105 protein-coding genes and 2 tRNA genes (2 of these 107 cut by a window edge) are annotated in these 114,359 nt (G+C 62.2%); 69 read left to right on the forward strand and 38 right to left on the reverse strand.

The features are described 5' to 3' along the window. From O4H62_RS00580 to mmsB (O4H62_RS00605), 6 genes are all read left to right on the forward strand, one after another. A protein-coding gene (locus O4H62_RS00580; RefSeq protein WP_269385128.1) for a phosphotransferase crosses the window boundary here: on the forward strand, window positions 1-141 show its end. The gene continues 885 nt to the left of window position 1, outside the view; the window shows 141 of its 1,026 coding nt (coding positions 886-1,026); its start codon lies beyond the left edge, outside the window; it ends in the stop codon at window positions 139-141. A 3-nt stretch (window positions 142-144) separates the two neighbouring features. Next, the gene (locus tag O4H62_RS00585) at window positions 145-921 is read left to right on the forward strand and encodes an SDR family NAD(P)-dependent oxidoreductase (protein WP_269385130.1); all 777 of its coding nucleotides are present in this window, start codon (window positions 145-147) and stop codon (window positions 919-921) included. A gap of 119 nt (window positions 922-1,040) precedes the next feature. Next, on the forward strand, window positions 1,041-2,537 hold the full coding sequence (locus O4H62_RS00590; RefSeq protein WP_269385132.1) for a CoA-acylating methylmalonate-semialdehyde dehydrogenase: 1,497 nt from the start codon (window positions 1,041-1,043) through the stop codon (window positions 2,535-2,537). Window positions 2,538-2,580: 43 nt separating this feature from the next. Beyond that, window positions 2,581-3,729, forward strand: a complete 1,149-nt coding sequence (locus O4H62_RS00595) for an acyl-CoA dehydrogenase family protein (RefSeq protein WP_269385134.1) — start codon at window positions 2,581-2,583, stop codon at window positions 3,727-3,729. After that, the gene (locus tag O4H62_RS00600) at window positions 3,726-4,748 is read left to right on the forward strand and encodes an enoyl-CoA hydratase/isomerase family protein (protein ID WP_269385137.1); all 1,023 of its coding nucleotides are present in this window, start codon (window positions 3,726-3,728) and stop codon (window positions 4,746-4,748) included. Before O4H62_RS00595 ends, O4H62_RS00600 begins: the two co-directional genes overlap by 4 nt. Window positions 4,749-4,795: 47 nt before the next feature. Further along, the gene (gene mmsB / locus O4H62_RS00605) at window positions 4,796-5,650 is read left to right on the forward strand and encodes a 3-hydroxyisobutyrate dehydrogenase (protein ID WP_269385139.1); all 855 of its coding nucleotides are present in this window, start codon (window positions 4,796-4,798) and stop codon (window positions 5,648-5,650) included. Window positions 5,651-5,669: 19 nt separating this feature from the next. On the opposite strand, the gene O4H62_RS00610 is transcribed toward mmsB (O4H62_RS00605), so the two are convergent. Continuing rightward, window positions 5,670-6,197 (reverse strand): hypothetical protein, encoded by a 528-nt coding sequence (locus O4H62_RS00610; protein WP_269385141.1) that lies wholly within the window; start codon window positions 6,195-6,197, stop codon window positions 5,670-5,672. 173 nt (window positions 6,198-6,370) lie between these two features. After that, window positions 6,371-8,683 carry a methyl-accepting chemotaxis protein gene (locus O4H62_RS00615; RefSeq protein WP_269385143.1) on the reverse strand — a complete coding sequence of 771 codons (2,313 nt, stop codon included), beginning with the start codon at window positions 8,681-8,683 and terminating at the stop codon, window positions 6,371-6,373. Between the two features lie 323 nt (window positions 8,684-9,006). On the opposite strand from O4H62_RS00615, the gene O4H62_RS00620 reads away from it, so the two are divergent. From O4H62_RS00620 to maiA, 8 genes are all read left to right on the forward strand, one after another. Then, window positions 9,007-9,603: a GNAT family N-acetyltransferase gene (locus O4H62_RS00620; RefSeq protein WP_269385145.1), complete on the forward strand. Its 597-nt coding sequence runs from the start codon at window positions 9,007-9,009 to the stop codon at window positions 9,601-9,603. 156 nt (window positions 9,604-9,759) lie between these two features. Continuing rightward, complete coding sequence (gene hmgA / locus O4H62_RS00625; protein WP_269385147.1) at window positions 9,760-11,091, forward strand: homogentisate 1,2-dioxygenase; 1,332 nt, start codon at window positions 9,760-9,762, stop codon at window positions 11,089-11,091. Window positions 11,092-11,258: 167 nt separating this feature from the next. Continuing rightward, window positions 11,259-12,269 (forward strand): fumarylacetoacetate hydrolase family protein, encoded by a 1,011-nt coding sequence (locus O4H62_RS00630; protein WP_269385149.1) that lies wholly within the window; start codon window positions 11,259-11,261, stop codon window positions 12,267-12,269. Between the two features lie 9 nt (window positions 12,270-12,278). Beyond that, entirely contained in the window at window positions 12,279-13,229 is a 951-nt protein-coding gene (locus O4H62_RS00635) for an MBL fold metallo-hydrolase (protein ID WP_269385151.1), read from the forward strand. A 239-nt stretch (window positions 13,230-13,468) separates the two neighbouring features. Next, the gene (locus O4H62_RS00640; protein ID WP_269385153.1) at window positions 13,469-15,076 is read left to right on the forward strand and encodes an FAD-dependent oxidoreductase; all 1,608 of its coding nucleotides are present in this window, start codon (window positions 13,469-13,471) and stop codon (window positions 15,074-15,076) included. Window positions 15,077-15,079: 3 nt separating this feature from the next. Next, complete coding sequence (locus O4H62_RS00645) at window positions 15,080-15,274, forward strand: DUF2783 domain-containing protein (protein WP_269385156.1); 195 nt, start codon at window positions 15,080-15,082, stop codon at window positions 15,272-15,274. 16 nt (window positions 15,275-15,290) lie between these two features. Then, on the forward strand, window positions 15,291-15,833 hold the full coding sequence (locus O4H62_RS00650) for a VOC family protein (RefSeq protein WP_269385159.1): 543 nt from the start codon (window positions 15,291-15,293) through the stop codon (window positions 15,831-15,833). Window positions 15,834-15,843: 10 nt separating this feature from the next. Next, window positions 15,844-16,485: a maleylacetoacetate isomerase gene (gene maiA / locus O4H62_RS00655; protein ID WP_269385160.1), complete on the forward strand. Its 642-nt coding sequence runs from the start codon at window positions 15,844-15,846 to the stop codon at window positions 16,483-16,485. 1 nt (window position 16,486) lies between these two features. On the opposite strand, the gene O4H62_RS00660 is transcribed toward maiA, so the two are convergent. From O4H62_RS00660 to O4H62_RS00690, 7 genes are all read right to left on the reverse strand, one after another. Then, window positions 16,487-17,074, reverse strand: coding sequence for an NAD(P)H-dependent oxidoreductase (locus O4H62_RS00660; RefSeq protein ID WP_269385161.1), 588 nt, complete (start codon window positions 17,072-17,074; stop codon window positions 16,487-16,489). Beyond that, window positions 17,074-17,655 carry an NAD(P)H-dependent oxidoreductase gene (locus tag O4H62_RS00665; RefSeq protein ID WP_269385162.1) on the reverse strand — a complete coding sequence of 194 codons (582 nt, stop codon included), beginning with the start codon at window positions 17,653-17,655 and terminating at the stop codon, window positions 17,074-17,076. Before O4H62_RS00665 ends, O4H62_RS00660 begins: the two co-directional genes overlap by 1 nt. A gap of 10 nt (window positions 17,656-17,665) precedes the next feature. Continuing rightward, window positions 17,666-19,063: an FAD-binding oxidoreductase gene (locus O4H62_RS00670; protein ID WP_269385163.1), complete on the reverse strand. Its 1,398-nt coding sequence runs from the start codon at window positions 19,061-19,063 to the stop codon at window positions 17,666-17,668. Between the two features lie 3 nt (window positions 19,064-19,066). Beyond that, complete coding sequence (locus O4H62_RS00675) at window positions 19,067-20,389, reverse strand: cytosine deaminase (protein WP_269385165.1); 1,323 nt, start codon at window positions 20,387-20,389, stop codon at window positions 19,067-19,069. After that, a complete protein-coding gene (locus O4H62_RS00680) occupies window positions 20,390-21,241 on the reverse strand; it encodes an ABC transporter permease (protein WP_269385167.1) in 852 nt (283 codons plus the stop codon). After that, window positions 21,228-22,013: an ABC transporter ATP-binding protein gene (locus tag O4H62_RS00685; protein WP_269385169.1), complete on the reverse strand. Its 786-nt coding sequence runs from the start codon at window positions 22,011-22,013 to the stop codon at window positions 21,228-21,230. Before O4H62_RS00685 ends, O4H62_RS00680 begins: the two co-directional genes overlap by 14 nt. 72 nt (window positions 22,014-22,085) lie before the next feature. Further along, window positions 22,086-23,087 carry an ABC transporter substrate-binding protein gene (locus O4H62_RS00690; protein ID WP_430538355.1) on the reverse strand — a complete coding sequence of 334 codons (1,002 nt, stop codon included), beginning with the start codon at window positions 23,085-23,087 and terminating at the stop codon, window positions 22,086-22,088. Between the two features lie 284 nt (window positions 23,088-23,371). On the opposite strand from O4H62_RS00690, the gene O4H62_RS00695 reads away from it, so the two are divergent. Together O4H62_RS00695 and O4H62_RS00700 are read left to right on the forward strand one after the other, a co-directional pair. Further along, entirely contained in the window at window positions 23,372-23,767 is a 396-nt protein-coding gene (locus O4H62_RS00695; RefSeq protein ID WP_269386254.1) for a RidA family protein, read from the forward strand. A 19-nt stretch (window positions 23,768-23,786) separates the two neighbouring features. Beyond that, complete coding sequence (locus tag O4H62_RS00700) at window positions 23,787-24,581, forward strand: creatininase family protein (protein WP_269385173.1); 795 nt, start codon at window positions 23,787-23,789, stop codon at window positions 24,579-24,581. Between the two features lie 21 nt (window positions 24,582-24,602). Here O4H62_RS00700 and O4H62_RS00705 read toward each other — a convergent pair whose 3' ends face one another. The 9 genes from O4H62_RS00705 to O4H62_RS00745 all read right to left on the reverse strand — a co-directional run bounded on the left by O4H62_RS00705 (window position 24,603) and on the right by O4H62_RS00745 (window position 30,703). Further along, entirely contained in the window at window positions 24,603-24,965 is a 363-nt protein-coding gene (locus tag O4H62_RS00705) for a hypothetical protein (RefSeq protein ID WP_269385174.1), read from the reverse strand. 217 nt (window positions 24,966-25,182) lie between these two features. Next, complete coding sequence (locus tag O4H62_RS00710) at window positions 25,183-25,497, reverse strand: antibiotic biosynthesis monooxygenase family protein (protein WP_269385175.1); 315 nt, start codon at window positions 25,495-25,497, stop codon at window positions 25,183-25,185. Further along, complete coding sequence (locus tag O4H62_RS00715; RefSeq protein WP_269385176.1) at window positions 25,482-25,730, reverse strand: hypothetical protein; 249 nt, start codon at window positions 25,728-25,730, stop codon at window positions 25,482-25,484. Before O4H62_RS00715 ends, O4H62_RS00710 begins: the two co-directional genes overlap by 16 nt. A gap of 4 nt (window positions 25,731-25,734) precedes the next feature. Further along, window positions 25,735-26,754 carry a TonB family protein gene (locus O4H62_RS00720; RefSeq protein ID WP_269385177.1) on the reverse strand — a complete coding sequence of 340 codons (1,020 nt, stop codon included), beginning with the start codon at window positions 26,752-26,754 and terminating at the stop codon, window positions 25,735-25,737. Further along, window positions 26,751-27,155 (reverse strand): ExbD/TolR family protein, encoded by a 405-nt coding sequence (locus O4H62_RS00725; protein WP_269385178.1) that lies wholly within the window; start codon window positions 27,153-27,155, stop codon window positions 26,751-26,753. The genes O4H62_RS00720 and O4H62_RS00725 overlap by 4 nt, the downstream gene beginning before the upstream one ends. Window positions 27,156-27,163: 8 nt before the next feature. Then, entirely contained in the window at window positions 27,164-27,508 is a 345-nt protein-coding gene (locus O4H62_RS00730; protein WP_269385179.1) for a biopolymer transporter ExbD, read from the reverse strand. A 31-nt stretch (window positions 27,509-27,539) separates the two neighbouring features. Then, the gene (locus tag O4H62_RS00735; RefSeq protein WP_269385180.1) at window positions 27,540-28,181 is read right to left on the reverse strand and encodes a MotA/TolQ/ExbB proton channel family protein; all 642 of its coding nucleotides are present in this window, start codon (window positions 28,179-28,181) and stop codon (window positions 27,540-27,542) included. Further along, window positions 28,178-28,633, reverse strand: a complete 456-nt coding sequence (locus tag O4H62_RS00740) for a hypothetical protein (protein ID WP_269385181.1) — start codon at window positions 28,631-28,633, stop codon at window positions 28,178-28,180. Before O4H62_RS00740 ends, O4H62_RS00735 begins: the two co-directional genes overlap by 4 nt. Before the next feature lie 18 nt (window positions 28,634-28,651). Next, entirely contained in the window at window positions 28,652-30,703 is a 2,052-nt protein-coding gene (locus O4H62_RS00745) for a TonB-dependent hemoglobin/transferrin/lactoferrin family receptor (RefSeq protein ID WP_269385182.1), read from the reverse strand. 299 nt (window positions 30,704-31,002) lie between these two features. Between O4H62_RS00745 and hemP the strand changes: the two genes are divergently transcribed. The 9 genes from hemP to O4H62_RS00790 all read left to right on the forward strand — a co-directional run bounded on the left by hemP (window position 31,003) and on the right by O4H62_RS00790 (window position 40,109). Next, window positions 31,003-31,194, forward strand: coding sequence for a hemin uptake protein HemP (gene hemP, locus O4H62_RS00750; RefSeq protein ID WP_269385183.1), 192 nt, complete (start codon window positions 31,003-31,005; stop codon window positions 31,192-31,194). A gap of 8 nt (window positions 31,195-31,202) precedes the next feature. Next, window positions 31,203-32,276, forward strand: a complete 1,074-nt coding sequence (locus O4H62_RS00755; RefSeq protein WP_269385184.1) for a hemin-degrading factor — start codon at window positions 31,203-31,205, stop codon at window positions 32,274-32,276. Further along, window positions 32,273-33,190: a heme/hemin ABC transporter substrate-binding protein gene (locus O4H62_RS00760; protein ID WP_269385185.1), complete on the forward strand. Its 918-nt coding sequence runs from the start codon at window positions 32,273-32,275 to the stop codon at window positions 33,188-33,190. The genes O4H62_RS00755 and O4H62_RS00760 overlap by 4 nt, the downstream gene beginning before the upstream one ends. Then, window positions 33,180-34,271: a FecCD family ABC transporter permease gene (locus tag O4H62_RS00765; protein WP_269385186.1), complete on the forward strand. Its 1,092-nt coding sequence runs from the start codon at window positions 33,180-33,182 to the stop codon at window positions 34,269-34,271. The genes O4H62_RS00760 and O4H62_RS00765 overlap by 11 nt, the downstream gene beginning before the upstream one ends. A 1-nt stretch (window position 34,272) precedes the next feature. Then, window positions 34,273-35,067, forward strand: coding sequence for a heme ABC transporter ATP-binding protein (locus O4H62_RS00770; protein ID WP_269385187.1), 795 nt, complete (start codon window positions 34,273-34,275; stop codon window positions 35,065-35,067). Between the two features lie 243 nt (window positions 35,068-35,310). After that, entirely contained in the window at window positions 35,311-36,459 is a 1,149-nt protein-coding gene (locus O4H62_RS00775; protein WP_269385188.1) for an NADH:flavin oxidoreductase/NADH oxidase, read from the forward strand. A 103-nt stretch (window positions 36,460-36,562) separates the two neighbouring features. After that, on the forward strand, window positions 36,563-37,846 hold the full coding sequence (locus O4H62_RS00780; RefSeq protein WP_269385189.1) for a flavin-dependent oxidoreductase: 1,284 nt from the start codon (window positions 36,563-36,565) through the stop codon (window positions 37,844-37,846). Between the two features lie 250 nt (window positions 37,847-38,096). Beyond that, window positions 38,097-39,200 carry an FkbM family methyltransferase gene (locus O4H62_RS00785; RefSeq protein WP_269385191.1) on the forward strand — a complete coding sequence of 368 codons (1,104 nt, stop codon included), beginning with the start codon at window positions 38,097-38,099 and terminating at the stop codon, window positions 39,198-39,200. 12 nt (window positions 39,201-39,212) lie between these two features. Continuing rightward, window positions 39,213-40,109, forward strand: coding sequence for a phytanoyl-CoA dioxygenase family protein (locus tag O4H62_RS00790; protein WP_269385193.1), 897 nt, complete (start codon window positions 39,213-39,215; stop codon window positions 40,107-40,109). Between the two features lie 191 nt (window positions 40,110-40,300). Here O4H62_RS00790 and O4H62_RS00795 read toward each other — a convergent pair. Continuing rightward, window positions 40,301-40,376, reverse strand: a tRNA-Lys gene (locus tag O4H62_RS00795). Between the two features lie 320 nt (window positions 40,377-40,696). Here O4H62_RS00795 and O4H62_RS00800 point away from each other — a divergent pair. Next, a complete protein-coding gene (locus O4H62_RS00800; protein ID WP_269386255.1) occupies window positions 40,697-41,446 on the forward strand; it encodes a cytochrome c biogenesis CcdA family protein in 750 nt (249 codons plus the stop codon). A gap of 34 nt (window positions 41,447-41,480) precedes the next feature. Here the strand turns inward: O4H62_RS00800 and O4H62_RS00805 are convergent, their stop codons facing one another. Continuing rightward, entirely contained in the window at window positions 41,481-42,410 is a 930-nt protein-coding gene (locus O4H62_RS00805) for a DMT family transporter (RefSeq protein ID WP_269385195.1), read from the reverse strand. A gap of 107 nt (window positions 42,411-42,517) precedes the next feature. On the opposite strand from O4H62_RS00805, the gene glmU reads away from it, so the two are divergent. From glmU to O4H62_RS00820, 3 genes are all read left to right on the forward strand, one after another. Further along, on the forward strand, window positions 42,518-43,897 hold the full coding sequence (gene glmU, locus O4H62_RS00810; protein WP_269385197.1) for a bifunctional UDP-N-acetylglucosamine diphosphorylase/glucosamine-1-phosphate N-acetyltransferase GlmU: 1,380 nt from the start codon (window positions 42,518-42,520) through the stop codon (window positions 43,895-43,897). 111 nt (window positions 43,898-44,008) lie between these two features. Further along, window positions 44,009-45,835 (forward strand): glutamine--fructose-6-phosphate transaminase (isomerizing), encoded by a 1,827-nt coding sequence (gene glmS, locus O4H62_RS00815; protein ID WP_269385199.1) that lies wholly within the window; start codon window positions 44,009-44,011, stop codon window positions 45,833-45,835. Between the two features lie 99 nt (window positions 45,836-45,934). Then, the gene (locus O4H62_RS00820; protein WP_269385201.1) at window positions 45,935-46,627 is read left to right on the forward strand and encodes a DUF502 domain-containing protein; all 693 of its coding nucleotides are present in this window, start codon (window positions 45,935-45,937) and stop codon (window positions 46,625-46,627) included. A 5-nt stretch (window positions 46,628-46,632) separates the two neighbouring features. Here the strand turns inward: O4H62_RS00820 and recG are convergent, their stop codons facing one another. Then, complete coding sequence (gene recG / locus O4H62_RS00825; protein ID WP_269385204.1) at window positions 46,633-48,750, reverse strand: ATP-dependent DNA helicase RecG; 2,118 nt, start codon at window positions 48,748-48,750, stop codon at window positions 46,633-46,635. 93 nt (window positions 48,751-48,843) lie between these two features. Between recG and O4H62_RS00830 the strand changes: the two genes are divergently transcribed. From O4H62_RS00830 to O4H62_RS00845, 4 genes are all read left to right on the forward strand, one after another. Beyond that, window positions 48,844-49,167: a succinate dehydrogenase assembly factor 2 gene (locus O4H62_RS00830; RefSeq protein WP_269385205.1), complete on the forward strand. Its 324-nt coding sequence runs from the start codon at window positions 48,844-48,846 to the stop codon at window positions 49,165-49,167. Beyond that, a complete protein-coding gene (mfd, locus tag O4H62_RS00835) occupies window positions 49,164-52,670 on the forward strand; it encodes a transcription-repair coupling factor (protein WP_269385206.1) in 3,507 nt (1,168 codons plus the stop codon). The genes O4H62_RS00830 and mfd overlap by 4 nt, the downstream gene beginning before the upstream one ends. Window positions 52,671-52,860: 190 nt before the next feature. Then, window positions 52,861-53,979, forward strand: a complete 1,119-nt coding sequence (locus O4H62_RS00840) for a metallophosphoesterase (RefSeq protein WP_269385207.1) — start codon at window positions 52,861-52,863, stop codon at window positions 53,977-53,979. A 220-nt stretch (window positions 53,980-54,199) separates the two neighbouring features. Next, a complete protein-coding gene (locus tag O4H62_RS00845) occupies window positions 54,200-55,507 on the forward strand; it encodes an MFS transporter (RefSeq protein ID WP_269386256.1) in 1,308 nt (435 codons plus the stop codon). A gap of 73 nt (window positions 55,508-55,580) precedes the next feature. Here O4H62_RS00845 and O4H62_RS00850 read toward each other — a convergent pair whose 3' ends face one another. Both O4H62_RS00850 and O4H62_RS00855 read right to left on the reverse strand, forming a co-directional pair. Beyond that, a complete protein-coding gene (locus O4H62_RS00850) occupies window positions 55,581-56,264 on the reverse strand; it encodes a DsbA family oxidoreductase (protein ID WP_269385208.1) in 684 nt (227 codons plus the stop codon). A gap of 35 nt (window positions 56,265-56,299) precedes the next feature. Continuing rightward, window positions 56,300-58,123: an extracellular solute-binding protein gene (locus tag O4H62_RS00855; RefSeq protein WP_269385210.1), complete on the reverse strand. Its 1,824-nt coding sequence runs from the start codon at window positions 58,121-58,123 to the stop codon at window positions 56,300-56,302. Between the two features lie 302 nt (window positions 58,124-58,425). Here O4H62_RS00855 and O4H62_RS00860 point away from each other — a divergent pair, with 302 nt between their 5' ends. After that, on the forward strand, window positions 58,426-59,034 hold the full coding sequence (locus O4H62_RS00860) for an invasion associated locus B family protein (protein ID WP_269385212.1): 609 nt from the start codon (window positions 58,426-58,428) through the stop codon (window positions 59,032-59,034). A 95-nt stretch (window positions 59,035-59,129) separates the two neighbouring features. Here O4H62_RS00860 and hspQ read toward each other — a convergent pair whose 3' ends face one another. Next, the gene (hspQ, locus tag O4H62_RS00865) at window positions 59,130-59,459 is read right to left on the reverse strand and encodes a heat shock protein HspQ (protein WP_269385214.1); all 330 of its coding nucleotides are present in this window, start codon (window positions 59,457-59,459) and stop codon (window positions 59,130-59,132) included. A 135-nt stretch (window positions 59,460-59,594) separates the two neighbouring features. On the opposite strand from hspQ, the gene O4H62_RS00870 reads away from it, so the two are divergent. Beyond that, a complete protein-coding gene (locus O4H62_RS00870; RefSeq protein ID WP_269385216.1) occupies window positions 59,595-60,560 on the forward strand; it encodes an AEC family transporter in 966 nt (321 codons plus the stop codon). A gap of 94 nt (window positions 60,561-60,654) precedes the next feature. Here O4H62_RS00870 and O4H62_RS00875 read toward each other — a convergent pair whose 3' ends face one another. Then, complete coding sequence (locus O4H62_RS00875; RefSeq protein ID WP_269385218.1) at window positions 60,655-61,836, reverse strand: UbiH/UbiF family hydroxylase; 1,182 nt, start codon at window positions 61,834-61,836, stop codon at window positions 60,655-60,657. A 47-nt stretch (window positions 61,837-61,883) separates the two neighbouring features. Here O4H62_RS00875 and O4H62_RS00880 point away from each other — a divergent pair, with 47 nt between their 5' ends. From O4H62_RS00880 to O4H62_RS00915, 8 genes are all read left to right on the forward strand, one after another. Continuing rightward, window positions 61,884-62,933 (forward strand): DUF2182 domain-containing protein, encoded by a 1,050-nt coding sequence (locus O4H62_RS00880; RefSeq protein WP_269385220.1) that lies wholly within the window; start codon window positions 61,884-61,886, stop codon window positions 62,931-62,933. Window positions 62,934-62,963: 30 nt separating this feature from the next. Beyond that, the gene (locus O4H62_RS00885; protein ID WP_269385222.1) at window positions 62,964-63,581 is read left to right on the forward strand and encodes a DUF1326 domain-containing protein; all 618 of its coding nucleotides are present in this window, start codon (window positions 62,964-62,966) and stop codon (window positions 63,579-63,581) included. Between the two features lie 25 nt (window positions 63,582-63,606). Continuing rightward, window positions 63,607-64,335, forward strand: a complete 729-nt coding sequence (pcsA, locus tag O4H62_RS00890; RefSeq protein ID WP_269385224.1) for a phosphatidylcholine synthase — start codon at window positions 63,607-63,609, stop codon at window positions 64,333-64,335. Between the two features lie 62 nt (window positions 64,336-64,397). Then, window positions 64,398-65,372 (forward strand): quinone oxidoreductase family protein, encoded by a 975-nt coding sequence (locus O4H62_RS00895; protein ID WP_269385225.1) that lies wholly within the window; start codon window positions 64,398-64,400, stop codon window positions 65,370-65,372. A 252-nt stretch (window positions 65,373-65,624) separates the two neighbouring features. Then, window positions 65,625-67,253: an ABC transporter ATP-binding protein gene (locus tag O4H62_RS00900; protein WP_430538356.1), complete on the forward strand. Its 1,629-nt coding sequence runs from the start codon at window positions 65,625-65,627 to the stop codon at window positions 67,251-67,253. Next, window positions 67,243-68,337, forward strand: coding sequence for an ABC transporter permease (locus O4H62_RS00905; RefSeq protein ID WP_269385229.1), 1,095 nt, complete (start codon window positions 67,243-67,245; stop codon window positions 68,335-68,337). Before O4H62_RS00900 ends, O4H62_RS00905 begins: the two co-directional genes overlap by 11 nt. Next, the gene (locus O4H62_RS00910) at window positions 68,337-69,257 is read left to right on the forward strand and encodes an ABC transporter permease (protein ID WP_269385231.1); all 921 of its coding nucleotides are present in this window, start codon (window positions 68,337-68,339) and stop codon (window positions 69,255-69,257) included. The genes O4H62_RS00905 and O4H62_RS00910 overlap by 1 nt, the downstream gene beginning before the upstream one ends. A gap of 78 nt (window positions 69,258-69,335) precedes the next feature. Continuing rightward, window positions 69,336-70,406 (forward strand): BMP family ABC transporter substrate-binding protein, encoded by a 1,071-nt coding sequence (locus O4H62_RS00915; protein ID WP_269385233.1) that lies wholly within the window; start codon window positions 69,336-69,338, stop codon window positions 70,404-70,406. A gap of 86 nt (window positions 70,407-70,492) precedes the next feature. Here O4H62_RS00915 and O4H62_RS00920 read toward each other — a convergent pair whose 3' ends face one another. Then, window positions 70,493-71,611: an acyltransferase family protein gene (locus O4H62_RS00920; RefSeq protein ID WP_269385235.1), complete on the reverse strand. Its 1,119-nt coding sequence runs from the start codon at window positions 71,609-71,611 to the stop codon at window positions 70,493-70,495. 99 nt (window positions 71,612-71,710) lie between these two features. After that, a complete protein-coding gene (locus O4H62_RS00925) occupies window positions 71,711-73,105 on the reverse strand; it encodes an aspartate aminotransferase family protein (protein WP_269385237.1) in 1,395 nt (464 codons plus the stop codon). Between the two features lie 147 nt (window positions 73,106-73,252). On the opposite strand from O4H62_RS00925, the gene O4H62_RS00930 reads away from it, so the two are divergent. Then, the gene (locus tag O4H62_RS00930; protein ID WP_269385239.1) at window positions 73,253-74,629 is read left to right on the forward strand and encodes a glutamine synthetase family protein; all 1,377 of its coding nucleotides are present in this window, start codon (window positions 73,253-73,255) and stop codon (window positions 74,627-74,629) included. A gap of 198 nt (window positions 74,630-74,827) precedes the next feature. After that, window positions 74,828-76,045 carry a 5-aminolevulinate synthase gene (hemA, locus tag O4H62_RS00935; protein ID WP_269385241.1) on the forward strand — a complete coding sequence of 406 codons (1,218 nt, stop codon included), beginning with the start codon at window positions 74,828-74,830 and terminating at the stop codon, window positions 76,043-76,045. 139 nt (window positions 76,046-76,184) lie between these two features. On the opposite strand, the gene O4H62_RS00940 is transcribed toward hemA, so the two are convergent. Then, on the reverse strand, window positions 76,185-76,544 hold the full coding sequence (locus O4H62_RS00940; protein WP_269385243.1) for an ArsR/SmtB family transcription factor: 360 nt from the start codon (window positions 76,542-76,544) through the stop codon (window positions 76,185-76,187). A 363-nt stretch (window positions 76,545-76,907) separates the two neighbouring features. On the opposite strand from O4H62_RS00940, the gene O4H62_RS00945 reads away from it, so the two are divergent. Further along, window positions 76,908-82,358: an alpha-2-macroglobulin family protein gene (locus O4H62_RS00945; protein WP_269385245.1), complete on the forward strand. Its 5,451-nt coding sequence runs from the start codon at window positions 76,908-76,910 to the stop codon at window positions 82,356-82,358. After that, window positions 82,355-84,466, forward strand: coding sequence for a penicillin-binding protein 1C (gene pbpC / locus O4H62_RS00950; RefSeq protein WP_269385247.1), 2,112 nt, complete (start codon window positions 82,355-82,357; stop codon window positions 84,464-84,466). Before O4H62_RS00945 ends, pbpC begins: the two co-directional genes overlap by 4 nt. A 30-nt stretch (window positions 84,467-84,496) precedes the next feature. Here pbpC and O4H62_RS00955 read toward each other — a convergent pair whose 3' ends face one another. Further along, window positions 84,497-85,432 (reverse strand): LysR family transcriptional regulator, encoded by a 936-nt coding sequence (locus tag O4H62_RS00955; RefSeq protein ID WP_269385249.1) that lies wholly within the window; start codon window positions 85,430-85,432, stop codon window positions 84,497-84,499. 165 nt (window positions 85,433-85,597) lie between these two features. On the opposite strand from O4H62_RS00955, the gene chvE reads away from it, so the two are divergent. The 12 genes from chvE (at window position 85,598) to O4H62_RS01015 (ending at window position 97,595) form a co-directional block, all read left to right on the forward strand. Then, a complete protein-coding gene (chvE, locus tag O4H62_RS00960) occupies window positions 85,598-86,662 on the forward strand; it encodes a multiple monosaccharide ABC transporter substrate-binding protein (RefSeq protein WP_269385251.1) in 1,065 nt (354 codons plus the stop codon). 93 nt (window positions 86,663-86,755) lie between these two features. Beyond that, window positions 86,756-88,276 (forward strand): multiple monosaccharide ABC transporter ATP-binding protein, encoded by a 1,521-nt coding sequence (gene mmsA / locus O4H62_RS00965; protein WP_269385253.1) that lies wholly within the window; start codon window positions 86,756-86,758, stop codon window positions 88,274-88,276. A gap of 4 nt (window positions 88,277-88,280) precedes the next feature. Next, window positions 88,281-89,504 (forward strand): multiple monosaccharide ABC transporter permease, encoded by a 1,224-nt coding sequence (gene mmsB / locus O4H62_RS00970; protein ID WP_269385255.1) that lies wholly within the window; start codon window positions 88,281-88,283, stop codon window positions 89,502-89,504. A gap of 60 nt (window positions 89,505-89,564) precedes the next feature. Continuing rightward, window positions 89,565-91,307, forward strand: a complete 1,743-nt coding sequence (araD, locus tag O4H62_RS00975) for an L-arabinonate dehydratase (protein ID WP_269385257.1) — start codon at window positions 89,565-89,567, stop codon at window positions 91,305-91,307. Beyond that, window positions 91,304-92,245 (forward strand): Gfo/Idh/MocA family protein, encoded by a 942-nt coding sequence (locus O4H62_RS00980; RefSeq protein ID WP_269386257.1) that lies wholly within the window; start codon window positions 91,304-91,306, stop codon window positions 92,243-92,245. Before araD ends, O4H62_RS00980 begins: the two co-directional genes overlap by 4 nt. A gap of 96 nt (window positions 92,246-92,341) precedes the next feature. Then, a complete protein-coding gene (locus tag O4H62_RS00985; RefSeq protein WP_269385259.1) occupies window positions 92,342-93,259 on the forward strand; it encodes a dihydrodipicolinate synthase family protein in 918 nt (305 codons plus the stop codon). 94 nt (window positions 93,260-93,353) lie between these two features. Continuing rightward, on the forward strand, window positions 93,354-93,971 hold the full coding sequence (locus O4H62_RS00990) for a glutathione S-transferase (RefSeq protein WP_269385262.1): 618 nt from the start codon (window positions 93,354-93,356) through the stop codon (window positions 93,969-93,971). Between the two features lie 68 nt (window positions 93,972-94,039). Then, window positions 94,040-94,630 (forward strand): TetR/AcrR family transcriptional regulator, encoded by a 591-nt coding sequence (locus tag O4H62_RS00995; protein WP_269385264.1) that lies wholly within the window; start codon window positions 94,040-94,042, stop codon window positions 94,628-94,630. Further along, window positions 94,627-95,409 (forward strand): enoyl-CoA hydratase/isomerase family protein, encoded by a 783-nt coding sequence (locus O4H62_RS01000; RefSeq protein ID WP_269385266.1) that lies wholly within the window; start codon window positions 94,627-94,629, stop codon window positions 95,407-95,409. The genes O4H62_RS00995 and O4H62_RS01000 overlap by 4 nt, the downstream gene beginning before the upstream one ends. Beyond that, window positions 95,402-96,886, forward strand: a complete 1,485-nt coding sequence (locus O4H62_RS01005; RefSeq protein WP_269385268.1) for an AMP-binding protein — start codon at window positions 95,402-95,404, stop codon at window positions 96,884-96,886. Before O4H62_RS01000 ends, O4H62_RS01005 begins: the two co-directional genes overlap by 8 nt. Next, window positions 96,883-97,239, forward strand: coding sequence for a MaoC/PaaZ C-terminal domain-containing protein (locus O4H62_RS01010; protein ID WP_269385271.1), 357 nt, complete (start codon window positions 96,883-96,885; stop codon window positions 97,237-97,239). Before O4H62_RS01005 ends, O4H62_RS01010 begins: the two co-directional genes overlap by 4 nt. Beyond that, window positions 97,239-97,595 carry a phosphate acetyltransferase gene (locus O4H62_RS01015; protein WP_269385273.1) on the forward strand — a complete coding sequence of 119 codons (357 nt, stop codon included), beginning with the start codon at window positions 97,239-97,241 and terminating at the stop codon, window positions 97,593-97,595. Before O4H62_RS01010 ends, O4H62_RS01015 begins: the two co-directional genes overlap by 1 nt. A 67-nt stretch (window positions 97,596-97,662) precedes the next feature. Here O4H62_RS01015 and O4H62_RS01020 read toward each other — a convergent pair whose 3' ends face one another. The 6 genes from O4H62_RS01020 to O4H62_RS01045 form a co-directional block, all read right to left on the reverse strand. Continuing rightward, a complete protein-coding gene (locus O4H62_RS01020; RefSeq protein ID WP_269385275.1) occupies window positions 97,663-98,433 on the reverse strand; it encodes an alpha/beta fold hydrolase in 771 nt (256 codons plus the stop codon). A 5-nt stretch (window positions 98,434-98,438) separates the two neighbouring features. Continuing rightward, window positions 98,439-99,491: a branched-chain amino acid ABC transporter permease gene (locus O4H62_RS01025; RefSeq protein WP_269385277.1), complete on the reverse strand. Its 1,053-nt coding sequence runs from the start codon at window positions 99,489-99,491 to the stop codon at window positions 98,439-98,441. A gap of 1 nt (window position 99,492) precedes the next feature. Next, complete coding sequence (locus O4H62_RS01030; RefSeq protein WP_269385279.1) at window positions 99,493-100,527, reverse strand: branched-chain amino acid ABC transporter permease; 1,035 nt, start codon at window positions 100,525-100,527, stop codon at window positions 99,493-99,495. Continuing rightward, a complete protein-coding gene (locus tag O4H62_RS01035; RefSeq protein ID WP_269385281.1) occupies window positions 100,527-101,249 on the reverse strand; it encodes an ABC transporter ATP-binding protein in 723 nt (240 codons plus the stop codon). Before O4H62_RS01035 ends, O4H62_RS01030 begins: the two co-directional genes overlap by 1 nt. Continuing rightward, window positions 101,242-102,006, reverse strand: coding sequence for an ABC transporter ATP-binding protein (locus O4H62_RS01040; protein WP_269385283.1), 765 nt, complete (start codon window positions 102,004-102,006; stop codon window positions 101,242-101,244). Before O4H62_RS01040 ends, O4H62_RS01035 begins: the two co-directional genes overlap by 8 nt. Before the next feature lie 68 nt (window positions 102,007-102,074). Continuing rightward, entirely contained in the window at window positions 102,075-103,244 is a 1,170-nt protein-coding gene (locus O4H62_RS01045; protein WP_269386258.1) for a substrate-binding domain-containing protein, read from the reverse strand. A 779-nt stretch (window positions 103,245-104,023) separates the two neighbouring features. Between O4H62_RS01045 and O4H62_RS01050 the strand changes: the two genes are divergently transcribed. Then, a complete protein-coding gene (locus O4H62_RS01050) occupies window positions 104,024-104,515 on the forward strand; it encodes a RidA family protein (protein ID WP_269385285.1) in 492 nt (163 codons plus the stop codon). 356 nt (window positions 104,516-104,871) lie between these two features. Here O4H62_RS01050 and O4H62_RS01055 read toward each other — a convergent pair. Together O4H62_RS01055 and O4H62_RS01060 are read right to left on the reverse strand one after the other, a co-directional pair. Continuing rightward, window positions 104,872-104,961 (reverse strand) — tRNA-Ser (locus O4H62_RS01055). 195 nt (window positions 104,962-105,156) lie between these two features. Further along, window positions 105,157-105,378 carry a hypothetical protein gene (locus O4H62_RS01060; protein WP_269385287.1) on the reverse strand — a complete coding sequence of 74 codons (222 nt, stop codon included), beginning with the start codon at window positions 105,376-105,378 and terminating at the stop codon, window positions 105,157-105,159. A 300-nt stretch (window positions 105,379-105,678) separates the two neighbouring features. Between O4H62_RS01060 and O4H62_RS01065 the strand changes: the two genes are divergently transcribed. From O4H62_RS01065 to O4H62_RS01105, 9 genes are all read left to right on the forward strand, one after another. Continuing rightward, window positions 105,679-106,074, forward strand: a complete 396-nt coding sequence (locus O4H62_RS01065; protein ID WP_269385289.1) for a hypothetical protein — start codon at window positions 105,679-105,681, stop codon at window positions 106,072-106,074. A 204-nt stretch (window positions 106,075-106,278) separates the two neighbouring features. Next, on the forward strand, window positions 106,279-107,301 hold the full coding sequence (locus tag O4H62_RS01070) for a septal ring lytic transglycosylase RlpA family protein (RefSeq protein WP_269385291.1): 1,023 nt from the start codon (window positions 106,279-106,281) through the stop codon (window positions 107,299-107,301). A gap of 160 nt (window positions 107,302-107,461) precedes the next feature. Further along, window positions 107,462-108,619 (forward strand): D-alanyl-D-alanine carboxypeptidase family protein, encoded by a 1,158-nt coding sequence (locus tag O4H62_RS01075; protein WP_269385293.1) that lies wholly within the window; start codon window positions 107,462-107,464, stop codon window positions 108,617-108,619. A 124-nt stretch (window positions 108,620-108,743) separates the two neighbouring features. After that, window positions 108,744-109,424 (forward strand): dTMP kinase, encoded by a 681-nt coding sequence (gene tmk, locus O4H62_RS01080; protein ID WP_269385295.1) that lies wholly within the window; start codon window positions 108,744-108,746, stop codon window positions 109,422-109,424. Beyond that, window positions 109,421-110,440: a DNA polymerase III subunit delta' gene (locus O4H62_RS01085; protein WP_269385297.1), complete on the forward strand. Its 1,020-nt coding sequence runs from the start codon at window positions 109,421-109,423 to the stop codon at window positions 110,438-110,440. The genes tmk and O4H62_RS01085 overlap by 4 nt, the downstream gene beginning before the upstream one ends. Before the next feature lie 122 nt (window positions 110,441-110,562). Next, the gene (gene metG / locus O4H62_RS01090; RefSeq protein ID WP_430538381.1) at window positions 110,563-112,110 is read left to right on the forward strand and encodes a methionine--tRNA ligase; all 1,548 of its coding nucleotides are present in this window, start codon (window positions 110,563-110,565) and stop codon (window positions 112,108-112,110) included. A 5-nt stretch (window positions 112,111-112,115) separates the two neighbouring features. Then, complete coding sequence (locus tag O4H62_RS01095; protein WP_269385301.1) at window positions 112,116-112,898, forward strand: TatD family hydrolase; 783 nt, start codon at window positions 112,116-112,118, stop codon at window positions 112,896-112,898. Continuing rightward, window positions 112,895-113,713, forward strand: a complete 819-nt coding sequence (locus O4H62_RS01100; RefSeq protein ID WP_269385303.1) for an MBL fold metallo-hydrolase — start codon at window positions 112,895-112,897, stop codon at window positions 113,711-113,713. Before O4H62_RS01095 ends, O4H62_RS01100 begins: the two co-directional genes overlap by 4 nt. Before the next feature lie 2 nt (window positions 113,714-113,715). After that, window positions 113,716-114,234, forward strand: a complete 519-nt coding sequence (locus O4H62_RS01105; RefSeq protein WP_269385305.1) for a YbaK/EbsC family protein — start codon at window positions 113,716-113,718, stop codon at window positions 114,232-114,234. 92 nt (window positions 114,235-114,326) lie between these two features. Here O4H62_RS01105 and O4H62_RS01110 read toward each other — a convergent pair whose 3' ends face one another. Continuing rightward, a protein-coding gene (locus tag O4H62_RS01110) for an SRPBCC family protein (RefSeq protein ID WP_269385307.1) crosses the window boundary here: on the reverse strand, window positions 114,327-114,359 show its 3' portion. It continues 432 nt past the right edge of the window; the window shows 33 of its 465 coding nt (coding positions 433-465); its start codon lies off the right edge, out of view; the stop codon is at window positions 114,327-114,329.

The following is a 114,359-nucleotide window of genomic DNA, read 5'->3' on the forward strand; positions in this document are numbered from 1 at the left end:
CGGCTCGCCGCGATCCTGCAGGGCGTCTACAAGCGCGCGCTCGACGGCAATGCCTCCAATCCCGAACGGGCCCGTGAAATTGGTAAGGCCGTGCCGCAACTTGCGGCCATGGCAAACGACATCATGTCCGGAAAGGCTTGAACAATGGCGGATTTTCAAGGACGCGCGGTCATCGTCACCGGCGCCACCGGCGGGTTTGGTCAGGCGGCAATACGGCACTTCGCTCAAGCCGGTGCCAAGCTGGTGATCAGCGATCTGGCGTCGGAGCGGCTTGATGCTCTGGCCAAAGAGCTCGGCGGCCAGGCGGTCGCAGTCAGCGGGGATATTTCCGATCCGGAGCTGTCCGAACGGTTGGTGGAAACCGCGCTGTCGGAATTCGGCAGGCTCGACATAGCCATCAACAATGCTGGCATCGTGCATGACATGATGCCTTTGCCGAGGACACCGATTGCAGACGCTCGCAAGGTGATCGATATCGACCTGATGGGCGTGTTCTACGCCATGCGGGCGCAACTGCCGGCGCTTGAGCAGCGTTTTCGCGAAACCGGCGAAACCGGCGCCATCGTCAATGTCGCCTCGGTTGCCGGCGTGGTCGCAGCACCAATGCTCGCGATCTATGCCGCGGCAAAGCACGGGGTGGTGGGACTGACAAAATCGGCGGCGATCGAATATGCGCGTCGCGGTGTTCGGGTCAACGCGCTGTGTCCGTCGTTTGCTCGGACACCCATGGCGACCGATTTTCTCGACAAGGCCGGCAAGGATCGCGCAGCGGCGGAAGCCGCGATGGTTCAGGCAATCCCGATGCGGCGGCTGGCCGAGGTCGAGGAGGTGATTGCCGGCATGATCTATCTCGCTGATCCGGCGTCGAGCTTTGTTACCGGCCAAACCCTGCAGGTCGACGGCGGTCTGTCGGCCTCCTGACGCATCTGCGGGTTTGTAGGGCTACGGTTTTTGCACATCGGTTGAGCAATTCGGCTGATTGAACTTCAAGTTCGGTGAGCGCAAGATGCATTCAACGTAATCATTCCGGAGGCAGGACCATGCAAGAACTCACCCATTATATCGGCGGCCAGCATGTGAAGGGCAAATCCGGCCGGTTCGCCGACGTGATGAACCCGGCAACCGGGGAAGTGCAGGCGAAGGTACCGCTGGCCTCCAACGAGGAATTGGCGGAAGCCGTGGCGATTGCCGCCAGGGCTCAGGTCGGCTGGGCTGCCACCAATCCGCAGAAGCGCGCCCGGGTGCTGATGAAGTTCGTCGAGCTCTTGCACCGTGACATGGACAAGCTGGCCGAGGCGCTGTCGCGCGAACACGGCAAGACCATTCCCGACGCCAAGGGCGACGTGATCCGCGGGCTGGAAGTGGCCGAGTTCTGCTTCGGCGCGCCACATCTGCTCAAGGGCGAGTTCACCGAGGGCGCGGGTCCGGGCATCGACATGTATTCGCTGCGCCAGCCACTCGGCGTCGTCGCGGGCATCACGCCCTTCAACTTTCCGGCGATGATCCCGATGTGGAAATTCTGCCCGGCAATCGCCGCCGGCAACGCCTTCATCCTCAAGCCCTCCGAACGCGATCCGTCGGTGCCGCTGATGCTGGCCGAACTGATGAGCGAGGCCGGCGCTCCGGACGGCATTCTCAATGTGGTCAACGGCGACAAGGATGCGGTCGACGCGATTCTCGATCATCCGGAAATCATGGCCATCGGTTTTGTCGGATCGACCCCGATCGCTCAGTACATCTATGCCCGCGGCTGCGCCAACGGCAAGCGGGTGCAGTGCTTCGGCGGCGCCAAGAACCACATGATCATCATGCCCGACGCCGACATGGACCAGGCCGTCGACGCGCTGATCGGCGCCGGTTACGGCGCTGCCGGCGAACGCTGCATGGCGATCTCGGTCGCCGTTCCGGTTGGCGAAAGGACCGCCGATCTGCTGATCGAGAAGCTGGCGCCGCGGGTCGAGGCCCTGAAGATCGGACCCTACACCGATAATGACGTCGATTTCGGCCCGCTGGTGACGCGCGAGGCGCGCGACCGGGTGCTCGGTCTGGTCAATTCCGGCGTGGAGCAGGGGGCCAAGCTGGTGGTCGACGGCCGCAATTTCTCGATGCAGGGCTACGAGAACGGCTATTTCGTCGGCGGCTGCCTGTTCGACAATGTCACCCGTGACATGGACATCTACACCCAGGAGATCTTCGGGCCGGTGCTTTCCGTGGTCCGCGCGCCGACCTATGCCGAGGCGCTGCGTTACCCGATGGAACACGAATACGGCAACGGCACCGCGATCTACACCCGCGACGGCGACACCGCGCGCGATTTCGTCAGCCGCATCAATATCGGCATGGTCGGTGTCAATGTGCCGATCCCGGTGCCGCTGGCTTATCATACCTTCGGCGGCTGGAAGAAATCCGGCTTCGGCGACCTGAACCAGCATGGTCCGGATGCATTCCGCTTCTATACGCGCACCAAGACGGTGACCGCGCGCTGGCCTTCCGGTATCAAGGAAGGGGCCGAGTTCGTCATTCCGACCATGGGATGAGTAACGCCGGGTGCAGTGTCAGGGATAGGGAGGCGGATTTGCCATGGATTTTGAGCTGAACGAGGAACAGCAGGCGATCTTCGACATGGCGCGCGACTTCGGCGCCGAGAAGATCGCCCCGTTTGCGGCCCAGTGGGAGAAGGAAGAGGCGATCCCGCGGTCGGTGCTTGAAGAAGCAGCCGCCCTCGGGCTGGCGGCAATCTACGTTCCGGAAGAGGACGGCGGGTCGGGCCTGACCCGGCTCGACGCGACCCTGGTGTTCGAGGCGTTGTCGATGGCCTGTCCGTCTGTTGCTTCGTTCCTGTCGATCCACAATATGTGCACCTGGATGGTCTCGTCCTACGGTTCGGACGAGATGAAGGCGCGGCTGCTGCCCGATCTCGTCACCATGAGCAAGATCGCCTCCTATTGCCTGACCGAACCCGGTTCGGGGTCGGATGCCTCGGCGCTCAGGACCCGCGCCGAGCGCACCAACGAGGGCTACAAGCTCAACGGCACCAAGGCGTTCATTTCCGGCGGCGGTTTTTCCGATCTCTACCTGGTGATGAGCCGCACCGGGGCGGATGGCCCGAAGGGTATCTCGGCGGTGATCGTCGAGGATGGCACGCCCGGACTCTCCTTCGGCGCGCCGGAGAACAAGATGGGCTGGCGCTCGCAGCCGACCTCGCAGGTGCAGTTCGACGATTGCGTCATTCCTGCCGACAACCTGCTGGGTGAGGAAGGCGCGGGCTTCCGCTACGCGATGAGCGGACTGGACGGCGGGCGGCTGAATATTGCCGCTTCCGCACTCGGCGGTGCGCAATCGGCGCTCGACAAGACGCTGGCCTACATGGGCGAGCGCGAAGCCTTCGGCAAGACCATCGACCAGTTCCAGGCGCTGCAGTTCCGGCTGGCCGACATGGAAACGGAAATGCAGGCGGCGCGGATCTTCCTGCGCCAGGCCGCAAGCAAGCTCGACCGCAAGGCGCCGGACGCGACGAAATACTGCGCGATGGCCAAGCGATTTGTCACCGACACCGCCTTCAACGTGGCCAATGACGCGCTGCAGCTGCATGGCGGTTACGGCTACCTGGCCGATTATGGCGTCGAGAAGATCGTCCGCGATCTTCGCGTGCACCAGATCCTCGAGGGCACAAACGAGATCATGCGGCTGATCGTGTCGCGGGCGCTGCTGGCGGAACGCGCCGCATGAGCATCCGCATCCGCAAGATCGGCCGGATCGGACAGATCACGCTGCAGCGGCCCGAAGCCCTCAACGCGGTCACCTACGAGATGGTGCTGGCAATCGAGGCTGCGCTCGACGGCTGGCGCGACGACGATGACGTCGCCTGCGTGCTGATCGATGCGGAAGGCCACAAGGCCTTCTCCGCCGGGGGCGATCTGCAGTTCATGCATGACACCGCGTCCAAGGGCGATTTCGATGCGGGCCGGACCTTCTGGCGCGACGAATACCGGCTCAACGCCAAGATTGCCGCCTACCCGAAACCGTATATCGCATTGTGCCAGGGTTTCACCATGGGCGGCGGCGTTGGCGTGTCGCTGCATGGCTCGCACCGGGTGGTGGGCGAAAGCTCGAAGATCGCGATGCCGGAATGCGCGGTCGGGCTGGTGCCCGATGTTGGCGGCACGTTGCTGCTGGCGCGTGCGCCGGGACGGCTAGGGGAGTATCTCGGCGTAACCGGCTACCGGATGAACGCGCCGGACGCGATCCTGGCAGGCTTTGCCGACTATTTCATCCCCGAGGCCGAGTGGCCGGGGCTGACCGAAGCGTTGATCGAGACCGGGGATGCGTCGGCGGTCCAGTCGATGGCGCAAGATCCCGCGGACGGGCTGTTGATGGGGTTGCGCGAAGACGTCGATGCCCATTTCGGCGGGGCCAAGCTGAGCGAAATTCTCGCAGGCTTGCCGGACAATGACTGGGGAGCGGCTACAGCAAAGAGCATTCGCGCCGGATCACCGCTCTCGGCGAGCTGCACCATCGAACTGGTGCGCCGTGCCCGGGCCGGTAATGACATCCGGGCCGCGCTGCAACAGGAGTACCGTTTCACCTCGCGCAGCGCGTCGGAGGGAGACTTCGTCGAGGGCATTCGTGCGGCAATCATCGACAAGGACAGGAACCCGCGCTGGCGTCACGCAAGCGTCGAAGATGTGACAGCTGAAACGGTGGCGGCGATGCTGTCTGAACCACCGGGCGGCGATATCGATATTTAGCCACGGCTCTGTCAGCCGTTCGGGATTGAAGTGTTTGGGAGGACGTCATGAAAATCGGATTTATCGGACTGGGAAACATGGGCGCGCCGATGGCGGCGAACCTGATCAAGGCAGGACACCAGGTGACCGGCTTCGATGTTGCGGGCGTCACCGTGGAAGGCGCGGCCAAGGCGGGCTCCGCTGCGGAAGCGGCCAGCGGGCAGGATGCGGTGATCACCATGCTGCCCAACGGCGATATCCTGCGCTCGGTCTATGCCGAGATCGTGCCGGCGGGCGCGAAGGGCGCGGTGTTCATCGATTGCTCCACCGTTGATGTCGACAGCGCCCGCGCCGCCCACGAGATGGCTGCCGCAAACGGTCTGCTCTCCGTCGATGCGCCGGTGTCGGGCGGCGTCGGCGGCGCGGCTGCCGGGACGCTGACTTTCATGGCCGGCGGCAGCGACGAGGCATTTTCGCGCGCCGCGCCGCTGTTCGAGATCATGGGCAAGAAGGCGGTACATTGCGGCGAGGCCGGCGCTGGCCAGTCTGCCAAGATCTGCAACAACATGCTGCTCGGCATCTCGATGATCGGGGCCTGCGAAGCCTTCGCGCTGGCCGAGAAGCTCGGCCTGTCGGCGCAGAGCCTGTTCGACGTCGTGTCGACCTCGTCCGGCTCCTGCTGGTCGGTCAACACCTATTGCCCGGTGCCCGGCGTCGGCCCGCAAAGCCCCGCCGACAATGGCTACAAGCCGGGCTTTGCTGCCGAACTGATGCTCAAGGATCTCAAGCTGTCGCAGCAGGCGGCGGAGAGTGTATCCGCCCAGACGCCGATGGGCGCGCGGGCAACCGAACTCTACGATCAGTTCGTGGCGGGCAAGGGCAAGGGCCGCGATTTCTCGGCGATGATCGAGGAACTGAAATAGCGGCATCGGCAGGAGGCGATCAGTCCGGCATGTCCGGGAAACCTTGTTCGAGCGCGCGGCGCAGGCGTACCTTCACCGACGCCGCCTGTTCGGTGCGGATCGCGTTTTCCAGCAGGATGCGGACCTCGGTGCGATATCCCGGATGTGCCAACGCGAGATGATGCAGGCCGGTATAGGCCCAGGCCCGAACGAACTTGTTCTGATCCTCGCGGCAGGCAAGCACGAAACGGAAGACGAGATCGGCGCTCTCTCCGGTCAATGTCAGATACGGTAGAATCTGCAGGCAATGCAGCTTGGCTTCCCAGCCGGTCAGCCCAGGCAGGGTCAGTGCCAGCTTGTGCGCCAGCGTGGGATTGAGCCCCCGTTTCGTAACTTCCATGTGATACTTGAGCAGCCACGTCGCACCGGTCTCGAGCGTTTGATCCGCCGACATGGCGATCAACCTTTCGGCGAAACCGGGTTCGGCTGCAAAACTGCCGTAGATCCGCTTGATCGCGCCAGCGGACTTCCCATCCCAGGATTGCAGCTTTTCTTCCAATCCATCCATTGCTTCTTGATACCCGGACATCTCCGGGGAACTGGATAGGCTATCCCGACCTGCAATTCAAACGACAGGCGCTTGAAGCTGAAAGCGGCTGCATCGGCAAGAATTCTGCCCGAAACGCAGAAAGGGGCCTCGCGGCCCCTTTCCGGTTGATCCGGCTTCCGACGTGGAAGCCGTCAGAATTCACTCCAGTCAGTAGCAATGGCGGCGTTGCCTGCGCTGCGCGCCCTTGGGGCGGGCTTGGCGGGCCGTTCCGGCTGTCTGCGCATTTTCGAGGCCATGGCGCCGAGTGCGGAGGCCGAGGTGTTGCCTGAAACCTGGAAGTTGGCGACGATGCCGCCAAGGTTCTGGGCCTCGTTGTTGAGCGCCATGCTGGCGGCGGTTGTTTCCTCGACCATGGCCGCGTTCTGCTGGGTCACCTGATCCATCTGGTTGATCGCGGCGTTGATCTCGCGGATGCCGACGGCCTGTTCCGAGGCCGATTGCGAGATTTCGCGGATCAGGTTGTTGATCTGGACAACCTGCGAGGAGATGCCCTTGAGCGCTTCGCCGGTCTGGGCAACGTAGTCGACGCCCTGGTCCACCTGTCCGGCGGAGGTGGTGATCAGGGTGGCGATTTCCTTGGCGGCGGCGGCTGACCGCTGGGCCAGTTCGCGCACCTCTTGTGCCACCACCGCGAACCCACGGCCGGCTTCGCCCGCCCGGGCGGCCTCGACACCGGCGTTGAGCGCCAGCAGATTGGTCTGGAAGGCAATCTCGTCGATAACGCCGATGATGCGGCTGACTTCGCGGGACGAATTCTCGATCCCGTTCATCGCCTGGATGGCCTTCTCGACCACGGTGCCGGACTGGTGCGTGCTCTGGTTGGCATTCTCCACCGTCTGCGCGGCCAGTTTGGCGTTCTCGGCGCTGGCATTGACCTGCGAGGTCAACTGGTCGAGCGCGGCGGCGGTTTCTTCCAGGCTCGCGGCCTGTTTCTCGGTGCGTGCCGAAAGGTCGTTGGCAGCCGTGCTCATCTCGCCAGTGCCCGAGGTGATGTTGGATACCGACACGTTGATGGTCTGGATGGTGTTCTCGAGGCTCTGCATGGCGGAGTTGAAATCCTCGCGGAGCTGGGCGTATTCGCCCGGAAACTCCTCGTTGATCCTGTGCGACATGTCGCCGGCAGACAGCCGCGAGAGTCCGGTGCCGAGCCGGGTGACGATCCGCTTCTGCAATTCGGCGGCGTTGTTGCGCTCGGCTTCGGTGTTGGAGCGCTCGCGTTCTGCATTTTCGCGCGCGCGGGCGGCTTCCGATTCCAGTGCGTCGGTTTCGGCCAGGCGGTGGCGGAAGCCTTCGAGAGCGCGGGCAACCGCACCGGTCTCGTCCGAGCGCGTCTGTCCGCTGATCGGATCGGTGAACTTGCCCTGGCTGAGTGTGTTCACATCGGCGACAAGCCCGTCCAGCGGACGCTTGACCATGCGGTTGACGGCAACCAGCAGGCCGAGCAAAACGGCCGCAAGAACGATGATACCGCCGATGATCATCATGATGGTCTGCTGCATGACCGGGCCGGAAATGGCGGTCTCAGGCACGTCGACGATGACGACCCAGCTTGCGTTGACGCTGGGAATTTCGAACGGGTAGACGACCCGGTGGAGCTTCGATCCGTCGTTGCCGTCGATGTCGCGAACGATGCTGGAAGTGTTGTCCTTGAGAGCTGCCGAAACCTCGGCCTTTCCAGCAGCATCGAAGTCGGTCATCATCGCGTCAACGGTGGGGCCGACCAGCCATTTGCTGTCCTGCGAGACCAGCATGACCCGACCGGTTTCGAAGGGCCGCATTTTCGAGAGTTCACCGGCCAGCGAGGCGAGCGAAATATCGATGCCGGTGACGCCGATCAGCTTGCCGTCGGAGACCACCGGAGCGGTGACCGAGGTCAGCGTGGTCGGGACTGCGGCTTCCTCTGCCTTGTAGGGCGGGGTAATGGCGCTTTTGCCGCTTTCGGCAGAGAGCGCATACCAGGCGGCAGTGTGATCGATTTCGAAAGTCGAGAAATGGATGTCGCCATTGGACTTGCGCGACCAGTACGGGCTGAATTCACCCTTGGAGTTGCCGGCCATCTCCTTGTTGTCGATGAATTCGGCCTGGCGGCCGTCAAGGGCGTTTCCGGCTTCGGCGAACCAGCTTCCGAAGGCCATGTCGTGGGCCTGCATGGTGGCCTTGAGGAGGTTCATCATGGCCGCGCGGTCGAGGTCGGACGTGCTGTGGCCTCGGCCCTGGATGGCGGCCATTGTGCTTGTCGCGGCGGCCAAGCCGCCGATCTCGCCGGCAATGTTGGCGGAAATCGCCCTGGCCTCGATCCGCGCCTGGTCGAAGACGAGTTCTTCGACTCGGCTTTGCGACTGGGATATGAGAATGAAATTGGAAACGAGAAGCACCGCGGTCACGGTGGCGCCGGCCACCGCGACGAGCTTGGTGGATAATGTTCTGTTTTCGAAGCCGAGCATCCGACTTATCCTTATTAAGAAGCTGGGTACCGGCAAATGCCGGATACGTGCCGAATTCTGGGAGGGAGAGGTCCGTCATGGACATGGCGGGCCTGGTCACAACGGCATGTCGTGGATCTGTCGGCCTCTGATCGATCTATAGTGCGGTTATGATTGATGAAACATGAATCATTACAATCAAGATCTCTGATGCTGCTGCAATGCGGGACGACCCGGCCGACGCCGGGCGGATGGCTTGCCTGGTGGAAGGCATGCCTTGAAACCCCGGGATCAGGCCACATATCGACAGGATACGCCGCAACCACGGACCGAATCATCGCTTCATGACCACATTGCCGTCCGCAAGTATCGAACAGGGTCTGCGCCCCGGGCACCGGCGCGAGGCGACGGCGTTGTTTTGGGAGGCCTTCAAGGGAAAGCTTGCGCTGGTCATGCAACCCGAGGCGCAGGCGCTTTCCTTTATCGAAAATGCTGTCGACCCGGCGCACGCGATCAGCGCCGTATCGAACCAGGGTGAGTTGCTTGGCGTCGCCGGATTCAAGACATCGTCGGGCGGTTTCGTCGGTGGCGGTATGGCGCAGCTGTGTGCAGCCTACGGTCCTGTTGGCGGCTTCTGGCGCGGTCTGGTGCTGTCGACGCTGGACCGGCCGGTGGAGGCCGGTTCGCTGCTGATGGACGGGATCTTCGTTTCGGCCGCGGCGCGCGGGCAGGGGGTGGGCACACTGTTGCTGGCGGCGGTCAAGCGGAAGGCCCGAGACCTGGGCGCGACAAGTGTCCGCCTCGATGTGATTGACAGCAACCCCCGGGCTCGCGCCCTCTATGAGAGGGAAGGATTTGTAGCGCAGGAAACAAGTGAAACGGGTCTGTTCGGCCACATTTTCGGCTTTCGGTCTTCGACCAGGATGAGCTGCAAACTGTAACAGCCGCATGGTCGGTCCCGGACGCAGGCAAGTCTCAATCTGCCGAAGCGGGTAGTGATCCGCTTGTCGCGGCAGAAAGGTCCTGCCGCACGGTTGAAAGTTACATTTACAACTGATTGTATGCGCGCAATTTCAAACAGCAAACGGAGTGGCCCCATGTCGCTTGCTTATATGCCGGGTTTTGGAAACGACTTTGAAACCGAAAGCCTGCCGGGCGCTCTGCCGCAGGGGCAGAATTCGCCGCAACGTTGCGCCTACGGGCTGTATGCCGAACAGCTTTCGGGCTCTCCGTTCACCGCGCCGCGCGGCACAAACGAGCGGTCCTGGCTGTACCGGATCCGTCCCAGCGTCCGTCACACGACGGATTTCCGGGTGATCGACCGGCCTTACTGGCGCTCGGCACCGGCGCAGGATTCGGGCATCTTGTCACTGGGCCAGCGGCGCTGGGATCCGACGCCGTATCCGGAAGGGGACGTGCATTTTCTCGATTCGCTGCACACCATCACCACCGCCGGCGACGTCGTCGGGCAAGTCGGGATGGCAACTCACATCTATGCGCTGACTGCCGACATGGAAGATGACTACTTCTTCAATGCCGACGGCGAGATGATGATCGTGCCGCAGGAAGGCGCGCTGACGATCTTCACCGAAATGGGCATCATCGAGGTGGCGCCGCTGGAGATCGTGGTGCTGCCGCGGGGCATGATGTTCAAGGTGATGCGAGCCGAAGGGGTCGAACGGGCGCGGGGTTATGTCTGCGAGAATTACGGGGCCAAGTTCACGCTGCCCGAGCGCGGTCCGATCGGCGCCAATTGTCTGGCCAATCCGCGCGACTTCAAGACCCCGGTGGCGGCCTACGAGGACAAGGAAACCACCTGTCTGGTGCATATCAAGTGGTGCGGGGTGTTTCACGTCACCGCAATCGGTCATTCGCCACTCGACGTTGTGGCCTGGCACGGCAATTACGCACCCTACAAGTATGATCTGAGAACGTTTTCGCCAGTGGGCGCGATCCTGTTCGATCACCCCGATCCGTCGATCTTTACCGTGCTGACGGCGCCTTCGGGCGAGGCGGGGACGGCGAATATCGATTTCGTGATCTTCCCGCCGCGCTGGATGGTGGCCGAGCATTCCTTCCGTCCGCCCTGGTATCATCGCAACATCATGAGCGAATTCATGGGTTTGATCGAAGGCCGGTATGACGCCAAGGAAGAAGGCTTCCTGCCCGGAGGCATGAGCCTGCACAACATGATGATGCCGCACGGGCCTGATCACGACGCCTTCGAAAAGGCCTCGACGGTGGAGCTCAAACCGGTCAAGCTGTCCGACACGATGGCGTTCATGTTCGAAACCCGGTTCCCGCAGATGGTCACCCGTTATGCGGCGGAGCTTGAAACCCTTCAGAGCGGTTATGTGACCTGCTGGGAGGGGATCGAGCGGAAATTCGACGGCACGCCGGAAGCCGGCGGATGGTCGGGCGCCAAGTGAGCCATCGCCGGGAATGCCGGGACGCGTTAGCGGAACGGCACTCCCGGGGTAGAGAGACTGGCAGGCTTTCGTGATCGCGGGAGCCTGATTGTCCCGTTTCGGGAAGAAACAAAGGGAGAGATGGACCGTTCTTCATGTCCATCTGACAAACCACAGAGGAACATCGCATGAAACTAGCCACTCTTCGTGACGGCAGCCGGGACGGGCGTCTCGTCGTTGTCTCGCGTGATCTTACCCGCGCCTCGGGGGTGCCGCATATCGCGCGGTCGCTGCAAGCGGCGCTGGATGACTGGAAGCACGTTGCGCCGCGGCTTCGGGATGTGGCCCAGATGCTGGAGAGCGGCGCGGAGCCGACCGAGCGGTTTCACGAGCGCGATGCGCTGTCGCCGTTGCCGCGAGCCTATCAGTGGGCGGATGGCTCGGCCTATGTCAACCACGTCGAACTGGTGCGCAAGGCGCGCGGCGCCGAGATGCCGGCGAGCTTCTGGGAAGAGCCGCTGATGTATCAGGGCGGGTCAGACAGTTTCCTGGCTCCGCGCGGTCCGATCCGCATGGCCGATGAAGCCTGGGGGATCGATTGCGAGGGCGAAGTCGCGGTCATCGTCGGCGATGTGCCGATGGGTGCCGACATCGATACCTGCCGCGAGGCGATTGAACTCGTCATGCTGGTCAATGATGTCAGCCTGCGCGGGCTGATCCCGGCGGAACTCGCAAAGGGCTTCGGCTTCTTCCAGTCCAAGCCATCCTCCGCATTCTCGCCTGTCACGGTGACGCCGGACGAATTGGGCGAAGCCTGGGACGGCGGCAAGCTTAGCCTGCCGCTGGAGGTTGATCTCAATGGTGAGGCTTTCGGGCGCGCCAATGCGGGGATCGACATGACGTTTGATTTTCCGCAGCTGATCGCGCACGCGGCAAAGACGCGGCCACTGTGCGCGGGAACCATCATCGGTTCGGGCACCGTGTCGAACAAGGGGCCGGACGGCGATCCCGGCAAGCCGGTAAGCGAAGGCGGCGCGGGCTATTCGTGCATCGCCGAGATCCGGATGATCGAGACGATCGCATCGGGCAAGCCGGTGACGCCATTCATGCGCTTCGGCGATACGGTGCGCATCGAGATGAAGGACGCCGATGGCCATTCGATCTTCGGCGCCATCGAGCAAACAGTTGAAAAAGCTTAGGACAGATCAATGAGCAAGAAATTCGCATCCGCCGGTGACATGACGGAAAAGAACATCTCCTTTACCGAGATCGGCCGGGACATCTGGGCTTTCACCGCCGAGGGCGATCCCAATTCCGGGGTGATCATCGGCGATGACAGCGTCATGGTGATCGAGGCGCAGGCGACCCCGCGGCTTGCCAACAAGGTGATCGAAAATATCCGGTCGGTTACCGACAAGCCGATCAGCCATCTGGTGATGACCCATTATCACGCCGTGCGCGTACTCGGGGCATCTGCCTACAACGCGCCGACCGTGATCATGGGCGACGTGGCGCGGGCGATGGTCGAGGAACGCGGCGCGGAGGACTGGGCATCCGAGTTCGAACGCTTCCCGCGGTTGTTCCAGGGCCACGAGAGCATTCCCGGGCTGACCTATCCGACAACCACCTTCTCCGAGCGGATGACGGTCTATCTCGGCAAGCGCAAGGTCGACCTGATGCATCTCGGCCGTGCCCACACCGCCGGCGATATCGTCGCCTGGGTGCCGGACGAGGAAGTCATGTTCACCGGCGACATCGTCGAATACCACTCGGCGTGTTATTGCGGCGACGGCCATTTTGACGACTGGAGCGATACGCTCGACATGATCCGGATGTTCGATCCGCAGGCGATTGGTCCCGGACGCGGCGATGCGCTGGTCGGTCGCGAGATGGTCAATGCCGCCATCGAAAGCACCCGCGACTTCGTCGATTCCACCTACCGGCCGGTGGCCAGGGTGGTGGCGCGCGGCGGTACGCTGAAAGAGGCGTGGGACGCGGTACGGGCCGAATGCGATCCGAAATTCAAGGACTTCGCGATTTACGAGCACTGCCTGCCGTTCAACGTCGCCCGTGCCTATGACGAGGCTCGCGGCATCGATACGCCACGGATCTGGACCGCGGAACGCGATGCGGAAATGTGGGCGCAGTTGCAAGGATGAGAAGGGCGGGCGGCGAAAGCCGCCCGCTGCATTCGCCGCAACGCGATGAATTCCATCGGGAATTCGGACGTGCAGCATCCGCGATAGTCTTCCGGGATCGAGGTTCGCATGTGCCGTCCATCAAAAGGCATTTTACGGGTTGATAGTTACATCTGCAACTAATAATTTTGGTTCGAGGCGTGCGATGCCCAGGCCCGATCAGCTCAGGATCGGCCCGGTGATCGGCAGGAAGGGAGATCATGAGCAAGATATTTGAGGTTCCGCTTTATCCGTATCAGCGCTCTGCTGACCAGGATCAGGCAACGCCGGTGCGCCACAAGGTGGTTGTGGTGGGTGCCGGTCCGATCGGGCTGGCGGCTGCAATCGACCTGGCGATGCAGGATGTTCCGGTCGTCGTCGTCGACGAGAACGACAAGGTCAGCTGGGGCTCGCGGGCGATCTGTTTTGCCAAGCGGCCGCTCGAGATCCTCGACCGGCTGGGCTGCGGCGATCCGATGGTCGACAAGGGCGTGATCTGGAACCTCGGCAAGGTCTATTTCGACGAACGCCAGGTGTTCGGTTTCAACCTGCTGCCCGAACAGGGACACAAGCGTCCGGCCTTCATCAATCTGCAGCAGTATTATTTCGAGCAGTATCTGGTCGACCGGGTGCGCCAGTTGCAGGCTGCGGGCAAGCCGATCGAGCTGCGCGGCGGCAACAAGGTGCTGGAATTGTCCCAGGACGAGACCGGCGCGGACCTGACCATCGGTACGCCGGACGGGCCGTACAGGCTGAAAGCCGATTGGGTGATCGCCTGCGACGGCGCCGCCTCGCCGATCCGCAACATGATGGGACTCGATTTCGTCGGCCGGGTGTTCGAGGACAATTTCCTCATCGCCGACGTGGTGATGGAAGCGGAATTTCCGACCGAACGCTGGTTCTGGTTCGACCCGCCGTTCAACCGCGGCCAGTCGGCGCTCTTGCACAAGCAGCCCGACAATGTCTGGCGGATCGATTTCCAGCTTGGCTGGGACATCGACCGCGAGGAGGAACTGAAGCCGGAAAACATCGACCGGCGGCTGAAGGCGATGCTTGGCGAGGACATCAGCTACGAGCTTGAATGGAGCTCGATCTACACGTTCCAGTGCCGCCGTATGGACCGGTTCCACGAGGGCAGGGTGATCTTCGCCGGCGACGCCGCGCATCAGGTCTCGCCATTCGGCGCACGCGGCGCCAATTCGGGCCTGCAGGACACCGACAACCTCGCCTGGAAGCTGAAGCTGATCATCGACGGTAAGGCACCGGTTACACTTCTTGACTCTTATGATGCAGAACGGGTGCACGGCGCCGACGAGAACATTCTCAACTCGTCGCGCTCGACCGATTTCATCACGCCGAAATCGGAAATGAGCCGGATCTTCCGCGATGCCGTGCTCGATTTGTCCGAACGCTATGAAGCGACGCGGCCGATGGTCAATTCCGGGCGGCTGTCGGTGCCCTGCACCTATGACGGTTCACCGCTGAACGGGCCCGATTGCGAGGCAATGCCGGAGCGTACCCGTCCGGGCTCGCCGCTGGTCGACGCGCCGGTGCCGGGGGGCTGGCTGCTCGACCGCACAGGCTTCGGCTTTGAGCTGATGACAATCGACGAAACTGCGCCTGACGTTGTCGATGTGGATGGGATCGAGATCAAGCGGCTGGCGCTGGCGTCCGCCGACGATGCCGATGGCTATCTCAAGCAGCGTTATCTCGGCGATGCGAAATCGGCGGTCTATCTGATCCGGCCGGACCAGCATGTGGCCGCGCGCTGGGACCATTATGACGAGACGGCGGTGAAAGCGGCCGTGCTCAAAGCGATCGGGAGATAATCCATGTCTGCGCTCAACACCCAGGCCAACATCAAGGGGCCCGATGAGTTCTACGCCGAGTTGCTCTCGGTACACGAGGGGCTGAGCAAGGCGGAGAGCGATGCGCTCAACGCGCGCCTTATCCTGCTTATGGCCAACCACATTGGCGACCGTGAGGTGCTTTCGCAAGCCCTGCGGGCCGCCGCCCTGAAAGATTGAACGGAGGAGCTTCGCTATGAAAATCGAACAGATCCATCACGTGGCCTATCGCTGCAAGGACGCCAAGGAAACCGTCAACTGGTATGTCGACAATCTCAACATGGATTTCGTGCTCGCCATTGCCGAGGACAAGGTTCCCTCGACTCACGAGCCTGATCCCTACATGCATGTGTTCCTCGATGCCGGCCATGGCAATGTGCTGGCCTTCTTCGAGTTGCCGACGAAGCCGGAGATGGGGCGCGACGAGAACACCCCGATCTGGGTTCAGCACATTGCCTTCAAGGTGAAGGATCGCGATACGCTGGTTGCCTTCAAGGAAAAGCTCGAGGCCAACGGCATCGATGTTCTCGGGGTGACCGATCACTCGATTTTCCATTCGATCTACTTCTTCGATCCGAATGGCCACCGCGTCGAACTGGCCTGCCCGGACCCGGACGAAGAGGCGATGATCAAGCGGCTGGACGCGGTCAAGTGGGATATGCTTGAAGAATGGTCGAAGACCAAGCGCGCGCCCAAGCATGCCGACTGGCTGCACGCCAAGGAACTGTCGAAGGCATGAGGACCGTTTGATGGACATGCCCGTTCTCTATGATTACTGGCGCTCGTCGGCGAGCTACCGGGTGCGCATCGCGCTCAATCTCGCCGGCGTCGACTACAAGCCGGTGGTGGTGGACCTGTTGTGCAAGGCGCACAGGAGCGCCGAGCATCTCAAGCGCAACCCGCAAGGGCTGGTTCCGGCGCTCGAAATCGACGGGCTGATGCTGACCCAGTCGCTGGCGATCATCGAGTACATCATCGAGACACGCGGTGTTTCGCTGTTGCCGGACGATGCGGCCGGACGGGTGCGGGTGCGGGCGCTGGCGCATTCGATTGCCATGGACATTCACCCGGTGTGCAATCTCTCGGTGGTCAGCCATGTTCTCGAACTGGCGGGTGGTGACGACGCCATGCGGGTGGGCTGGATGCGCAAGTTCATCAGCCAGGGCCTGGAAGCATTCGAAACGCTTCTGGACCATCCGGCTACCGGCAGGTTCTGCCACGGCGATGCGCCGGGCCTGGCAGACATCTGCCTGATTCCGCAGATCTACAATGCCGAGCGCTGGGGCGCCGACATTTCCGGGCTGAAACGCATCCAGGCTGTGCGGAAGGCCTGCGACGCGCTGCCGGGCTTCGCCCGGGCGCACCCCGACCAGAACAATTTCAAGCCTTGATTCAGATCCTGGCCAGGCGCTTCTCCACCCTGGCCAGATATCGGGCCCGGCTTTCCGGCGTTGATTTGTCCATCAGGTAATGCGCCATGAAAAGGCGGCGGCAACTTTTGCCGCAGAGCGCGCGCATGCCGCGCAGGATGGTGCGCTTGCCGGGGTGAGCCACGACATAGGACCACCAGCGCGGCGCACCGCAGGTGGTGATCACGCCCAGCAGATTGATATGCGTCATCAAGGGTTCGATCGGCCCGGGGCCGTCGGGGATGCGGAATGTCAGGTCCGGGGTCCAGACCCGGTCGAGCCAGCCCTTGAGCATCGCCGGAAGCCCGTACCACCAGGTCGGATAGACAAACAGCAGGCCCTCTGCGGCCCGGAGCCGTTCGGCATGGCCGGGGAACGGGTGATCGGCCAGCTTCATTTCGTTGTAGTGGCGGCGCTCATCGGCCGGCATCACCGGATCGAAACCTTCGGCATAGAGATCGAGCAGATCCACCTGGTGACCGTTCTTCTCGAGTGCGCGCAAGGCCGTATCGCGGATACTGGCGCAGAAGCTTTCGGGAACCGGGTGGCAGTAGACCAGAAGAATACGCATCAGATGCTGTCCAGGGTACGTTCCACCTTCGACATGAACGCGTGCCGCGTCTTGTTGGTGGAGAGGTTCATTTCATAATGGGCAAGGTAGTTGACCGGCGCGCCGGGTTTCACTGTTGCGCGCAGCATCCTGTTGGCGATCTTGCGCGGCGGATCGCCCATCAGCCAGGTACGAAACCGCGATCCGCCATAGGAGGTGACGACAACGATCCTGGCGATGTTGTGCAATGTCGGCCGCACCTTACCATTGACCAGTCCGAAGGACACGCCGGGGAGGAACACGCGGTCGATCCATCCCTTGAGAATGGCGGGAAAGCCGTAATTCCAGACCGGGTAGACCAGCACCAGCGCCTCGGCTTTGAGCAGGCGCTTTACATAGTCATCGACCGGCTGCCGGTTGGTTTCGAGGTCATGGTAGTTCAGCCGCTCGGCCTCGCTCATCACCGGATTGAAGCCGTCCGCGTAGAGGTCGATGGCGTCGACGGCGTGGCCGTTTTTCCTCAACCGCGCGATAGTCATGCGAAACAGGCTTGCGTTGAAGCTTGAGGCAACAGGATGGGCATGGACAACGAGTACGCGCATTCGGAAGGCCTCAGCTTGCCTGTTTCAAGCCTTTGAACAGCCACGTCTTTCCAGCGCCAAAGTCATAGTCCGGGTCGTCCCAGGCGATCATCTTGCCCGGGTTGAGCAGGCCCTTGGGATCGGCTTCGTGTTTGAAGGCGAGCTGGATCTCGTCGGTCTGCTTCATGCCGCCTTCCTCGAGCGTGTAGCGGTGCGGATTGAAGATCGGGCAGCCGTTCTCATTGTGCAGGTCCATGATCTCCTCGAGCCGCTCCTCGGTGGTGAAGCGGATCAACGGCAGGCCGAAGCAGGTGATGTCGCCGTCGAAGCGGACGAATTCGAGGTGCGAGATCAGTTCGCCGGGGAACATCCGGTCCATCTTCGAGGCGAGCTCGAGCTGGTTGGGGAACGGGTAAAGCACCTGCAGGTAGGTCCAGGCCGGATCGACCCGGAGCGCGCGCAGGGTGGTGTGGTTCCAGGCCAGTTCGAATACCGGCGGCAGCCCCTTGAGGTCGCCTGCCGTGGTGGCGTCAAAGACGATCTCGCCCGCATTTCGCGCGGTAAAGGCCTTGAAGGCGTCGTGGCTGTGCGGCGCGACCATGACCAGAACCACGCTCTGGCCTTCGGTCAGGAATTTCTGGTGACGCTTGAAGTAGTCGAACGGGCAGGGGGCGGCGACAACCGATATCAGCTTGGTCAGGATGCCGTCCTGGCGTGCAAGTGCGTTGGCATAGCTTGCCGCCGCATCGAAGCTGTCGAAGCCGACGATGGCGTCGACCCAGTCATAGGCCGGCGCCAGCGGCATTTCGATCTCGGTTATGATTCCGTTGGTGCCGTAGGCATGGGTGACCTTGTGCAGGTCCTCGCCGATCAGTTCCAGTACCTGCGGCTCTTCCTCCATGGTCACCACGCGCAGGCGGATGATGTTGCCGAAATCGCGCAATCCGCCCCAGGAGATCGAACCGACGCCGCCGGAGCCGCCGGCAATGAAGCCGCCCACGGTGGCGGTGTGGGTGGTGGAGGGATGCATGCGCAATTCCTGCCCGGAAGCGGCGCGCACCGCCTTGTCGAGATCGGAACAGATGACGCCGGGGCCGCAGATCACCCGGCCCGGAGCGATTTCCCTGATCTCGTTCATGTCGGCGAGGCTGAGCACGAGGCCGCCGGACAGGGGCATGGCCTGGCCGTAATTTCCGGTGCCGGTGCCGCGCGGGGTGACCGGCACATCATGACGGTAGCAGGCCTTGAGAATGCGGATCAACTCGTCCTCGTTGCGCGGCGAAGCGACCAGATCCGCGGTGACATGATCGAGCTGGCGCTTGAGCACCGGCGAGTACCAGTAGAAATCCCGGCTCTTCTGCAGAACGATCTTGTCGTTCTGCTCGATGCGGATGCCGTCCAGATCGGCGATCAGTGCGGTCATGTCCATGGCTCAGGGCTCCATCAAATCATCAAGGTCGGAATAATCGGGCAGAGTGGCGTCAATCGCCCTGCCGTCGCGGATCACGGTTCTGTCGCTTTCGGGACGGGACAGAAGCTCGGTCAGGCTGCGGCCGCGGAATAGCACCAGGTCGGCCTTGCGGCCGGCAGCCAGCAATCCGGCGTCATCGAGCCGCATGGCGCGGGCCGGGTTTGCCGCCACGGTCGCCGGCCAGTCGCCGACGGGATGGTCGAAATGTACGATGCGGGTGGCTTCGCGGTAGACCTCGAGCACATCGAGGTCGCCATAGGCATAGAACGGATCACGGGTGTTGTCGGAGGCGACCGCGACATTGATGCCGCGCGCCGCCATTTCATGCAGCAGGGTGACACCCCGCCAGCGCGGTGTGGTGGCATCCGGACGGCGGTCCTGCAAGTACATGTTGCACATCGGCAGCGAGACCACAGAAAGGCCTGCGCGGGCGACCTTGTCGAGCGTCGCCTTTACCCTGTCATCGGGCTGGCGGGCCAGCGAGCAGCAATGGCCGACCATGATTCTGCCTTCAAAGCCATGCCGCAGGGCGGCATCGGCGATGCGGTCAAGCGAGATGGCGTTGGTATCGTCGGTCTCGTCGGCATGGAAATCGAGATCAAGCCCGAGATCGATGGCTTTTGCGAACATGCGATCCAGCAACATGTCGAGATCGGGCACCATGTAGGTGACGGCGCCAAGAATGCCCCGATGGCGTGCGATCGTGTCGGCCAGGCGATTGAACCAGCTTTCGTCCAGCGCCTGGTCGATGCCGAACAGGCAAGCGCCTTGCAACTCGATGCGGCCTTTCCAGCGCTCCCGCACGGTATCGAAGACAGGCCAGGAGATGTCCTCCTGCGGCGGCACGGAATCGATGTGGGTGCGCAACGCGCCGGTGCCGTGGGCATAGGCACAGGCGAGGGAGAACTCCATCCGCCGCTCGACGTCATCGGCAGTCCAGCGCGCGGCACGGTCTTCGCCCACGGCGTCCAGCGCCCCGGGGAAACTGCCGTCCGGGTTGGGCTTGCGGGCCCAGATGTGGCCTTTGTCGATATGGGTATGGCAATCGACAAAGACCGGGAATGCGATACCGCCACGGCAATCGACTGCTTCGGCAGCAGCGGGTGCGCCTTCGGCGGGGTGGATGGCTTTGATCTCTCCCCGGGAGATATCAACGGCTGCCAGCGCAAAGCCGTCAGTATCGAAGGCAAAGCCCCCGGCGCTTGCCAGATGCGACCGGTGCAACCGGATATTGCCCAGGGTGTAGGTGCTTGCGGCGGGCAGGGAGATGCTGCGCGGTGTCACTCATTGCTCCTGTTTCAGTGCACTCTCGTGCCAGCGATGCAGCACGAGGTGGGAGATCCATGACAGGGCGAGGAAGATGACGATGCCGGTCAGGGAAATGAGGATCAGGGCGGCGAACAGCCGTGGCGCGTTGAGCCTGTAGCCGGCTTCGATGATGCGCGAGGCAAGCCCCGAGGACTGTCCGGCGGTGCCCGCGACGAACTCGGCAACCACGGCGCCGATCAGCGCAAGACCGCCGGCGATCTTCAGGCCGCCAAGGAAGTAGGGCATAGCGGCGGGCAGGCGGAGATGCCACAGGGTCTGCCAGCGGCTGGCGCCGTTGAGCTTGAAATAGTCGATCAGGTTGCGGTCGACGGAATTCAACCCCAGCGTGGTGTTGGACAGGATCGGGAAGAAGGCGACGATCCAGGCGCAAAGCAAGAGTTTCGTGGTCTGGTCGTCGACATAGATGTTGATCAGCGGAAAGATCGCCACGATCGGTGTGACCTGCAAGACGATGGCAAACGGAAACAGGCTCATTTCGATCCAGCGGGACTGGGTGAAGAGAACCGACAGCCCGACGCCGCCGACAACGGCCAGCGCCAGCGACAGCATGGTTATCCGCAAGGTGACCAGCAGCGACGCAAACAGCAGGCCGGCATCCTCGATCAGCGTGTTGAGCACAACACCGGGGCGCGGCAGGATGTATTGCGGGATCTCGTTCCAGACGCAGACACGATCCCAGAAGCAGATCGCCGCTGCCATGATGATCAGCGGCAGCAGCCAGCGGCCGGTACGCTCGAGCTTGCGGCTGCGCTCGCGTCGGGCTTCTTCGGCGTCAATGACGGGCGGGGCTGTTTCAATGGACGACATCTGCGGCCTCCATGCCCATGGCGCGCGACAGGGTGTCGGACGTATTGCGGCAAAGCTCGGCATAGTGCGCCGATGTCCTGAATGCCGCGTCGCGCGGGTAGGGCGCATTGATCGTCAGTTCTTCGAACACGCGGCCAGGATGGGCGGCCATGACGGTGATGCGGTTTGACAGGAACACGCTTTCGAAAACCGAATGGGTAACGAACAGCACGGTGAAGCGGCGTTCCTGCCAGAGTTCGAGCAGATCATTGTTGAGCTTGAACCGGGTGATCTCGTCGAGGGCCGCGAAAGGCTCGTCCATCAGCAGCATGCGCGGGCGCGTCACCAGTCCGCGGGCGATGGAAACCCGCATCTTCATCCCGCCCGACAACTCCCTTGGCACGGCGGTCTCGAAGCCCGTGAGATGCACCCGTTCGAGCACCTCGGCAATCTGCGGTTCGGCATCCTTGCGCGAGACGCCGCGCAACCGCAACGGCAGCCAGACATTGTCATAGACGCTGGCCCAGGGCAGCAGGGTTGGCTCCTGGAAGACGAAGCCGATGTCGTTCTGCTGAAGCGTCGGGCCGCGCCAGTCGACCACGCCGGAGGTGGGTGAGGACAGGCCGGCGATGATCCGCAAGGCGGTCGACTTGCCACAGCCCGACGGGCCGAGAAGGCTCATGAAGTCGCCCTCGTTGACGGTCAGGTTGACCCGCTCCAGCGCGGTGACGCCGGATGCGAATGTCTTGCCAATGGATTGCAGGATCAGGAAAGGATTTGTCCGGTCGGGCATGGGTGTCCAGAGGATCGTCTTGCAGGATCAGAAGACCCGCCCGGACGCGTGCGATCCGGGCGGGTGGATGTCTTACTTCTTCAGGTCGAGCCCGACACCTTTGTTGACATAGTCGAGTGTGTAGGAGGCCTTGATGTCGAGGCCGTCCTTGACCACGCCGGCCTTGACCATCTTGGCATAGAAGCTCTCGACGCGCGCATCGGTCATGGCGCCGATACCCATTGTTTCGGTGTCGCCGGAATCTACGATACCGTATTCCTTCAACTCTTTGATCGAGAAGGCGATCTGTTCGTCCGTCATATCCGGATTGTCCTTCTGGATCAGGGCATTGGCGGCAGCGTTGTCGCCATAGAGATAGTTGTACCAGCCCTTGATCGAGCCTTCGACAAAGCATTTGACGGCTTCCGGCTTGCTGTCGATGGTTGCCTGCATCACCTCGATTGTGGTCGAGTAGGTGTCAAAGCCGTAATCGGCGACAAGGAACAGGTTGGGAATGAAGCCGCCTTCACGCTGAACGGCGTACGGCTCGGAGGTGATGTATCCCTGCTGCGCCGATTTCGGGTTGGCGATGAACGGAGCAGGATTGAAGGTGTAGGGCACCCGCTTGGAGGCATCAAAGCCGAATTCGGTGATCATCCACTGATAGTAGCTCTGGAAGCCCTGATCGCCGAGAATGAACTGTTCGGCATTCTTGAGGTCTTCCCAGGTGTCGAGGCCTTGACCGGGATGGGTCATCAGCACTTGCGGTTCCTTCTGAAACGATGCCGCGACGACCTTGACTGGAATGTTCTGCTCAACGGCCGAGAAGGCCTCAAGCAGGTTGCCGCCCATGTGGAACTCGATCTTGCCGGCGAGCAGCAGCGCGCGGTTGTTCACCTGCGGGCCGCCCTGGGCGATGGTCACATCGAGGCCGCAGGCGGCGTAGGTGCCGTCGGCGACGGATTGATAGAAGCCGCCATGTTCGGGCTGGGCAAGCCAGTTTGTTCCGAACGTGACCTTCTCGGCGGCAGAAGCCTGAGCGCCCATGGCCAGAACGACCGCCAGAGCGGCCGAGGAACGAAGAAGAAGCGTCATGTACACCATCCCTTGGTTTTGGTCGGGGATGCGAATCATCCCTCGTAATTTTACCAACATTCCTACCTTGCAAGCGTCATGCCATGACAAGCCGCGCAGGTCTTGCCACGGGTTTCCGGCGCCTGCTGCTTGCGCTTTTTGGGAAACTGCCTTCGGAATAATCCGGTTGCCCAAAAAAAAGCCCGAAAACGAAAACACTTTGCAGAGTGAACCATTCCAGTCCTGTTTGGAATAGACTGACAAAACTTTGTCGGGTTAATGAACACCGATCTTGTCTGCCGGGGATTGCCGCCGTGAAGCACCATACACCAGAAACGATAAAGGCGCCGTTCGCCCGCTACAGCCACGGGGTGGAAGTCCCGCCGGGATATCGGCTGATGCTTTGTTCCGGGCAGCTGTCGATCAGCGTCGACGGCGACATTCCGGAAACGGCGGAGGCGCAGACGGAACTGTGCTTCCAGAATGTCGGCGCGATCCTGGAAGCGGCCGGAATGTCTCTGAAGGATATCGTGCGGATCAACGCCTACGTCACGGATCGGGCACATTTGCCCGGCTACATGAAAGTGCGGGACCGCCTGTTTGCCGATCCGGCGCCGGCCTCGACACTGATGATCGTCTCGGGCTTTGCGCGCGAGGCCTTCAAGGTGGAAATCGAGGTTATTGCCGCTGCGCCGGAATGAAAGTTGAGGGAACATGATGATGAAGCGGAAAATCTGGTGGGGCGATTTCACCACACGCGAGTTCGAGGGGCTTGATCCGGAGACGACGATCGCGGTGTTGCCCGTGGCAGCCATTGAACAGCACGGGCCGCATCTGCCGGTGTCGACCGACAGTTCGATCATGCAGGGCATGCTCGAGACGGTGATCGACCGGGTGCCAGAAGATCTCGATATCCGGATCCTTCCTATCCAGTGTGTCGGCAAATCCAACGAGCATCAGCATGCGGCGGGCACGCTAACGATCCCGGTGACGACGCTGATCGAGCACTGGATCGAACTGGGTCACTCGATCGCCCGCGCCGGCATCCGCAAGGTGGTGCTGGTCAATTCGCATGGCGGCAACGAAGAGGTGATGGGCATTGTCGCCCGCGAGTTGCGGGTCCGGGCAAGGATGCTGGCGGTCAAGACCTCGTGGATGCGGTTCGGCCTGCCGGCGGGAATGTACAGTGCGACAGAGACGTCCTACGGCATCCACGGCGGCGACGTCGAAACATCCCTGATGCTGCATTTCCGTCCGGATCTTGTCGTCTTCGACAAGGCGGAGAATTTCGTCTCGGCGGTGACGCGCGCCGAAGGCGAGTTCGAACTGCTGCGCCATACCGGCACCCATGCCTTTGCCTGGATCGCCAGCGACCTCAACCCTTCGGGAGCGGTCGGCGAGGCCGCCCTGGCAACAGCTGAAAAGGGCGAGGCGACGGCCCGGCATCAGGCCGAAGGATTTATCCGGCTGATGAACGATGTAAGATCCGCCAAGCTCGACGACTGGCTCGCCTGACAACGCCGGACCTTGTCTGCGTCAGGGCTTGGGTATGGTTTTGATACGGCCGACCATTTCCACGATGTCGACCTTGAGAAGTTTCGAAAACTTGACGTTGATGGTGAATTTGCCCTGCGATCTTGCCTTGCCGCGGACCTGGTCGATGATACCGGGAATGGTCAGGCGCACGTCATCAATCCTGCGGGGAAAATAGTCGGAGGTCAGCAGGCAGCCATCCTCGCACAGATTGACCATCCAGCAGGGCACCGAAATTTCCTCTTCGCGTCCACGCTGACGGACACGGGCGATCACCGGGCAGTTTGCGTCGCGACGCGGAAAGACGCGCCGCTCATCCTTGATCTCGTCAAGGGACTGGGTGATCAGGTAATTTTTCGGCTTCATGGACAAACCCTCACTTAGCCGCAGACAGCTAAGCGCAGAGCTTGCCGCACGGAAGCTAATTAAGGGTTTATTTATTTGCTCGATAGTGAGGGGTTATTCGACTTTGCCGGTCGAAGCCAGGATCGCCATTGCCCGACTGTGCTCTGCCCATGGCATTGGATGGCCGGGCTGCTGCGCCCGGCCAATGCTTGTCATTGCCAGTACCGCCCATGCGGTTTCAGGCGTCGAGAACGGCCTCGAAGCCTTCGAAATTCGGGTGGCCGGCATACATTCCCTTGTTGTTGCCCGCATTCTTGTGGGCGTTGCGGAAATTCTCCGAATGGGTCCAGTCGATGAAGTTCTCATGCGACTGCCAGACCGTGTGGGATGCATACAGCGTTTGCCCGGTCGTGTCGTTTTTCGGGCCCTTGAGCAGGTGAAACGTCTTGAAGCCGGGAACCTCGGACAGGCTGGAGTCGCGATTGCGCCAGACATTTTCGAAAGCTTCCTCATGGCCTTCATTGATGATGAATCGGTTCATTGCGATAAACATGCGGTCTTCTCCTTTGTGTGGTGTTGAACTGGTGAATTTGATTCCAGGGACAACCCTGAGTCCCGTGAAATGTGGTTGATTGCTGCTTTTGCCTTGAGTTCTTCTGATCCTCCGACCGAATCTTGATCAAGCTGCGCTAGAGTGAGCAGATCGATAAATCCCGCTTCACCGGGCATCTGTTCGCTGGCGGACTTGTGCAGGTGCAATCGGCAAAGGGTCTGGAAACGGTGCATCTGATTATCTCCGGAACTCGATCGGAATGACAAAGCGGGTCCGCGCGCCCACCGGTGGCGCAGCGAAAGGGGCTGCACGCCTGACGTGGTCGATTGCAGCCTTGTCAACCCTGGCGTTGCCGGAGCTTCTCGACACGGTGACACTGACTGCCTGGCCGCTGGCGGTGACGTGGAAACTGACATGAGCCACACCCTTGCCGCCGGCGTTCCTCTGCCTCGTTCTTGCAATCTTTGTATAGACCTTGCCCGGATAGTTGGCCGCTGCGGCATTGCCCGAATTGGCCGATGTCGGCTTCGATTTGCTCTTGCCGCTGGAGGTGGCGCTGGCCGAGGACTTGCCGTCCCGGGATCCGGCCTTGTTGTTGACCTGTGATCTCGAGGTCTCGCTCCCGGCGCTGGATTTGGTGCGTGGTTTGTCCTGCTTTGGCGATTTCTGCGCCGGTTTGGGCTTGGGCAGCGGCACCGCGACGGGCTTTGGTTCTTCTACCGGGGTGATGGTTTCCGCCGGCTTGAGCGGTTTGATCTGGTCCGGCTCGCGCGGTTCGGTTTTCGTGGGCGTGATGCGGTGCGGCTGTTCACGTCTCGGCTCAGCCGCGGGCGTTTCCGGAACGACGGCTTCCAGCCTTTTGGCTGCGGATGGCGCGACAGGCCCATCATCCTGCGTGGGTTCCAGCTTGTACAGGCTCGGTGACGGAGCATTCGGCACCGGCACGGTAGCCGGCACGGTGGCTTGCGGAGGGGATGCGACCGGTTGAGTGACCGGCGTACGAGGTGTTGGCGGTGTGACAGGTGGCGGGCTCGCGATCGCCGTTGCTTCCGGCTCGACCGGATCGAGCCTGTCGCCAGCCTTGATCAGGTCGGCAAAATCGCTGCCCAGGACTGCCTCGGTCTCGCCATCGCCTCCCTCGACCAGGGTCTCCTGACCGAATTCCGGCGATATTGCCATGGCCGCGACATGCAGCAGGGACGAAGCCAGCAATGCAACGAGCGCCGCCAGACGCAATCTGGAGGGGCGGGAGATCATCGGCTTACGCCCTGTTCTGTGACGAGCATGATCCTGCCTGCGCCGAGGCCGCGCAACTGCCTGCCGATGTCGATGAGCCTGGCGGCGGGAAGCTCGCGGTCGGGGACCAGCCGTATCTCCTTGAGATCGTCAGGTGTCGTTTCCTGCTTGATGGTGACATAATGGGCCGGCGTGACGAGCGCGCCACGGTACTTCATCAACCCGTCCGGCATGATCACCAGCGCATCCGGCGGCTCCCGGTTTTCGAGGTCAGCGGTCGAGACAAGCCTGACCTCTCTGTCAAGCGGCGGGGCAATCTGGGCAGCAACGATGAAGAAGATCAGCATCAGGAAAACGATGTTGATCAGGGCGATCGTCGGCTCAGGTCTTGCCCGCCCGGATTTGTCTGGAGCCACTCGCATGGATAATCCTACCGCACGATCTGCAAGCTGATGCCGGTTGCCCGCCTGAGAACCAGCAAGGTGTCGACCAGTTGCTGCGAGCTCGCGGTTTCATCAACCGACAGGATTACGGCATTGACACCGGACTCGGACTTCAGCCGCTCGATCTCGCCGGCAACCGTCTCACTGGTCATTTCCGATCCGTTCAGCAGCAGGCGCTCAGCGGTGAGCTTGATAAAGGCCGGGACGCTCGCTTGCTGCGCCGGATTGCCACCGCCGGATGCGCCGAGCTCGACATCGGCAAACCGGGAAAAGGTCGAACTGAGCATGAAGAACAGCAACAACAGGAAGATGATGTCGATGAGCGAGGTCATCGAAATCTGGCGTCGTCTGTATCCGGAAGCTTCAAGCCGCATCGGCGGGAACAGGCCATCCGCCTGCCAATGAAGCCGATGAACGCGGATCGTCGAACGACTGATGCGCCACCGGGTTGAGAATGCGCGTCACCGCCATCTCGATGGCCAGTTGATGACGTTCGACACGGCTTTCGAAATAGGTGAGCACAATGCTCGTCGGCATGGCGACGGCAAGTCCCACGGCAGTGGTCAGCAGCGCCACCCAGATGCCGCCGGCCAGGATTGAGGGATCGACGCTGTTGCCCGATTGCTGCAGGGCCTGGAAGGCGGTGATCATTCCCAGCACCGTGCCGAACAGGCCGATCAGCGGGGAGATCTGCGCGATGGTGTCGAGAACCCGGAAACCACGCTGGAGGGTCTTGATCTGCGCGTTGGCGTTGACCGCCAGCACATCCTCGATATCGGCGCGGGAGAGCTTGTTGTCGGCTGACTGGCGCTTGAGGCGGACCGCCATCATCTCGATGCTGTGGACGCCCTTTCTGGTGCCGAGTCTCAGGGATCCGAACTGCCAGAACTTGTAGAGCGCCATGGCAACAGCGATCACCGAGAGCAACAGCAGCACAACAACGACCGGACCACCGACCGCGATGAGTTGAGCGATCCGGGCGATTGGGTTTTCGAGAAGGCTCATCCGACAATCTCCGTCTTGGAGGAACTCTTAAGCTCAAGAAGATCCACACATTCCGGGCCCTTGAGCGACTGGCCATTGAGCGATTGCCCCTTGCAGGAAGCAGCCCCGTTGATCAGAACCCGACCGATATCGCCGCAACTGATATCCGGCAGATCGAACTGCCGAACCCGCGTCTTGCCGTAAGGCAGGGCCTGGAAGTCGAACAGCGCGAAGCGGTCGACGGTTCCACTCGAGTTGAACAGAACGGTCTCCAGGGACAGCTCATCAATCGCGGCGCCGGTCTTGTTGGTTGCCACGAAGACCAGGCGGCAGGCGGGGCCGACCTGTTGGAGTGCGTTGAGATCAATGGACAGCGACGGCTGGGCTTGCTCCTGCGACCGCACAGGCGTTGCGGCAACCGCAAGCCCCAGGACGAGCGTCAGGATTGCCGGTTTGGGGATTGCGATTGCCATTTCCAGTCTCCTTGGGTGTTACCAGCCGAACTGCTTGGCAAGGCTGACCTTGAAGGTCCGGCCCTTGCCATTGTCGTTGGACAGGAAGTCGCGGTACTTGGCGTCGAAGACATTCTCGACCCGGAAGGACGCTTCCCATCCGTTGAACTGGCTTTCCTGGTCAGGGCGCCAGTTGACATAGACATCGTGGGTGTTGAACGACGCCCGGCGCAGGGCCTCGGCGGCAACATCCGTCGTTGCTGCGGTCGGGACCGGAACCCGTGTCTCTGCGAACACGAAGCGGCCTTCCCAGCCGAAACTCAGACCGCGATCCGGCAGACGGTAGCCGGCGCCGATGTTGATTTCCGCGGGGGCAACTTCGGTGAGCGCCGTGTTGTTGGTCAGATCCGTTCCCACAGTCAGGCCCAGTGCCGCGTCGGCAAAGAAGTTGTCGCTCTCGTAGCCTGCCTCGAATTCGACGCCGTAGATTTCCGCGCGGCCGACATTGACATATTGCGGATACATGTTGCGCTGGCGGACGATGAGATCATCGATCTTGTTGTAAAAACCGGTGGTCTTGAAATCGAAGGCGTCACCGGCCTGGATCAGGTCGGTTGTCGACACGACAAAGCCCATTTCGTAGTTGTTGGACTTTTCCTTCTTCAGGCCAAGGCTGTAATTGGGCCTGACGCCCGCGCCGTAGTCATTGGAGTAGATCTCGTCGATCGACGGAAACCGCTCGGTATGGGCGTAGGAGCCGAAGACCGAGAAATTGTCGGTGAACTTGTAAAGAGCCGCGATCTTCGGAGAAAAGGCCGTGTCGGTCTTGTCTTTGGGAACCGCTGCGCCTGCGAGCCTGCCAACGGAATCGCCGCCGCTCAGCCTCTGGTAATCGAACCGGACACCGGGGATGAGGGTCAGCCTGTCGTTCCAGATGAATTCGTTCTGTACGAAGACGCCGGTCTGGAAGTCGGTGCCTTCCGGATGGTGGCCGAGGGCAGTGGCCGTGCCGGTGGTGCGGTTCTGGCGGATAATCTGGCCGCCGACGGTGAGATAGTTCTCATAGCTGTCGCCGGTCCATTCGAATGTGTTCTGGCCGAGAAACTGGTAGCTCTCATAGCCATAGGTCGAATCCTGGCCGATGTTGCTAGCCGCACCGAGCGAGGCGTTGGTCTGCTCGTTGGTGATGTTGTTGTAAGACAAAGACAGCTTCAGATCGAGCCAGGGATTGTCAGTCGCCGCATCCTCGTAGGAAATCTGTGCCTGCCGGTTGTTGACCACGCGGTCGACCGTGCCGAAGGCGCCGGTTGGCTGCAGCTGCGAATAGGCCTGGTTGTTCTGGTCGCTGGTAAACTGGCTGTAGCTGACCTGAACTTTGCGCTCCCTCGATTCGTCGAGATAGAAAGTTCCCTTGGCCAGGCCATTCGGCGTGGTGAACTCGGAGCCCTGGACCGCGACGCCATCGCCGTCCTTGAATTGGTCGGCCTTGCGGTAGTTGCCGGTCAGCAGCACCTCGGCATAGTCGCTGAGGCGAAGTGCCAGAATGGCGCTCGTCAGATAGCCGTTCGGGTTGGAATCGTAGCTGCCCTTGAGCTTGAGGGCGCCGGTCTGGCCTTCGGCGAGAAAGTCGGATGCGTCCTTGGTGGTGAAATTGACGACACCGCCAAGCGCGCCGGAGCCGTAGAGTGTGGAGGAGGCCGGTCCGCGTAGAACTTCAACCCGCTTGAACAGTTCGGGATCGTTGAAGAAGCCGCCCATTCGGTACTGTTCGAAGAACTGCGGGACGCCGTCGACATTGACAAGAATCCGGCCTTCATCGGAGGCGGCTTCGCCCTTGCCGATGCCGCGGATATTGAAGGACTGACCCAAAGCGCGGTTGGTGCCGCCAATCACGCTGACATTGGGGATGTCCTTGAGCAGGTCGGTGACCGTCGAGGCCTGCTTTTCATCGATGTCTGTCTGCTCAAGGGCGGTAACCGCCTGAGGCGTTTCGGTGGCGACCTTGGCGCGTCCGGCGCCAAGGACAAGCCGCTGCAAAAGCGTAAAGCCGTTCTGCGGCTTGGCTTCCTCCTGTGCGTGGGCAGACGGCACTGCCGTGAGTGCGGTTGTCGTGCACAGTGCCAATGTCACTGCGGTGCGAGTTAGGTTTGTTCTGATAGCAGTCATAGCGCCCTTACCTGATCCATTTTATTGAATAGCTGGCTGGCGGTACGCTTGCTCGCTCGCTGTCGGCTTCCTCAAATTGACTGCAACATCAAACTTGACAATTCCAATCAGCTTATGCGAGACACCGATTACTAAAACATGAGCGCATTAGTCAAGATATAAACGCGCAATTAATTTCGCCAAGCCAGCTTGCAGCCAGCCAGGCCAACACACGGATGTTGACCATGGACAAAAACACCCCCGGAAACAGCGCCGCGGATCGCCGGTTCGAGCCTTTGCAGGCCGACCGGTCGGCCGACAGGATCATCGAATCCCGGGCACTGTTCGGAGAGCGCAAGGAGATCGCCATCGAGCATGATGGCGCGATCTACCGCTTGAAAATCACCAAGCAAGGCAAATTGATACTCAACAAGTGAGCTGGCAAATGAACACGATATCCCTACCCGACACCGCCGCCATCAAAGAGGCGCGACGCAACAATCCAAAGATGCGAGAACGCGATCTCGCCAGCCAGCTCGGAATCTCCGAAGCCGAGTTTCTCGACGCTTTTGTCGGAGACCATGTCGAACGAATCGAACCCGATCTCGATGTGTTCTTCCCGATGCTGAATGCGGCCGGAGAAGTCATGGCGCTGTCGCGCAACGTCAACGCCGTCCACGAGAAAACCGGGATTTACGAGAAGTTCTCGGCCGGCAAGCATGCGTCGATGGTGCTTGGCAAGGACATCGACCTCCGCATCTTCCCCAAGCACTGGCAGCACGCCTATCATGTCGCCAAGCCGCTGGATGACGGGTCCATGCAGCGCAGTTTCCAGTTCTTCGATGCACACGGCGACGCGGTCCACAAGGTTTTCGCCCGCGAGTCCACTGACATTGAAAAATGGAACCTGATCCGGGAGCGGTTGCACAAGGATGACGCAGCGCCAGCCATCAAGGCGGCGGCAGCTGCAAAGCCCGCAGAAAAGCCGACCGATCAAGCAATCGCCACGCTGCGGGAAACCTGGGCTGGGATGGAAGACACCCACCAGTTCCAGGCGATGCTTCGCAAGACCAAGATTGCCCGCCACGATGCAATCCGTCTCATCGGCGAGGATTATGCCGAACGGCTGACCGATGATGCGCTCGATATCCTGTTCGACCGGCTGTCTGCGGAACAAGTGCCGATCATGGCCTTTGTCCGCAATCCGGGGATCCTGCAGATCCATTCCGGGCCGGTGCGGAACATCAAGCAGGTCGGCCCCTGGCTGAACGTTCTCGACAGCGGGTTTCATCTGCATCTGCGCAAGGACCAGTTCGCAGCGATATGGATCGTCCGCAAACCGACGAAAAGTGGTGACATCTATTCGATCGAGGTTTTCGACGACCGGGACGAGCAGGTAATCCTGATCAATGGCGACCGCCGCGGCGGCGATGTCAACGAACGCGTTTCGTATTGGGATGCGATGGTCGGTGCCTTGCCGCGGGCAAGGGAGCTGGAAGAGATGGAGGTGGCGCAATGAGCCGCCTGAATCCGGCAAAGAAGCGGGTTTTCACGCGCCGCAGAGCGCTTCTGGCCGGGTTCGGCTGCGCTGTTATCTCAGCATTGCCGTTCATCTCCGGGGCGGCACTGGCCGAAGACGTCAAGGCGCAACGGGTCCTCGCCATCGGCGGCGCGGTGACCGAGATTGTCTATGCGCTGGGTGAACAGGACCGGCTGGTCGGTCGCGATTCGACCTCGACCTATCCGCCGGAAGCGACCGCCTTGCCGGATGTCGGCTATATCCGCGCGCTCTCGCCCGAAGGCGTGCTGTCGGTGAAGCCGGACCTTATTCTCGCCCGCGAGAATAACGGCCCGCGCGAAGCGGTCGAGGTTCTCAAGAGCACCGGTGTTCGCTGGGTCGATGTGCCGGACGAGTTCACGCTGGAAGGCATTGACGAGAACATCACCATCATCGCCCGGGAACTCGGCGTTGCGGACAAGGGCGAGGCCCTCAAGGCCAAGGTTGCGGCCGACATCGCAGAGGCCCGCGAGCATCTTGCGACTGTCGACGAGAAGCTCAGGGTCATGTTCGTGCTGGCGCTGACCGATAACAAGGTCAATACGTCCGGCATCAACACCGCGGCGAGCCACATCATCGAACTGGCAGGGGCGGAGAATGTCATCTCGGAATTCGAGGGCTACAAACAGATCAGCAACGAGGCGGTGATCGATGCCGCGCCGGACGTCATCCTGATGATGAACGGGCGCGGTGCAACCGCCGACCATGCGGCGATGAATGCCCTGATCGAGGCCCATCCGGCGCTTTCCACCACGCCGGCGGTGAAGAATGGCAGGATCATCAGGATGGACGGGCTGCTCATGCTCGGGTTTGGCCCGCGCACGGGCGAGGCGATCACACAGCTGGCGAAGGCGCTTTACGGCCATGAGCATTAGTGTTGATACCCGCCTGAGCCCGGTTGTCGGCGAATATGCCGGCGACCGGACGGTGTTTGCACGAAGGATACTGCTCGCGCTGGCGGTCGTCCTGTTCCTGACGGCAATGTTCAGCGTTGCCTCCGGAGCCACCGATACGTCGGTGGTTTCGGTGGCCTGGGCGCTTCTGTCCGGGCAGGATGATCTGATCAGCGCCGTCGAGCGGGTGGTAATCCTCGATATCCGCGTGCCCCGCACGTTGCTGGGCATGCTGATCGGCGCTGCGCTGGCAGTTTCGGGGGCGACCATGCAGGGTCTGTTCCGCAACCCGCTTGCCGATCCGGGCATTGTCGGTGTCTCGGCCGGCGCGAGCCTGGGTGCGGTGACATTCATCGTGCTTGGGGCGGGAGCGCTTGCGCCCGTGGCCACCATTCTCGGCATGTACCATGTCCCGTTCGCAGCCTTTGTCGGCGGTCTGCTGTTCACCATGGCGCTTTACCGGATATCGACGCGCAACGGCAGGACGTCGGTCGCGACCATGCTGCTTGCAGGCATTGCACTTGGCTCCATGGCTGGCGCCTTCACCGGGCTCCTGGTTTTCTGGGCCGATGACGAGCAGTTGCGGGATCTGACCTTCTGGGGCTTGGGTTCAATTGCCGGCGCCACCTGGCTCAAGGTCATGGCCGTCGCCCCGATCATCATCCCCATCCTGATATTTTCGCCTTTCATGGCGCGGGGCCTGAATGCCATGACGCTGGGGGAAGCGACGGCGCAGCATCTGGGCATCAATGTCCAGGTCTTCAAGCGCGTGGCGATCGTCATGGTTGCAGCCGCCACCGGTGCCTGCGTCGCCGTGTCGGGCGGCATCGGCTTTGTCGGCATCGTCGTGCCGCATCTTCTACGGCTGCTGATCGGACCGGATCACAAGTTCCTGCTGCCGGCCTCTGCACTGCTCGGGGCGGTCATGCTGCTGTTTGCCGACGCCATCGCGCGGCAGATCGTGGCGCCGGCCGAGCTACCGATCGGCATCGTCACCGCGGCCATCGGAGCGCCGTTCTTTCTCTGGATCCTGCTGCGCAGGCGTGGACTGATGGATATCTGACATGCTCACAGCGCGAAACATTCATGTCCGCCTGGGCAAGACGGCGATCCTGCACGGCATCGACATGCAGGCTGCAAAGGACCAGTTCACCGTGATCATCGGACCGAACGGCTCTGGCAAGACCACCTTGCTGCGCGCGCTGACCGGAGAGATCGGTTTCACCGGAGAAGTGCGCCTCAACGGCGTCGACATCGCCAGTGCCCGTGCGCCCGATCTTGCCAGCATGCGCGGGGTCTTGCCGCAATCGGCCAATCTCTCGTTTCCCTTCACCGTGCACGAGGTGGTGCGACTGGGTTTGACGACGGGCGTTCAGTCAGGCGTCGATGCGGGCGCCCGGATCGAGCAAGCCCTTGCCGCGGTCGACATGGACGGGTTCGGCGGCCGCTTCTACCAGGAACTCTCCGGCGGCGAGCAGCAGCGGGTGCAACTGGCGAGGGTTCTTACCCAGGTCTGGGAGCCGGTGTTCGACGGCAAGCCGCGATGCCTGTTCCTGGACGAGCCGATCTCCAGTCTCGACATCAGGCACCAGCTGCAAATCATGCAGATCGCCCGGCGCTATGCCGAGGCCGGCGGCGGTGTCATCGCCATCCTGCACGATCTCAACCTGACCGCCCATTTCGCCGATCATGTGGTGCTGATGAACCGGGGCAGGGTGCATGCCAGCGGAGATCCGCAGATGGTGCTGACCCCGTCAAACCTGGAAACCGTCTACGGATGTCCGATGGCGGTTGGCCAGGTGCCTGCGGGAATGAACTTCTTCGTGTTGCCGCTGATCGGTCCGGGCCAATCGGCCTGATCCGCAACAGGCGGCCGGACCGATTCAGCGCTTCCTGTTTGCAAGTTACGGTTCGATGTCCCCCATGCATCGGGCCGGCAAGGTGCGGGCGGCTCGATGTGCGGCCGCCTGCATCAAGTCAGGGGAGATATTTAGGTTCACCTGTCCGTCCGGGCCGGCAGGTTTGTTGAAATCGGGCCGCGGTCGATTGCCTCTGGCTGACCCACGCGATAGCGTCTGGCGAAAATCACGCAAGGAATTCCGATGACTGCAACACCGCATCTGTTTCAACCACTGACATTGCGCGGGATCACAGCCCGCAACAGGGTCGTGATCTCACCGATGTGCCAGTATTCTGCGCATGACGGTCACATGGATGACTGGCACCTGACCCATCTTGGCCGTTTTGCCATTGGTGGCGCCGGGATCGTTTTCACCGAGGCCACGGCGGTCCAGAAACGTGGCCGGATCACCCATGGTTGCCCCGGGCTTTGGACCGACAGCCAGATACCCGGTCATGCGCGGGTCGCCCAGTTTGCGCTACGCAATGGTTCCATCCCCGCCATCCAGCTCGGCCATGCCGGCCGCAAGGGCGGCATGCAGCGGCCCTGGTTCGGCAACGGCCCGCTTAATGACGCGGATTTTGAACGCGGCGACATGCCCTGGACTCCCGTCGGTCCGTCCGAATTTCCGGTTGCCGAGGGTTGGCCGGTGCCGCATGCGCTGACGGTCGAGGAAATCGGCGAACTGATCGACGACTATGAAGCCGCCGCACGCCGTGCGCTGGCAGCCGGCTACAAGATTGCTGAAATCCATGGTGCGCATGGTTATCTGGTGCACAGTTTTCTCTCGCCGCTTTCGAACAAGCGGACCGACGGTTATGGCGGAAGCCTCAAGGGACGCATGCGGCTGGCGCTCGAAATCGCCGAAAGGGTGCGCGCGGTGTGGCCGGAGGATCTGCCGCTGTTCTTCCGCACCTCCGCCGTCGACGGGGGGCCGGAAGGCTGGACGCTTGACGATACGGTGGTGCTGGCGGGTGAACTCAAGCGGATCGGCGTCGACGTGATGGATTGCTCGTCAAGCGGCATCGCGGGTGCCGCGACCGCTGGCGGCGGCCAGAAGCGACAGCCCGGTTTCCAGGTCGGTTACGCGGAGCGCGTGAAAAAGGACGTCGGCATGACCACCATGGCGGTGGGCCTGATCACCCACCCGCAACAGGCCGAGGCCATTCTCGCCGAGGGCCGCGCCGATCTCATTGCCATTGGACGCGAGGCGCTGGTCGATCCGAACTGGGCGCTGCATGCGGCGCGCGCGCTTGGCCATGATACGCTGTTTGAAACTTGGCCGGAACAATCGGGCTGGTGGCTCGCCGGTCGCCAGAAGACCTCGGATTTCTACCAGCCAAAGACCTGACAGATCGCCTCACTTGCCCACATCGCGGTCGACATGGCGGTTTGATGTGGTAAGGGGGCGTGGCACAGGGGTGCGGAGAAGAGCGGGGCGGAGTTTCGGGATTATGGACGAAAACAGGGTGATCATCGCCGGTGGCGGCATCGGCGGTCTGACGCTGGCGCTGACTTTGCATCAGATCGGCGTCGAGTGCGTGGTGTTTGAAGCGGTCAACGAGCTCAAGCCGCTGGGCGTCGGCATCAACCTTCAGCCGAACGCCGTGCGCGAACTTTTCGACCTCGGCTTTGCCGCAGAAGACCTCGATCGCTTCGGCGTTCCGGCCCGCGAATGGGCGCTGGTCGGCATGAAGGGCCAGGACATCTATTCCGAGCCGCGCGGGCTCGATGCGGGTTACAACTGGCCGCAATATGCCGTGCATCGCGGCGAGTTTCACATGGCGCTCTACCGCCGGTTCACCGAACTTGCCGGTTCCAATGCCGTTCGGCTAGGCTGCCGGGCGACCGGCTATGCCGTCAACCCGGATGGCGGCGTGACCGTGACGCTCCAGACCAGATCCGGCGAGATCCGGGAAACCGGCCGGCTGCTGATCGGCGCCGACGGGATCCATTCGGCGATCCGGGCACAGATGCACCCGACCCAGCCGCCGATCCACTGGGGCGGCGCCGTGATGTGGCGCGGCACGTCGCTGGCAAAACCGGTGCGCACCGGATCCTCCTTCATGGGGCTGGGGACGCACAAGCACCGGATGGTGATCTATCCGATTTCGGCTGCCGATCCCGAAACCGGGCTGGCGCTGATCAACTGGATCGCCGAAGTCACTTATGACGACCCGTCCGCCCACGAGACCATGGGATGGTTCCGTCCGGTTGGCATCGACGATTTCATCCACCATTTCGAGAACTGGACCTATGACTGGCTCGATGTTCCGGCGCTGATCCGCGGCGCCGATATCGCCTTCGAAAACCCGATGATCGACCGCGATCCGGTCCCCACCTGGGTCGATGGTCCGGTCGCGCTGATGGGCGACGCGGCGCACGCGATGTATCCGACCGGGTCGAACGGCGCCAGCCAGGCAATCATCGACGCGCGCATCCTGGGCACCAAATTCCTGGCCAACGGCGTGGGCGCAGACGCACTCGCGGACTACAATGCCGACCTTTGTGGACCGGTTTCAGCACTTATCCTGCGCAATCGCGGGGCAGGGCCGTTCGGGCTGCTGAACATGGTCAACGACCGCTGCGGTGGTGAATTCGACAATATCGAAGACGTGATTCCGGCAGCCGAACGGGCCGAATTCATGGCCAAGTACAAGGCCGCTGCCGGTTTTGCCCGCGACACGCTGAACGCCGCACCGCCGACGATCGCGCCCGGGGCGCGGGTGGGCGCCTGACGGGCAAACATTGCCGGCTCGAGACGTCTGAACGGGCACACAATCCGCGTCATGTCCGCATGGATGAAAACCCGCGATTTCCTGCCGGGGCAGGGGACCTGTCGTTCAACGCCCACACCCGACTTGAACAGTTTGCCTATTTTCGCCGAATCGAGGCAGTTTCAACATCTGGATTTCACTCGGATCGATCAGGCGGACTAATCTATTGAAGGACATTGGCTCACGACCTGCGAGAAACGAGACGATTGCAATGTTTGAAGATCTGAGAGGGATCTCGAACAAGATCGATGAATTTCTGGACAGCGCCAGTCAAAATCCGGGTATCGTGCTTTACGGCGCGGGATTTGCAATGCCTGCGATACTCGACAAGCTTCAAAGATACGGTTTTTCCGTCGTTGCGATCTGTGATTCAAACACCAGCAAACATGGCAAGAAATTTCGCGACATTTATCCGGTCATGTCCGTCGAACAGGCGAAAACCGACTTTCCCGATGCGCGTTTCCTGATATCCAGCCCCGAATATTTTGACGAAATCAGCGAGTTTCTTGGCGGGATTCTTGACGCGCACCAATTGTGTGATGTTGACCTTGAGTGTGCGCATTACTTTGAAAAAGGCGTGTTTCACGGCTTTTTCAACTCCGATTTCGAGCGATTTTGCAAAGTGCATGACTGGCTCGATGACGATGCATCCAAAGAGACCTACTTCAAAGTCGTCAAGGCGCATATGAGTGGGCAAAGGAAGGACTTTGAAGCCGCCTTTACCGGGAATGATGACTGGTATCTGTTTCAAAGCCTCCTGAAACCAGCAGCCGATACCGTGTATGTCGATTGCGGCGCCTATGACGGTGACACAATCGGGCTGTTTCTGCGTGCTGCCGATCAAGGGTACCGCAAGATTGTTGCATTGGAGCCAGACCCGGCAATGCTGCCGCGCCTGCAGGCGATTTCCGAAGAGCAAGGCGGGAAAGTCGAGATTGTTCCCAAAGGTGCGTCGAGCCAGGATGGTGTTCTCAGCTTCAGGGCGAACGGGGTGTATTCGGCGATCGTCGAAAATGACGCCGAGGACGATGACCTGATTTCCATTTCCACGACAAAGCTGGATTCGCTTCTCAAGGATGAGCGTATATCGATCATCAAAATGGATATCGAAGGCGGTGAATTCGACGCCCTGAAGGGGGCTGCCGATACAATAGCAGATCGCAAGCCACGGCTTGCAATCTGTCTCTACCACAAGGTCGAGGATTTCGTTCGTATCGCCGAGTTGCTGCGACAGTTGGTGCCCGAATACAGGTTGAGTTTGCGGCACCAGACCAGGAGTTGCACCGACACAATCCTGTTTGCAAGTTTGGATTAGAAGGATCTTCGAATGCTTGGGCCCGGACTTTCGACTGATTTCGACGAGAAGGGATTTTCCGTTGTCCGGGGACTGCTTTCCGAAGATGACATCAAGCTCATGGAAAGCGATCTCGCCCGAAGGATCGACGAGCTTGCCGACTATCTGAAAGTTGTTTTTTCCGACCCGACCGCGTCACTCGATACCAAGATGCTGGAACTGGAGCGAAACTCTCCCGGGGCTTCGTTGATTTTCACCCATTCCAACATCATCGGTCCCGGATTGTTCAGCATATGGTCGTCAGAAAAGATGCTGAACGTCGTTCAATCCGTTCTCGGGAAAGACGTCGACGGACATCCGTTTTTTGCGGTTCGACCGAAGCCGCCCGAGGTGGATCTGTTTGTGGTTCCCTGGCATCAGGACAGTTCCTATCTTGCCGATGGTGCGCAGACGGCGCCGCAGGTTACATGCTGGATGCCGTTGATGGACGCAAAAATCGAAAACGGATGCATGGAAGTCGCGGTGGGCGAACATTTCGGCGGCGAAAAGCGGCATGTGGCGCAAGAGTACGAGGAGCTTGGCAATACGTCGTGGTACCTGGAAATCGACCCTGATCTGGTCAGCGCCTTCAAGACCGAGATTTGTGAAGTCCAACGGGGCGATGTCATTGTTTTTACGCATCTGACGCCTCACCGTTCTCTGCCGAACCTGTCCCGTAACTGTCGATGGAGTATCGATATGCGGTATATTCAGGCCGGGCATTTTTCCGGCGCATCTCAGCCATCCATTCCCTTCCGGCGGGCCGATACGGACCAGGACGAGTTTGTCGCAAGTTCAAAACGCGAATTCCTGCGGGGACAAGACGCAAGGGACCGGAATCTCTGGCGCCACAAAATTGAACGCTCGGTTTGGCGGGACCGGTGGAATTAGCGGTAGGCCCGACGCCCTGATCGCGCTCCGATTGGCGGGTTGCGTCTGGCCTTGACGTCAGTATCCTTGCCGGTGCCGGGAGTGCCGACGCTTTCCGGAGAACCAATCGGCTTGTCTCTGTTCAAGCTGCGGGACGGATCTCCAGCCAATGAATGGCCGGATCGCGATACTGGATGGCGACTGTCTGGTTTTGGTGAGAGCGCAGGGATTCGAACCCTGGACCTACTGATTAAAAGTCAGTTGCTCTACCAACTGAGCTACGCTCTCCCAGAGCCCGGGTCGCGCGTCGGCGGCGTCGGGCTCGATTGGCGCGGAACATAGGCAGGCATCTGTCCATGGTCAACTGCAAAAACCGCCGTACGCCCGTGTTTTTTCAGGGGGCTTGCAAAGCCTGCAAATCGCGCGGCCAGGGCGCCGCTGCAGGCCTTTGAAACCGGGAGCCATGGCTACCAGCGGGCGTCAATATATCACGGGTTCCGCTCGAAAACGTGACTGGCGAAGCCCGGGACTGGCGGTTAGATAGGGCCTTGCGGACGGCCCGGCCGGTTGCTGTCCACTCCATGACCCGACAAAGGGATCCTGATTTCGTGATCATCGCCGATATTTCACTGTTCACCGTCATCCTGGCCGGGGCACTGTCGTTCCTGTCGCCCTGTGTGCTGCCGCTGGTACCGCCCTACCTGTGCTACATGGCCGGGGTGTCGGTCGAGGATTTCCGCGGCAGCGGTGCTGCGGCGAGAGCCAGGGACACGAGGCGGGCGGTGTTTTTCGCCTCGCTGTTCTTCACGCTCGGCTTCGCCACGGTCTTTGTGGCGCTTGGCGCCGGAGCGTCGAGCATCGGATCTGCGCTGCGCCAGCACATGGATCTGCTGGCCAAGCTCGGCGGTCTCGTCATCATTGCGATGGGGCTTCACTTCCTCGGGGTGTTCCGGATCGGGCTGCTGGCGCGGGAAGCGCGGTTCGCGGGCGGCGGCAAGCCGGCCACCCTGTCCGGGGCCTATCTGATGGGGCTGGCGTTTGCCTTTGGCTGGACGCCCTGCATCGGACCGGTGCTCGGCGCCGTGCTCGGCGTTGCGGCAGGCCGGGAGACCGTCAGCGCCGGTGCGCTTCTGCTCGCGGCCTATTCTCTCGGCCTTGCGGTGCCATTCTGGATCGCGGCCCTGTTCTCGGAACGCTTCATGCGGTTCTCGCAGAAATTCCGCAGGCATCTGGGAACGATCGAGAAGATCACCGGGGCGCTGCTGGTTCTGACCGGCATCCTGTTCCTGACCGGCGGCATGGCCACCATGGCCTACTGGCTGCTCGAGACATTCCCGGCGCTGGGCAACATCGGCTGAACCGGCCGTTCCGCTTGTCAGATCATGGCTTCCGTCAGCGTTTCAGGCCGGGCGCCGTCGCGAGGACCAGGCCGGCAAGCACGGTGATGATGCCGATGGCGTGATGCATCTCGAAAGGCTCGCCCAGCACCAGTACGGCAAGACCGACGCCATAGGGCGGCAGCAGGTACATGAAGACACTGGCCGTCGAGGCGCCCAGCCGCGCGACGCCATACTGGTAACCGGAAAAGGCCAATAGCGAGGAAAACACGACGATACCGGCAATGCCACCCCAGGCGGTCAGGGTCTGCGGCATCATTGCGCCGGTGAGGAATTCCCAGAGCGCGAACGGCGCCAGCAGCAGCGATCCGGACAGCGTGACCACTGCAAACAGTGCGGACACCGGTAATCCGGCCGTGCGCCTGCCCTTGAGCAGGACCGAATAGCCGGCCCAGGACAGGGCTGCGAAAATGAACATCAGATCGCCTATATTGAAGGACGTGCCGGCAAATCCGGTTAAGTTGCCCTTGAGCACGATGATCGCCACGCCAAGAAAGCCGATCAGGATGCCGGCGATCTCCCGCCAGCTGGTCGGACGACCGAAGAACAGCCGTTCGAGGATGATGATCATCAGCGGCGACGTGGTGTAGATCAGGGTGCCATTGGTCGCCGTGGTGAACCGGAGCGCGTAGTAGACACCGGCGCCGCAGATCCACATTCCGAGAAAGCCGAGAAGCAGCCAGTGCAGCGGATATCCGCTCACATAGGCCCTGACGCGGTCGCGCGCCATCCACAGAAACGGCGTAAGAATGAGCGCCGATGCGGTCCAGCGCAGGAAGGCCAGCGTGAACGGCGCCACCTCGGGGATGGTCGAGCGGCCGAAAATCAGGTTCGACGAGAAGAACAGGGGGGTCAGCAGCATGACGGCCAGAGGCAGAAAGCGCGCGAGAGCGGGTTTCGCGGCAGGTGAGGCGGCGGCAGTCATGGGGGCTTCCATATCGAGGCAATGTTTGCTTGAAGGAGAATGATTGAGGTTCCGGTGCTATAGCGTCCGGCACCGGTAAACAAGCGATTCGATCAAGAGGTGAGGGAATGGCGCGAACTTGTCTGGCTGTCGTGCTTGCGGCGGGCGATGCGACACGAATGAAGTCGTCGAAATCCAAGGTGCTGCATACGGTCGGCAACCTGCCGCTGATCGCGCATGTCACGGCCGCGGCGGCGGCGGCGGGCGTCAGCAAGGTGGCGCTGGTGGTGGGCAGGGATGCCGAACTGGTTTCGCAGGCGGCCAGCAGCGGGCTGGATGTTCCGGTGGCGACTGTTGAACAGACCGAGCGCAAGGGCACCGGTCACGCCGTGCTGATGGCGCGCGAGATCATCAGTGAGGGATTTGACGATATCGTGGTGCTCTACGGCGACGCGCCGCTGATCGATCCGGCGAGCCTGACGGCTGCGACCGCCGAGCGGGCAAAGGGCGCCGATGTGGTGGTTCTCGGCTTCCGCGCCGCCGATCCGACCGGCTACGGCCGGCTTCTGGAGCGCGATGGCGAACTGATCGCGATCCGCGAACACAAGGAAGCGTCAAGCGAAGAGCTCAAGGTCGATTTCTGCAATGGCGGCATCATCACCTTTTCCGGCGCCGAAGCCGTCAGGCTGCTTGAAGCCATCGGCAACGACAACGCCAAGGGCGAATACTATCTGACCGACATTGTCGAGATCGCGCGCGGACGCGGGCTGAAATGCGTCGCCATCGAGGCTCCGGAAGAGGACATGATGGGCTGCAACACCCGCGCCGAGCTGGCCGAGATCGAGCAGGTATGGCAAACGCGCGCGCGTCATGCGGCGATGCTGTCGGGCGTCAGCATGATCGATCCATCGAGTGTCTTTCTCTCCCATGACACGGTGCTTGAAAACGATGTGATGATCGAGCCGAATGTCTGGTTTGGTCCCGGCGTCAGGGTCGGTCCGGGTGCGGTGATCCATGCTTTCAGCCATCTCGAGGGTGCGGATGTCGGGGCGAACGCCGCCATCGGGCCGTTTGCGCGGTTGCGGCCGGGAACCGAACTCGGCGAGAAGGCCAAGGTCGGCAATTTCTGCGAGATCAAGAAGGCAAAGGTCGGTGCCGGCGCCAAGGTCAATCACCTCAGCTATGTCGGCGACGCCATCGTCGGTGCCGGGGCCAATATCGGCGCGGGCACGATCACCTGCAATTATGATGGCCAGAACAAGCACTTGACCCAGATCGGCGCCGGCGCCTTCATCGGTTCGAACTCGTCGCTTGTTGCCCCGGTCAGCATCGGCGACGGGGCCTATGTCGGCTCGGGAAGCGTCGTCACCATGGATGTTCCGGCCGACGCGCTGGCCATTGCCAGGGCAAAGCAGGAGACAAAACCCGGTCGGGCGCAGAGGCTGCGCGAGAAGATCGCGGCCATCAAGGCGCTGAAGAAACAGGCGCAAAGTGAGCCGGGCACCTAGGCCCGGTTACGCGGTGTCACGAAAATTGAGCGGTCGCAATATGTTAGGACACTGGTCTAAACCGGCTTTGCTGGGTAAGAGCTTGGCCAACACAATACCCAGGAGAAACGCATGTGCGGCATAGTCGGGATAGTTGGTAAGCGCGAAGTGGCTCCGCTGCTGGTGGATGCGCTCAAGCGGCTGGAATACCGCGGATATGATTCCGCCGGTGTCGCAACGGTGCATGACGGACATCTCGATCGCCGGCGGGCGGAAGGCAAGCTGGCCAACCTCGACCGCAGGCTGGGCCTGGAGCCGCTGGCTGGCCAGATCGGTATCGGCCACACGCGCTGGGCAACCCATGGCGCGCCGACCGAAAGCAATGCGCATCCTCATTTCTGCCACGGCGTGGCCGTTGTCCATAACGGCATCATCGAGAATTTCGCCCCACTGCGGGCTGAACTTACCGCGGGTGGCGCCAGCTTTTACAGCCAGACGGACACGGAAGTGGTGGCGCAATTGCTCGCCGCCTACCGGCAGCAGGGACTGGCGCCGCGCCAGGCCATGCAGAAGGCGCTTGGCCGGCTGGAAGGCGCCTATGCGCTCGCCGTGCTGTTTGAAGACCAGCCGGACATGATCCTTGGCGCGCGCTCCGGGCCGCCGCTGGCGGTCGGCCATGGCGAAGGCGAGATGTTCCTGGGCTCGGATGCGATCGCGCTGGCGCCGTTCACCGACGAGATCACCTATCTCGACGATGGCGACTGGGTCGTCATCACCCGCGACACGCTTGAGATCTACGACGCGAGCGGAACGCTGGTCGAACGCAGGAAGCAGAAATCGCAGGGTGCTGCCTATGTCGTCGACAAGGGCAATCACCGCCATTTCATGGAAAAGGAAATCTATGAGCAGCCGGAAGTGGTCTCCCACACGCTGAGCCACTACATCGATTTTGCCGAGGGACGGGTGAAGCTCGACAGCGCAAAGATCGACTTCGCCAATTTAGACCGGCTCGCCATGTCCGCCTGCGGCACGGCCTATTACGCAGGGCTTATCGGCAAGTACTGGTTCGAGCGGTTTGCGCGGCTGCCGGTGGAAATCGATGTCGCCTCGGAATTCCGCTACCGCGAAATGCCGCTGACCGGCAGGATGGCGGCCCTGTTCATCTCGCAGTCCGGGGAAACGGCCGATACGCTGGCCTCGCTGCGGTATTGCCGCGACCACGAACTGACCATCGGCGCCGTGGTCAATGTGCGCGAATCGACCATCGCGCGCGAGTCCGACGCGGTGTTCCCGACGCTTGCCGGACCGGAAATCGGCGTGGCGTCGACGAAAGCTTTCACCTGCCAGCTCTCGGTGCTTGCCGCGTTGGCGATGATCGCCGGGCGTGCGCGCGGCACCTTGTCGGCCGAGGACGAAACGACAATGGTGCAGGCGCTGGTGGGCGCTCCGCGACTGTTCAACGAGGTGCTGCAATCGATCCAGCCGCAGATCGAGACCCTGTCGCGTGAGCTTTCGCGCTTCAAGGACGTGCTCTACCTCGGCCGCGGCACCAGTTTTCCACTGGCGCTGGAAGGCGCGCTCAAGCTCAAGGAAATTTCCTACATCCACGCCGAGGGATATGCCGCCGGCGAGCTCAAGCACGGTCCGATCGCGCTGATTGACGAGAACATGCCGGTGATCGTGATCGCGCCGCATGACCGGCATTTCGAGAAAACCGTCTCCAACATGCAGGAAGTGGCGGCACGCGGCGGGCAGATCATCCTGATCACCGACGAAAAGGGCGCCGCCGCGACCACGCTCCAAACCATGGCGACCATCGTCATGCCCGAGGTCAACGAGATCGTGGCCCCGATCCTCTATGCGCTGCCGGTGCAGCTGATCGCCTACCACACGGCGGTGTTCATGGGCACCGATGTCGACCAGCCGCGCAACCTCGCCAAGTCGGTGACTGTCGAGTAGGAGATACATCGGCAGTGAACTTGTCTTCGCCTTTGCGCGTTCCCTATATAGGAGAACGGCGAGACGATCCGTCTTGCGCGCCATGAGGCAGGGTGAAGAATGACCGAGAAAGCGAAACGGATTGGGGCGGGGCGTCGTCTTAGGAACTATTTCCTTACAGGTCTGATCATCGTCGCGCCGCTGGCCATCACTGCCTACCTGACCTGGACCTTCATCGGATGGGTCGACAGCTGGGTCAAACCCTATATTCCGGCGATCTACAATCCCGACTACTACCTGCCGTTTGCTGTTCCCGGCTTCGGTCTGGTCACGGCATTGTTCCTGATCACGATGATCGGGTTCCTGACAGCAAACCTTGTCGGCCGTTCGATCATCTCCTTCGGGGAGTCGCTGCTGGACCGGATGCCGCTGGTGCGCAGCCTCTACAAGGGCCTCAAGCAGATTTTCCAGACGGTGCTCGCCGAGCAGAGCGGGTCGTTCAAGCAGGCCGCGCTGATCGAGTATCCGCGCCGCGGATTGTGGTCGATCGTCTTCATCGCCACGGAAACCAAGGGCGAGGTCAATGTGCGGCTGCCCGAGGAAGATTCAATCTCGGTGTTCCTGCCGACGACACCCAATCCGACTTCGGGCTTCCTGCTGTTCGTGCCGCGCAAGGATGTCATCGTGTTGGACATGAGCGTCGAGGAGGCCGCCAAGATGGTGATCTCCGCCGGTCTCGTGTCTCCGGACTACCCGAAGATCCTGCCGGTCCAGACAAAGCCCAGATCAAAGCAAAAACCAGCGGCCGAATGATCGGCTCAGCCGGCCCTGAGGAACCTGATCGCCTCGTCACGCCGCATCAGGTAAAGCAACATCCTCAGTGCCTCGCCGCGCGCTGAGGCGAGGGCGGGGTCGGTCTCCAGCACGTTGCGGGCGTCGCTGCGGGCTATTTCCAGAAGATCGGCATGGGCGCTCAGATTGGCCAGCCTGAACCCGGGCATTCCAGATTGCCGTGTGCCCAGCACCTCGCCTTCGCCGCGCAGCTTGAGATCTTCCTCGGCGATGCGAAATCCATCCTCGGTCTCGCGTAGCACCTGCAGCCGCGCGCCGGCGGTTTCGCCCAGTGGGCCGTGGTAGAGCAGGATGCAGCTTGAAGCGCCTTCGCCGCGGCCGACGCGGCCTCTGAGCTGATGCAATTGCGCCAGGCCGAAACGTTCGGCGTGCTCGATTACCATGATGGTCGCGTCGGGAACGTCGACACCGACCTCGATGACGGTCGTTGCAACGAGCAGCCGGGTCTGGCCGTTCTTGAAGGCAGCCATCGCCTGGTCTTTTTCATCCGACGTCATGCGGCCGTGAACCAGCGCGACCTGCGGCGCCAGCTCCTTGCCGAAAGCCTTGGCGAGGCTGGCATGGCGGCTTTCCACCGACATCAGCTCGCTCTGATCGGAATCCTCGACCAGCGGGCAGATCCAGTAGGCCTTCTTGCCGTCATCGAGCGCCTTCTTCAGCCGCTCGACGATTTCGCCAAGGCGCTCGTCCGGGATGGTCACCGTGGCGATCGGCTGGCGGCCGGCCGGTTTTTCGGTGAGCTTGGAGACGTCCATGTCGCCGAAGGCGGCAAGCACAAGCGTCCTGGGTATCGGCGTGGCGGTCATCACCAGCATGTGCGGCGCGGTTCCCTTGGCCGTCAGCCGAAGCCGCTGGTGCACCCCGAACCGGTGCTGTTCGTCGACCACCGCGAGCGTCAGATTGTTGTAGACGACCGATTCCTGGAACAGCGCATGGGTGCCGATGACGATCTGCGCCTCGCCATTGGCGATGCGTTCGAGCAGGTCGGTGCGTTCGCGGCCCTTGGCGCGGGCGGTCAGCACCACAACCTCGATGCCGGCGGCCTCCGCCATCTTCCTGATCGTGGCGTGATGCTGGCGGGCGAGGATCTCGGTCGGGGCCATCAGCACCGCCTGTCCGCCGGCTTCCACCGCATCGGCCATGGCCAGCATCGCCACCGCGGTCTTGCCGGAGCCGACATCGCCCTGCAGCAGCCTGAGCATCCTGTCCTTGCCGGCCATGTCGGCAAGGATCTCCTCGACAGCCGTCGTCTGGCTGCCGGTCAGCGAAAAGGGCAGCGCCTCAAGGATCGCCCGGCGCAGACGGCCTTCGGCGACCACCGGATGGCCGGGCAGTTTGCGCAGGGTCTGACGCACCAGCGCCAGCGACAGCTGGCCTGCCAGCAACTCGTCATAGGCCAGCCTGCGGCGCGCCGGTGTCTGCGGTTCGATGTCGATCGCGGATTCGGGACGATGCAGTTCGCGGACAGCCTCGGCGAAGGACGGGAAACTGTTCTTGCGAACCAGGTGCGGGTCCGACCATTCGGGAAGCTCCGGCAGCAGCTCGAGCGCCGATTCGATTGATCTCCGCAGCACTTTTGGCGAAAGGCCGGCGGTCAGCGGATAGACCGGTTCGATCAGCGGGAAGCTCGCGGCGTCGGCTTCCAGCGCAATATGGTCGGGATGGACCATCGACGGCCTACCGTTGAACCATTCGACCTTGCCGCTGACCAGAACGGTTTCGCCCACCGGTAGGATCTTCTCGAGCCATGGCTGCTTGGAGTGGAAAAAGGTCAAAGCCAGTTCGCCAGTGTCGTCATGGACAAACACCCGGTAGGGCGCGCTTCTGCGGCCCGGAGGCGAGGGCTGGTGGCGGTCAACCCTGACCTTCAGGGTGGCGATGGTGCCTTCCGGCGCTTCGGTGATGCCCGAACGCATTGTCCGGTCGATCAGGCCGTGCGGCGGCAGCAACAGCAGATCGAGGGCGCGGGTGTCTTCGGGGCCATCGCGGCCGGTCACCCGGGCCAGCGCCTCGGCAAGCTTGGGTCCGATCCCGGGCAGGCTTTCAACGGGCTTGAACAGGGGATCGAGTTGAGGTGGTCGCATGAAACCAGAAGAACGGCAATTTTGAGCCAAAGGCAAGGCTGACATTTGCGCGGCGACAGGATAAGGAAACCGTCCAACCAAAAAAGGCCCGTCATGACCGGAACAACACGATCAAGCGCCGACCTCGATCCGCGCCGCCGTCGCATTCTTGTGCGGGCGTGGCGACGCGGCATCCGGGAAATGGATCTGGTGATCGGCGGATTTGCCGATGCGGAGATCGCCGGGCTCAGTGACGCCGAGCTCGACCAGCTCGAAGAGCTGATGGCCGAAGAGGATGCCGACATCTTCCGGTGGGTGACGGGCGAGGCCGAGACACCGGAGCGCTTCCGAACCGCGCTGTTTGACCGGATGCGCGCCTATGTGCCTGATTTTGATCCGCGGGAACCCGCGCCGGAAGGGCAGGCGACAAAGCCATGAAGTCCGTCATCCCGGTTGCCAGGATCTCCGGTGCAGTGACGCCGGTCACATTGGCCGGTGTGCCGCAAGGCATGGAGGCGCTGGCGCTGGCCGAAATGGCGCGGTCGGCGGGACCGCTCGCCCATATCATTTCCGATGGCCAGCGGATGGCCGATCTAGAACAGAATCTGGCGTTCTTCGCCCCCGACATCCCGGTCCTGACCTTGCCCGGATGGGATTGTCTTCCCTATGACCGGGTCTCTCCCGGAGCCGATGTCTCGGCACGGCGGCTCGCCGCACTCTCGTCGCTGGCGCAGTTTTCGGACAATCCGCATCCTGCGATCCTGCTCGTGACCGTCAACGCCATGCTGCAGCGGGTTCCGTCGCGATCGGTGGTGTCTGATCTTGGCTTTTCGGCCCGATCCGGCAACCGGCTGAAGATGGAGGATCTTTCGGGACGGCTTGCCAAGAACGGCTTCGAACGGGTCGATACGGTACGTGAAGTGGGCGAGTACGCCGTGCGTGGCGGCATTCTCGATGTCTTCGTACCGGGCGCCGAAGAACCGGTGCGGCTCGATTTCTTCGGCGACACGCTGGAAAGCGTGCGGCATTTCGATCCGGCTTCGCAGCGCACTACCGGGCAAGCCCGCGAACTGGCGCTCAACGCGATGAGCGAAGTCACGCTGGAGCCCGAAACCATCAGCCGGTTCCGTACCAACTATCTATCGATGTTCGGGGCGGCGACCCGCGACGATGCGCTCTATGTCGCCGTCAGCGAAGGCCGGCGCTATCCCGGCATGGAACACTGGCTGCCGCTGTTTCATGACGAGATGCAGACGGTGTTCGATTATCTCGGCGGCTTTCGCCTCAGCGGCGACCACATGCTCGCCGAAGCCGCAAGCGAGCGCCGGGCCCAGATTGTCGACCATTACGAGGCGCGGCAGGCGGCGCAGAGCATCGAGAAGGGGCGCGGCGTCCAGACCACGCCCTACAAGGCAATTGAGCCGGACCTGCTCTATCTCGACGCGCCGGAACTGCTGGAACGGCTCGACAGGCTCAACGCCATCCGGCTGTCGCCGTTTCACCAGCCGGAGACGTCCTCGCGGATGGTCATCGATCTTCCGACAAAGACCGGGCCGCGCTGGGCGGCGGACGCGGAAGCAGACAAATCCGAAGACGCCGGGCGAACCAACCTGTTTGAGAAGCTGGTAGCCCATGTCGGTGCCAGGCGCGCCGAAGGACGCAAGGTGCTGATCACGGCCTGGACCGAAGGCTCGCTCGACCGGCTGCTGCAGGTAACCGACGAGCACGGTCTCAAGCGGGTGGTGCGGATCAACAGCCATTCCGAACTCGACACGCTCAAGCCCGGCGAGGCTGCTGCCGCCGTGCTGGCCATCGAAGGCGGCTTCGAGATCGATGACCTCGTCGTCATCGGTGAGCAGGACGTGCTGGGCGACAGGCTGGTGCGGCGCGCCAAGCGCAAGCGCCGCGGTGCCGACTATATTTCCGAGGTCTCGGGGCTCGACGAGGGCAATTACGTCGTTCACGCCGAGCACGGCATCGGGCAGTTCATCGGCCTGCGCACGATCGAGGCCGCCGGCGCCCCGCATGCCTGTCTCGAACTGCACTATGCCGGCGATGCCAAGCTGTTCCTGCCGGTCGAGAACATCGAGCTTCTGACCCGCTACGGCTCCGACAGCGCCGAGGTGCAGCTCGACAAGCTGGGCGGGGTCGCCTGGCAATCGCGCAAGGCGAAGCTGAAAAAGCGGCTGCTCGACATGGCCGAGGGTTTGATCCGGATCGCCGCCGAACGTCACATGCGTTCTGCGCCTGCGCTTGCGGCGCCCGAGGGGCTCTACGACGAATTCTCCGCCCGTTTCCCTTACGACGAGACCGAGGACCAGATGGCGGCGATCGAGCGGGTGCGCGACGATCTGGCGGCGGGACAGCCGATGGACCGTCTGGTCTGCGGCGATGTCGGCTTCGGCAAGACCGAGGTTGCGCTGCGCGCGGCCTTCATCGCCGCGATGAACGGGGTGCAGGTGGCGGTGGTGGTGCCGACGACGCTCTTGGCGCGGCAGCATTTCAAGACCTTCACCGAGCGCTTGCGCGGCTATCCGGTCCGCATCGCGCAGGCCTCGCGTCTCGTGGGCGCCAAGGAACTGGCGCTGACCAAGGCGGAACTCGCTTCAGGCAAGACCGATATCGTTGTCGGGACCCACGCGCTGCTTGGCTCATCGATCCAGTTTGCCAATCTGGGTCTGCTGATCATCGACGAGGAGCAGCATTTCGGGGTCAAGCACAAGGAGCGGCTCAAGGAGCTCAAGAGCGACGTGCATGTGCTGACGCTTTCGGCGACGCCGATCCCGCGCACATTGCAGCTGGCGATGACCGGGGTGCGCGAACTGTCGCTGATCACCACGCCGCCGGTCGACCGGATGGCGGTGCGCACGTTCATTTCGCCGTTCGATCCGGTAACCGTGCGCGAAACGCTGATGCGCGAACATTACCGCGGCGGGCAGAGTTTTTATGTCTGTCCGCGGCTGGCCGATCTCGAGGACGTGGCGGCCTTCCTGCGCTCGGACGTGCCGGAACTGAAATTCGCCATCGCCCATGGCCAGATGGGGGCAGGCGAACTCGACGACATCATGAACGCGTTCTACGACGGTCAATATGACGTGCTCTTGTCGACGACGATCGTTGAATCGGGCCTCGACGTGCCGACGGCCAATACCCTGATCGTCCACCGGGCCGACATGTTCGGCCTGGCCCAGCTCTACCAGCTACGCGGCCGAGTCGGACGATCCAAGGTGCGGGCCTTTGCGCTGTTCACGCTGCCGGTCAACAAGATGCTGACGGCGACAGCAGACAAGCGGCTCAAGGTGCTGCAGTCGCTCGACACGCTTGGCGCCGGCTTCCAGCTGGCCAGCCACGATCTAGACATCCGTGGCGCCGGCAACCTGCTGGGCGAGGAGCAATCGGGCCACATCAAGGAAGTCGGTTTCGAGCTCTACCAGCACATGCTGGAGGAGGCGGTCGCCGAGGTGCGCGGCGAGGAAGAGGTGATCGATACCGGCTGGTCGCCGCAGATCACGGTGGGAACGCCGGTGATGATCCCCGAGGATTATGTGCCGGATCTGCACCTTCGGCTGGGGCTCTACCGCCGGCTGGGCGAGATCACCGACATCTCCGACATCGACGGCTTCGGTGCCGAAATGATCGACCGCTTCGGTCCGCTGCCGACAGAAGTTCAGCATCTCTTGAAGATTGTCTTCATCAAGGCGCTGTGCCGCAAGGCCAATGTCGAAAAGCTCGATGCCGGGCCGAAGGGCGTGGTGGTGCAGTTCCGCAACAAGGAATTCCCCAACCCGGCCGGGCTGGTGGGCCACATTTCCAAGCAGGGCAATATGGCCAAGATCCGGCCCGACCAGAGCGTGGTGTTCATCCGCGACCTGCCAACGCCGGACAAGCGGCTTAACGGCGCGGCCGTGGTGATGACGCATCTGGCGGAACTGGCCGGGTAAGCGCGTGAGGGTGGCATTCAGCGCAGACCTCCCTATCTGACTGGAGACAGGCGTCTTTGCCGGCTAGGTCAAGCGGGAGCCTGCCAGGACCAGCATCGGTGCTACCGAGGAAATGGCGGTTCCGGTCCTGCATGGTTCCTTCGCGTTCCCCCGGACCGCGGAGCCTCTCAAGTCACCAAAGGCGCATTTGATGTTTCATGTCGTTACCGGACTTCCCTGGCTGATCGTTCTTGTCCGCTTCATTCTGCCGCTGCCCTGGCCATGGACGCTCAAGGCGGTCCTGGCGGTGGTGCTGCTGATTGCCTCACAGTACCACTACATCAGCCGGCTTTCGTCCGGCTCGGTGTTCGCGCCCGAGTTTCCCAGGCCACTGGTCATAGCATTCAATGTCCTGTTTGGCGCGATCGTGCTTCTGGCGGTGTTCCAGATTGCGCTTGATGTGGGGGCGATCGTTGTCCTTGTGTTCACAGGCCATTTTTCAGAACCTGCCCCGGAGGTGAGATATGCGGCAGGAATTGCCGCGCTTGCCCTGTCGTCCTACGGGGTCAACCGCGCCATCATTGTCCCGCCGCTCAAGGATATCGAGATTTCCATTCCGGGCCTTGCGGCGGCGTTCGACGGATACCGGGTCGTGCAACTGACCGACCTGCACATCAGCCGGCTGTTTCCAGCGGCCTGGACAGGCTCGATGGTGGCAAAGGCCAACGCGCTTGATGCCGACCTGATCGTCATCACCGGTGACTTCATCGATGGAAGCCTTGAGCACCGGCGCGCCGACGTGGAGCCGCTTCGCGGACTATCGGCGCGTGACGGCATTTACGCGATCTCGGGAAACCACGAGTATTTCTTCGACGCGGGCGCGTTCATGGCGCATTTTGCGGCCATGGACATGCGGCTTCTCTCCAACAGCCATGCGGTCATCGATCGCGGCAGTGACAAGCTGGTGATCGCAGGCGTGCCCGACCGGTCGTCCGGGCGGAACGGCTTTCCGGCTCCCGATCTCGAGGCGGCGCTTCAGGGTGCACCGGACGCGGCGCCGGTCATCCTGCTCGACCATCAACCTATGATGGCCCATCAGGCGGCGGCTTCAGGCGTGGCACTGCAACTCTCGGGACACACCCATGGCGGAATGATCCGGGGGATGGACCGGCTGCTCGCCCGGGCCAACAACGGCTTCGTCTCCGGCCTCTACCAGGTCGGTTCGATGCAGCTTTACGTCAACAACGGCACCGCGCTCTGGCCCGGTTTCGCGCTGCGGCTCGGGCGGCCGGCCGAACTCACGCGAATTACACTGCGGCAGTCGAGATAGAGCTGTCCCGGCGGACGGCTTGCTGCGCTTGTGGCGCCAGCATGGCGTTGTCATGTGTCCGACATGACGCTGAATATTTCCGGTCGCGTCTGGCGCAATCGGGGTGACGCTTGTATCGCTGGTGCGACCGAAAGATGAAATGATCGCAATGCCCACGCCAACTCATCCCACCCAGGACGACGACGGATTGCCCACGCCACGGCGCCACTTCGCTATCGGCGTGCTGTTGCTGTCGCTGGTTCTTGTCGTGCTCGACGGCGCCATCGCCAACGTGGCTCTGCCCTCGATTGCGATTTCCCTGGGGGCGCATCCCAGTGACACGGTGTGGGTCGTCTCTGGCTACCAGCTTGCAGTGCTTGTGGCCCTGCTTCCCTGTGGTGCGCTCGGCGAGATTTATGGTCCGAGACGGGTCTTTCTCATGGGCGTAGCAGTGTTCACGCTGGCTTCGACGGCTTGCGTGCTAGCGGGGAGCCTGCCCGTGCTGGTGGCCGCTCGCTTCCTACAGGGGTTGGGGGCCGGCGCGATCATGGGGCTCGCCTCGATGAACCTGAGGGCTGCGGTTCCGCAACGCATGCTGGGAACGATCATCGGCTTCAACTCGATGGCCATCGCCATTTCGGCTGCTGCGGGTCCCGCGGTGGCCGGGGCCATCCTTTCGGTCGCCAGCTGGCCCTGGCTGTTTGCGATCAACATACCGCTCGGCGCGGTCGTGCTTCTCAGTGGCCGGCTGCTCGGACACATGGAGGGGATGCGGCGGCGGCTCAATCTGCCGGCGCTTCTTGCCAGCACGGCGATGTTCATCCTGTTCTTCGCCGGAGCGGAGCAGATTGCGACCGCGCCCCTGATCGGAGCCGTCCTGATCGCTTGCTCCATCCTGTGCCTGCTGTCCGTGCTGCGGCTCGAGCGGAACACGCGGACGCCCATCGTTCCGACCGACCTGCTGGCGGACGCGAGCTTTCGCGTGGCGGTGATCGCGTCTGTTGCCTGCTTCACCGGGCAGATGCTGGCCTATGTGGCTTTGCCGTTCTACCTGCACCACACAATGGGAATGACGCCAGCACTGACCGGCCTCTACATGATGCCATGGCCCATCGCGACCATCATCATGGCGCCGATCGCGGGCCGGCTCGCCGATCGGATCAAGACGGCATGGCTGTGCGCGTCCGGCGGCGGCCTTCTGGCCGTGGGTTTGCTGATTGTCGGGCTGTTTCCCCCCGACGCCAACGGAATCGCATTCCTGGTCGGGGCAACGCTCGCCGGGGCCGGATTCGGCCTGTTCCAGACGCCGAGCAACCGCGTGCTGCTGTTGTCCGCGCCGAAGGCCCGCAGCGGTGCTGCGGGCGCCATGCAGGGCACCGCTCGACTGTTGGGGCAGACAACGGGCGCCATATCTATGTCGATCATCTTCGCGCTTGCAGGGGTGGATCATGCCCCCAAGATTGCGCTGGTGATCGCCGGAGTGTGTGCGGCCGTCTCGGCAATCGTCAGTCTCAGCCGCGCACGCTTCGAGACTGTAAACAGTCGATAGACCGATCCAGTCGAACAGCGAACTTGCAAAGCACGCGAAAACCGCCGCGCGCGGCCAGGCGTTGGACCGCGCTTCAGCCGTTGTCGTTCCCCGCTGCCTGATTGCTGCGAGTGGCAACGATCTTTCGCATGGCATCGGCCAGCGCCTCGGCCGACTGGGCGCCGACGACCGCGTACTGCATGTCCATGATGAAGCAGGGCACACCGGTGACACCCATCTGCCGCGCCTGGTCGATCTCGGCGGCGACGGTATCGCGGTCGGCGTCGCCGGCCAGCAAGCGTTCAACCACCGGGATTTCAAGTCCGACCTGTTCGGCCGCCTCGATCAGCACCGCGTCGTCGCCGAGGCTCTTGCCGTCCTCGAAATAGGCCTTGAACAGCAATTCCACCATCTGGTGCTGGGCCGGCAGGCCTAGCGAACTGGCCCAGCGGATCAGCCGGTGAGCGTCAAGCGTGTTGGCGGAGACCTTTATCTTGTCGAACGCAAAGGGAATCTCCTCCTCGGCGCCGGCGGCGCGAACGGCGGCATAGGCCTGTTCGGCGCCCGCCGCACCTCCGAACTTGTCCTCGAGATACTGCTTCCGGTCCTTGCCTTCCTTGGGCAAGGTCGGATCCAGCTGGTAGGGCCGCCAGCGCACTTCCACATCGAACTCGTTGCGGACTTCCGCCAGCGCATCCTCGAGCCGGCGCTTGCCGATATAGCACCAGGGGCACATGACGTCGGAAACGACATCGATGGTCAATGCGGGAGCAGTCATGAGATCACCTTCCGGGTGTTTTCCAGGTCCATATGTCAGCGGGCAGCAGTCTTGTCCCACCAGGCCGGCAGGTAATAGCCGTAAAGCGGCGGTCCGGCCTCGGGTTCGACGATCCGGCTGCGGTGCGCCACCCAGGACTTCCCGAGGTGGAAGGCCGGGATCACATAATGGCCGGAGAGCAGGACACGGTCAAATGCGCGCACCGACGAACGGAAGTCACCGGCGGTGCGGGCGTTGAGCATCGCGTCGATTGCGGCGTCGATCGCCGGGCTGGCGGCGCCGGCGAAATTGAACGAACCCTGGACATCGCGGGAGGCCGATCCCCAGCGGTTCAGCTGTTCCGCGCCCGGCGACAGCGACGACGAAAACGCCTTCATGATCATGTCGTAGTCGAAGGTCTGCGAGCGTTGCTGGTACTGCGCGTCGTCGACCGTGCGGATCGACATTTCGATGCCCAGCGCCGCCAGCGAGCGCTGGAAGGCGATCGCCAGTTTTTCCTGTCCTTCGTTCTGGGTCATCAGGTCAAAAGCGAAGTGCGTTCCGTTGGCGTCAAGGAGCTTGCCGTCCTTGATGCCGTATCCGGCCTCCTGCAGCAGCGTCAGCGCCGCGCGCTGCACCTTTCGGTCGCGGCCCGAACCGTCGGTGACCGGAAGGACCCAGGTTCCGTCCAGAATGTCGGCGGACACCGCGTCGGCGAAGGGGGCCAGGATCTCGCGTTCGCGCGCATCGGCGGGCCTGCCGTAGCTTGAGAGGTCCGAGCCATCCCAGTATGAATGGGTGCGCTTGTAGGTGTTGTCATAAAGGCTGCGATTGGCCCACTCGAAGTCGAAGAGCATTGTCAACGCTCGTCTAACCCGGACATCCTCGAACAGCGGCCTGCGGGTGTTGAAGACAAACCCGTACATGCCGGACGGGGTCCGGCTTTCATATTCCTTGCGGACGATCTCGCCTGACGTGACGGCCGGAAAATCATAGCCGCGTGACCAGTTGGTGGCGCTGCCGTCCGGATAGACGTCGAAAACGCCCTTCTTGAAGGCCTCGAACTGGGCTGTTTCGGAAAGGAAATATTCGATGGCGATGGTGTCGTAATTGTCGATGCCGCGCTTGATCGGCAGGTCCCTGGCCCAATAGTCGTCGCGGCGCGTGTAGGTAATGCGCTCACCGGGTTTTACTTCGCTGACCAGATAGGGCCCGGAGCCGATGCCGGGCGTCAGCGTCGACTGGTCAAAGCTCTCCACGTCGGTTGCGTGCTTGGGCAGCACCGGCGAGAGCGACAGGATCAGCGGGAACTCCCGGTTGGAACTCTCGTTGAAGGTGAAACGGACGGAGAGGGGGCCGACCTTCTCCATACTGGCCACCCGGTTCAGCCGGGTGGAGTAGGGCGGCCGCCCCTTGTCCCTGAGCAGTTCCATGGTGAAGATCACATCGTCGGCGGTGACCGGCTCGCCATCCGACCAGCGTGCGGCGGGATTGATGTTGTACTGGATGAAGCTGCGCTCATCATCCCATTCCACCGTCTCGGCAAGCAGTCCGTAGAGGGTGAAGGGCTCGTCCTGGGAGCGCTGCATCAGGGTCTCGTAGACGAGATTGCCGAAGACCGGATCGGCAAGCCCGCGGGCTGTCGTGCGCATGCTCTTGACGATGAAGGGGCGCATGCTGTCGAACGTGCCGACGACCCCATAGGTCACCTTTCCGCCCTTGGGCGCATCCGGATTGACGTAGGGAAGATGGGAGAAACCGGCCGGCAATGCGGGTTCACCATGCATGGCGATGGCGTGAACGGGTTCGGCGCGAGCCCCCGCCATGGCGCCGATCATGGCGCCCGCAACGACAGCCAGTGCCGCCAGCAATTGTCTCATCGTTGACACTCCCAGGTCCTGATGCGCGGCGGCGTTGCCAGAGACTGCGCCGCCGAATCCCGTCCGGAGGATATACGGGCCGGTTCTCGCAGACCACCATGGACCGGACAGGAGGCGATTTTTTTAGGCCCAACCACGTCGCCGGGCTGGATATTGGCGCCTCCACGCGTTAACAGGAACGCGAAACAAGCCTTGCTGTTGCCGCATTTTCAATCGAGAAGGCGCGCTATATACATGAGGGCGCAGAGTATGCGCGAACCCTACGCTGCCCCGGGGCCGCATTTCAGGAGTAATGGAAACAAATGAACGCCATCACAAAGACCTTTTTCGCATCTGTCATGTCGGTTGGCGTCGCCGCCGCATTCATGCCGGCGACCGCTTCCGCTCAGGGTGCAAACCAGGGCTGGTACAAGACCTGCACCAAACAGGAAGACAATGATGTCTGCATTGTGCAGAACATCGTCACAGCGCCAACGGGTCAGCTTCTGACGGCTGTCGGCCTGATCAAGGTCACCGGCAAGGTGAACCGGATGATTCTCCAGGTTACGGTTCCGACCGCGCGGATGATCCAGCCGGGTATCAACATGCAGGTCGATGGCGGCCAGGCTCAGCGCCTCGAATATGCGATCTGCATGCCGGAAACCTGCGTCGCTGAAACCCTGCTGACCGACGCAATGGTCGCTTCGTTCAAGAAGGGCGGCGAACTGGTGCTGACTTCGGTCAACTATCAGCGCACGCCGAACCCGTTGAAAATCTCGCTGGAAGGCTTTACCCAGGGCTGGGACGGCGAGCCGGTGGCGCAGTCCGAACTCCAGGAACGTCAGCGCCTGCTGCAGGAAGAGATGGCCAAGAAGGCTGACGAAGCCCGCAAGAAGCTTGAAGACGCCCAGGCGGCCGCCAAGAAGAACTGATTGCCGCAGAGTCCAATCGAAAAGGCCCGGATGCGCCACCGCATCCGGGCCTTTTCTGTTTTGTGCGCGGCCTTGCCGATCCGCCGGATGCGGGATCAGTGGCTCACCCGCTCCTTGGGCTTGTAGGTGCCATCCACCTGAGCGTCGAAGAACTCGGCCAGCTGCGGATGGCGGACCGGATTGTCATTGTCGTCGATCAACAGGTTCTGCTCGGACACATAGGCCACGTATTCGGTCTCGTCGTTTTCGGCGAGCAGATGATAGAACGGCTGGTCCTTGCGGGGGCGCACCTGCTCGGGAATGGCATTCCACCATTCCTCGGTATTGGCATAGACTGGATCGACATCAAAGATGACGCCGCGGAACGGGAAAATCCGGTGCTTGACGACTTGTCCGATGTGAAACTTGGCTTGTTTGAGCTGCATGTTTTTCTTCCTTTGGCCAAATACATGGGAAGTCCGCTCAGAAGTTCAATCGTTTGGTCTTGACGGATAAGCGTCGGGAACCTACCCCCTGCAAAGGCTGCAACATTGTATTAACAGCTCTCGCAGGGATCAAGCATGGCTGAAATCACTGGTCTGGTGCTGCCGTTTTTCGGCCTGATCCTGCTTGGTTACGTCGCCGCCCGGATCACCAAGCAGCCGCACGAGGCGATGGGCTGGCTCAACACCTTCATCATCTATGTTTCGCTGCCCGCGCTGTTTTTCAAGCTGTTGTCGCGCACGCCGATCGAGCAGCTGGCGCGCTGGGACTACGTGCTGACCAGCATGGTGGTGACCTATACGGTGTTTGCGCTGGTGTTTGCGGCAGGCATCCTGATCCGCCGCGTGCCGATCGGCGAAGCCACGGTTCAGGGGCTTGCGGGTGCCTACGGCAATATCGGCTACATGGGCCCGGGCATTGCCATCCTCGCATTCGGGGAACCGGCCGCCGTGCCGGTGGCGCTGATCTTCTGCTTCGAGAACATCATGCATTTCACCATCGCACCGATGATGATGGCGCTTGCCGGCGGCGATCACCGCAGCGCCGGCGCGCTGGCACTGGGGGTGACGCGCAAGATCGCCTTCCACCCCTTCATCCTCGCCACCATGGTGGGGGTAGCCGCTGCCTGGATCGAATTCGTACCGCCGCTGCCGGTCGGACGCCTGATCGATTATCTAGCCCAGGCGGCCGCGCCCTGCGCCCTGTTTGCCATGGGCGTGACCCTGGCGCTCCGGCCGCTCAAGCGGGTGCCGGTCGAACTGGGCTATATCGTGCCGATGAAACTGATCGCGCATCCGGTGATGATGTATCTCGGACTGAGCGCGATGGGCGATTTTGATCCGGTATGGGTCTATACGGCGGTTCTGCTCGCCTCGCTGCCGACGGCCACCAATGTGTTCGTGATTGCGCAGCAGTACTCAACCTGGGTGGAGAGGGCCTCGGCCACCGTTCTCGTCACCACCGTGAGCAGCGTGCTGAGCGTGTCGGCGCTGCTCTGGCTGATCACCAGCGGAACCCTGCCGCCAGATCTGTTTCCGGGATGAATTTGGTTCAAGCCGCCCAAATTTCGACTCAGCTAAACTAGATGCATACAATGTTGCATTTCAAAGCGTTGCGGAATTTCCTCAATGTTTCGCGTCAGGCGCGCGGTGCGGATGAGCCGGCGGTGCCGTTCCTGCGCCAGCCCGGTGTCATGCCTTCGCGCATGGCGAGAAGCCTCAGTGGCGGAATTGCCGACAATGCGGCCAGTCCGCCGGCACGCAGAGCCTGCACCGGCAGGAACGAGCTCAGCAGGGCCCGGTTGAGCAGATCGACGCCGGCGGTCCGGCTGGTCACATCGGCGCGACGCTTGCGATTGAAGCTGGCAACGGCCTGGGGCGCGTGTTCGGGTCCCCCTGCATCGACGATAGACTGAATCGCCTGCATGATGTCGCGCAGGCCAAGATTGAGACCCTGTGCGCCGATTGGCGGGAAGGCGTGCCCGGTTTCACCCACCAGCATCGTCCGTCCCTTGCCGAAGCTCTCGGCGATCAGGCTCGACAACGGCCAAGCCTGAACGTCGCCTTCGACCTCGACGGCGCCGAGGATGGAGCGCATCCGCGATTCCACCTCCGCGTTGAGCGCGTCGCGGGGCAGGGCGCGGATGGCGTCGACGTCCTCGGGCCTGACGGCCCAGACCAGACTGGAGCGGTTGCCGGGCAGCGGCACCTGGGTGAACGGGCCCCGCTCGGTATGGAACTCCGTCGATGTATCTGCATGTCCGATGCGATGGGAAAAATTCATCACAAGCGCCGTTTGCGGATAGGACCAGGTCCTGACCTTGATGCCGACCGCCTCGCGCAGTTTCGAGCCGCGGCCGTCCGCGGCCAGAGCAGCAAGCGCCGTTACCTTCGTGCCATCCTCGAGGATCAGCGTGACGTCGTCTCCGGACTGCTCCGCCTCCACCATCGGGCTTTCGAAACGGTCGATCAGTTCCGATTGGCGCGTTGCGGCATGGAGCACATCGAACAAGGGCTGGTTGGGGATGTTGTAGCCAAAGGCATCGAGATCGATCTCGCTCGAGCGGAAGGAGACCGGGGGCGCGCGGAACAGCCGGCTGGTGCCATCGAGAATGCGCATGGTGCGCAAGGGCGCGGACACCGGCCTGACCTCTTCCCAGAGGCCGAGACGGGCCAGGAAATCGATCGATTCGGACAGGAGCGCGGTGGTCCGCCCGTCCTGGCGCGGCGGTGGCGGCGCAATGAAGGCGACGCGCCAGCCCTCCGCTGCTGCGGCAAGGGCTGCGACAGATCCGGCAAGGCCACCGCCAATGACCGCCACGTTATGAGGTCCAGACACTCCGTTGCCCGTCTGCAATTTCTTGGCCTTTGCCAAAACGTCGCCCTTTGCCAAAACTTCACCCGTTCAGTGCGTTGCCGATTGCCTTGTTGCCCGTCCATCCTTTACATCGCCAGACGAACGAACTCCATGGGATCATTTGGCGCATGTTCACGCCCCGTGCAAACACAGATCCGCTTGAAGGCCGGTTCGATCAACTGGACCGGTCGGGGCGTACGATCGCCGGGTTGGCGCGCCGCCCGGTGTGGCCGGTGATGGCGATGGTGCTGCTGACCGCCGGACTTGCCTGGTGGTTCCTGCTGTCGATGGCCGGGGCGGTTATCGAACTCGAGGGATCAGCACGCCCTCTTGGACCTGGCATGTCGTTGATTTCCGGCTTTCTTGCGGTAGAGCCCGGATCCTGGGCCGCGATCATCGCCGATCTCTGCCTTTCGGGCGACGCAGGAATCGTGCTCACCACAGGAGCGTATGCCTCGGTGGCGCTGGCGCTCTTCGTCATGTGGCTTGCGATGTCGGTAGCTATGATGCTACCCACGGCCGCGCCGATGATCCGCACCTATTCCGAGATTGCCAACACGGCTGCCGAGCGCGGTGAGCCGGTGGTTCATCCCGCGGTTTTGGCTGCCGGCTATCTTTTGGTCTGGGCCCTGGCGGCTATCTGCTTCACGGTTGTCCAACTGGGTATCGCCGGGATCTCCGGCACATCGGCGACCAGCCCGGTGAAGGGCGTGATTGCCGGCGTCATTCTGCTGTGCGCGGGGCTTTACCAGTTCACGGCCTTGAAGGAGGCGTGCCTGACCAAGTGCCGCAACCCGTTCACAACCCTGTTTGCCCGCTGGAAGACAAGCGCCGGCGGGGTGTTCCGGCTGGGGATGGAACAAGGGCTGTGGTGCCTGGGCTGCTGCTGGGCGTTGATGCTGATCATGCTTGCCGTGGGCAGCATGAATGTGGTCTGGATGGCGGCGCTCACCCTGTTTACATTTCTGGAGAAAACCGGAGCAGGACGGGTGACAACGCAAGCCGGCGGCGCGATAGTGGGCCTATGGGGGGCTGCCCTGATTTGGGCCGCCTTGATATGACAATCAAGAGACTTTTGGGAGCTGACCGGGATGGCTGATGTTGAGTGGGCGTTGAAAGGAGAGCTGGTGCTTTCCTGCAATTGCACGGTTTTCTGCCCCTGCGTGATTTCTCTCGGCCAGCACCCGCCCACGGAAGGCTACTGCCAGACCTGGGCCGGGTTCCGCATCGACAACGGCTATTACGGTGACACGGATCTCTCGGGGCTCAATCTCGGCCTGATCATGGAGATTCCCGGCTACATGAGCCGCGGCAACTGGACCGCCGGCCTGTTTGTCGACAAGCGCGCCTCGATCTACGCCACCAAGGCCTTCACCAAGATCTTTACCGGCAAGGCCGGCGGCACGACGTCATTGCTGTCCATTCTGGTCGGAAACTTTCTCGGTGTTCAGCAGGAGCCGATCAGCTACGAGGTCGAGGACAAGCGACGCATCTTCAATATTCCAAAGATCATCGATGGCGTGGTTGCACCGATTCCGGGCAAGACCCATGGTGAAGACACCGTGATCTCCAACTCGGAATACTGGATCGCACCGGAAATCATCGTGGCGAAATCCGAAAAGTCAAAGTTGCGCGCCTTTGGCCGCAACTGGAATTTTGCTGGCCGTTCGGCGGAGATCTGCGCCCTCGATTGGAGCGGCCCGAACTGAGATTGCGCTTGGAGGCGCAGGCGGCATGAAGCTTCCGTTTAAATACCGCCGCGTTCCCTACGCGGAGATCAGGGCGTTTTCGGTCCATATCCTGACCGCCAGCGGCTCGTTCATGGCGTTTCTGGCGCTCGTGGCTGCAGCAGAGGACCGCTTTGTCGATCTCTGGTGGTGGCTTGCCGTCGCCATGCTGATCGACGGCATCGATGGCCCGATCGCGCGCAAACTCAACGTCAAGGAAGTGCTGCCGAACTGGTCCGGCGTCATGCTCGACAACGTGATCGATTATGTCACCTATGTGCTGATTCCAGCCTTCGCGCTGTACCAGAGCGGGATGATTGGCGAACCCCTGTCGTTTGTGGCCGCCGGCCTGATTGTGGTCTCGAGCGCGATCTACTACGCGGACATGGGGATGAAGACGGACGAGAATTTCTTCTCCGGCTTTCCGGTGGTCTGGAACATGCTGGTGTTCACGCTGTTTGTGACCCACCCTTCGGAGATCGTTGCATTCGTCATCGTGCTGGCAGCGGTCTTCATGACATTCCTGCCAATCAATTTCCTGCACCCGGTTCGCGTGGTGCGGCTCAGGCCTGTCAATCTCACCATGTTCGTAATCTGGTCCGTGCTGTCGGGATATGCGCTGCTGCTGCATTTCGAAAGCCCGGACTGGCTGATGTGGGCGGTGATGCTGACCGGCGGATATCTGTTTGTCATCGGCGGTATCATGCAGATGTTTCCGGCGCTTGGGCGCCGGTAGAGCGTATCAACCGTTAGACTTGTAGCCGGCTCATTGCCGAAGACTTTTTGGAGAAGACCGACATGAAGGCAATTCTCGTTTCACAACACGGCGGCCCGGAAGTGCTGGAGTGGCGCGATCACGAAGCCGGCAATCCCGGGCCGGGGGAAGTGCGGATCCGTCAGGAAGCTGTCGGTCTCAATTTCATCGATGTCTATTTCCGCACCGGCCTCTACCCGGCGCCCAAGGGCCTGCCGCTGATTCCGGGTAACGAAGGCGCGGGCATCGTCACCGCGCTGGGCGAGGGCGTGAGCCAGTTCAACATCGGCGACCGCGTCGCCTATGTCGGTCCGCTCGGCGCCTATGCCGAAGAACGGCTGGTTCCGGCTGCGGTGCTGGTCAAGGTGCCAGACAGCGTCGGGCTGGATGTTGCCGCTGGCATGATGCTCAAGGGCATGACTGCGGAATACCTGCTCTGCCGCACCTTTGAGGTGAAAGCCGGCGACACCATCCTGTTTCATGCCGCCGCCGGCGGTGTCGGTCTGATCGCCGGGCAATGGGCGAAGTCCATTGGCGCCACCGTCATCGGCACGGTTGGCTCCGAGGAAAAGGCGGAACTGGCCCGCAAGCATGGCTATGACCATGTTATCAACTACCGCAGTGAGGATTTCGTCGCTCGCGTCAAGGATCTGACCGGCGGTCGTGGCGTCGACGTGGTCTATGATTCGGTCGGCAAGGACACTTATCCCGGCTCGCTCGACTGCCTGCGGCCGCGCGGATTGTGGGCCGCTTTCGGCCAATCGTCGGGTGCGATCGAGAATTTCAATCTCGGTCTGCTGGCGCAGAAGGGATCGCTCTACGCCACGCGGCCATCGATCTTTGTCTACAACGCCGCCCGGGCGGATCTCGAGAAATCCGCGGCGGCGCTGTTTGACAAGGTGGCGCGCGGCGATGTGCGCATCGATATCAATCAGCGTTATCCGCTTTCGGAAGCCGCGCGCGCGCACGCCGATCTTGAAGGGCGCAAGACAACCGGAACGACCGTCATGCTGCCCTGACCGACCGGAAAATCCGCCGGCGGGATCTGAAACACTGTTAGGATAAACTTGAGAAACGCCGGCAGTAAATGCAAATTGCGAAGGATCAAAAGTGCGGCGATTTGAAAATGCTTGTTGTTTTCAACGCGAACCTCTTGTGCGACGCACACTAATTGCGTTTGATGATCACCGGACGCAAAGACCTTGTTGGATTTCTGTCCCTTGAATTTTGTGGCCACATGATGAAGCGTGTTTCTTGTGCTTCCGGAATTAATGCCTCGAAAGAAGGCAGATCCGGAATCGCGGATTTCAGGGGGTGACGTGCAAAACCAGCGAACCGAAACACCGCTTTTGGAAACAAGAGGGCTGACGAAGATATTCGGGAGCCTGAGGGCCTGCGACGGTATCGATCTTGCGATCGCACCGGGGGAGATACACGCGTTGCTGGGTGAAAATGGCGCCGGCAAATCGACCCTGGTCAAGATGCTGTTTGGCGTGCTGGATCCGAGCGCAGGTGAAATCCTGTGGAAAGGCAAGCCGGTCAGGATCGGCAGCCCCGGAGAGGCGCGCGCCACCGGCGTGGGCATGGTTTTCCAGCATTTCTCGTTGTTCGAGGCACTGACCGTTGCCGAGAACATCGCTCTGGCGCTCGACGGAAAGGTCGCGATCGACCGGATCTCGGAAGAAGCCCGGCGGTTATCTCTCGAATACGGCCTGCCGCTCGATCCTTCCGCCCACGTTGCGGATCTTTCAGTGGGCGAGCGGCAGCGCATCGAGATTGTCCGTTCTCTGCTGCAGAACCCTGAACTGATCATCCTCGACGAGCCGACTTCGGTTCTGACGCCGCAGGAAGCCGACAAGCTGTTCGAGACGCTCGCCAAGCTGAAGGCGGAAGGGCGGTCGGTTCTCTATATTTCCCACCGTCTCGAAGAGGTTCAGCGGATCTGCGACCGGGCTACGGTGTTGCGTCACGGCAAGGTGACCGGGGCATGCGATCCGCGGCAGGAAACACCGTCTTCGCTGGCGCGGATGATGGTTGGCGGCGAGGTGGCGGAAATCTCCGGCGCGGGCCTCGGCGAACCGGGCGAGGTTCTGGTCGAGGTTCGCAAGCTCTCGGCACCGGCTCGCACGCCTTTTGCGGTCGCACTGCGCGATGTCGACCTGACCGTCAGGGCCGGCGAAGTGATTGCAATCGCTGGCGTTGCCGGCAACGGCCAGAGCGAACTGTTCGATGTGCTCTCGGGCGAGGTGACTGTTTCGGACGCCGACTCGCTGCGTATCGCTGATGTTCCCGCAGGACGGCTTGGCATTACCGCGCGCCGGCTGATGGGGTGCAGTTTCGTTCCCGAAGAACGGCATGGCCACGCGGCGGTGCCGAACATGAATTTGAGCGGCAACCTGGTGCTTTCGCGCTATGCGTCTGACCGCGAGGCGTTTCTGACGGGCGGCTGGCTGGGCCTGATCAGCTCCGGCCCCGTGGCGGCCGCCACCAAGCGGATCTCGGCAGCGATGGATGTGCGCAAGTCGCTGGAGGATCCTCCCGCGGGCTCTCTTTCTGGCGGAAACCTGCAGAAATTCATCGTCGGCCGCGAACTCGACCGGCAGCCGCGCGTGCTGGTGGTCAACCAGCCGACCTGGGGCGTGGACGCAGGCGCCGCCAGCCGTATTCGCCAGGCGCTGGTGGATCTGGCCAAGAGCGGCTCGGCGGTGATCGTCATCAGCCAGGATCTCGACGAGGTCTTCGAGATCGCAAGCAGTATCTCGGTGATCAACGAGGGGCAGCTCTCCAAACCGGAACCGGCATCGGGCATGACACGCGAACGGATCGGCCTGCTGATGGGCGGCTTTCACGACGGGACCGGCCATGGCACAGAAACGGCGGAGGCGGCCCATGCGAATTGAACTGCAGAAACGTCCGACACCGTCCGCGCTCTACGCGGTGCTGTCGCCGTTCATCGCGCTTGGCCTGACGCTGATTGCCGGCGCGATCATGTTCACGATACTCGGCAAGAATCCCCTCGACGCGCTCTATAGTTTCTTCATCGAGCCGCTGACCGAGGTGTGGTCGATCCATGAGCTGACAGTGAAGGCCGCGCCGCTGATCCTGATCGCCGTCGGTCTTTCGGTCTGCTACCGCTCCAACAACTGGAATATCGGCGCCGAGGGCCAGTTCATCGTGGGCGGCATCCTGGGTTCGCTGGTGCCGATCCTGCTGCCCGGGTTCCAGAACTGGCTGACGCTGCCGCTGATGCTTGTGCTCGGCATGGCTGGCGGCGCTGCCTGGGGAGCGATCCCGGCCTTTCTCAAGACCCGCTTCAACACCAACGAGATCCTCGTGAGCCTGATGCTGGTCTATACAGCGCAGCTGTTTCTCGACTGGCTGGCCCGCGGCGTGTTGCGGGATCCCAACGGCAACAATTTCCCCGGTTCCATTCGTTTCCCGAGTGCCGCGCAGTTGCCCGAGATCATGCCGTCGCAGGGCAGCGCCCATTACGGCATATTGTTGGCCATCATTGCAGCGGTCATTATCTGGTTCATGCTGCGGTTCACGCTCAACGGCTTCCAGGTCAGGGTGCTGGGCGCTAATCCGCGGGCAGGGCGCTTTGCCGGCTTCTCGCAGACACGGATGACCTTCTTCGCCTTCCTGCTCTCGGGCGGGCTGGCTGGTCTTGCCGGCATCGCGGAAGTGTCGGGCGCGATCGGCCAGCTGCGCGAGACGATTTCGCCCGGTTACGGATTTACCGCCATCATCGTTGCCTTCCTGGGACGGCTTAGTCCGCTTGGGGCGATTGCCGCGGGCTTCATGCTGGCTCTGACATATCTCGGCGGCGAGGCGGCGCAGATGACGCTTGGCGTCTCCGACAAGGTCGGCCGGGTGTTCCAGGGATTGCTGCTGTTCTTCGTGCTCGGCTGCGACACGCTGATCAATTACCAGGTGCGGCTGGTGCTGCGCAAAGCGGCCCCGGCGGCCGGAGGCCAAGGCTGATGGACATTGCCCAGAATATTCTGCTGACGATCATGACGGCGGCGACGCCCCTGCTGATCGCCGCCATCGGCGAACTGGTGGTCGAACGCTCCGGCGTGCTCAACCTCGGTGTCGAGGGCATGATGGTGATCGGCGCGGTCTGCGGATTTGCAGCGACGATCCTCAGCGGCTCGCCCTGGATCGGCATGCTGGCGGCAATTGCCGCCGGCGCTGTCGCTTCGCTGCTGTTTGGCGTGCTGACCTTGTCTCTTGCCGCCAATCAGGTCGCCACCGGATTGTCGCTCACTTTGCTCGGCCTCGGTTTATCGGGGATGATCGGGGAGAGTTTCGTCGGCTCCGCCGGGATCAAGCTCGCAAGCCTCGACATTCCGGTGCTCAGCGACATTCCGTTGATCGGACGGCTGGTCTTCGGCCAAGACCCGATCTTCTACATCTCACTGATCCTTACCGGCGGTGTCGCCTGGTTCCTGTTTCGGACGCGTGCCGGGCTGACCTTGCGCGCGATCGGCGACAATCACGCCTCGGCCCATGCGCTGGGTATCAACGTGCTCAAGATCCGGTATCTGGCGGTGATGTTCGGCGGCGCCTGCGCCGGTCTCGCCGGTGCGCATCTGTCGCTGGTCTACACGCCGCAATGGGTCGAGAACATGACAGCCGGCCGCGGCTGGATCGCGCTGGCGCTGGTGGTGTTCGCATCGTGGCGGCCATGGCGCGTGCTCGGCGGCGCCTACCTGTTCGGCGCGGTATCGATCGGGCAGTTGCATGCCCAGGCGCTCGGCTTTGGGATTCCGTCGCAGTTTCTTTCGGCCTTGCCCTATGTGGCCACCATCGTGGTCCTGGTCATCATATCGCGCGACCGGCGCTTGACACTGATGAACACTCCGGCTTCGCTGGGACAACCCTTTGTGCCTGACCGGTAGGGCCCGGTCGCCAAGGCGCGAGACAACAAACCACATTCCATCCGGCGGAGCCGGAGGAGCAACAGAGAGGTGAACCAAATGAGAAAGATTGTTTTTGCGCTGGCGGCGACGCTTGCAGTGACCGCGGTCACGAGCGCACTGGCTGAAGACAAGTACAAGGCCTGCTTCATCTATGTCGGCTCGAAGACCGACGGCGGCTGGACCCAGGCGCATGAAGTCGGCCGCGAATATGCCCAGGAGAAGCTCGGCGACAAGGTCGAGACCGTGGCGCTCGAGAACGTGCCGGAAGGTCCGGACGCCGAACGCGCCATCGAGCGCTTCGCCCGTTCGGGCTGCGGCATCATCTTCACCACCTCGTTCGGCTTCATGGATCCGACGCTGGCCGTGGCCGCAAAGTTCCCGGACGTGAAGTTCGAGCATGCGACGGGCTACAAGACCGCCCCGAACGTGACCACCTACAACTCGCGCTTCTACGAAGGCCGCTACATCATCGGCCAGATCGCCGGCAAGATGTCCAAGACCGGCGTTGCCGGCTACATCGCCTCGTTCCCGATCCCGGAAGTGGTGATGGGCATCAACGGCTTCCTGCATGGCGCGCGTTCGGTGAATCCGGACTTCAAGCTCAAGGTCGTATGGGTCAACAGCTGGTTCGACGCCGGCAAGGAAGCCGATGCAGCCAAGGCGCTGATCGACCAGGGTGTCGACATCATCACCCAGCACACCGATTCCACCGGTCCGATGCAGGTTGCCGAAGAACGCGGCATCAAGGCCTTCGGCCAGGCATTCGACCAGATCAAGGCTGGCCCGACCGCACAGCTGACCGCCATCGAGGACACCTGGGGTCCCTATTACGAGAAGCAGATCAAGGCTGCGATGGACGGCACCTGGCAGGGCGGCCAGTCCTCCTGGGACGGGCTCAAGGACGGCATTCTGTCGATGGCGCCCTACACCAACATGCCTGACGACGTGAAGGCGATGGCGGAAGAGACCCAGGCCAAGATCGAATCGGGCGAACTGCATCCCTTCACCGGCCCGATCAACAAGCAGGACGGCAGCGTCTGGCTCAAGGAAGGCGAAGTCTCCGACGACGGCACGCTTCTGGGCATGAACTTCTACATCGAGGGCGTGGACGACAAGCTGCCGCAGTAAGCCGATCCCGGCTAACACGACACTCTCATGAGCGGGGGCGGCTACATAGGCCGCCCCTTCTTGTTAATCCCCGCGTCTTATCGCCCTTATTCGGCTGGCGCGGGGTATTGCCACGCGGTCCGGGGCAGGAACCGGCCGATCGGTGTGAACAGCGCGCGGATCAGGACGCGCCCGGCTGGTTCGAGATACTTGTAGATCGCCAAGCTGAAAGCGAGCGACAGGGCCAGTGCCAGCGCAAACGCAGCCCATTTGCCGATCATCGGTCCGGTTGCATTCATCAGGATATATCCGGCATTCTGATGGATGAGGTAGAACGGGTAGCTGATGCCGCCAAGCGCCAGCACCCACGGGCTGGCCTTAATATGGCGGCCAACGACAGCGGCCAGCACGAACGCGGCGATGATGCCCGCGTTGGCCAGGGCCACGACCGGACCGCTCGAGGCTTCCTCAAGGCGGGCAATGACATCGAGCCGCTGCACCTCGGCTGCGTGAAAGGTCATGATCGTCGCCAACGCGGCAAGCAGCAGCCGCAAGGTGCTGCCGCCGAGCGACGAAATCCGCCAGACCATGATGCCGAGCGCGAAATAGCTGCCATATTCGGTCAGGAACAGGAGCTCCACCGGGCGCGATCCCAGCATGGTGTTGTTGACCATGACAAGCATGATCCAGATTGCCACGGCGGCATCGGTGTGGCGGGGCAGAACGCCCGAGAACAGGCCGATCGCCACCCAGCCATAGAAGATGATCTCGATGACGATTGACCAGTAGGCTCCGTCCATGAAATCGGCACCGAACATCGGAGCGAGCATGGTGAGGTTTGCGAGCCATTGGAAAATATCGGTGGAATAGGGCGGCAGGCCCCACCAGGCCATCACCAGGAAGGTCAGGGTCATGGCCGCAAGATGCGCGGGATAGAGGCGCGCCAGGCGGTCGACGGAAAATCCATACCAGTCGCGCCCGGAGGCGGACCAGATGATGACAAAACCGGAAATCATGAAGAACAGGTTGACGCCCAGGTAGCCGAGCGAAACCGAAACACCCGCCGCGCCGAAGCCGAAATCGAGATAGCCGCCTTCCCGGGCGCCACGGTAGAGGAAATGATAGACGGCAACCGTCAGCGCCGCGGCAAAGCGCAGCAGATCCAGCAATCCGTTCCGCTGGGCGGCGGCCCCTCCGGGATGGACTGATGATGGATGAGCGCGCATTCTGATCTCCTGTTCAGGACCGGGATCATAGCGCATATGCAAACGCCGGGCTCGATAACCCGGCGTTAAGCTTAAGCGTAAAGGTTAAACTCCGCCGCTTCAGGCGCCGGCAAGACCCTGCTTGCGGACATCGTTCCACGCATCATCGAGTGTCTTCCTGGCCGAAGCTATCAGCACATCAACCTCTTCCTCGGTGATGCTCAGCGGTGGCGAAATGATCAGCGAGTCGCGCACCGCACGCATCACCAGTCCGTTGGCGAACGAATGATCGCGGGTGATGGTGCCGACCTTGCCGACATTGTCGAAGCGTTTCTTCAGGTCGTTTTCGTCGGGCACCAGTTCGAGCGCCCCGAACATGCCGACCATGCGGGCCTGACCAACCATCGGGTGGTCCTCCAATGCGGTCCAGCGCTGCTTGAAATAGGGCCCGATGTGGTCGCGGACACGTTCGACCAGGCCTTCGCGTTTGATTATATTGAGGTTGGCGATCGCCGCAGCACAGCAGGCCGGGTGGCCGGAATAGGTGTAGCCGTGGAAGAACTCGACGCCTTCCCTGTGCAGGACTTCGGCGATCTCGTCGGAGACCAGCACGCCGCCCATCGGCAGGTAGCCGGAGGTAAGCCCCTTGGCGATTGCCATCAGGTCGGGCTTCATGTCGTAATAGCCGGAGCCGAACCATTCGCCGGTGCGCCCGAAGCCGCAGATGACTTCGTCGGAGACGAACAGGATGTCCCGGCTTTCGAGGATGCGCTTCACCTCGGGCCAGTAGGTGGCGGGCGGGACAATGACGCCGCCTGCGCCCTGGATCGGCTCGGCGATGAAAGCTGCCACGTTCTCTTCGCCGATTTCTTCAATGGCGCGCTCGAGTTCGCGTGCCGCCCAAAGCCCGAACTCGTCCTCGCTCATGCCGGTCATCATGCCTTCGCCAAACCAGTAAGGCTGGTCGATGTGGTGGATGTCGGGAATCGGCAGGCCGCCCTGGCTGTGCATGGCGCTCATGCCGCCAAGCGAGGCGCCGGCCATGGTCGAGCCGTGATAGGCGTTCTTGCGGCTGATTACCACTTTCTTGCTCGGCTGTCCCTTCAGCGCCCAGTAGGTGCGCACCAGGCGCAGCACCGTGTCGTTGGCCTCCGAGCCGGAACCGGCATAGAAGACCATGTTGATGTGTTCCGGCGCGAGATCGGCCAGCATCTGCGACAATTCGATCACCGGCGGGTGCGTGGTCTTGAAGAAGGTGTTGTAATAGGACAGTTCGCTCATCTGGGCGCGAACCGCCTCGACGATCTCCTGGCGGCCGTGACCGACATTGACGCACCACAGTCCTGCCATGCCGTCCATGATGCGGTTGCCGTCGGTATCCCACAGCCAGACGCCATCCGCGCGGGAAATGACCCGCCGTTCGTCCACGCCAAGCGCGCCCTGCTCAGTGAAGGGATGAAGATGGTGCTTGTGATCGGAAACCTTGAGATCATGGGAAGACACATTGACGCGCATTGTTTTATTCCTGATTGTTTTCAGAGAGGCCGCGATGAAATCGGTTTGACCTTTATTTGAGTGTGTGCACAAAACTCCGGTGCGGACAAGCGCCGCAATAACCGCTTTGTGCGGGAACAGAAAGTCCTGAAGGGGCAAGGTGACATTATGCGCGAGAGCGCCAGCACGGGAAAACAAGACGCAAGTCTTCCGACAAACGAGGAAGCCGAACGGTTCCTGGCCGACAATCCCGACATCGAATCGGTCGATTTCCTGATCCCGGACATCAATGGCGTGATGCGCGGCAAGTGGGGCCCCACCGAGGCGCTGGCCAAGGCCTGTTATCCCGGCATCAACATGCCGCTGTCGATTTTCGGTCTCGACATCTGGGGCAGGGAGGTCGAATCAACCGGCATCCACATCGAGACCGGAGATATCGACGGCTACTGCCGGGCTATTCCGGGCCGGATCAACCGTGCACCGTGGGCGCCGCGGCCATCGGCGCAGGTGCTGATGTCGATGTACACCGAGGCGGGCGAGCCTTGCGAGTACGATCCGCGAAATGTACTGCAGCGCATCGTCGACCGGTTCACGGCCAAAGGCCTCCGGCCGGTCACTGCATTCGAACTCGAATTCTATCTGGTCGATCCGGCGGTGTTCCAGCGCTCCGGCCGAATGGGCAAGGACCATGGCCCTGGCCCCGATCAGCAGCAGATGTACTCGCTGTCCGAATTGCGCGGCCAGAGCGATCTCTTCGCCGAGATCCGCGCTGCCGCCGTTGCCCAGGGCCTGCCGATCGACACCATCATCAAGGAAGCCGCTCCGGGCCAGTTCGAGGTCAATCTCAAGCACCGCGCCGACGCCATGGCCGCTGCCGACGACACCGTGCTCTTGCGCCGCTTGATCACCGAATCGGCTCACAAGCACGGGCTTCGCGCCACCTTCATGGCCAAGCCGTTCCTCGAGTGGCCGGGCAACGGCATGCATGTGCATGCCAGCATTCTTGACCAGGATGGCAACAACATCTTTGCCGGCGAGGCGGGCGATCTGAAGCTTCAGCACGCTGCGGCGGGTCTGCTGGGAACGCTCAAGGACACCTTGCTGCTCTATATTCCCGGCTTCAACGGCTATCGCCGGCTGCAACCGGGATCCTACGCACCGACACGGATTGCCTGGGGCCGCAACAACCGGTCCGTGGTCGTGCGCGTGCCCGCATCCGACGACAAGGCGCGGCGGCTCGAACACCGCATGTCCGGCGCAGACGCCAATCCCTACTTCGTTCTGGCAGGGGTTCTGGGCGGGATGCTGGAAGGGATCGAGAACGCCAAACTGCCGCCGCCGCCGGTGGAGGGCAATGCCTACAATGTGCCCCTACCGCAATTGTCCGACGACATGGATGATGCGATCGAGGATTTCGAACGGTCCGACTTCATCCGCCGGCTGTTCGGCCCGGAACTGCGCAAGATCTTTGCAGAGATCAAGCGCGAGGAACTCAAGGCGTTCGACAACGAGATCACGCCGCTGGAGCGATCGACCTATCTGTAGGGCAAACGGATGTTGCTTCGGGCTGTTAATCGTTCATTCAGTATACAGGCGTGTGATATGCGCGAGACGATTTGACATAGGACAAGGCAAGGCCGGTGCAGCCCGTGCGACTATTTGACTGTCTTCGAAAATCTGCTTTTCGGGTTGACGAAGTCGGCGATGTTTCGCATGTTGGAAGTGACACATAGGAATAATACCATGGATTTTGAAGCGTTCTTCGAGGAAAAGCTTGGTGGCCTGCACAAAGCTGGCAATTACCGGGTGTTTGCCGATATCGAGCGTCAGGCCGGTGGCTTTCCGCGGGCAACCCGCTATCGCGCGGACGGTTCCACGCAGGACGTAACTGTCTGGTGTTCCAATGACTATCTGGGCATGGGACAGAATCCGCTGGTCACAAACGCCATGAAGGAAGCCATCGACCGCTGTGGAGCGGGCGCCGGCGGGACGCGCAACATCTCGGGCACGAATCACTACCATGTGCTGCTCGAAGAGGAGCTGGCCGATCTGCACGGCAAGGAAGACGCGCTGATCTTCACCTCGGGTTACGTTTCCAACTGGGCAGCACTCGGAACCCTTGCCGGCAAGATTCCCGGCCTGATCGTCTATTCCGATGCGCTCAACCACGCCTCGATGATCGAAGGCATTCGTCATTCGCGCTGCGAGAAGCGCGTGTTCAAGCACAATGATCCGGAAGACCTGCGCCGCTTGATGGCGCTGGACGATCCGTCCGCGCCGAAGATGGTTGCGTTTGAGAGTGTCTACTCGATGGACGGCGATGTCGCCCCGATCGCGGCATTGTGCGACGTGGCCGACGAATTCGGCGCCATGACCTATCTTGATGAAGTTCACGCCGTTGGCATGTACGGGCCTCGCGGCGGCGGCATTGCCGAGCGCGAGGGCATCATGCATCGCCTGACCGTGATCGAAGGCACGCTTGGCAAGGCCTTTGGCGTGATGGGTGGCTACATCACCGGATCGCGCGCGCTGTGCGATTTCGTGCGCAGCTTCGCATCGGGCTTCATCTTCACCACCGCTCTGCCGCCGGCGCTTGCCGCCGGCGCCGCAGCGTCGATCCGTCACCTCAAGGCGAGCCAGCTTGAGCGGCGGCGTCATCAGGACGCGGTTGCCAAGGTTCGCCGTGCGCTCGATGCACATGGCATCCCGCACATGAACAACCCGAGCCACATCGTTCCGGTGATGGTTGGGAACGCGTCGAAGTGCAAATGGATTTCCGATGTGCTGATGGACAGCCACGGCATCTATGTGCAGCCGATCAACTATCCGACGGTGCCGGTCAAGACCGAGCGGCTGCGGATCACGCCGACGCCGATGCACAGCGATGCGGACATCAAGCATCTGGCCGGGGCATTGAGCGAACTGTGGTCGCAGTGCGCGCTGGCACGGGCGGTTGCTTAAGCTCTCGGCATGACAGCCGGCTTATGCCGGTCAGTTCAAAAGAACCAACAGAAAACAGCCTGATCATTCATCATGATCAGGCTGGTTTCGTTTGGACGGTAGGTGTTCATGCGCCGCTGCGCATTGTCGGCACAGGTGTTCAGCCGGCCTGATCTGCCCCGTCACGCACCGGCGCGCAAAACAGCGAATAGAGCGTCCCGATCACGGACGATACTTCGTGATTGAGAATCGAATAGTAGATCATCCGGCCTTCGCGTCTGGTGTCGACGAGACCGTCGAGACGCAGCCGTGCCAGCTGCTGCGAAACCGCAGCCTGCGGCATGTCCAGAATCTCTTCAAGCTCCGAAACCGATTTCTCGCCTTCGGACAGGATGCAAAGTATCATCAACCGCGTTTCGTGGCTGAGCGACTTCAACAGATCACTGGCCTTGCGGGCCTGGACAAGCAGGAGGTTCATTTCCTCCTGGTTCATATCGGTCTTAATTTGCGGCAATGTCATATGTGTGCGAGCTCGATGAATGACAATCATTATATAGTGCATATGCCATCTGGAAAAGGGCGATACCAGCGGGCAGCCGGATTTGTCTCGCCGGCAGGACGTTGGCCTCGCGCTACAGGTCCAATTTCCAGGGTGCATTTTCTTACTAGCTTAAGTAGCAGGTGCATTGCAACAATCCCGGTTCATTTCATGGGTCGGCCGCTTCAATTCCTGTATCCCGCATGGAAATTCCTTGCCGGAAGCCATGCTCCGGCCTTAGTCTCCTCTTCAATATCCGCAGTATCGGCGCTGTCACTGTGGCTTGCGTTACTTCAGACCGGATGTTGCACATTCGCCCGTTCGGCATCGGGCGCGGGAGGTTCCATGTTTGCATTCAACCGTATGCTTGTCTGTCTGTTCGTACTGATCCTGTCCGCGCCGGCAATGGCGCAGGAGGGAACGCGGCGGATAGAGACCACTGAAAACGCGGACTATTTCGGATTCGATCTTCGAACGGTGCAGAACATCGGGCTCGAGCAGTGCAAGGCAGAATGCCTCGGCGACCGGCAATGCAAGGCCTTTACCTACAACGTCAAAGCCGGCTGGTGCTTTCTCAAATCGGATTACAACACCATAAATCCGTTTGCCGGGGCCGTGGCGGGCAGGGTGGTTGCGGCCGGCGAACCGGATCTCGGAGCCGCACCCGATCTCGCGTTTGTTCCCGCCTCGCTGCTTGACGAGGCGCGGGCCTATCGCGAACGGACGCTGGCGCGCTACAGCGGCAGCGGCACCGGGGTGACCGCCCTGGTGCGTCTTGCGGAGGCCTCGATCGCGGCAGGCGACATGGAAGGCGCCGTGCGCAATTTCACGATCGCCGTGGCAGCCGCGCCGGAGCGCAGCGTCCTCTGGGCCGAGTTGTCGCGGGCCGCAGGCGCCTATGTTCCTCAGGACCAGAACCTATCGCGCAGTCTAAGGTCGGTTTCGGTGTCGTCCGCGATCAACGCCTACCGGACTTCCCGGACGGTTTCGACACGGGCGGATGCGCTCGCGGTTCTGGCCGAAGCACTCGAAGCCGTCCAGAACTGGCGTCCTGCACTTTCGGCCTATCGGGCAAGCCTCGAGCTTAAGGAGGTTCCGGCGCTGCGCGCGGCTTACACGCAATTGCGCGCAACCCGCGGCTTTCGCGTTGTCGACAACACGGTTGACGCGGACAGCGAAACGCCGCGGGTTTGCGTCCAGTTTTCGGAAGACCTTGTCAGAACCCAGGATTATTCCGGTTTCGTCAGCGTCAATGGCGGCAACGATGTCGCCATCGACACCGACAGCCGGCAGATCTGCATCAACGGGCTTGAGCACGGCCAGCGCTATCAACTGGTCTTGCGCCAGGGATTGCCGTCATCGGTGGGTGAAGTGCTGGAAGCACCGGTGGAACTGTCGCTTTATGTGCGGGACCGCGCACCGGCGGCACGGTTCACCGGTTCGGCTTTCGTGCTCCCGGCCAAGTCGCGGCTCGGACTCCCGCTGGTCACCATCAATGCGCCGTCGGCCGATCTCAAGCTGTTCAGAGTTGGTGATCGGGCGCTTTCGCAGATCATCAGCCGCTCTGAATTCCTCAGGCAGCTCGACAGCTATTCGATCGACTCGATCCTGCAGGATATCGGCGCACCGGTCTGGGAAGGCGCCATCGATATCGCCAGCGAACCCAACCGGGAAGTGATCACCAGCGTTCCCGTCGACACGCTGCTTCCCGAACGCCAGCCTGGCGTCTATGTGCTCACGGCCAAGCCTCTCGGCGACAAGAGCGAAAACTGGGAAGGGCAAGCAACGCAATGGTTTGTCATCTCCGATATCGGGATGAGCACCTATGCCGGCGACGACGGGCTCTCGGTGTTCCTGCGCTCGCTCGATACGGCCAAGCCGCTCGGCTCGGTCGAACTCACTCTGCTTGCCCGCAACAACGAGGTTCTGGGCGAGGCCGTCACCGACGCCGATGGCCACGCCAGCTTCCAGCCGGGGCTGGTTCGCGGACAGGCGGCGCTTGCGCCGGCAGCCTTGCTGGCCAGGGGCGCTGACGGGGATTTCGTGTTTCTCGACATGACCCGCGGCGGCTTCGATCTCTCCGATCGCGGGGTCGCCGGGCGCACGTCGGCAGGCGGCGTCGATGTCATGGCCTGGACCGAGCGCGGTATCTATCGCGCCGGAGAAACGGTTCACCTCTCGGCACTTGCCCGCAACGGCAAGGCCGAAGCCCTTGCCAGCCTGCCATTGACCATGATCCTGCAGCGCCCGGACGGGGTCGAGGACCGGCGCGTGGTCTCCGACGGCGCAGCACTCGGCGGCCATGCGCTGGCGCTGACGCTGCCGGAAAACGCCATGCAGGGCGCCTGGCGCGCGGCATTGCACACCGATCCGAAGCGCCCGGCGGTGGCCGAGGTTTCATTCCTGGTCGAAGACTTCCAGCCCGACCGGATCGAGATCGAACTCGATGCCGGCGATGCGGTCGTCAGCCCGGATGCGCCGGCAGACATTGCGGTGACCGGCCGTTATCTCTACGGCGCCCCGGCAGGTGGGCTCGCCACCGAAGGCGAAATCGTGCTGAGCCGCACCCGGGTGCTCGAAGGGTTCCCCGGTTTCGAATTCGGACTGGCCGACGAGGAATTCGAGAATTCCCGGATCCTGCTCGACAACCTGCCGCCGCTCGATGAAGCCGGGGAGTCCGTGGTTGAGATCGATGTCGGGACCTTACCGGACACGACCCAGTTCCTGACTGCCAATGTGACGATCCGCGCCTCTGAAGGCGGCGGCCGCGCCGTGGAACGCTCGGTTGAGCTCAAGGTTGCCGCGGAAGGACCGCGTATCGGCATCAAGCCGTTGTTCGAGGACCACCAGGTCGCCGAAAGCAGCGAGGCCGGGTTCCAGTTGATCGCGGTTGACGCGGACGGCGCGCGGGTCGCCATGCCGGGCGCCTCATGGTCGCTGGTCAAGGTCGAGCGGAACTACCAATGGTATCGCCAGGGCAGTTCCTGGAACTATGAAGTTGTTGATTTCACCACTGAAATTGCTGATGGCCAGATCGATATCGGCAGTGATGCGGCTGCATCGATCTCCGCCAATGTCGATTGGGGCCGCTATCGTCTGGATGTAACCGGCGAGGACGGGACTGAAACCAGCTTGTTGTTTGACGCCGGCTGGTATGTCGAGACAAAATCGATTGAAACGCCCGACGGTCTGGAGATCGCGCTCGACAAGGATCGATACACGGTCGGCGAAACCGCGCGACTGCGTATTTCACCGCGTTTTGCCGGCGAGGCGCTGATCACGGTCGGCTCGGAACGGCTGATCGAAACGGTGACGGCCTCGGTGGGAGTGGACGGCGCCACCATCGATCTGCCGGTCACCGAGGAATGGGGCGCCGGCGCCTATGTGACCGCGACGCTCTACCGACCTTCGGATGCGCAATCGCGGATGCCGATGCGGGCCATCGGGGTAAAATGGCTCTCCGTCGAACCGGGCGACCGGCAACTGACGGTGACGCTCGATCTGCCCGAGCAGACGACGCCGCGCGGCGACTTTTCGGTTCCGGTCACGCTTGCCGGCCTGACGCCGGGCGAAGCGGCCTTTGTGACGGTTTCCGCGGTCGATGTCGGCATTCTCAACCTGACCCGTCACCAGGTTGCCGATCCCGAAGCCTGGTATTTCGGACAGCGGGCGCTGGGGCTGGAAATCCGCGACCTCTATGGCCGCCTGATTGACGGTTCCGCCGGCGTGACCGGACGCATTCGCTCCGGCGGCGACGGCGCAATGATGCGGTCCGAAGGCAGTCCGCCGCGCGAGAAGCTGGTGGCCTTCTTCGAGGGACCGGTCGAGGTCGGAGCCGACGGGACCGCAAACGTCACCTTCGACATGCCGCAATTCAACGGAACCGTCCGGGTCAACGCGGTTGCCTGGAGCGCCGGCGCGCTGGGACATGCGACGCGCGACGTGATCGTGCGCGATCCGGTCGTCATCACCGCAAGCCTGCCGCAGTTCCTTGCGCCCGGCGACCGGTCGCAGGTTCTGGTCGAACTCGCCAACACCGATGGTCCGGCAGGCGAGTACAGCGTTGAACTGTTCACCGCTTCGGGCAGGGTGCAGGGTGGCAACGGTCTGCGACAGACACTTTCCTTGCCATCCGGTGCGCGCAGCAGCCTGGCAATGCCACTCGAGGGACTTGCGAGCGGCGCCGACACGCTGACAATTGCGCTGAGCGGACCGGACGGACTGTCGCTTGACCGCGAGGAGACAATCACCGTGCGGCCCGGTGCGATGCCGGTGACGACAAAACGCGTGATCAGTCTTGCCGGAGGCGGCGGCACCTTGCGGATCGACGGTGAATTGCTCGCCGACAGCCTGCTTGATGGAGCCTCTGTCACGGTCGGTGTGACCCGCAATGCGGCCTTTGACGTGGCGTCGCTCTTGATGGCGCTTGACCGCTATCCCTATGGTTGCGCGGAGCAGACCACCAGCCGCGCGTTGCCGCTTCTGTATCTGAGCGAACTCGGCGATGCCGCCAGCGGCGACGATCCGGCGACGATCCGCAAACGGATCAACGACGCGATCACCCGGCTGGTCGCCTATCAGTCGGCATCGGGCAGCTTCGGTCTCTGGGGACCGGGATCCGGCGATCTGTGGCTTGACGCCTATGTCACCGATTTCCTCACACGGGCGATGGAAAAGGGCTTTTCGGTTCCGCCGGTGGCGAGCCGCCTGGCGCTCGACAATCTGCAGAACACGCTGGCCTACACCACCGACGTGAGCTCGGACGGCAGTGCAATCGCCTATGCGCTTTACGTGCTTGCACGCAACCGCAAGGCCGCGGCGACGGATCTGAGGTATTATTCCGACAGCCAGATCGATGCCTTCGACCAGCCGCTGGCGCGGGCGCAGATCGGGGCGGCGCTCTCGCTCTACGGCGATACGCAACGTGCGGCGGAGAGTTTCCGCTCTGCCTTCGACCATGCGCGCTCGACCGCAACGCTGATCGGTGGGCGCAACGACTACGGCTCCGCACTTCGCGACGGTGCGGCGATGCTGGCGCTGGCAGCGGAATCGACGCCGACGCCGGGAATCGTGCCTGACCTCATCCGCTTTGTCGGCGACGCCAAGTCGGCCCGGCAATCGACCAGCACCCAGGAAGACGCCTGGATGGTGCTGGCGGCCCGGGCGATTGCCGCGGGCAACCGGTCGATCTCGGTCAATGTCAACGGACAGGCCTATGCCGGCGCTTACGAAACACGGATGAGCGGCGAGGCGATCCGCGACACTCCGCTGACCATCGTCAACCAGGGCGCCGATCCGGTGGATGCCGTCGTCACCACGATTGCGGCTCCGGTCCAGCCGCTCAGCGCTGGCGGCACGGGATTCGAGATTATTCGCAGCTACTATACGCTGAACGGACAGCCGGCCTCGATTTCCTCGGTGCGGCAGAACGAGCGCTATCTCGTGGTGCTACAGATGCGCGAAGCCAATGCCTGGCCGTCGCGGGTCGTGGTCACGGACCTCTTGCCTGCGGGATTCGTCATCGACAATCCGCGGCTGGTGGGCAGTGCCGAACTCGGCAACTTCCCCTGGCTGGGCGAGGTTTCCGCAAGCCATGCCGAATTCCGCACCGACCGGTTCATGGCGGCGTTCGATCGCGGGGCCACGTCGAACCGCGATTTCGTCGCGGCCTACGTGGTCCGCGCGGTGACACCGGGCATCTACACTCACCCGGCGGCGGTGGTGGAAGACATGTACCGGCCTGAACTCGCAGCGCGGACGGCGACCGGGTTCATGGAGGTGCTTGGCGCGCCATGACGGGCTTCAGCCGCACCCGGCCGTGGCGGCTGGCAGCCGGCGCTCTCTGCGGCGCCGTGCTGATCTGCGGGGCGGTTCTGTTCGGCCTCGACCGGCTCGACCGCGCATATCCGCCGCCGCTGGAAAACGGCGCCGAGATGTCGCGCGAGGTTCTCGACCGGGACGGAACGCTGCTGCGCGCCTACACCACCCCGAGCGGGGTGTGGCGTCTGCCGGTGACGCTCGAGGCGGTCGATCCCGACTATGTCAACATGCTCATTGCATACGAGGACCGGCGGTTCCGGAGCCATCGAGGTGTTGATCCGGCAGCCCTGGTGCGGGCAGCGGTTCAGTTCGTTCTCAATGGCGGGCGGATCGTTTCCGGCGGCTCGACCATTACCATGCAGGTGGCCCGGCTGATCGAGCCTCGAACCGAGCGATCTATCTCGGCCAAGCTGAGACAGATGGCGCGCGCCGTGCAGATCGAAAGGCGGTTGAGCAAGGACGAGATCCTGTCGCTCTACCTAACGCTTGCGCCCTATGGCGGCAATCTCGAGGGCGTGCGCGCGGCGAGCCTTGCCTGGTTCGGGCGGGAGCCGAAAAAGCTCACCCTGTCGCAGGCGGCACTGCTGGTGGCGCTGCCGCAAGCGCCGGAAACGAGGCGTCCGGACAGGCAACACGCGCAGGCGCTGCTGGCCCGCAACCGGGTGCTCGCGCGGATGAGTACAGCAGGCCTGATCCCTGAGAGCGAGATCGCCCGTGCTTCGGCCAGCCAAGTCCCGGGCCGCCGCCTGGCAATGCCGGATCTTGCTGCTCACACGGCGGACCTGGCAATCCGCACTCGAACCGACGCGCGTTCGATCAGGCTGACACTTAACGGCGACATCCAGGCCCGGCTCGAGGACCTTGCCGCCGAGACCGCCGGACGGCTTGGTCCGCGCCAGTCACTCGCCATGGTGCTCGCCGATGGCCAGACCGGCGAGGTGCTCGCCAGCATCGGATCGACCGGTCATCTCGACGCGGCCCGGGCAGGCGCCATCGACATGACCCAGGCGGTTCGCTCGCCCGGCTCGACGCTCAAGCCGTTCATCTACGGGCTTGCCTTCGAGGACGCGCTGATCGCGCCCGAAACACTGATCGACGATACGCCCGCCGACTTCTCGGGCTACCGGCCGCGCAATTTTGACCGGGGCTATATGGGCGAAGTCAGCATTCGCGAGGCGCTGCAGTTTTCGCTGAACGTTCCTGCGGTGCGGCTGCTCGAGGCGGTGGGGCCGCAACGGCTGCTGGCCCGTCTCCGGCGGGGCGGAACCGCGCTTGACCTACCGCCCGGCGGCGCGCCGGGGCTGGCGATCGGCCTGGGCGGGGCAGGGGTCAGTCTTCGCAACCTGGTTCAGCTCTACACAGCCTTTGTCAACAACGGTGTGGCGCATCCGCTGAGGGACGGATCCGAACCGGTTGCGCCCAAACCGCTGGACCAGCCGGTGATGGCGGCTGACGCCAACTGGCGCGTTGCCGACATTCTCTCCGGCGTCAGCGCACCGCAAGGCGCCCCGCGGATCGCCATCGCCTACAAGACCGGCACCTCCTATGGCTACCGCGACGCCTGGGCGATCGGCTTTGACGGGCGACATGTGCTCGGCGTCTGGGTGGGGCGGCCCGATGCCGCACCGGTTCCGGGCCTGTCGGGGATCGAAACGGCAGCCCCCTTGCTGTTCGAGGCCTTCGTGCGGAGCGGGCTTGATCGCGTGGATCTTCCCGGGCCTCCAGCCGGACTGGTAGCGAGATCGCGCGAGGCCTTGCCCTATGCATTGCGAAAATACCGGGGCCGGGACACCGTCATCAGCACCGTCGCGGACGGCTCATTGCCACCGCAAATCGTCTATCCGCCGCAGGGCGCGCGCGTCGCGCTCGGTTCGGGGGGATCCGGCCCGTTGATGCCGCTGGTGATCAAGCTGCAGGGCGGTTCGGGTCCCTATCGCCTGATCGCCAATGGCGAGGCACTGCCCAAGCCCTCGCGCCGGCGGGTGCTGAACTGGACGCCCGACAGCCCGGGCGCATCGACGCTCACGGTGATGGACGCGGAAGGCCGGGCTGCGAGCGTCAGCGTCTTCATCGACGGCAACTGACGGAAGCCTTCGTGACAGGCCGATAATCGGTTAGCCAGCGGTTACATTCATCGCGGCAAAGACCAGTTCGCGCAAACGGGTGGCAACCGCGCTGATGATCACGTTCCTGCGCGAAATGAGATAGTAGGGACTGACCAGGATCAGTTCCTCCGGACCGACAGTGGTCAGGCCTCCGGCGAGGTTGTTGGCGACGAAAAGATCCGCCACCGGCCTTGGCGTAGGCGCCAGCGCGTTGGAAGAGGCGAGGTAGGAGATCATCACCAACATTGACGTGGTGTTGACGATGTCGCCGGGCAGGTCGACGCCTGCTGAGACGAAGACATCCTCAAGCGCCTGGCGCAGCGGTGTCTGCGGCGCCTGGACAACCCATTCATAGGCCGCGAGATCCTGCAGCGACGCGGTCTGGTTGTCGGCAAGAGGATGTCCGGCCCGCATCATGAAACAGATATCTTCATGACGGCCCGGCCGCACGTCGAGCTGGCGCTTGTCATATTTCGGCGGAATGCGCGAAAGCACGAAGTCATAGTCTCCGCGAAACAAGCCCTCGACGAGGACATCGCTTGGCGCCACATCGACGTGGATGTCGGCACCATGGGCCGTCTTCTTCAGTTCCTGGATCGCCGGCACGACAAAGGCCACCGCTCCATCGGTGACAGAACCAACCCGCGCCGTTCCGGCGAGCCCTTCGCTGACCGAGGAAATTTCCCTTAACGTCCGGTCGAGACCGTTGAGCAGATTGTGGCCATTGCGGATCAGCGTTTCACCGACCGGCGTGGGTGTCATGCCCTTGGGGTGACGCACGAATACCGGACTGCCGACCGTGCGTTCGATGTTTGCCAGCATGCGCGACGCGGCCGGCTGCGACAGGGCCATCTGCTCGGCTGCCAGACCGAGCTGTCCGGTTTCGTGAACCGCCTGGATCAGGCGAAAGTCCTTGAGTTGCAGATTGCGTGTTGTCAGGGCCATATTCGGCTTATCAATTTTGATATGCAGATTGTCAATCTATTCATTTGAATTGCATGTTACGCACCCGCTAATCTGGCTGCGGGTTCAACAGGATCCTATTGGCTTGCAGGGTTTTGCCTCTGAGGAGAGGTTGGCCGCTGCATGACGCTGTCTCGGGAGGACATAATGAGAAAGCTTACATCTATTTTGGCGACAGTTGCGCTCGGCGTCGGTCTGATTTCGACGCCCGTGATTGCCCAGGACAAGGGCACCGTCGGCATCGCCATGCCAACCAAGTCATCGGCACGCTGGATTTCGGACGGAAACTCCATGGTGGAACAGTTCACCGCCGCGGGCTACGCCACCGACCTGCAATATGCCGAGGACGACATTCCCAACCAGCTGGCGCAGATCGAGAACATGATCACCAAGGGCGTCAATGTCCTGGTCATCGCCGCCATCGACGGCACCACTCTGTCGAATGCGCTGGAAAATGCCGCTGCATCCGGCATCAAGGTCATCGCCTATGACCGCCTGATCCGCGAAAGCGGCAATGTCGATTACTATGCCACCTTCGACAACTTCAAGGTCGGCGTGCAGCAGGCCAGTTCCCTGGTCGCGGGCCTGAAGGAACGCTTCGGCGACGGCCCCTACAATGTCGAGCTGTTCGGCGGTTCGCCCGACGACAACAATGCCTTCTTCTTCTACAACGGCGCGATGAGCGTGCTGCAGCCGCTGATCGACTCGGGCAAGGTTGTGATCGTGTCCGGCCAGATGGGCATGGACAAGGTCGGCACGCTGCGCTGGGATGGTGCTGTGGCGCAGGCCCGCATGGACAACCTCTTGTCCGCTCATTACACCGACAAGCCGGTGCACGGCGTTCTCTCTCCCTATGACGGGCTTTCGATCGGCATCCTGTCGTCGCTCAAGGGCGTCGGCTACGGCTCGGGCGATCTGAAAATGCCGATCGTGTCGGGGCAGGACGCCGAAGTGCCGTCGGTCAAGTCGATCCTGGCCGGCGAGCAGTATTCGACCGTGTTCAAGGACACTCGCGAACTCGCCCGCGTCACCGTCGGCATGGTCGACGCGCTGCTGCAGGGCGGCACTCCGGAGATCAATGACACCACGACCTATGACAATGGCGTCAAGGTGGTTGAATCCTATCTGCTGGAGCCTGTGTCGGTCGACAAGTCGAACTGGGAGGAGATCCTCATCGGTTCAGGCTATTACACGATGGATCAGATCAAGTAGGCTGACCCAGTCAGCCAAACCCAGTCCGGGCCGCGCACGACAGCCGCGCGGCCCGACCCCTGATCCCGATTCCATCGATACCGAGATGCAGCAATGAAACCGCTTCTGGAGATGCGCTCCATAACCAAGACGTTTCCCGGCGTGAAAGCTCTCAATGCGGTGAACCTCACTGTCATGGAAGGCGAAATCCATGCCCTTGTCGGGGAAAACGGGGCCGGCAAGTCGACCTTGATGAAGGTCTTGTCCGGCGTCTATCCGTCAGGGTCCTACGAAGGCGAAATCCATTACGACGGCCAGCTCGCTGCGTTTTCCGGCATCCGCGAAAGCGAGGCTGTCGGCATCATCATCATTCACCAGGAACTGGCGCTGGTGCCGCTGCTGTCGATTGCCGAGAACCTTTTCATCGGCAACGAGCGCGCCCGCAACGGCGTGGTCGACTGGCATGAAACATTTCGGCGCACCGAAGCGCTTTTGAAAAAGGTCGGGCTTTCGGAAGCGCCCGGCACGCTTGTCGATCGCATTGGCGTGGGCAAGCAGCAGCTGGTCGAGATCGCCAAGGCGCTGTCCAAGGATGTGCGGCTGCTGATCCTGGACGAGCCGACCTCGGCCCTGTCCGAGAAGGACAGCCAGGCATTGTTGGACCTGCTGACCGAGCTCAAGGCGCAAGGCGTGACCTCGATCATCATCAGTCACAAGCTCAACGAAGTACGCAGCATCGCCGACCGGGTCACCGTCATCCGCGACGGCTCAACGATTTCGACGCTCGATGCCCGCGGCGAGGCGCTCACCGAAGACCGCATCATTCGCGACATGGTCGGGCGTGACATGGCGCAGCGGTTTCCGGCCCGCGAAAGCAAGCCCGGCGACATTCTCATGGAAGTGCGCGACTGGAACGTCTGGCACCCCGAACACAGCGAGCGACAGGTCATCCGCAATGCCTGCCTGAACGTCCGCGCGGGCGAGGTGGTCGGCATTGCCGGCCTGATGGGGTCGGGCCGTACCGAGCTGGCAATGAGCATTTTCGGCCGCAGCTACGGCCGCCGGATTTCAGGCGAAGTGTTCATTGACGGCGCCCCGGCCGACGTTTCGACGGTCGACCGCTCGATCGCGTCGGGCCTTGCCTATGTGACCGAAGACCGAAAGCATCTGGGCCTCGTGCTCGACGACACCATCCAGCGCAACATCACGCTTGCCAACCTCCCGGAAGTCGCCTCGATGGGGGTGATTTCCGAGGCCCGGGAAGTGCGCGTTGCGGAGGGTTTCCGCAAGGCGATCAACATCCGCACGCCCGGCGTGTTCCAGAAGGTCGGCAACCTGTCGGGCGGCAACCAGCAAAAGGTGGTGCTTTCCAAGTGGCTGTTCGCCGATCCGAAAGTGCTGATCCTCGACGAGCCGACCCGAGGCATCGATGTCGGGGCAAAATACGAGATCTACGGCATCATCAACAAGCTCGTTGCCGACGGCAAGGGCGTGCTGATGATCTCGTCGGAACTGCCTGAACTGTTGGGCATGTGCGACAGAATTTACGTGATGAATGAAGGCGCCCTGGTGGGCGAGCTGACCGCCGCGGAAGCGAGCCAGGAACGCATCATGTCCTTCATTGTGAGGAGTTGAGACAATGGCGAGCGAATCCGCTGCACATCAAGACGTACGGCAAGGCCGATCCGCCGGGCAATATCTTGCCAACCATTTGCGAGATTACGGCATGGTGCTGGCGCTCATCGCCATCATGGCGTTCTTTCAGGTGACGACCGACGGGACGCTTCTCAGGCCGGTCAACATCACCAACCTGTTCCTGCAGAACAGCTATATCATCATCATGGCGCTCGGCATGCTGCTGGTGATCGTCGCCGGACATATCGATCTGTCGGTCGGCTCGGTGGTCGGCTTCGTCGGGGCTCTGGCGGCGGTGATGATGGTCAACTGGGACTGGTCGATCTACCTGACCATTCCGAGCTGCCTGATGGTCGGCATCCTGATCGGTGCGGCGCAGGGCTACTGGATCGCCTACTGGCGCATTCCGTCCTTCATCGTGACGCTTGCCGGAATGCTGGTGTTCCGCGGCGCTTCGCTGTGGCTTCTTGCCGGGCAATCGGTGGGGCCTTTTCCAAGGCAATTCCAGGCGCTGTCGACAGGGTTCATTCCGGACCTGCTTCCCTTTGTCAAAACCGTGTTCAGTGTCGAGCGGATGAACGGCTTCGCTGTCGTCACCGGCCTTGTGATTGCGGGGCTGATCGTCTGGATGGGCTTGCGCTCCAGAGCCCGCAATCGCGCCTATGGCATGGTCACGGAGCCGATGAGCTTCTTCATCCTGCGCAACCTGCTGGTCTCCGGTGCCATCGTCTTCGTGTCCTACAAGCTCGCAACCTTCCGCGGCCTGCCGAACGTTCTGATCACGATGGGCGTGCTGACGATCATCTATGCCTTCATCACCGAATCGACGGTTCTGGGACGACGGATCTATGCGCTGGGTGGCAATGAGAAGGCCGCCAAGCTGTCGGGCATCCGCACCGAACGGCTGACCTTCCTGACTTTCGTCAACATGGGGATGCTGGCTGCACTTGCCGGACTGATCTTCGCGGCGCGACTGAACACGGCGACGCCGAAGGCCGGCGTGTCGTTCGAACTCGACGTGATTGCCGCGGTGTTCATCGGCGGCGCATCGATGTCGGGCGGCGTCGGCAAGATCGTCGGCGCAGTGGTCGGCGCCTTCATCATGGGCGTGATGAACAACGGCATGTCGATCATGGGCATCGGCATCGACTACCAGCAGGTCATCAAGGGCCTGGTGCTGCTCGCAGCGGTGATTTTCGATGTCTACAACAAAAACAAACAGAGCTGATCCAGAAGGGAGAAGCCACTTGCCGCCGGTCTGCCAGCGGCAAGGGTTTCGGTGACACACATGACATTCAAACCAGCATCATGGCCGCGAAGGCTGCGCTCCCAGGAATGGTTCGGCGGAACCGGCCGTGACCAGATCTATCATCGCGGATGGATGAAGAACCAGGGCTTCCCGCACGACATGTTCGACGGCCGGCCGGTCATCGGCATTCTCAACACCTGGTCGGAACTCACCCCGTGCAATGCGCATCTGCGCGATCTGGCGGAGCGGGTGAAGAACGGCGTGCTCGAGGCCGGCGGATTTCCTGTCGAGGTGCCGGTCTTCTCGGCGGCCGAAAGCTCGTTCCGTCCCACCGCGATGATGTATCGAAATCTCGCGGCGCTGGCGGTGGAGGAAACCGTCCGTGGCCAGCCGATGGACGGGGTGGTGCTGCTGGTGGGATGCGACAAGACCACGCCGAGCCTTCTGATGGGAGCGGCTTCGACCGACCTTCCGTCGATCGTCGTCACCGGCGGGCCGATGCTCAACGGCTACTTCCGCGGCGAACGCGTGGGCTCAGGTACGCATCTGTGGAAATTCTCCGAAGCGGTCAAGGCAGGCGAGATGACGCAGGAGGACTTTCTCGAAGCCGAAGCCTCGATGTCGCGCTCGCCCGGGTCGTGCAACACCATGGGCACAGCGTCGACCATGGCGTCGATGGCCGAAGCGCTGGGCATGGCCTTGTCGGGCAACGCCGCAATCCCGGCCGTCGACAGCCGCCGGCGGGTGATGGCGCAGATGTCGGGCCGCCGTATAGTCGACATGGTCAAGGACGATCTCAAACCCTCCGACGTGATGACCAAGCAGGCGTTCGAGAACGCCATCCGCGCCAACGGCGCAATCGGCGGCTCGACCAACGCGGTCATTCACCTGCTGGCGATTGCCGGGCGGGTGGGCATCGACCTGACGCTTGACGACTGGGACCGCTGCGGTCGCGATGTGGCGACGATCGTCAACCTGATGCCCTCGGGCAAGTACCTGATGGAAGAGTTCTTCTACGCCGGCGGCCTGCCAGTGGTGCTCAAGCGGCTCGGCGAGGCGGGCCTTCTCAACAAGGATGCGATGACGGTCAGCGGGACGGCGATCTGGGACGAGGTCAAGAATGCGGTCAACCACAACGAGGACGTAATCCTGCCGGTCGAAAAGGCGCTGACGGCCCAGGGCGGGATCGCGGTTCTCAAGGGCAACCTCGCGCCCCGCGGCGCGGTGATCAAGCCTTCGGCCGCGTCGCCGCACCTGCTCAAGCACCGCGGCCGCGCCGTCGTGTTCGAGGATATCGACGACTACAAGGCGAAGATCAACGATGACGCGCTCGACATCGACGAGACCTGCGTGATGGTGTTGAAGAATTGCGGCCCGAAAGGCTATCCGGGCATGGCCGAAGTCGGCAACATGGGACTCCCGCCCAAGGTTCTGAAGAAGGGCATCACCGACATGATCCGCATTTCGGACGCGCGAATGTCTGGGACCGCCTACGGCACGGTGATCCTGCACACCTCGCCAGAAGCTGCCGATGGCGGGCCTCTGGCGGTGATCGAGAATGGCGACATGATCGAGCTTGATGTCGCTGCACGCAGCATCCGCGTCGACCTGTCCGACGAAGAGCTGGCGAAGCGCCTGAGCAACTGGAAGCCGCTCGCCGACAAGCCGGCCTCCGGCTATGCATGGCTGCACCAGAGCCACGTCCGGGGCGCCGATACGGGCGCGGATCTCGACTTCCTGATCGGATGCCGGGGTTCGCCGGTTGGAAAGGATTCCCACTGATGCCACTCAAGATTGCCCTTGCCGGCATCGGCAAGATCGCCCGCGACCAGCATATTCCGGCACTCAACGCTTCTCCGGACTGGGAACTGGCGGCCACCGTGTCGCGGCACGCAACCGTGGACGGCGTCGAGGCTTTTGAAGATTTCGAGACCATGCTTGATGCGCGGCCCGACATCACCGTCGTGTCGCTGTGCATGCCGCCGGTGCCGCGGTTCGATTATGCCCGAGCCGCCATCCTGGCTGGCCGTCACGTGATGCTCGAAAAACCTCCCGGCGCAACGGTTTCCGAATGCCATGCGCTGGAAGAACTCGCGCGCAGGGCCGGCGTTTCGCTCTATGCGACCTGGCATTCGCGCGAAGCGGCGATGGTCGCCCCCGCCAAGGCGTGGCTCGCCGGCAAGAAGATCAAGAGCCTCGTGGTGACCTGGAAGGAGGACGTGCGCAAGTGGCATCCCGGCCAGACCTGGATCTGGCAGGCGGGTGGCTTGGGGGTGTTCGATCCCGGCATCAATGCACTCTCGATCGTGACCGAAATCCTGTCCGAGCCGATCCACATCACGTCCTCGGAATTGCTGATCCCTGAGAATTGCGAAACCCCGATCGCGGCGAACCTCACATTTGCCCATCCGCAGGGCGCCGAGGTCAGCGCCGAGTTCGACTTCCGCAAGGAAGGCGACCAGTTCTGGAACATCGCCATCGAGACCGATCAGGGAAATCTTGTGCTCTCCGAAGGCGGGGCGACCCTGTCGATCAATGGCGAGATGCAAAGTACAGCCAGCGGAGACACCGCGCTCAAGGGCGAATACCCGAGGCTTTACGCCAACATGGCGGCGCTGGTGCGCGCCCGCGGCATCGATATGGATCTCGCCCCGATGGCGCATGTCGCTGACGCCTTTCTCCTGGGCAAGCGGGTCACCGTCGAGCCGTTTATCGAATAGGCTGCCGCACTTCGGTGCAGACCGCCATGAACGGTGACAGGCGGGGCTGCAATCCCGGTCTCGAGCCGATGAAACCAATACCGAAAGGATCAAACGATGAAGCAACCGCTCGAAAACATTCTTCCCGTGGCGCCGACGCCGTTTCACCCGGACGGCCGGGTGGATGAAGACGGCATGCGCCGGGTGATCGATTGCATGATCGACCAGGGGGTCGATGCGATCTGCATTCTGGCCAACTATTCCGAGCAGTTCCTGCTGTCCGATGAAGAGCGCACCCTGCTGATGCGGCTCAGCCTCGAACACGCGGACGGGCGGGTCCCCGTCATCGTCACCACCAGCCATTTCTCCACACAGATCGCGACGCAACGGGCGCAGGCCGCCGAGGCCATGGGCGCGTCGATGATCATGATGATGCCGCCCTATCACGGGTCAGGGCTTTTTCCGGCGCCGCAGGGAATTTTCGAACATTTCGAGGCGGTCAGTGGCGCGATCTCGATCCCGATCATGGTGCAGGATGCGCCGCTGTCCGGCGTCACCATGCCGGTCGATCTGCTGGCCCGCCTGGCGAAGGAGCTCGAGAATGTTTCCTACTTCAAGATCGAGTGCCCCTTTGCCGCCGACAAACTGGCAGCCCTAATCGAGGCCGCCGGCGACTATATCGACGGCCCGTTTGACGGCGAGGAAGCGGTGACACTCCTGGCCGATCTCGATGCCGGCGCCACCGGCACGATGACATCGGCGATGTTTCCGGAACTGATCCGGCCGATCGTGACCAGCTACCGCGCCGGAGGCAAGGATGCGGCGCTCGCGCAATGGCAGAAGTGCCTGCCGCTGATCAATCACGAGAACCGGCAATGCGGATTGCGCGGGGCGAAGGTGGTGTTCAAGGAAGGCGGCGTGATTGCAAGCGACCATGTGCGCCATCCACTCAAGCCGATGTCCGAGCGGACACGGACGCGGCTGCTGGAACTCGCCCGCGACCTCGATGTCATGGCGTTGCGGTGGGGCAAATAATCCTGCGTCAGGAACGCGCCGGGGGCAGGGGCATCGGATGCCGCCTGCTCACCGCATTTCAAATCCGGACGGAGTTTGCTAGAGCGGGAGGGTTATGAAACCCGTACTCTATTCCTTCCGCCGCTGTCCCTATGCCATGCGCGCCCGTCTCGCGGTGTTATCGTCCGGCGTCGAGGTGGAACTGCGCGAAATCCTTTTGCGGGACAAGCCCGAAGCGTTTCTGGCCGCCTCGCCGAGTGCAACGGTGCCGAGCCTCGTCACCGAGGCAGGCGTCGTCGACGAGAGCCTCGAGGTGATGATCTGGGCGCTCGAGCAGAACGACCCGGAAGGCTGGCTTGAAATGCCGGACAAAGGTTTTGACTGGATCGCCCGCTCCGACGGCCCCTTCAAGCAGGCGCTGGACCGGACCAAGTATTCTACCCGATATCCGGGTGTCGATCCGGAAGCCGAACGGGACGCCGCTGCTGCGTTCCTGGGTGAACTCAATGCCCGGATCGGCGAGTGGATCTTCGAAAGGCCGAGCCTTGCCGATTTTGCGATCCTGCCCTTCGTCCGGCAGTTTGCCTTTATCGACAAGTCCTGGTTCGACGCCCAGCCCTGGCCAGCTCTGCAGGGCTGGCTGGAGCGTTTCCTGGTTTCGGACCGCTTCGAGCGCATCATGCACAAATATCCGCAGTGGCGGGAATGCGACCCCCCGGTCAGCTTTCCCTGAGCCCCTCGCACTGCGATCCAGCCACCGGAGAGCTTGCAATTTGAAATATGAATCAGTATTCATGTTTCATGGCAACGAACCCGTACCCAAGAACCAAAAGAGGTGCTGAGCGGCGCGAGCAGATCCTGCGCGCGGCCGAGGCGATGATCGGCACGCAGGGCTTCTCTGCAGCCTCGATCGCCGACATCACCCGTCACGCAAAGACGGCGCTCGGCACCTTCTACATCTACTTCTCCAGCAAGGAAGACGTCTTTCGCGAACTGGTTCTGGAAATGGGGCAGCTGACCCGCGCGATGGTCACCCAGGCGGTGGCGGATGCGCCTAACCGGCTCGAGGCGGAACGCGCAGGCCTGAAGGCGTTCCTGCGGTTTGTCGCCGAACGGCCTTCACTCTACCGGATCGTCGAGGAAGCCCGTTTCATCGATGTCGAGGCCTACAAGGCCTATTTCACCAATTTCGCCAAGGCCTACGCAGCGCAGCTGCGCGAAGCGGAAGCATCGGGCGAATTACGGCCCGGCGATGCCGAGGTGCGCGCGTGGGCGCTGATGGGGATCGCCAAGACACTCGGCGAGCGCTACGTGCTCTGGGACGAGACCGCCGACATCGACCATGTCGTTGACGAGGCCTATTCGATGATCCGGGACGGCATTGCACCATGACGACGAAGGTGGCTTTCGATTCAGTCGAGTTGCCGGGAGGCGCTGTCTGCGCGCAAATTGGCCTTGCGGGAGGACGCGCGAATTCGCTCGAGCCTGAATTGCTTGGCGACATCGTCTTGGCGCTCGACAGGGCAGAAATGGAAAATGCATCCGTTATCCTGCTGACCGGCGGCCGGAACTTTTCCAGCGGCGGCGATGTCCGCGGCTTTCATGCAGCTGCGCTCGACGGCAAGGGGCAGGACTATGCCCGCTCGGTTGTTCCGCTGCTGCAGACCATCGTCGCCCGCCTAATCTCGGTGCCGCGCCTTGTGGTGGTGGCCGCTCGGGGGGCTATCACCGGCGGCGCGGCGGGCCTGCTGTTTGCCGCCGACATCGCGGTGCTTGCACCCGATGCATTCGTGCAACCCTATTATCCCCAGGTCGGCTTCGCTCCGGACGGGGGGTGGACGGCACTGCTTCCCGAACGCATCGGCGCGGGCAAGGCCGCGGAATGGCTGCAATCCGACCGGCGGCTGAACGCCGAAGCGCTTTGCGAGACGGGCCTTGCCACCGCCATATCGGACAACCCTGAAGCCCACGCGCGAGACCTCGCGGCAAAAGGCGCGATCGGCGCCCGGCTTGCGACGAAGGCATTGATCTGGGACAGCGCCCGCCGCGGCGCGGTGCAGACGCGTCTGGAGGCGGAAACCGCGGCCTTTATCGAGCGGATAGGCGCGCCGGAGACACTTGTCGGCATGTCGCGTTTTCTCGAACGTATTGGAGGCAAGGCCAATGTTTGACACCATTCCCGACATGGCCGCGAAGCGGGCCGAGATATCTCCCGACGCGATCGCCTTCACCGATGCCGGCAGCGGACGGCAGTGGCGGTTTTCGGAGATCAACGATGCTGCCAACGCGGTTGCCGCGGGACTTGTGCGAACCGGAATCGGCCACGGCGACCGGCTCGCGATCCTCTGCCTAAACCGGGTCGAGTTCTTCATCGTGCTGTTTGCCTGCCAGAAGACCGGCGCCATTCTCTGCCCGCTCAACTGGCGGCAACCGGCCCCAGAACTCGTCGAAACGCTCGAACCGGTCTGCGCCAAGGCGCTCATTCACGACGCGGCGCAGGCTGAACTGGCAGCAGCGGTGGCGCGTTCGTGCGGCATTCCCACGATGGGGATCGAGACCGATCTCCAGGACTGGATCGAAATCGGAGGCGACCAGCCTTCCGTAACGGTCGACGCAAACCAGCCCTGGTACCTGCTGTTCACGTCGGGTACGACCGGGCGGCCGAAGGCGGTGATCCAGACCGCCCGGATGGCGTGGGCCAATGCCGTCAACATTTCCCAGGCGGCGCGGATGACCGGGGAAGACCGCTCGGTCAATTTCCTGCCGCTGTTTCACACCGCGGGCATCAATCTCTACACCCTGCCTCTGTTCCTGATGGGGGGCTCATCCACTGTTCTGCCGAAATTCGAGCCGGACCAGATTCTCGCCCTGCTCAAGCAGGGCCGGGTGAATCAGTTCTTTGGGGTGCCGGCGATCTACCAGGCCTTCAGCCTGCTGCCAGATGTCGGCGAAGTCGACTGGAGTTCGGTCCGCTGCGGCTGCGGCGGCGCGCCCTTGCAGGAACCGTTGATCCGGCTTTTCGCGGGGTTCGGCGCCAAGGTGCTCAACGGCATGGGCATGACCGAAACCGGACCGACGGTGTTCCTGATGGATCAGGAGAACGCTGAGAAGAAGATCGGCTCGGTCGGCCGGGCACAGATGCTCACCGAGATGCGGCTTGACGGCGTTGCCGCCGGAGCGCCGGGTGCCGGCGAGATCCAGCTCAAGGGTCCCAACATCACGCCGGGATACTACGGAAACGAAAAGGCCACGCGCGAAGCCTTTACCGAGGATGGCTGGCTCAGGACCGGCGATGTCGGTCGGCGCGATGAGGATGGCTACATCTTCATCGTCGACCGGATCAAGGACATGTATATTTCCGGCGGCGAGAACGTTTATCCGGCCGAAGTCGAGCGCGTGCTCAACGAGCACGCCGATGTGCTCGAATCCGCGGTGATCAGCTTGCCGGACGCCAAATGGGGAGAGGTCGGCGCGGCCTTCATCATTGCAAGGCCTGGCGCCAGCCTCGATCCCCAGGAACTCCGAAGCTGGAGCCGGCAGAGACTGGCGGCGTACAAGGTTCCCGTCCAGGTCACGCTGGTGGAAGACTTCCCCCGCACCGCCGCCGGCAAGGTGCGCAAGCCCGAATTGAGATCGCTGTTATCATGAAGATCGACCTTTCCGCCACATGGACCCCGTCGCAGAGTGAGTTCGACCTGTTCGCGCGCATTTCCGGCGACGACAACCCGATCCACGTCGATCCGGAGTTTTCGGCCCGGACCGCCTTCGGCCGCACGGTCAGCCACGGCATGTTGATCTACACCAAGCTCTGGGGACTGCTGATTGCGGCGCAGCCCGGGATCATACAAACCGGCCAGACAATGATGTTTCCCAATCCCTGCTATACCGGCGAGCCGGTCGAGCTGAGTGTCTCCGGAGATTGTCCCGGAACGCTCTCGGTTTGCGCGGTCAGGGCAGCCGATGGGGCAGAACTTCTTGTCGGCGAAACGGAGGTGGCCTGATGCAGGTCGGTCAGTCAGCAAGCACCAGCCGCAGCTACAGCCGCGCGGATCTGGAAGACTTCGCCACTCTGAGCGGCACGGCTGTTCCCGAGAGCATTCCCGAGCCGCTGATCGCAGCGCTTTTCTCCTATCTGCTGGGGGTCGAGCTCCCGGGCCCGGGCACCAATTATCTCAAGCAGGAACTCAGGTTTCTCGCGCCGGCTTCACCGGAAACGGAGCTGACGGCGAAGGTCGAGATCACCCGGCTGCGGCCGGAAAAACATCTGGTCGATCTCTGGGCAACCTGTACGGACGCCAACGGTGTGCTGGTCTGCGAGGGCCGGTCGCTGGTCAAGGCAAAGGACGTGGCCGCCTAGTCGCCTTTTTTATTTCTATTTCAGACTGTTGGACGGTTTTCCTGTGCCCGTGCGGACGGGCTTTCACCTAGAGATTGCGGGCGAATTCCGTGAGCCTTGCGGCGAAGGCCGCGGGTTCTTCCAGATGCGGCGAATGACCAGAGTCCGCAAATGAGTGCATCTCGCCGCGCGGTGCAGTCTCGGCCAGCCATCTGGCCGTCGATGCCGGGTAGACCCGACTCAACGCGCCGCAAGTGGCAAGCAGCGGGCAGGGCAGGTCGCTGATCACCTGTCGCTTGTCCATCAGGGCCAGTGCCTTCCACATGGTGATCATCCGGGCGGGATCGTTCGACAGGATCTGTTCACGCGCATCGGCCCGGCTGTAGCCCGGTGCTCCTTCGCGGTGACCAAACATCGTGGTTGCTATCGCCTCGGCCATTCCCGGCCAGTCGGCGATCATGCGGCCGGTGGTGGTCTCGACATCTTCAGCGCTCTGGCCGATCAGCCCGTGCGGCCAGTCCGGTCCGCAGGCAAGCTTCGGGCTCATATCGACGCTCATCAGGCCGGCGATCCGGTCGGTCCCGAAGGTTTCAACATACTGCCAGGCCACCGCGGCCCCCATCGACCAGCCGACCAGAAGAACATCGGTGAGGTCGCGCTCTTCGAGCAACGCGGACAGCGTTTGCGCCGCTGCCGCAAGCGACGGCTCGTCCGCCGCTCGTTCGCCGTGGCCGGGCAGGTCCGGCGCATGGCAATCGAGCTCCACAGGCAATCTGGCAATCAGATCGTTGAAGATCGCGCCACGCATGGTCCAGCCGTGCAACAGCACCACGGGCCGTGGCCGGAGTGTTTCCGCCACCAGCCTCAATCCTCCGACCTCAGCCGCCCGACGATGCCGGTGGGAAAGAAGTAGACGCTGAGGATGAAGAGGACGCCGAGCCACAGCAGCCAGCGGTCTGGATCGAGCAATTGCGGTACCAGCGGCAGGCCTTCGGTGGCGCCCGACGCCACGCCCATCAGGTTCTGCAGGTAGTTCTGCGCCAGCACGAAGATCGTCGCACCGATCACCGCGCCATACATGGTTCCCATGCCGCCGATCACCACCATCAGCAGGATATCGAGCATGATCTCGAAGGACAGCGTGGTGTCGGGCCCGACATAGCGCAGCCAGATTGCAAACAGGCTGCCGGCGAGGGCCGCCATGGCCGCGGACAGGCAGGTCGCCAGGGTCCGATAGAACACCACCCGATAGCCGATAGCCTCGGCTCGAAAATCGTTCTCGCGAATGGCCTGCAGCACCCGGCCGAACGGCGAGTTCACGACCCTCAGAAGCACCAGGAACAACGCCAGCGACGCGAAGAACACCAGGTAATAATTGAGAATCTTGCCGGTGATGCTGACGCCGAACAGGCTGCCGAGCTTGAACGCAGGGGTGAGTTCGCGCGGGATGGAGTAGTTCAGTCCGTCCTCGCCTCCGGTCAGCCCGGAGAGCTGGCTGACCAGCACCGCCACGGCGGAGGCCACCGCAAGCGTGATCATGGCAAAGAAGATCGCCCGGACCCTGAGCGAGAATAGCCCTATCAGCAGTGCGAGCAGCGCCGAAGCAATAGCACCCAGCACGGCGCCGACGACCAGCGCATCGTAGCCGCGTCCCATATGGGTCGAGGCCAGCGCCACGCCGTAGGCGCCAAGGCCGAAGAACATCGTATGCGCAAAGCTGACGATGCCGGAATAGCCGAGCAGCAGATCGTAGCTTGCCACCAGCACGATGAAGATGCAGATCCGCGCCGCTGTCTCCAGCGAGCGCACGCCGGGGAACAGGAACGGCGCCAGCGCCAGGCCAAGCAGGATGGCGAGCAGCAGGCCGGTGAGGATAAGTGAGCGCGGGCGGTCGCCGGATATGAGGTTTGTGAGCATCTTACTTCGCCTTCACAACGGGCATCATGCCCTGCGGCCGCCACATCAGGATGGCCGTCATCAGGGCGATGTTGGAAATCAGCGCCAACTTGGGTTCGAGAAAGGCGACATAGTTCTGCAAGAGGCCGACCAGCAGCGCACCGATGAAGGCGCCCTCGACCGATCCCAGCCCGCCGATGATGACGACGATGAAGACCAGGATCATCATCTCCTCGCCCATGCCGGCGGTGATGACCTCCTGGTAGAGTCCCCACATCACGCCACCCAGGCCGGCAAGCGCCGAACCGGCGATAAAGACGCCGATAAAGACCAACCGCAGCCTGTAACCCAGCGCCTCGACCATTTCACCGTTCTGCACGCCGGCGCGGACGATCAGCCCAATCTTGGTGCGCTTGAGCACCAGCCGCATGGCAACGAACAGCGCCAGGCCGAAGACGACGGCAAGCAGGCGGTACTTCTCGATCGCAGCTCCCGCAAAGGTCACCGCGCCCTTGAGCGTTTCCGGACGGGTGAGATAGATCTCGTCAGGGCCCCAAAGCACATGGATCATCTGCTCGATGACAATGAGGCCGCCGACGGTGACCAGGATCTGCTTGAGATGCGCACCATAGACCGGCCGCACGATCACCCGCTCGAAACCCCAGCCCAGCGCGCCTGTGACGCACATGGCGGCAATCACTGCGGCAAGCACGGCGGCCACGTTGAGCAGCAGCGACGGCACACCGGTCCAGCTCTCCAGCCCCAGCAGCACGGAGATGCCGACATAGGCGCCCACCGAGATGAAGGCGCCATGGCCGAAATTGATCACGTCCATCAGCCCGAACACCAGCGTCAGGCCGGAGGCCATGATAAAGATCATCATCCCCATCGCCAGGCCGGAAACCGTCAGCGTCAGCCAGCTCGATGGCGAGCCGATCGAAAGGAAACCGAGAACCACAAGGATCGGCACGAGCAGCAGCGGCATCGCCTTGCCGATCCTGTCGGGCAGCGACAGTTGCGCGTATTTCGGGGCGTGGTCGGGTGCGGCGTTGGTCATCAGTGCGCCTCCATGGTCAGGCCCATCAGCCGTTCCTGCAATGCGGCATCGCCGGCGAGTTCGGCCATCCGGCCTGCCCAGATGATCCGTCCGTCATCCATCACCGCGGCGGTGTCGCCAAGCGCCTTGGCGACGGCGAAATTCTGTTCGACCAGCAGGATCGATGCGCCCTTGTTCTTGAGGTCACGAAGCGCACCGGCCATGGTCGAGATGATCGCCGGGGCCAGCCCCTTCGTCGGTTCGTCGATCAGGTAGAGCTGACGCTCCTCGGCCATGGCACGGGCGATGGAGAGCATCTGCTTCTGTCCGCCCGACAGGTTGCCTGCTTCCGAGCGCCAGAATGTGCGCAAGGGCGGAAACGCCGCAAAGATCCAGTCGAGCCGGGCCTGATCGAGCGGACCGGAGGCTGCGGCCAGGATCATGTTCTCCTCGACCGTCAGGTCGGAGAAAATGCCCATGTCCTCGGGCACGAAACCGATGCCGGCGCGGGCGCGGGCAGGGGTGGGCAGGGTGGTGATATCGGCGCCATCGAAGCGAAGGCTGCCGGATTTCGCCTGCCAGTGGCCGATGATGGTGCGCAGCGTCGTGGTCTTGCCGACGCCGTTGCGGCCGAGCAGCATGGTCACGCCGCCGCGCGGCACCACGAGATCGACGCCCTGCAGGATGTGATACTGGGCGATGTCCGTGTGGACACCTGTGAGTTCGAGGATCGGATCAGACATCGGCAAGGTCCCGTCCCATATAGGCTTCCTGCACAACGTCCGACGCCATCACCGTTGCCGGGTCGCCGTCCGCGGCAAGCGCGCCGTTGTGCAGCACGATGATCCGGTCGGCGAGCGAGCGGATCACATCCATCTTGTGTTCGACCAACAGGATGGTGCGGTCCTTCTCGGCCTTGAGTTCGGCGATCAGATCGAGCACCACCGGCGCCTCGTCGACGCTCATGCCGGCAGTCGGTTCGTCGAACATGTAGACCACCGGGTCGAGCGCGATCAGGATGGCGACCTCGAGCTTGCGCTGGTTGCCGTGGCTGAGCCCGCCGACCTTCTGCTCGCTGAGCGGATGCAGCCGGACCCGTTCCAGGATCGCCATCGCCGCGACCGTCAGTTCGGTGTGCGAACTCGCCATGCTGAAGAGGTTGAAGCCCATCCTGCGCCTCGCCTGAATCACCAGCCGGACATTTTCGAGAACTGTGAGATTGGGAAACAGATTGGTGAGCTGGAAGGCGCGTCCAAGTCCCTTGCGGCAGCGGCTCGCCACCGGGTCGCGCGTCACGTCCTCGCCCATCAGCCTGACTGTACCTTCGGAGGCCGTGATCTGTCCCGAAATCAGGTTGAAATAGGTTGTCTTGCCGGCGCCGTTGGGTCCGACGATCGCGGTCAGTTCACCGGCCCTGAAGCCGCAGCTGACCGCATCGACCGCCACATGGCCGCCAAAGCGGACGGTCAGCCCATCCGTTTCCAGAAGCATCTGTGTCATGGCGCACCCATGGAAGGAAAGAAAGAGGGTCGCGGACGTCCGGTATCGGACGCCCGCGCCGAACAGGCTTAGTTGCGGATTGGGATATCCATCTCGTCGATGCCGATCTCACGGACGAGAACCGGGACGCCGTAGTCCTTGCCGTCCTGCACCTCGGTGCGGAAGTGGTACATCGCCTGCAGCGCCTGGTGGTCTTCCTTGCGGAAGCGCATGGTGCCCTTGGGTGTTTCCCACTCCATGCCTTCCATGGCCGAGATCAGCGCTTCGGTGTCGGTGGAACCGGCCTTCTTGATGGCCTCGACCACGGCGATGCCGGCTGCCATGCCGCCTGCGGTGAAGAAATCCGGGGGCGAGCTGAAGCGATCCATGTGCTCCTTGACCAGCCAGTCGTTGACCGGGTTCTTCGGGATTTCATAGTAGTAGTAGGTGGCGCCTTCCATGCCGGGCAGTTCCTTGTAGGCCTTCAGCGCCGCTAGGATGTTGCCGCCGGTAGCAATCTCGACGCCGAAGCGCGAGGGATCCATGGCGTTGATCTTGCCCATCGGATTGCCGCCGCCGGCCCAGATGATGAACAGCTTCTTCTTGCCTTCGATGCCCTTCATGGCGTTGAAGATGCGTTCGGCCGCCGCGGTGAAATCGGTGGTGTCGGTCGGCACGTATTCCTCATGCGCGATCTTGGCGCCCGAGGCGTTGAGCGCCTCGCGGAAAGCGGCCACGCCATCGCGTCCGAAGGCGTAGTCCTGTGCCAGCGTGGCGATCGTCACGCCTTCGCCGCCAAGGGCAACAGCGTTCGAGATAGCGTCCTGCGAGGAATTGCGGCCGGTGCGGAAGATGAAGCGGTTCCAGTTTTCGCCGGTGATCGAGTCGGCCACCGCAGGCTCGACGATGAGGATCTTTTCGTATTCCTGTGCGACCGGAAGCATTGCCAGCGCAACGCCGGAACTGACCGGGCCGACCGCGATGTCGGCCTCGTCGTCGCCATAGGCTTCGGCCAGCAGAGCCTTGCCGATGTCGGGCTTGAGTTGCGTGTCCTTCTCGATGACGACGAGCTTTTCACCATTGACTTCCATGGTGCCGCCGGTGGCGTATTCGAGGCCAAGCATCAGGCCGTTGTGCGACTGGGCCGCATAGGCCTCAAGCGCGCCGGTCTTGCCATAGACATGGGCAATCTTGATGTCGGCGAGGGCCGGCGCAGTCAGCATCGCCGCTGCCACACCGGTTGCCAGTATCGTTTTCATCTTCATTTCGGGTCTCCTCCCTGAGCGAATGACGGTGAAAACATGAAACATGAATCAATATTCATGTCAAGGACGGGACAAGGGGATACAGGCGGAAATCCGATGGCTCGAGCCTTACAGCAGTCATGGATCAACCGGTCCGCCTGGGAGAGGGCCTAAGGCTAAGGAAACCAGCTTCCCAGATGGATATTGACGGGAACGCTCCGGCAGCACTCGATGAAACCGCCGACATTGAGGTTGAGGCGGGAAGGGAAGGCAGTAACAACTTCCACGCAAGCCGGCCCGCTCGACGTTTCCTGGAAGTCTGCCGCACAATGTTCACTCCGTGATTGGAAAAACGCTTTGCAGTACAGCGCTTCAGATTTGGACGAGGGCAGCGGAGGCATTCCGAACCTGCAGGGTTTAAATGGCCAAGGTCGGCCCAGTTCATGCAAGACCCCGACGACTGCAGCTTTGCCGGAAGCTGGTTGAGGCGGATGAAGAGGCGTGCTGGATCTTGTGGCCGAAACTTCACCTGTTAGACCCTTGTCCCAATATCTGTGTTGGAAGAGCCTCTAGGTTCTCACCCCGATAACGAGCCCGTTGTCGAGACAACACCAATGCACGTGGGCAGTTGAGCGAGCCAAATGCAAGAAAGCCGCCTGTACCGGGCAATCGTCCACCTGCGCCAAAAGCCATCGTCCCGATGGACCAGAGGCCGGTCATGCAATAAAAACCCAAACCAGGCCACCAATTTGAGGCTGATCACTTTGATGGCAACACTGCAAGGAAGAGCAACAATGTCATCGGCGCAACGCATTATCCCGCCAGCGCTTCAAGGCGTATACGACAATTGGCACTTTGCGCCTGCCGTTGTGGCAAACGGCTTGATATTCTGTTCAGGGATTATAGGCACAAGCCCCAATGGTGACACACCGGGCGAGGATGGGCTGGCTGGGGCCAAGGCGACAACACAACAGGCCTCAAACGATTTGACTGCGCTGATGGCGGTGCGGGATCCAGAAGCACAGTTCGCCACTGCGTTTGAAGCCTTGAGTGCTATTCTTCGTGCGGCGGATGCGGGGTTGTCGGACGTGGTGGAACTGACAACCTACCACGTCGATATGTCCCGCCACATGGATGCTTTCGTGCGTGTGAAAGATCATTACATTCGCGCACCTTATCCCGCCTGGACCGCCATCGGTGTCGCCGAACTCATTGTCCCCGGCGGCCTGCTGGAGTTACGTGCCGTGGCGCAATTGCCTTCTGCTGGCATTGTCAGACAAACCTGAATAGCACCGAGTTTTCCAGACAGCCTCGGACTTCGTTCTCTTGAGGCGTTCTAACTCGCCTTCGGCTTTCTCACAAACCCTTCAAAACTTTGGCGTTCGAGGAAACTCGAGCTTCAAGAAGCGGTCCCGAAACTCACATTCGCGCAACATCTCGCTTGCTGTCCGGAACCAGGATTTCCCCCAAACCCTCCTACCATCTAAGCTGACAGGAGACCCAAACATGGGAAAGCGCGAAATGGCGGAGCGTAGCGGAGACATTTCGAACCCGCAGGGTTCGCAAGGCCAAGTGCCGTCCTAGCCTATGCGAGGCCCCGGCTGGAGCGAAGCCCGAAGGGCGACAGCGTGAAGTCAGAAAATGGCGGAGGGGGTGGGATTCGAACCCACGGTACGGTCTCCCGCACGCCGGTTTTCAAGACCGGTGCCTTAAACCGCTCGGCCACCCCTCCAAGATATTGATATGATATCGCATTCCGGTTTCTGCAGACGCGCGGTTCGAAGCGATTGCAGCCGACAAGCTACCGAATATCTTTCGATGGCGCTTCTACAGCTTTCCGCGCGTTGCAGTCAACGGCAATCGGGCTTGCGCCGGGGCTTTTACCGCAGCCGGGCCGGGACCTGCGCCAGTCCGGTCTGTCATGCAGTCAGCGCTTCAGGAACCGCCAGCCGCCGGCGATCATCAGCCCTATCCCCAGAACAAAGGTCGGCGCGAAGAACTGCAGCGCCTCCCAGTCGCCCCAGTTCAGGCGCACACCCTTGCAGCCGGTTGTGTTCATCGCGCAGCCGAGAGCATTGAGCCAGTACCACGCCGCGAAGGTCACGCCGAAAATCAGGGCGCCCGAGACAAGGAGAAGCGTTGTTTTCATGGCAGTCCGTCTCCTGTTCGCCGAAGTGCCGGCCGCTCGCGGCATATTTTGAGCGCCCCGCATCCCACCGGATGCGCGGGAAACACCAGGGCACTGCGAAACGAGTTATGTACGATACCGTTCATTGCGTATTTTGAAGGCAACACGGATCTGCGTGAAATGCAGGCATCTGCCGGATTCTCGCCACCCATGGTGTATCAGGCAAGACAACTCCGCCACAAAAGATTTTTTTGCCGACGATGAAACCAAACGAGGTCTTCAAGCGTAACAGCGGCACCATTCAACATCATGGAGATCCCAATGCTCGGTGAAACCAGGATCCTCGGCATGCTGTCGGCGTTTGCCCTGTCCCTCGTGCCGGTTGCGGCCAGTGCGGAACAACTTGCCGGAAATGACCTCAAGCAGTTCGTTGCCGGCAAGCGGGTGTATCTTGCGACACCCTTCGGCGGGGAGTTTCCGCTCAACTACAAGCAGTCAGGCACGGTCACCGGCGACGGCACCGCGCTCGGTCTCGGCAAGTTCCTCGCTCCCAAGGAAAGCGGCAAATGGTGGGTGAGGGGAGAGAACCTGTGCCAGCAATGGCCAACCTGGTACGATGGCAAGCCCACCTGCTTCCAGATCCGGAAGACCGGGGAGCGCACGCTCGACTGGGTTCGCGACGACGGCCGAAGCGGCAAAGCGCGCATCGAAGGCTGATATTTACGAAAAATTCACCACATCGACCACATTGAGCCACCCGGCCGGGCGAGCAATCGCAATTTCGCCATCTTGCCCGGCGATCTAAACCTTCGATTAGGACATCAAACGCATTGATCGAAGGGGACGGCTTTGCAGGGGACATACTGCCAGGCCATATTGGCGACCGCCAGAGTATCGAGTAGCGGTGTGGGACACAGAGTGATGGATCAAACCGGGGCACGGCTGCGCAATGCTGCCTGTGTGACGTTGCTGGCGGTGCTTGCCACGGGGCTAGCCGGATGCAGTTCGACGTCGTCGTCCAAGGGCAAGTCCTCCGCATCCTACATCAACACCGAGTCGAAGTTCTCTGTCTCGGAGTACGGCGTCGCCGCAAGTCCGCGGATGACCACTGCGAAGCGCCCGAAAAAGGGCGGCGGCCGCGACATGGTTGGCAAGCCCTACCGGGTTCGCGGCAAATGGTACACGCCGAAGGAAGAACCCGGTTACGACAAGGCCGGTCTCGCGTCCTGGTACGGACCCAATTTCCACGGCCGGCTTACGGCCAATGGCGAGATCTACGACCAGTTCCACCTTTCTGCCGCCCATCCGACATTTCCGTTGCCGAGCTACGCCAGGGTCACCAACAAGAAGAACGGCAATTCCGTGATAGTGCGCGTGAATGACCGGGGGCCGTTTGCCCACGGCCGGATCATCGATTTGTCCAATCAGGCCGCGACACTTCTCGACATGAAGCATGAGGGCGTCGCCGCGGTTCGGGTCGAGTATGTCGGACGTGCGCCGGTCGAAGGGGATGACACCCGCTATCTGATGGCAAGTTATCGGCCCGGGGGCTCGAATTCTCCGGCCGGGGGCGTGATCGCAACCGGCGTCATGATGGCGATGAACGCGGTGGATTCCGCACTTCCCGGCGTCAGTTCGGCCCAGGCGGGCGTGGCGCCACCGGCCGCGCTGGGCGCGGCTACCGCAACCGCGTTCCAGCCGGCGCCGGCAGGCCAGTCGCTCCCCGCGAACGCCTTTGCGGGCTCGCCTCTGGGTGTTCCGGCCGGCTTTGCACTGCCCGACATCGGCCCGGTGCTTCCGGACCGGCCTTCCTTCGGAATTCCAGTCGCCGCCAATGTTGACAACGGGATGCGTAATCTCGGGATGGCTTTTTGGGGCGGCCGGGTAACGTTGCAGCAGAAACCCTTCGATGCCGTGCTCAGCAGATCCTCTCAGGACCGCTGATTTCCTCTGGCGTAGAGCTTCATGGTCGGCCGCTCGCGACGCTGTCACGGCCAACTCCGAGCCCGCCGCCAGCCTCGCTTCAACTCAAGCCATTGATCCCACACTGCTTGATTGCTAGGTTCGGCGTGTATCCGGTTTTCTCCCTTGATGGATGGCTCCAATGACCCGGACGGTCTTCGCCCGCCTGTTTATCGTTCTGGCGCTGCTGTTTAGCGGTTTGGTGACGCCTGCGCTGGCGCAGCTTTTCGAAACGCGCGCCAAGCAGGCCTACCTGATAGACGCCGATACCGGGACCGTGCTGTTCGCCAAGAACGAGGACGAACTGGTGCCGCCGGCATCGCTCGCCAAGCTCATGACCATGGAGGTGGTGTTCAACGCCATCCACACCGGGCGGCTAACGCTTGATGACACGTTCCAGGTTTCCGAGAACGCATGGCGGACGGGAGGCGCGATCTCGCGGACCTCGACGATGTTTGCCGAACTCAAATCCTCGATCCGGCTCGAGGACCTGATCCAGGGCGTCATCGTCCAGTCCGCCAATGACGGCTGCATCATCATTGCCGAGGGCATGGCGGGATCGGAGGAGAATTTCGCCCGGCTGATGACCGAGCGCGCCCGCGAGATCGGCCTGACCAAATCGGTGTTCGGCAATTCGAACGGCCTGCCGCATCCCGATTCGAAGGTCACCATGAAGGATCTGGTGACGCTCGCGCACCACATCCAGTCCACCTATCCCGAGTTCTACAAGTACTATTCGCAGCCGGAATTCACCTGGAACAAGATCCGCCAGCGCAACCGCAATCCGCTTCTGGGGCTCGATATCGGCGTCGACGGGCTGAAGACCGGCTTCACCGAGGAATCGGGTTACGGCATCGTCTCCTCGATCAAGCGCGACGGGCGGCGGCTGTTTCTGGCGATGAGCGGAATGGATAGCGAGCAGGAACGTGCTGAGGAATCGCGCAAGATGCTGGAATGGGGCATCCGCGCCTTCGAACGCAAGACCCTGTTCGCAAAGGATGAAACCATTGGCGAAGTCAGCGTCTACGGCGGCGCCGGCAGCGCCATCGTCAAGGCCAGGGGTGCGGTCGATATCCTGCTGCCGATCACCAATCCGGACCGGCTGACGGCGCGAATCACCTACCGCTGGCCACTGCGCGCACCGATCGAGGCCGGCGCCCAGGTCGGCGTTCTCAAGGTCTATATCGGCGACACGCTGTCCCAGGAGAAGCCGCTCTTCGCCATGGAAGCGGTGGAGAAGGGGCCATTGCACACCCAGGCGCTCGATGCGCTGATCGAACTTGCGCAATTCTGGCTGTAACGGCTTCGCCAAGCGTTCATTTCTGAATTGAATTGCTTTAGACAAAGGTGAGCCGGAATCTCCGGATACCTCATCAACATGTTCCGTGTGCAATCAGTGCCTGCGGCGACAGGGAAAGCCAAACGTGACGAACAGCACAGGCCGATTCATTACATTCGAAGGCGGGGAGGGGGTCGGCAAATCGACGCAGATCCACCGTCTGGCCAATGTGCTCAGGCGGCGCGGTCACGACGTGCTGGTCACCCGTGAACCCGGCGGCTCGCTCGGCGCGGAAGCGGTACGGCACGTGCTGTTGTCGGGGGCCGCGGAAGAATTCGGCGTCCGCATGGAAGCCATGCTGTTCGCCGCCGCGCGCAGCGATCACATCGAGGAAGTGATCCGCCCGGCGGTTGCCGAAGGCACCATCGTGCTGTGTGACCGGTTCATGGACTCAAGCCGCGTCTACCAAGGCATTACCGGCAATCTCGAACCGCAATTCATCCGGAACCTGGAACGGATCGCCGTCAACGGCATGGTCCCGGACCTGACACTGGTGCTTGATCTGCCCGCCTCCACCGGCCTGCGGCGAGCCAAGGCGCGGGAGGGCAAGAATGTCGCGCCCGACCGGTTCGAGAAGGAAGAGGTGGCGACGCACGAGAAGCGCCGCGAGGCCTTCATCGACCTCACCCGAACCGAACCCGAGCGCTGCAAGCTGATCGATGCGAGCCAGTCGGAAGACGCGGTGGCGCTGGCGATCCTCGCCGCCGTCGAGCCGATCGTGGCTGACGGCAGCGTCGGTGAACCGGCAAGAGGCCAGAAGGCATGAACGAAGACCAGCCGGGATTGCTGGAGGGCGCCATCCCGCCCGAGCGCAACATGGTGCTCTATGGCCACGATTCCGCACAGGCCTTCCTTGCCAATGCCTACCGGTCGGGGCGGATGCATCATGCCATCCTGATCGAGGGACCAGAAGGGATCGGCAAGGCGACGCTCGCCTACCGGTTTGCCCATCACGTGCTGACCCATCCCGATCCGCTGGCCGCGCCCGACCACATCGCCGATCCGGACCTCGACGACCCGGTCGGCCGCCAGATTTCGAGCGGCGCCTCGCACAATGTGTTGCATCTCGCGCGTCCGGTGGACGAGAAGACCGGCAAGGCGAAATCCGTTATCACCGTCGACGAGGTGCGCCGCGCCGGCAAGTTCTTCGGCCAGACGTCGGGCACCGGCAACTGGCGGGTGGCGATCATCGATCCGGCCGACGATCTCAATCGCAATGCCGCCAATGCCATCCTGAAGATCCTCGAGGAACCGCCGAAGCGGTCGCTGTTCCTGGTGCTGTCGCACACGCCCGGTCGGCTGTTGCCGACGATCCGCTCGCGCTGTCTGTCGCTGAAGTTGCAACCGCTGTCGCCGCCGGATCTCGACCTGGCGCTGGCGCACCTGGGGGCCGCCCCGGGTGAAGCCGACGCGATCATCCGGCTGAGCGAAGGCAGTGTGGCGCGGGCGCTGCTGCTCAGGAACTATGGCGGTGTCGACATCGCCGAGGCTTTTGTCGACATCATCGAACGCGGAAGCCTCAAGGACCGTGAACCGATCTACAGGCTCGCCGAAACGCTTGCGGCGCGCGATCGCGACGTGGCCTACGACTTCTTCACCGGTTTTGCCGTCGACAGGGTGCAGCAGATGGCGCGGGAGGCGGGAGCATCGGGCGACCTGGCCGAAGCCGACCGCCTGGCGCGAATGTCGACCACACTTGCCGAGCATTTCGCCACAGCCGCCGCCTACAATCTTGATCGCAAGCAGACGGTCCTGCATGTATTTTCCATATTTTTCGGCTAACAGGTTTCGGCCCCCGCGATTGAGCTATTAGAGGGCATGGCATCCCGCGGCTTTATCGCTTATGACGACTGCGCGCGGGGTCCCGGCTGTAGACCCTGACCCGGATACTGAATTCGAAGGCTATCATGAGCACCGACCGTTTCTACATCACCACCCCGATCTTCTATCCCAACGGGGTTCCGCATATCGGCCACGCCTACACGGCGATCGCCACCGATGTGATGGCGCGTTTCCAGCGCCTGGACGGCAAGGACGTGTTCTTCCTGTCGGGCACCGACGAGCACGGCCAGAAGATGCAGCAGACGGCGGAAAAGGAAGGCATCAAGCCGATCGAACTGGCGGACAGGAACTCCGCCGTGTTCCGCGACATGCTCGTAAAGCTCAACTGCTCCAACGACGATTTCATACGCACCACCGAGGAACGCCACAAGCGCTCCGTGCAGGAACTGTGGAAGCGGATGGAAGCCAATGGCGACATCTATCTGGGCAATTACGGCGGCTGGTATTCAGTGCGCCAGGAAGCCTATTTCGACGAGGCTGAAACCACCGTTGGAGAAGACGGCGTGCGGCGCGAACCGCTCGGCTCGCCGGTCGAATGGGTGGAGGAAGAAAGCTACTATTTCCGCCTCTCGGCCTATGGCGACAAGCTCCTGGAGCTCTACGAGAGCAATCCGGACTTCGTGGCTCCCACAGAACGGCGCAACGAGGTGGCGAGCTTCGTCAAATCCGGGCTCAGGGACCTGTCAGTCTCGCGCACAACCTTCGACTGGGGCGTTCCGGTGCCCGGCAACGACAAGCATGTCATGTATGTCTGGGTCGACGCGCTGACCAACTACATCACCGCCGCGGGCTTTCCCGACGAGAGTGCGGACAAGTGGAATTACTGGCCCGCCATCCACATGATCGGCAAGGACATTGTCCGCTTCCACGCGGTCTACTGGCCGGCATTCCTGATGTCGGCGGGTCTTGAACTGCCGGCCAAGGTGTTCGCCCACGGCTTCCTGCTGGTCAAGGGCGAGAAGATGTCGAAGTCGATCGGCAATGTGGTCGATCCGTTCGCGCTGATCGAGGCTTACGGGCTCGACCAGGTACGTTATTTCTTCATGCGCGAGGTGCCGTTCGGACAGGATGGCAGTTACAGCCCAGAATCGATTGCCACCCGGATCAATTCCGATCTCGCCAACGGCATCGGCAACCTCGCCAGCCGGTCACTGTCGATGATCAACAAGAACTGCGATGGCAAGATGCCTGCCTGCGGTCCGCTGACCGAAGACGACAAGGCGCTTCTCGATACCATCGACAAGGTGATCGACAGCGCGCGCGCGGAAATGGCGGATTTCCAGATCCACAAGGCACTGGCCGCCATCATCGACGTCGTCGCCGACAGCGATCGATATTTCGCCAGCCAGGAGCCGTGGGCGCTGAAGAAGACCGATCCGGCGCGGATGGAGACCGTGCTCTACGTCACGGCGGAAACCGTGCGCCAGATCTCGATCCTGTTGCAGCCGTTCATGCCCGAATCGTCCGGCAAGTTGCTCGATCTGCTCGGTATCCCCGCTGACAGGCGTGATTTCGCCGCACTCGGCGAAACCGGCCGCCTACAAGCCGGGACGCCGATCGACAAGCCCACGCCGGTCTTCCCGCGCTATGTCGCGCCCGAGGAGGGCTGAGGCGGATGCTGGTTGACACCCACTGCCATCTCGATTTCGTCGATTTCGACGCGGAACGCGATGAGCTTGTCGCCCGCGCCCACGCATCGGGCGTCATGCAGATGGTGACGATCTCGACACGGGTCAGGAAACTCGACAGGCTGCTCGAACTGACCGAGCGCTATCCAAGCGTCTTCTGTTCGGTCGGCACACACCCCAACAATGCCGATGAAGAGCTGGACGTGACGGCGGATGAGCTGGTGCGGCTTGCCCAGGCCAATGCCAAGGTGGTTGCGATCGGTGAAGCCGGGCTTGACTATTTCTACGACACGCAGAAGCCCGAGGACCAGAAGACCGGTCTGAGGCGCCACATCGAGGCCGCGCGGCACACACAGCTGCCGCTGGTCATCCACAGCCGCAGCGCCGACGACGACATGGCGGCGATGCTGACCGAGGAAACAGGGAAGGGGGCCTTCCCCTTCATCCTGCACTGCTTCTCCTCCGGACAGGGGCTGGCCGACACCGGCGTGGCTCTGGGCGGATACGTCTCCTTTTCGGGGATCCTGACCTTCCCGAAATCGACCGAACTGCGCGAGATCGCCGCAACCGTGCCGATGGACCGGCTGCTGGTGGAAACAGATGCACCGTATCTCGCGCCCAAGCGCTGGCGCGGCAAGCGCAACGAACCGTCCTACGTCGTCAACACCGCGGAAGTCCTGGCCGAGGTCAAGGGCGTCTCCTACGAGGAGATTGCCCGGATCACGACCGAGAACGCGTTCCGCTGCTTTTCGAAGATGCCGCGACTGTGACGGCGCCGGTCCGTCGCCAGTTCACGGTTCTTGGCTGCGCGTCCTCGCCTGGTGTGCCGCGGGTCAATGGCGACTGGGGCGCCTGCGATCCGGAAAATCCGAAAAACCGGCGGACCCGCGCGGCGTTCCTGATCCGGCAGTTCGGCGCCGATGGCGGCGAAACGACGATCGTGGTCGATACCGGACCGGATTTTCGTGAACAGATGATCGCCAACAAGGTGATCAGGATCGATGCGGTGCTCTACACCCATTCGCACGCCGATCATGTGCATGGGATCGACGATCTGCGCGGCTTTGCGCTCACCCAGCGCAAGCGCATCCCGATTCACGCCGATCCCGAAACCATGGCCCGCATCCGCGCCGGCTTCGGCTATTGCCTGGAAACGCCGTCGGGCAGCGAATACCCGCCGATCACCCAGCCGGTGCTGATCAACTCGCTGGACGAACCGATCAGCATCACAGGCGAGGGCGGAACGATACAGATACAGCCGCTCGACCAGGTGCATGGTTCGATCCGGTCGCTGGGATTTCGCATCGGCGGTCTCGCCTATTGCTGCGATGTCAGCGATTTTCCGCGCGCCACTGTGGAGAAGCTTCAGGACCTCGAGGTGCTGATCATCGACTCGCTGCAGTACAAGCCGCACCCGAGCCACCTTTCCATCGACCAGGCGCTGTGGTGGATCGAGAAGATCAATCCGAAGCGCGCCATCCTGACCCACATGCATGTACCGCTCGACTACGAGACCGTGCTTCATGAGACACCGGACCACGTCGAGCCCGGATATGACGGATTGACCATCGACATCGAGTTGTGAGCATGAGCGAAACCGCGATTGAAATGACACCGGACCTGATCGCCGAAGGCTCGAGCATGGCGCGCGTGGCGCGTGCGGCGGCTGAAGCAGGGCTTGAGATCCGCATCCTGAAAATGGCGCAGTCGACCCGCACGGCCGAGGAAGCCGCCGACGCAGCCGGTTGCGATGTCAGCCAGATCGTCAAGTCGCTGGTGTTTGAGAACACAGCCACGAAGAAGCTCGACCTGATGCTGGTATCTGGTCTTCACAACGCCGATATGGATTATATTTCAACGCATTACGGTCTCTCGTTTGCGCGCTGCGATGTCCGTCGTGTACGTGACGAAACCGGCTTTGCCATCGGTGGCGTGGCGCCGATCGGACATCTGAACCCAATCAGGATCTACATGGACCGGACGCTGCTTGATCATGACCTGGTCTGGGCCGCGGCCGGCCGCCCGGACAGCGTGTTCAGCGTCGACCCAAAGGCATTGGCGACGGCGATCGCGGCCGAGTTCATCAATGTCCGGGCGCCGGCCTGAAGCAAGTCAGACCGGCCGACCGGCATGCGATCGAAATTGCGGCAGGAAAGCGTCGTTCGTTTCCCGGGCATGACGGCGGTGTCCGCCAAAGATCAGGCAGACTTCGGCTTGGCGAAAACGTCGAT

It is taken from the genome of Parahoeflea alexandrii, assembly GCF_027214025.1.
Lineage (GTDB): Bacteria > Pseudomonadota > Alphaproteobacteria > Rhizobiales > Rhizobiaceae > Hoeflea > Hoeflea alexandrii_A.

What these genes read in the sequence shown, in the direction of transcription:
- glmU (WP_269385197.1), top strand. Translation starts at nt 42,518, where the DNA reads ATGGCGCGAACTTGTCTGGCTGTCGTGCTTGCGGCGGGCGATGCGACA.
- O4H62_RS00790 (WP_269385193.1), top strand. Translation starts at nt 39,213, where the DNA reads ATGCTTGGGCCCGGACTTTCGACTGATTTCGACGAGAAGGGATTTTCC.
- O4H62_RS01070 (WP_269385291.1), top strand. Translation starts at nt 106,279, where the DNA reads ATGGATCAAACCGGGGCACGGCTGCGCAATGCTGCCTGTGTGACGTTG.
- mmsB (WP_269385255.1), top strand. Translation starts at nt 88,281, where the DNA reads ATGGCGAGCGAATCCGCTGCACATCAAGACGTACGGCAAGGCCGATCC.
- O4H62_RS00760 (WP_269385185.1), top strand. Translation starts at nt 32,273, where the DNA reads ATGAGCCGCCTGAATCCGGCAAAGAAGCGGGTTTTCACGCGCCGCAGA.
- O4H62_RS00990 (WP_269385262.1), top strand. Translation starts at nt 93,354, where the DNA reads ATGAAACCCGTACTCTATTCCTTCCGCCGCTGTCCCTATGCCATGCGC.
- O4H62_RS00755 (WP_269385184.1), top strand. Translation starts at nt 31,203, where the DNA reads ATGAACACGATATCCCTACCCGACACCGCCGCCATCAAAGAGGCGCGA.
- O4H62_RS00925 (WP_269385237.1), bottom strand. Translation starts at nt 73,105, where the DNA reads ATGCGCGTCAATGTGTCTTCCCATGATCTCAAGGTTTCCGATCACAAG.
- O4H62_RS01035 (WP_269385281.1), bottom strand. Translation starts at nt 101,249, where the DNA reads ATGTCTGATCCGATCCTCGAACTCACAGGTGTCCACACGGACATCGCC.
- O4H62_RS00830 (WP_269385205.1), top strand. Translation starts at nt 48,844, where the DNA reads ATGACCGGAACAACACGATCAAGCGCCGACCTCGATCCGCGCCGCCGT.
- O4H62_RS01075 (WP_269385293.1), top strand. Translation starts at nt 107,462, where the DNA reads ATGACCCGGACGGTCTTCGCCCGCCTGTTTATCGTTCTGGCGCTGCTG.
- O4H62_RS00900 (WP_430538356.1), top strand. Translation starts at nt 65,625, where the DNA reads ATGCCTCGAAAGAAGGCAGATCCGGAATCGCGGATTTCAGGGGGTGAC.
- O4H62_RS00670 (WP_269385163.1), bottom strand. Translation starts at nt 19,063, where the DNA reads ATGGACATGACCGCACTGATCGCCGATCTGGACGGCATCCGCATCGAG.
- O4H62_RS00860 (WP_269385212.1), top strand. Translation starts at nt 58,426, where the DNA reads ATGAACGCCATCACAAAGACCTTTTTCGCATCTGTCATGTCGGTTGGC.
- O4H62_RS00780 (WP_269385189.1), top strand. Translation starts at nt 36,563, where the DNA reads ATGGACGAAAACAGGGTGATCATCGCCGGTGGCGGCATCGGCGGTCTG.
- O4H62_RS01040 (WP_269385283.1), bottom strand. Translation starts at nt 102,006, where the DNA reads ATGACACAGATGCTTCTGGAAACGGATGGGCTGACCGTCCGCTTTGGC.
- O4H62_RS00805 (WP_269385195.1), bottom strand. Translation starts at nt 42,410, where the DNA reads ATGACTGCCGCCGCCTCACCTGCCGCGAAACCCGCTCTCGCGCGCTTT.
- O4H62_RS01000 (WP_269385266.1), top strand. Translation starts at nt 94,627, where the DNA reads ATGACGACGAAGGTGGCTTTCGATTCAGTCGAGTTGCCGGGAGGCGCT.
- pbpC (WP_269385247.1), top strand. Translation starts at nt 82,355, where the DNA reads ATGACGGGCTTCAGCCGCACCCGGCCGTGGCGGCTGGCAGCCGGCGCT.
- O4H62_RS00905 (WP_269385229.1), top strand. Translation starts at nt 67,243, where the DNA reads ATGCGAATTGAACTGCAGAAACGTCCGACACCGTCCGCGCTCTACGCG.
- O4H62_RS01010 (WP_269385271.1), top strand. Translation starts at nt 96,883, where the DNA reads ATGAAGATCGACCTTTCCGCCACATGGACCCCGTCGCAGAGTGAGTTC.
- O4H62_RS00685 (WP_269385169.1), bottom strand. Translation starts at nt 22,013, where the DNA reads ATGCCCGACCGGACAAATCCTTTCCTGATCCTGCAATCCATTGGCAAG.
- O4H62_RS00765 (WP_269385186.1), top strand. Translation starts at nt 33,180, where the DNA reads ATGAGCATTAGTGTTGATACCCGCCTGAGCCCGGTTGTCGGCGAATAT.
- O4H62_RS00855 (WP_269385210.1), bottom strand. Translation starts at nt 58,123, where the DNA reads ATGAGACAATTGCTGGCGGCACTGGCTGTCGTTGCGGGCGCCATGATC.
- O4H62_RS01095 (WP_269385301.1), top strand. Translation starts at nt 112,116, where the DNA reads ATGCTGGTTGACACCCACTGCCATCTCGATTTCGTCGATTTCGACGCG.
- O4H62_RS00635 (WP_269385151.1), top strand. Translation starts at nt 12,279, where the DNA reads ATGAGCAAGAAATTCGCATCCGCCGGTGACATGACGGAAAAGAACATC.
- O4H62_RS00915 (WP_269385233.1), top strand. Translation starts at nt 69,336, where the DNA reads ATGAGAAAGATTGTTTTTGCGCTGGCGGCGACGCTTGCAGTGACCGCG.
- O4H62_RS00710 (WP_269385175.1), bottom strand. Translation starts at nt 25,497, where the DNA reads ATGTTTATCGCAATGAACCGATTCATCATCAATGAAGGCCATGAGGAA.
- O4H62_RS00850 (WP_269385208.1), bottom strand. Translation starts at nt 56,264, where the DNA reads ATGACTGCTCCCGCATTGACCATCGATGTCGTTTCCGACGTCATGTGC.
- araD (WP_269385257.1), top strand. Translation starts at nt 89,565, where the DNA reads ATGACATTCAAACCAGCATCATGGCCGCGAAGGCTGCGCTCCCAGGAA.
- O4H62_RS00870 (WP_269385216.1), top strand. Translation starts at nt 59,595, where the DNA reads ATGGCTGAAATCACTGGTCTGGTGCTGCCGTTTTTCGGCCTGATCCTG.
- O4H62_RS00590 (WP_269385132.1), top strand. Translation starts at nt 1,041, where the DNA reads ATGCAAGAACTCACCCATTATATCGGCGGCCAGCATGTGAAGGGCAAA.
- O4H62_RS00770 (WP_269385187.1), top strand. Translation starts at nt 34,273, where the DNA reads ATGCTCACAGCGCGAAACATTCATGTCCGCCTGGGCAAGACGGCGATC.
- O4H62_RS00585 (WP_269385130.1), top strand. Translation starts at nt 145, where the DNA reads ATGGCGGATTTTCAAGGACGCGCGGTCATCGTCACCGGCGCCACCGGC.
- mmsB (WP_269385139.1), top strand. Translation starts at nt 4,796, where the DNA reads ATGAAAATCGGATTTATCGGACTGGGAAACATGGGCGCGCCGATGGCG.
- O4H62_RS01005 (WP_269385268.1), top strand. Translation starts at nt 95,402, where the DNA reads ATGTTTGACACCATTCCCGACATGGCCGCGAAGCGGGCCGAGATATCT.
- O4H62_RS01045 (WP_269386258.1), bottom strand. Translation starts at nt 103,244, where the DNA reads ATGAAAACGATACTGGCAACCGGTGTGGCAGCGGCGATGCTGACTGCG.
- O4H62_RS00690 (WP_430538355.1), bottom strand. Translation starts at nt 23,087, where the DNA reads ATGACGCTTCTTCTTCGTTCCTCGGCCGCTCTGGCGGTCGTTCTGGCC.
- O4H62_RS00615 (WP_269385143.1), bottom strand. Translation starts at nt 8,683, where the DNA reads ATGCTCGGCTTCGAAAACAGAACATTATCCACCAAGCTCGTCGCGGTG.
- O4H62_RS01025 (WP_269385277.1), bottom strand. Translation starts at nt 99,491, where the DNA reads ATGCTCACAAACCTCATATCCGGCGACCGCCCGCGCTCACTTATCCTC.
- O4H62_RS00725 (WP_269385178.1), bottom strand. Translation starts at nt 27,155, where the DNA reads ATGCGAGTGGCTCCAGACAAATCCGGGCGGGCAAGACCTGAGCCGACG.
- O4H62_RS01085 (WP_269385297.1), top strand. Translation starts at nt 109,421, where the DNA reads ATGAACGAAGACCAGCCGGGATTGCTGGAGGGCGCCATCCCGCCCGAG.
- O4H62_RS00730 (WP_269385179.1), bottom strand. Translation starts at nt 27,508, where the DNA reads ATGACCTCGCTCATCGACATCATCTTCCTGTTGTTGCTGTTCTTCATG.
- O4H62_RS00680 (WP_269385167.1), bottom strand. Translation starts at nt 21,241, where the DNA reads ATGTCGTCCATTGAAACAGCCCCGCCCGTCATTGACGCCGAAGAAGCC.
- O4H62_RS00955 (WP_269385249.1), bottom strand. Translation starts at nt 85,432, where the DNA reads ATGGCCCTGACAACACGCAATCTGCAACTCAAGGACTTTCGCCTGATC.
- O4H62_RS00985 (WP_269385259.1), top strand. Translation starts at nt 92,342, where the DNA reads ATGAAGCAACCGCTCGAAAACATTCTTCCCGTGGCGCCGACGCCGTTT.
- hspQ (WP_269385214.1), bottom strand. Translation starts at nt 59,459, where the DNA reads ATGCAGCTCAAACAAGCCAAGTTTCACATCGGACAAGTCGTCAAGCAC.
- O4H62_RS00895 (WP_269385225.1), top strand. Translation starts at nt 64,398, where the DNA reads ATGAAGGCAATTCTCGTTTCACAACACGGCGGCCCGGAAGTGCTGGAG.
- O4H62_RS01105 (WP_269385305.1), top strand. Translation starts at nt 113,716, where the DNA reads ATGAGCGAAACCGCGATTGAAATGACACCGGACCTGATCGCCGAAGGC.
- hemP (WP_269385183.1), top strand. Translation starts at nt 31,003, where the DNA reads ATGGACAAAAACACCCCCGGAAACAGCGCCGCGGATCGCCGGTTCGAG.
- O4H62_RS00650 (WP_269385159.1), top strand. Translation starts at nt 15,291, where the DNA reads ATGAAAATCGAACAGATCCATCACGTGGCCTATCGCTGCAAGGACGCC.
- O4H62_RS00735 (WP_269385180.1), bottom strand. Translation starts at nt 28,181, where the DNA reads ATGAGCCTTCTCGAAAACCCAATCGCCCGGATCGCTCAACTCATCGCG.
- O4H62_RS01065 (WP_269385289.1), top strand. Translation starts at nt 105,679, where the DNA reads ATGCTCGGTGAAACCAGGATCCTCGGCATGCTGTCGGCGTTTGCCCTG.
- O4H62_RS00610 (WP_269385141.1), bottom strand. Translation starts at nt 6,197, where the DNA reads ATGGATGGATTGGAAGAAAAGCTGCAATCCTGGGATGGGAAGTCCGCT.
- O4H62_RS01060 (WP_269385287.1), bottom strand. Translation starts at nt 105,378, where the DNA reads ATGAAAACAACGCTTCTCCTTGTCTCGGGCGCCCTGATTTTCGGCGTG.
- O4H62_RS00775 (WP_269385188.1), top strand. Translation starts at nt 35,311, where the DNA reads ATGACTGCAACACCGCATCTGTTTCAACCACTGACATTGCGCGGGATC.
- O4H62_RS00840 (WP_269385207.1), top strand. Translation starts at nt 52,861, where the DNA reads ATGTTTCATGTCGTTACCGGACTTCCCTGGCTGATCGTTCTTGTCCGC.
- O4H62_RS01030 (WP_269385279.1), bottom strand. Translation starts at nt 100,527, where the DNA reads ATGACCAACGCCGCACCCGACCACGCCCCGAAATACGCGCAACTGTCG.
- O4H62_RS00910 (WP_269385231.1), top strand. Translation starts at nt 68,337, where the DNA reads ATGGACATTGCCCAGAATATTCTGCTGACGATCATGACGGCGGCGACG.
- O4H62_RS00940 (WP_269385243.1), bottom strand. Translation starts at nt 76,544, where the DNA reads ATGACATTGCCGCAAATTAAGACCGATATGAACCAGGAGGAAATGAAC.
- O4H62_RS00920 (WP_269385235.1), bottom strand. Translation starts at nt 71,611, where the DNA reads ATGCGCGCTCATCCATCATCAGTCCATCCCGGAGGGGCCGCCGCCCAG.
- O4H62_RS00705 (WP_269385174.1), bottom strand. Translation starts at nt 24,965, where the DNA reads ATGAAGCCGAAAAATTACCTGATCACCCAGTCCCTTGACGAGATCAAG.
- O4H62_RS00595 (WP_269385134.1), top strand. Translation starts at nt 2,581, where the DNA reads ATGGATTTTGAGCTGAACGAGGAACAGCAGGCGATCTTCGACATGGCG.
- glmS (WP_269385199.1), top strand. Translation starts at nt 44,009, where the DNA reads ATGTGCGGCATAGTCGGGATAGTTGGTAAGCGCGAAGTGGCTCCGCTG.
- O4H62_RS00700 (WP_269385173.1), top strand. Translation starts at nt 23,787, where the DNA reads ATGAAGCGGAAAATCTGGTGGGGCGATTTCACCACACGCGAGTTCGAG.
- O4H62_RS00930 (WP_269385239.1), top strand. Translation starts at nt 73,253, where the DNA reads ATGCGCGAGAGCGCCAGCACGGGAAAACAAGACGCAAGTCTTCCGACA.
- O4H62_RS00885 (WP_269385222.1), top strand. Translation starts at nt 62,964, where the DNA reads ATGGCTGATGTTGAGTGGGCGTTGAAAGGAGAGCTGGTGCTTTCCTGC.
- O4H62_RS01050 (WP_269385285.1), top strand. Translation starts at nt 104,024, where the DNA reads ATGTCATCGGCGCAACGCATTATCCCGCCAGCGCTTCAAGGCGTATAC.
- O4H62_RS00720 (WP_269385177.1), bottom strand. Translation starts at nt 26,754, where the DNA reads ATGATCTCCCGCCCCTCCAGATTGCGTCTGGCGGCGCTCGTTGCATTG.
- O4H62_RS00640 (WP_269385153.1), top strand. Translation starts at nt 13,469, where the DNA reads ATGAGCAAGATATTTGAGGTTCCGCTTTATCCGTATCAGCGCTCTGCT.
- maiA (WP_269385160.1), top strand. Translation starts at nt 15,844, where the DNA reads ATGGACATGCCCGTTCTCTATGATTACTGGCGCTCGTCGGCGAGCTAC.
- O4H62_RS00665 (WP_269385162.1), bottom strand. Translation starts at nt 17,655, where the DNA reads ATGCGCGTACTCGTTGTCCATGCCCATCCTGTTGCCTCAAGCTTCAAC.
- O4H62_RS00945 (WP_269385245.1), top strand. Translation starts at nt 76,908, where the DNA reads ATGTTTGCATTCAACCGTATGCTTGTCTGTCTGTTCGTACTGATCCTG.
- hemA (WP_269385241.1), top strand. Translation starts at nt 74,828, where the DNA reads ATGGATTTTGAAGCGTTCTTCGAGGAAAAGCTTGGTGGCCTGCACAAA.
- O4H62_RS00645 (WP_269385156.1), top strand. Translation starts at nt 15,080, where the DNA reads ATGTCTGCGCTCAACACCCAGGCCAACATCAAGGGGCCCGATGAGTTC.
- mfd (WP_269385206.1), top strand. Translation starts at nt 49,164, where the DNA reads ATGAAGTCCGTCATCCCGGTTGCCAGGATCTCCGGTGCAGTGACGCCG.
- recG (WP_269385204.1), bottom strand. Translation starts at nt 48,750, where the DNA reads ATGCGACCACCTCAACTCGATCCCCTGTTCAAGCCCGTTGAAAGCCTG.
- chvE (WP_269385251.1), top strand. Translation starts at nt 85,598, where the DNA reads ATGAGAAAGCTTACATCTATTTTGGCGACAGTTGCGCTCGGCGTCGGT.
- O4H62_RS00600 (WP_269385137.1), top strand. Translation starts at nt 3,726, where the DNA reads ATGAGCATCCGCATCCGCAAGATCGGCCGGATCGGACAGATCACGCTG.
- hmgA (WP_269385147.1), top strand. Translation starts at nt 9,760, where the DNA reads ATGTCGCTTGCTTATATGCCGGGTTTTGGAAACGACTTTGAAACCGAA.
- O4H62_RS01015 (WP_269385273.1), top strand. Translation starts at nt 97,239, where the DNA reads ATGCAGGTCGGTCAGTCAGCAAGCACCAGCCGCAGCTACAGCCGCGCG.
- O4H62_RS00740 (WP_269385181.1), bottom strand. Translation starts at nt 28,633, where the DNA reads ATGGCAATCGCAATCCCCAAACCGGCAATCCTGACGCTCGTCCTGGGG.
- pcsA (WP_269385224.1), top strand. Translation starts at nt 63,607, where the DNA reads ATGAAGCTTCCGTTTAAATACCGCCGCGTTCCCTACGCGGAGATCAGG.
- O4H62_RS00785 (WP_269385191.1), top strand. Translation starts at nt 38,097, where the DNA reads ATGTTTGAAGATCTGAGAGGGATCTCGAACAAGATCGATGAATTTCTG.
- O4H62_RS00995 (WP_269385264.1), top strand. Translation starts at nt 94,040, where the DNA reads ATGGCAACGAACCCGTACCCAAGAACCAAAAGAGGTGCTGAGCGGCGC.
- O4H62_RS00630 (WP_269385149.1), top strand. Translation starts at nt 11,259, where the DNA reads ATGAAACTAGCCACTCTTCGTGACGGCAGCCGGGACGGGCGTCTCGTC.
- O4H62_RS00620 (WP_269385145.1), top strand. Translation starts at nt 9,007, where the DNA reads ATGACCACATTGCCGTCCGCAAGTATCGAACAGGGTCTGCGCCCCGGG.
- O4H62_RS00715 (WP_269385176.1), bottom strand. Translation starts at nt 25,730, where the DNA reads ATGCACCGTTTCCAGACCCTTTGCCGATTGCACCTGCACAAGTCCGCC.
- O4H62_RS00660 (WP_269385161.1), bottom strand. Translation starts at nt 17,074, where the DNA reads ATGCGTATTCTTCTGGTCTACTGCCACCCGGTTCCCGAAAGCTTCTGC.
- mmsA (WP_269385253.1), top strand. Translation starts at nt 86,756, where the DNA reads ATGAAACCGCTTCTGGAGATGCGCTCCATAACCAAGACGTTTCCCGGC.
- O4H62_RS00820 (WP_269385201.1), top strand. Translation starts at nt 45,935, where the DNA reads ATGACCGAGAAAGCGAAACGGATTGGGGCGGGGCGTCGTCTTAGGAAC.